General features: G+C 72.0%; 98 protein-coding genes and 4 pseudogenes (1 of these 102 only partly in view). 39 read left to right on the forward strand and 63 right to left on the reverse strand.

Features of this window, described 5'->3' with window-relative positions; translation table 11 throughout:
* Positions 1-449: 449 nt before the first annotated feature.
* The 3 genes from ABZ154_RS00160 to ABZ154_RS00170 all read right to left on the reverse strand — a co-directional run bounded on the left by ABZ154_RS00160 (position 450) and on the right by ABZ154_RS00170 (position 1,845).
* Complete coding sequence (locus tag ABZ154_RS00160) at positions 450-611, reverse strand: hypothetical protein (protein WP_356827477.1); 162 nt, start codon at positions 609-611, stop codon at positions 450-452.
* A gap of 341 nt (positions 612-952) precedes the next feature.
* On the reverse strand, positions 953-1,144 hold the full coding sequence (locus tag ABZ154_RS00165) for a hypothetical protein (RefSeq protein WP_128848433.1): 192 nt from the start codon (positions 1,142-1,144) through the stop codon (positions 953-955).
* Positions 1,141-1,845, reverse strand: coding sequence for an alpha/beta hydrolase (locus tag ABZ154_RS00170; protein WP_356827480.1), 705 nt, complete (start codon positions 1,843-1,845; stop codon positions 1,141-1,143). Before ABZ154_RS00170 ends, ABZ154_RS00165 begins: the two co-directional genes overlap by 4 nt.
* A gap of 139 nt (positions 1,846-1,984) precedes the next feature.
* Here ABZ154_RS00170 and ABZ154_RS00175 point away from each other — a divergent pair, with 139 nt between their 5' ends.
* The 3 genes from ABZ154_RS00175 to ABZ154_RS00185 all read left to right on the forward strand — a co-directional run bounded on the left by ABZ154_RS00175 (position 1,985) and on the right by ABZ154_RS00185 (position 6,780).
* A complete protein-coding gene (locus tag ABZ154_RS00175; RefSeq protein WP_356827482.1) occupies positions 1,985-2,953 on the forward strand; it encodes an LLM class flavin-dependent oxidoreductase in 969 nt (322 codons plus the stop codon).
* A 150-nt stretch (positions 2,954-3,103) separates the two neighbouring features.
* Positions 3,104-5,137, forward strand: a complete 2,034-nt coding sequence (locus tag ABZ154_RS00180; protein ID WP_356827484.1) for an NB-ARC domain-containing protein — start codon at positions 3,104-3,106, stop codon at positions 5,135-5,137.
* 422 nt (positions 5,138-5,559) lie between these two features.
* Complete coding sequence (locus ABZ154_RS00185) at positions 5,560-6,780, forward strand: serine hydrolase domain-containing protein (protein WP_356827486.1); 1,221 nt, start codon at positions 5,560-5,562, stop codon at positions 6,778-6,780.
* 76 nt (positions 6,781-6,856) lie between these two features.
* Here ABZ154_RS00185 and ABZ154_RS00190 read toward each other — a convergent pair whose 3' ends face one another.
* Entirely contained in the window at positions 6,857-7,678 is an 822-nt protein-coding gene (locus ABZ154_RS00190) for a PepSY domain-containing protein (RefSeq protein ID WP_356827488.1), read from the reverse strand.
* Between the two features lie 184 nt (positions 7,679-7,862).
* Between ABZ154_RS00190 and ABZ154_RS00195 the strand changes: the two genes are divergently transcribed.
* The 5 genes from ABZ154_RS00195 to ABZ154_RS00215 all read left to right on the forward strand — a co-directional run bounded on the left by ABZ154_RS00195 (position 7,863) and on the right by ABZ154_RS00215 (position 12,650).
* Positions 7,863-8,111 carry a DUF6296 family protein gene (locus tag ABZ154_RS00195; protein WP_356827490.1) on the forward strand — a complete coding sequence of 83 codons (249 nt, stop codon included), beginning with the start codon at positions 7,863-7,865 and terminating at the stop codon, positions 8,109-8,111.
* A 192-nt stretch (positions 8,112-8,303) separates the two neighbouring features.
* On the forward strand, positions 8,304-9,065 hold the full coding sequence (locus tag ABZ154_RS00200) for a DeoR/GlpR family DNA-binding transcription regulator (protein ID WP_356827867.1): 762 nt from the start codon (positions 8,304-8,306) through the stop codon (positions 9,063-9,065).
* Positions 9,062-10,009, forward strand: a complete 948-nt coding sequence (gene pfkB, locus ABZ154_RS00205; protein WP_356827492.1) for a 1-phosphofructokinase — start codon at positions 9,062-9,064, stop codon at positions 10,007-10,009. Before ABZ154_RS00200 ends, pfkB begins: the two co-directional genes overlap by 4 nt.
* Positions 10,010-10,101: 92 nt before the next feature.
* On the forward strand, positions 10,102-12,120 hold the full coding sequence (locus tag ABZ154_RS00210; protein ID WP_356827494.1) for a fructose-specific PTS transporter subunit EIIC: 2,019 nt from the start codon (positions 10,102-10,104) through the stop codon (positions 12,118-12,120).
* A 92-nt stretch (positions 12,121-12,212) separates the two neighbouring features.
* Positions 12,213-12,650: a protein-tyrosine phosphatase family protein gene (locus ABZ154_RS00215; protein ID WP_356827496.1), complete on the forward strand. Its 438-nt coding sequence runs from the start codon at positions 12,213-12,215 to the stop codon at positions 12,648-12,650.
* A 20-nt stretch (positions 12,651-12,670) separates the two neighbouring features.
* On the opposite strand, the gene lepB is transcribed toward ABZ154_RS00215, so the two are convergent.
* From lepB to ABZ154_RS00265, 10 genes and pseudogenes are all read right to left on the reverse strand, one after another.
* On the reverse strand, positions 12,671-13,360 hold the full coding sequence (gene lepB / locus ABZ154_RS00220; RefSeq protein WP_356827498.1) for a signal peptidase I: 690 nt from the start codon (positions 13,358-13,360) through the stop codon (positions 12,671-12,673).
* A 138-nt stretch (positions 13,361-13,498) separates the two neighbouring features.
* The gene (locus ABZ154_RS00225) at positions 13,499-13,792 is read right to left on the reverse strand and encodes a hypothetical protein (RefSeq protein WP_356827500.1); all 294 of its coding nucleotides are present in this window, start codon (positions 13,790-13,792) and stop codon (positions 13,499-13,501) included.
* Positions 13,793-13,903: 111 nt separating this feature from the next.
* On the reverse strand, positions 13,904-14,413 hold the full coding sequence (locus ABZ154_RS00230; protein WP_356827502.1) for a DUF664 domain-containing protein: 510 nt from the start codon (positions 14,411-14,413) through the stop codon (positions 13,904-13,906).
* Positions 14,414-14,603: 190 nt separating this feature from the next.
* The gene (locus ABZ154_RS00235) at positions 14,604-15,584 is read right to left on the reverse strand and encodes an alpha/beta hydrolase (protein ID WP_356827869.1); all 981 of its coding nucleotides are present in this window, start codon (positions 15,582-15,584) and stop codon (positions 14,604-14,606) included.
* Between the two features lie 170 nt (positions 15,585-15,754).
* Positions 15,755-15,988, reverse strand: coding sequence for a hypothetical protein (locus tag ABZ154_RS00240; protein ID WP_356827504.1), 234 nt, complete (start codon positions 15,986-15,988; stop codon positions 15,755-15,757).
* 5 nt (positions 15,989-15,993) lie between these two features.
* Positions 15,994-16,665 carry a TNT domain-containing protein gene (locus ABZ154_RS00245; protein WP_356827506.1) on the reverse strand — a complete coding sequence of 224 codons (672 nt, stop codon included), beginning with the start codon at positions 16,663-16,665 and terminating at the stop codon, positions 15,994-15,996.
* A gap of 202 nt (positions 16,666-16,867) precedes the next feature.
* Positions 16,868-17,209 (reverse strand): annotated as a pseudogene (locus tag ABZ154_RS00250) (lytic polysaccharide monooxygenase auxiliary activity family 9 protein); the annotation flags it as partial.
* Between the two features lie 212 nt (positions 17,210-17,421).
* Positions 17,422-18,129: a DUF4230 domain-containing protein gene (locus ABZ154_RS00255; protein WP_356827508.1), complete on the reverse strand. Its 708-nt coding sequence runs from the start codon at positions 18,127-18,129 to the stop codon at positions 17,422-17,424.
* Between the two features lie 71 nt (positions 18,130-18,200).
* Positions 18,201-19,004 (reverse strand): DUF4389 domain-containing protein, encoded by an 804-nt coding sequence (locus ABZ154_RS00260; RefSeq protein ID WP_356827510.1) that lies wholly within the window; start codon positions 19,002-19,004, stop codon positions 18,201-18,203.
* A gap of 450 nt (positions 19,005-19,454) precedes the next feature.
* On the reverse strand, positions 19,455-20,150 hold the full coding sequence (locus ABZ154_RS00265) for a VanZ family protein (RefSeq protein ID WP_356827512.1): 696 nt from the start codon (positions 20,148-20,150) through the stop codon (positions 19,455-19,457).
* A gap of 99 nt (positions 20,151-20,249) precedes the next feature.
* Between ABZ154_RS00265 and ABZ154_RS00270 the strand changes: the two genes are divergently transcribed.
* Complete coding sequence (locus tag ABZ154_RS00270) at positions 20,250-20,750, forward strand: tetratricopeptide repeat protein (RefSeq protein WP_356827514.1); 501 nt, start codon at positions 20,250-20,252, stop codon at positions 20,748-20,750.
* A 195-nt stretch (positions 20,751-20,945) separates the two neighbouring features.
* On the forward strand, positions 20,946-21,590 hold the full coding sequence (locus ABZ154_RS00275) for a YoaK family protein (RefSeq protein WP_356827871.1): 645 nt from the start codon (positions 20,946-20,948) through the stop codon (positions 21,588-21,590).
* Between the two features lie 224 nt (positions 21,591-21,814).
* Here the strand turns inward: ABZ154_RS00275 and ABZ154_RS00280 are convergent, their stop codons facing one another.
* Together ABZ154_RS00280 and rpmG are read right to left on the reverse strand one after the other, a co-directional pair.
* A complete protein-coding gene (locus tag ABZ154_RS00280; RefSeq protein WP_356827516.1) occupies positions 21,815-22,075 on the reverse strand; it encodes a type B 50S ribosomal protein L31 in 261 nt (86 codons plus the stop codon).
* Positions 22,076-22,137: 62 nt separating this feature from the next.
* The gene (gene rpmG / locus ABZ154_RS00285; protein ID WP_356827518.1) at positions 22,138-22,302 is read right to left on the reverse strand and encodes a 50S ribosomal protein L33; all 165 of its coding nucleotides are present in this window, start codon (positions 22,300-22,302) and stop codon (positions 22,138-22,140) included.
* A 398-nt stretch (positions 22,303-22,700) separates the two neighbouring features.
* Here rpmG and ABZ154_RS00290 point away from each other — a divergent pair, with 398 nt between their 5' ends.
* Positions 22,701-24,125 carry a SpoIIE family protein phosphatase gene (locus ABZ154_RS00290; protein WP_356827520.1) on the forward strand — a complete coding sequence of 475 codons (1,425 nt, stop codon included), beginning with the start codon at positions 22,701-22,703 and terminating at the stop codon, positions 24,123-24,125.
* A gap of 93 nt (positions 24,126-24,218) precedes the next feature.
* On the opposite strand, the gene ABZ154_RS00295 is transcribed toward ABZ154_RS00290, so the two are convergent.
* Complete coding sequence (locus tag ABZ154_RS00295; RefSeq protein ID WP_356827522.1) at positions 24,219-25,715, reverse strand: hypothetical protein; 1,497 nt, start codon at positions 25,713-25,715, stop codon at positions 24,219-24,221.
* Between the two features lie 231 nt (positions 25,716-25,946).
* Here ABZ154_RS00295 and ABZ154_RS00300 point away from each other — a divergent pair, with 231 nt between their 5' ends.
* Positions 25,947-27,083 carry an aminoglycoside phosphotransferase family protein gene (locus ABZ154_RS00300; RefSeq protein ID WP_356827524.1) on the forward strand — a complete coding sequence of 379 codons (1,137 nt, stop codon included), beginning with the start codon at positions 25,947-25,949 and terminating at the stop codon, positions 27,081-27,083.
* A 168-nt stretch (positions 27,084-27,251) separates the two neighbouring features.
* Here ABZ154_RS00300 and ABZ154_RS00305 read toward each other — a convergent pair whose 3' ends face one another.
* On the reverse strand, positions 27,252-27,758 hold the full coding sequence (locus ABZ154_RS00305; RefSeq protein ID WP_356827526.1) for a hypothetical protein: 507 nt from the start codon (positions 27,756-27,758) through the stop codon (positions 27,252-27,254).
* Between the two features lie 403 nt (positions 27,759-28,161).
* Between ABZ154_RS00305 and ABZ154_RS00310 the strand changes: the two genes are divergently transcribed.
* Positions 28,162-28,875 (forward strand): transglycosylase SLT domain-containing protein, encoded by a 714-nt coding sequence (locus ABZ154_RS00310; protein ID WP_356827528.1) that lies wholly within the window; start codon positions 28,162-28,164, stop codon positions 28,873-28,875.
* 198 nt (positions 28,876-29,073) lie between these two features.
* Positions 29,074-31,287 (forward strand): terpene synthase family protein, encoded by a 2,214-nt coding sequence (locus ABZ154_RS00315; protein ID WP_356827530.1) that lies wholly within the window; start codon positions 29,074-29,076, stop codon positions 31,285-31,287.
* Positions 31,288-31,421: 134 nt separating this feature from the next.
* Here the strand turns inward: ABZ154_RS00315 and ABZ154_RS00320 are convergent, their stop codons facing one another.
* Complete coding sequence (locus ABZ154_RS00320) at positions 31,422-31,922, reverse strand: hypothetical protein (protein ID WP_026242033.1); 501 nt, start codon at positions 31,920-31,922, stop codon at positions 31,422-31,424.
* Between the two features lie 277 nt (positions 31,923-32,199).
* Here ABZ154_RS00320 and ABZ154_RS00325 point away from each other — a divergent pair, with 277 nt between their 5' ends.
* The gene (locus tag ABZ154_RS00325) at positions 32,200-33,777 is read left to right on the forward strand and encodes a hypothetical protein (protein ID WP_356827532.1); all 1,578 of its coding nucleotides are present in this window, start codon (positions 32,200-32,202) and stop codon (positions 33,775-33,777) included.
* A 49-nt stretch (positions 33,778-33,826) separates the two neighbouring features.
* Here ABZ154_RS00325 and ABZ154_RS00330 read toward each other — a convergent pair whose 3' ends face one another.
* From ABZ154_RS00330 to ABZ154_RS00345, 4 genes are read right to left on the reverse strand one after another with little or no spacing between them, the layout of a single operon-like run.
* Positions 33,827-34,993 (reverse strand): thiolase domain-containing protein, encoded by a 1,167-nt coding sequence (locus ABZ154_RS00330; RefSeq protein ID WP_356827534.1) that lies wholly within the window; start codon positions 34,991-34,993, stop codon positions 33,827-33,829.
* On the reverse strand, positions 34,986-36,038 hold the full coding sequence (locus tag ABZ154_RS00335; RefSeq protein ID WP_356827536.1) for a thiolase domain-containing protein: 1,053 nt from the start codon (positions 36,036-36,038) through the stop codon (positions 34,986-34,988). The genes ABZ154_RS00330 and ABZ154_RS00335 overlap by 8 nt, the downstream gene beginning before the upstream one ends.
* The gene (locus tag ABZ154_RS00340) at positions 36,039-36,995 is read right to left on the reverse strand and encodes an OB-fold domain-containing protein (RefSeq protein WP_356827538.1); all 957 of its coding nucleotides are present in this window, start codon (positions 36,993-36,995) and stop codon (positions 36,039-36,041) included. It lies immediately after the preceding gene.
* 57 nt (positions 36,996-37,052) lie between these two features.
* Positions 37,053-37,898, reverse strand: a complete 846-nt coding sequence (locus ABZ154_RS00345) for a crotonase/enoyl-CoA hydratase family protein (RefSeq protein WP_356827540.1) — start codon at positions 37,896-37,898, stop codon at positions 37,053-37,055.
* Positions 37,899-38,063: 165 nt separating this feature from the next.
* Between ABZ154_RS00345 and ABZ154_RS00350 the strand changes: the two genes are divergently transcribed.
* On the forward strand, positions 38,064-39,719 hold the full coding sequence (locus ABZ154_RS00350) for an acyl-CoA synthetase (protein ID WP_356827542.1): 1,656 nt from the start codon (positions 38,064-38,066) through the stop codon (positions 39,717-39,719).
* Here the strand turns inward: ABZ154_RS00350 and ABZ154_RS00355 are convergent.
* Entirely contained in the window at positions 39,697-41,220 is a 1,524-nt protein-coding gene (locus ABZ154_RS00355) for an alpha/beta hydrolase (protein WP_356827544.1), read from the reverse strand. The genes ABZ154_RS00350 and ABZ154_RS00355 overlap by 23 nt on opposite strands.
* 228 nt (positions 41,221-41,448) lie before the next feature.
* Here ABZ154_RS00355 and paaK point away from each other — a divergent pair, with 228 nt between their 5' ends.
* The 3 genes and pseudogenes from paaK to ABZ154_RS00370 all read left to right on the forward strand — a co-directional run bounded on the left by paaK (position 41,449) and on the right by ABZ154_RS00370 (position 45,322).
* Complete coding sequence (paaK, locus tag ABZ154_RS00360) at positions 41,449-42,744, forward strand: phenylacetate--CoA ligase PaaK (protein ID WP_356827546.1); 1,296 nt, start codon at positions 41,449-41,451, stop codon at positions 42,742-42,744.
* Positions 42,745-42,794: 50 nt separating this feature from the next.
* A pseudogene (locus ABZ154_RS00365) lies at positions 42,795-43,166 on the forward strand (ATP-binding cassette domain-containing protein); the annotation flags it as partial.
* Positions 43,167-43,459: 293 nt separating this feature from the next.
* On the forward strand, positions 43,460-45,322 hold the full coding sequence (locus ABZ154_RS00370; protein WP_356827548.1) for a glycoside hydrolase family 18 chitinase: 1,863 nt from the start codon (positions 43,460-43,462) through the stop codon (positions 45,320-45,322).
* A 75-nt stretch (positions 45,323-45,397) separates the two neighbouring features.
* Here the strand turns inward: ABZ154_RS00370 and ABZ154_RS00375 are convergent, their stop codons facing one another.
* Positions 45,398-45,586: a hypothetical protein gene (locus ABZ154_RS00375; protein ID WP_356827550.1), complete on the reverse strand. Its 189-nt coding sequence runs from the start codon at positions 45,584-45,586 to the stop codon at positions 45,398-45,400.
* Between the two features lie 85 nt (positions 45,587-45,671).
* Positions 45,672-47,171, reverse strand: coding sequence for an acyl-CoA synthetase (locus tag ABZ154_RS00380; protein ID WP_356827552.1), 1,500 nt, complete (start codon positions 47,169-47,171; stop codon positions 45,672-45,674).
* A gap of 185 nt (positions 47,172-47,356) precedes the next feature.
* On the opposite strand from ABZ154_RS00380, the gene ABZ154_RS00385 reads away from it, so the two are divergent.
* A complete protein-coding gene (locus ABZ154_RS00385) occupies positions 47,357-49,777 on the forward strand; it encodes a penicillin acylase family protein (RefSeq protein ID WP_356827554.1) in 2,421 nt (806 codons plus the stop codon).
* Positions 49,778-49,824: 47 nt separating this feature from the next.
* On the opposite strand, the gene ABZ154_RS00390 is transcribed toward ABZ154_RS00385, so the two are convergent.
* Together ABZ154_RS00390 and ABZ154_RS00395 are read right to left on the reverse strand one after the other, a co-directional pair.
* Positions 49,825-51,375 (reverse strand): acyl-CoA synthetase, encoded by a 1,551-nt coding sequence (locus tag ABZ154_RS00390; RefSeq protein ID WP_356827556.1) that lies wholly within the window; start codon positions 51,373-51,375, stop codon positions 49,825-49,827.
* A complete protein-coding gene (locus ABZ154_RS00395; RefSeq protein ID WP_356827559.1) occupies positions 51,372-52,481 on the reverse strand; it encodes a nitronate monooxygenase in 1,110 nt (369 codons plus the stop codon). Before ABZ154_RS00395 ends, ABZ154_RS00390 begins: the two co-directional genes overlap by 4 nt.
* Before the next feature lie 222 nt (positions 52,482-52,703).
* Here ABZ154_RS00395 and ABZ154_RS00400 point away from each other — a divergent pair, with 222 nt between their 5' ends.
* Positions 52,704-54,596, forward strand: coding sequence for a serine hydrolase (locus ABZ154_RS00400; protein WP_356827561.1), 1,893 nt, complete (start codon positions 52,704-52,706; stop codon positions 54,594-54,596).
* A 200-nt stretch (positions 54,597-54,796) separates the two neighbouring features.
* On the opposite strand, the gene ABZ154_RS00405 is transcribed toward ABZ154_RS00400, so the two are convergent.
* Positions 54,797-56,392 (reverse strand): NAD(P)/FAD-dependent oxidoreductase, encoded by a 1,596-nt coding sequence (locus ABZ154_RS00405; RefSeq protein WP_356827563.1) that lies wholly within the window; start codon positions 56,390-56,392, stop codon positions 54,797-54,799.
* A gap of 99 nt (positions 56,393-56,491) precedes the next feature.
* Positions 56,492-58,771, reverse strand: coding sequence for a serine/threonine-protein kinase (locus ABZ154_RS00410; RefSeq protein WP_356827565.1), 2,280 nt, complete (start codon positions 58,769-58,771; stop codon positions 56,492-56,494).
* A 237-nt stretch (positions 58,772-59,008) separates the two neighbouring features.
* Here ABZ154_RS00410 and ABZ154_RS00415 point away from each other — a divergent pair, with 237 nt between their 5' ends.
* Positions 59,009-59,470, forward strand: a complete 462-nt coding sequence (locus ABZ154_RS00415; RefSeq protein ID WP_356827567.1) for a hypothetical protein — start codon at positions 59,009-59,011, stop codon at positions 59,468-59,470.
* 406 nt (positions 59,471-59,876) lie between these two features.
* Here the strand turns inward: ABZ154_RS00415 and ABZ154_RS00420 are convergent, their stop codons facing one another.
* The 3 genes from ABZ154_RS00420 to ABZ154_RS00430 form a co-directional block, all read right to left on the reverse strand.
* On the reverse strand, positions 59,877-62,270 hold the full coding sequence (locus ABZ154_RS00420; RefSeq protein WP_356827569.1) for an excinuclease ABC subunit UvrA: 2,394 nt from the start codon (positions 62,268-62,270) through the stop codon (positions 59,877-59,879).
* A 139-nt stretch (positions 62,271-62,409) separates the two neighbouring features.
* A complete protein-coding gene (locus tag ABZ154_RS00425; RefSeq protein WP_356827570.1) occupies positions 62,410-62,826 on the reverse strand; it encodes a VOC family protein in 417 nt (138 codons plus the stop codon).
* A gap of 5 nt (positions 62,827-62,831) precedes the next feature.
* A complete protein-coding gene (locus ABZ154_RS00430; RefSeq protein WP_356827572.1) occupies positions 62,832-63,257 on the reverse strand; it encodes a helix-turn-helix transcriptional regulator in 426 nt (141 codons plus the stop codon).
* A 389-nt stretch (positions 63,258-63,646) separates the two neighbouring features.
* Between ABZ154_RS00430 and ABZ154_RS00435 the strand changes: the two genes are divergently transcribed.
* On the forward strand, positions 63,647-63,988 hold the full coding sequence (locus ABZ154_RS00435; protein ID WP_356827574.1) for a winged helix-turn-helix domain-containing protein: 342 nt from the start codon (positions 63,647-63,649) through the stop codon (positions 63,986-63,988).
* Positions 63,989-63,998: 10 nt separating this feature from the next.
* Here ABZ154_RS00435 and ABZ154_RS00440 read toward each other — a convergent pair whose 3' ends face one another.
* The 3 genes from ABZ154_RS00440 to ABZ154_RS00450 form a co-directional block, all read right to left on the reverse strand.
* Positions 63,999-65,177, reverse strand: a complete 1,179-nt coding sequence (locus ABZ154_RS00440) for an acyl-CoA dehydrogenase family protein (RefSeq protein ID WP_356827576.1) — start codon at positions 65,175-65,177, stop codon at positions 63,999-64,001.
* Between the two features lie 102 nt (positions 65,178-65,279).
* The gene (locus ABZ154_RS00445) at positions 65,280-66,434 is read right to left on the reverse strand and encodes a methyltransferase (RefSeq protein ID WP_356827578.1); all 1,155 of its coding nucleotides are present in this window, start codon (positions 66,432-66,434) and stop codon (positions 65,280-65,282) included.
* A 127-nt stretch (positions 66,435-66,561) separates the two neighbouring features.
* Positions 66,562-66,774, reverse strand: coding sequence for a hypothetical protein (locus ABZ154_RS00450; protein ID WP_356827580.1), 213 nt, complete (start codon positions 66,772-66,774; stop codon positions 66,562-66,564).
* 168 nt (positions 66,775-66,942) lie between these two features.
* Here ABZ154_RS00450 and ABZ154_RS00455 point away from each other — a divergent pair, with 168 nt between their 5' ends.
* The gene (locus ABZ154_RS00455) at positions 66,943-67,494 is read left to right on the forward strand and encodes a GH25 family lysozyme (RefSeq protein ID WP_356827582.1); all 552 of its coding nucleotides are present in this window, start codon (positions 66,943-66,945) and stop codon (positions 67,492-67,494) included.
* A 206-nt stretch (positions 67,495-67,700) separates the two neighbouring features.
* Positions 67,701-68,519 carry an endonuclease gene (locus ABZ154_RS00460; protein ID WP_356827584.1) on the forward strand — a complete coding sequence of 273 codons (819 nt, stop codon included), beginning with the start codon at positions 67,701-67,703 and terminating at the stop codon, positions 68,517-68,519.
* Positions 68,520-68,532: 13 nt separating this feature from the next.
* On the opposite strand, the gene glsA is transcribed toward ABZ154_RS00460, so the two are convergent.
* Both glsA and ABZ154_RS00470 read right to left on the reverse strand, forming a co-directional pair.
* Positions 68,533-69,885, reverse strand: a complete 1,353-nt coding sequence (gene glsA, locus ABZ154_RS00465) for a glutaminase A (RefSeq protein ID WP_356827586.1) — start codon at positions 69,883-69,885, stop codon at positions 68,533-68,535.
* Positions 69,882-70,241: a hypothetical protein gene (locus ABZ154_RS00470; protein ID WP_356827588.1), complete on the reverse strand. Its 360-nt coding sequence runs from the start codon at positions 70,239-70,241 to the stop codon at positions 69,882-69,884. The genes glsA and ABZ154_RS00470 overlap by 4 nt, the downstream gene beginning before the upstream one ends.
* Positions 70,242-70,433: 192 nt before the next feature.
* On the opposite strand from ABZ154_RS00470, the gene ABZ154_RS00475 reads away from it, so the two are divergent.
* Positions 70,434-71,549, forward strand: a complete 1,116-nt coding sequence (locus tag ABZ154_RS00475; RefSeq protein ID WP_356827590.1) for a chemotaxis protein — start codon at positions 70,434-70,436, stop codon at positions 71,547-71,549.
* 25 nt (positions 71,550-71,574) lie between these two features.
* Here ABZ154_RS00475 and ABZ154_RS00480 read toward each other — a convergent pair whose 3' ends face one another.
* The 9 genes from ABZ154_RS00480 to ABZ154_RS00520 form a co-directional block, all read right to left on the reverse strand.
* Positions 71,575-72,534 carry a D-2-hydroxyacid dehydrogenase family protein gene (locus ABZ154_RS00480; protein ID WP_356827873.1) on the reverse strand — a complete coding sequence of 320 codons (960 nt, stop codon included), beginning with the start codon at positions 72,532-72,534 and terminating at the stop codon, positions 71,575-71,577.
* A gap of 58 nt (positions 72,535-72,592) precedes the next feature.
* On the reverse strand, positions 72,593-74,971 hold the full coding sequence (locus ABZ154_RS00485; RefSeq protein WP_356827592.1) for a phosphoketolase family protein: 2,379 nt from the start codon (positions 74,969-74,971) through the stop codon (positions 72,593-72,595).
* A 61-nt stretch (positions 74,972-75,032) separates the two neighbouring features.
* Positions 75,033-76,445 carry an NADP-dependent succinic semialdehyde dehydrogenase gene (locus tag ABZ154_RS00490; RefSeq protein WP_356827594.1) on the reverse strand — a complete coding sequence of 471 codons (1,413 nt, stop codon included), beginning with the start codon at positions 76,443-76,445 and terminating at the stop codon, positions 75,033-75,035.
* 164 nt (positions 76,446-76,609) lie between these two features.
* Positions 76,610-77,068 (reverse strand): ATP-binding protein, encoded by a 459-nt coding sequence (locus tag ABZ154_RS00495; protein ID WP_356827596.1) that lies wholly within the window; start codon positions 77,066-77,068, stop codon positions 76,610-76,612.
* 179 nt (positions 77,069-77,247) lie between these two features.
* The gene (locus ABZ154_RS00500; protein ID WP_356827598.1) at positions 77,248-79,344 is read right to left on the reverse strand and encodes a xanthine dehydrogenase family protein molybdopterin-binding subunit; all 2,097 of its coding nucleotides are present in this window, start codon (positions 79,342-79,344) and stop codon (positions 77,248-77,250) included.
* 37 nt (positions 79,345-79,381) lie between these two features.
* Positions 79,382-80,392 (reverse strand): xanthine dehydrogenase family protein subunit M, encoded by a 1,011-nt coding sequence (locus ABZ154_RS00505; RefSeq protein ID WP_356827600.1) that lies wholly within the window; start codon positions 80,390-80,392, stop codon positions 79,382-79,384.
* Entirely contained in the window at positions 80,389-80,952 is a 564-nt protein-coding gene (locus tag ABZ154_RS00510; protein WP_356827602.1) for a 2Fe-2S iron-sulfur cluster-binding protein, read from the reverse strand. The genes ABZ154_RS00505 and ABZ154_RS00510 overlap by 4 nt, the downstream gene beginning before the upstream one ends.
* Positions 80,953-81,039: 87 nt before the next feature.
* On the reverse strand, positions 81,040-81,429 hold the full coding sequence (locus ABZ154_RS00515; protein ID WP_356827604.1) for a hypothetical protein: 390 nt from the start codon (positions 81,427-81,429) through the stop codon (positions 81,040-81,042).
* Positions 81,430-81,518: 89 nt separating this feature from the next.
* Positions 81,519-82,484 carry an LLM class F420-dependent oxidoreductase gene (locus tag ABZ154_RS00520; protein WP_356827606.1) on the reverse strand — a complete coding sequence of 322 codons (966 nt, stop codon included), beginning with the start codon at positions 82,482-82,484 and terminating at the stop codon, positions 81,519-81,521.
* A gap of 88 nt (positions 82,485-82,572) precedes the next feature.
* On the opposite strand from ABZ154_RS00520, the gene ABZ154_RS00525 reads away from it, so the two are divergent.
* The 3 genes and pseudogenes from ABZ154_RS00525 (at position 82,573) to ABZ154_RS00535 (ending at position 84,188) form a co-directional block, all read left to right on the forward strand.
* Positions 82,573-82,929, forward strand: coding sequence for a DUF6479 family protein (locus ABZ154_RS00525; RefSeq protein WP_356827608.1), 357 nt, complete (start codon positions 82,573-82,575; stop codon positions 82,927-82,929).
* A 54-nt stretch (positions 82,930-82,983) separates the two neighbouring features.
* Positions 82,984-83,229, forward strand: a pseudogene (locus ABZ154_RS00530) (cation transporter); the annotation flags it as partial.
* Between the two features lie 134 nt (positions 83,230-83,363).
* Complete coding sequence (locus ABZ154_RS00535) at positions 83,364-84,188, forward strand: VOC family protein (RefSeq protein WP_356827610.1); 825 nt, start codon at positions 83,364-83,366, stop codon at positions 84,186-84,188.
* Positions 84,189-84,193: 5 nt separating this feature from the next.
* Here ABZ154_RS00535 and ABZ154_RS00540 read toward each other — a convergent pair whose 3' ends face one another.
* Entirely contained in the window at positions 84,194-84,778 is a 585-nt protein-coding gene (locus ABZ154_RS00540; protein ID WP_356827612.1) for a DUF6328 family protein, read from the reverse strand.
* A gap of 227 nt (positions 84,779-85,005) precedes the next feature.
* Here ABZ154_RS00540 and ABZ154_RS00545 point away from each other — a divergent pair, with 227 nt between their 5' ends.
* Positions 85,006-85,386, forward strand: a complete 381-nt coding sequence (locus tag ABZ154_RS00545; RefSeq protein WP_356827614.1) for a VOC family protein — start codon at positions 85,006-85,008, stop codon at positions 85,384-85,386.
* Positions 85,387-85,396: 10 nt separating this feature from the next.
* On the opposite strand, the gene ABZ154_RS00550 is transcribed toward ABZ154_RS00545, so the two are convergent.
* A complete protein-coding gene (locus ABZ154_RS00550; protein ID WP_356827616.1) occupies positions 85,397-85,891 on the reverse strand; it encodes a GNAT family N-acetyltransferase in 495 nt (164 codons plus the stop codon).
* A gap of 201 nt (positions 85,892-86,092) precedes the next feature.
* Here ABZ154_RS00550 and ABZ154_RS00555 point away from each other — a divergent pair, with 201 nt between their 5' ends.
* Entirely contained in the window at positions 86,093-86,677 is a 585-nt protein-coding gene (locus ABZ154_RS00555) for a hypothetical protein (RefSeq protein ID WP_356827618.1), read from the forward strand.
* Positions 86,674-87,264, forward strand: a complete 591-nt coding sequence (locus ABZ154_RS00560; RefSeq protein WP_356827620.1) for a hypothetical protein — start codon at positions 86,674-86,676, stop codon at positions 87,262-87,264. Before ABZ154_RS00555 ends, ABZ154_RS00560 begins: the two co-directional genes overlap by 4 nt.
* 90 nt (positions 87,265-87,354) lie before the next feature.
* Here ABZ154_RS00560 and ABZ154_RS00565 read toward each other — a convergent pair whose 3' ends face one another.
* The 3 genes from ABZ154_RS00565 to ABZ154_RS00575 all read right to left on the reverse strand — a co-directional run bounded on the left by ABZ154_RS00565 (position 87,355) and on the right by ABZ154_RS00575 (position 88,996).
* Positions 87,355-87,510, reverse strand: a complete 156-nt coding sequence (locus ABZ154_RS00565) for a hypothetical protein (protein WP_356827622.1) — start codon at positions 87,508-87,510, stop codon at positions 87,355-87,357.
* A 97-nt stretch (positions 87,511-87,607) separates the two neighbouring features.
* Complete coding sequence (locus ABZ154_RS00570) at positions 87,608-88,405, reverse strand: tyrosine-protein phosphatase (RefSeq protein WP_356827624.1); 798 nt, start codon at positions 88,403-88,405, stop codon at positions 87,608-87,610.
* Positions 88,406-88,474: 69 nt separating this feature from the next.
* Positions 88,475-88,996 carry a DUF6325 family protein gene (locus tag ABZ154_RS00575; protein ID WP_356827626.1) on the reverse strand — a complete coding sequence of 174 codons (522 nt, stop codon included), beginning with the start codon at positions 88,994-88,996 and terminating at the stop codon, positions 88,475-88,477.
* Between the two features lie 317 nt (positions 88,997-89,313).
* Between ABZ154_RS00575 and ABZ154_RS00580 the strand changes: the two genes are divergently transcribed.
* The 4 genes and pseudogenes from ABZ154_RS00580 to rho all read left to right on the forward strand — a co-directional run bounded on the left by ABZ154_RS00580 (position 89,314) and on the right by rho (position 95,903).
* The gene (locus tag ABZ154_RS00580; RefSeq protein WP_356827628.1) at positions 89,314-91,176 is read left to right on the forward strand and encodes a methylmalonyl-CoA mutase family protein; all 1,863 of its coding nucleotides are present in this window, start codon (positions 89,314-89,316) and stop codon (positions 91,174-91,176) included.
* Positions 91,176-93,401, forward strand: coding sequence for a methylmalonyl-CoA mutase (scpA, locus tag ABZ154_RS00585; protein ID WP_356827630.1), 2,226 nt, complete (start codon positions 91,176-91,178; stop codon positions 93,399-93,401). Before ABZ154_RS00580 ends, scpA begins: the two co-directional genes overlap by 1 nt.
* 12 nt (positions 93,402-93,413) lie before the next feature.
* Positions 93,414-94,409: a methylmalonyl Co-A mutase-associated GTPase MeaB gene (gene meaB, locus ABZ154_RS00590; RefSeq protein ID WP_356827632.1), complete on the forward strand. Its 996-nt coding sequence runs from the start codon at positions 93,414-93,416 to the stop codon at positions 94,407-94,409.
* Positions 94,410-94,764: 355 nt separating this feature from the next.
* Positions 94,765-95,903, forward strand: a pseudogene (gene rho / locus ABZ154_RS00595) (transcription termination factor Rho).
* A gap of 44 nt (positions 95,904-95,947) precedes the next feature.
* Here rho and pgm read toward each other — a convergent pair.
* On the reverse strand, positions 95,948-97,591 hold the full coding sequence (gene pgm, locus ABZ154_RS00600; protein WP_356827634.1) for a phosphoglucomutase (alpha-D-glucose-1,6-bisphosphate-dependent): 1,644 nt from the start codon (positions 97,589-97,591) through the stop codon (positions 95,948-95,950).
* A 651-nt stretch (positions 97,592-98,242) separates the two neighbouring features.
* A complete protein-coding gene (locus tag ABZ154_RS00605; RefSeq protein WP_356827875.1) occupies positions 98,243-98,632 on the reverse strand; it encodes a hypothetical protein in 390 nt (129 codons plus the stop codon).
* A gap of 339 nt (positions 98,633-98,971) precedes the next feature.
* Here ABZ154_RS00605 and ABZ154_RS00610 point away from each other — a divergent pair, with 339 nt between their 5' ends.
* Positions 98,972-99,979 (forward strand): DUF3048 domain-containing protein, encoded by a 1,008-nt coding sequence (locus ABZ154_RS00610; RefSeq protein WP_356827636.1) that lies wholly within the window; start codon positions 98,972-98,974, stop codon positions 99,977-99,979.
* 365 nt (positions 99,980-100,344) lie between these two features.
* Here ABZ154_RS00610 and ABZ154_RS00615 read toward each other — a convergent pair whose 3' ends face one another.
* From ABZ154_RS00615 to ABZ154_RS00640, 6 genes are all read right to left on the reverse strand, one after another.
* The gene (locus tag ABZ154_RS00615; protein ID WP_356827638.1) at positions 100,345-101,334 is read right to left on the reverse strand and encodes a zinc-dependent alcohol dehydrogenase family protein; all 990 of its coding nucleotides are present in this window, start codon (positions 101,332-101,334) and stop codon (positions 100,345-100,347) included.
* Positions 101,331-102,221, reverse strand: coding sequence for a carbohydrate ABC transporter permease (locus ABZ154_RS00620; protein WP_356827640.1), 891 nt, complete (start codon positions 102,219-102,221; stop codon positions 101,331-101,333). Before ABZ154_RS00620 ends, ABZ154_RS00615 begins: the two co-directional genes overlap by 4 nt.
* Positions 102,218-103,183 carry a sugar ABC transporter permease gene (locus ABZ154_RS00625; protein ID WP_356827642.1) on the reverse strand — a complete coding sequence of 322 codons (966 nt, stop codon included), beginning with the start codon at positions 103,181-103,183 and terminating at the stop codon, positions 102,218-102,220. Before ABZ154_RS00625 ends, ABZ154_RS00620 begins: the two co-directional genes overlap by 4 nt.
* Positions 103,180-104,550, reverse strand: coding sequence for a sugar ABC transporter substrate-binding protein (locus ABZ154_RS00630; RefSeq protein WP_356827644.1), 1,371 nt, complete (start codon positions 104,548-104,550; stop codon positions 103,180-103,182). Before ABZ154_RS00630 ends, ABZ154_RS00625 begins: the two co-directional genes overlap by 4 nt.
* 172 nt (positions 104,551-104,722) lie before the next feature.
* Complete coding sequence (locus ABZ154_RS00635; RefSeq protein ID WP_356827646.1) at positions 104,723-105,484, reverse strand: DeoR/GlpR family DNA-binding transcription regulator; 762 nt, start codon at positions 105,482-105,484, stop codon at positions 104,723-104,725.
* Between the two features lie 270 nt (positions 105,485-105,754).
* Positions 105,755-107,092 (reverse strand): radical SAM protein, encoded by a 1,338-nt coding sequence (locus ABZ154_RS00640; protein WP_356827648.1) that lies wholly within the window; start codon positions 107,090-107,092, stop codon positions 105,755-105,757.
* Between the two features lie 486 nt (positions 107,093-107,578).
* Here ABZ154_RS00640 and ABZ154_RS00645 point away from each other — a divergent pair, with 486 nt between their 5' ends.
* Entirely contained in the window at positions 107,579-108,568 is a 990-nt protein-coding gene (locus ABZ154_RS00645) for a nitroreductase (protein WP_356827650.1), read from the forward strand.
* Positions 108,569-108,649: 81 nt separating this feature from the next.
* On the opposite strand, the gene ABZ154_RS00650 is transcribed toward ABZ154_RS00645, so the two are convergent.
* On the reverse strand, positions 108,650-109,558 hold the full coding sequence (locus tag ABZ154_RS00650) for a universal stress protein (protein ID WP_356827652.1): 909 nt from the start codon (positions 109,556-109,558) through the stop codon (positions 108,650-108,652).
* Positions 109,559-109,916: 358 nt separating this feature from the next.
* A complete protein-coding gene (locus tag ABZ154_RS00655) occupies positions 109,917-110,594 on the reverse strand; it encodes a pyridoxamine 5'-phosphate oxidase family protein (RefSeq protein WP_356827654.1) in 678 nt (225 codons plus the stop codon).
* Between the two features lie 300 nt (positions 110,595-110,894).
* Here ABZ154_RS00655 and ABZ154_RS00660 point away from each other — a divergent pair, with 300 nt between their 5' ends.
* Complete coding sequence (locus tag ABZ154_RS00660) at positions 110,895-112,022, forward strand: alpha/beta hydrolase-fold protein (protein ID WP_356827656.1); 1,128 nt, start codon at positions 110,895-110,897, stop codon at positions 112,020-112,022.
* A 37-nt stretch (positions 112,023-112,059) separates the two neighbouring features.
* On the opposite strand, the gene ABZ154_RS00665 is transcribed toward ABZ154_RS00660, so the two are convergent.
* Positions 112,060-112,790, reverse strand: the 3' portion of a protein-coding gene (locus tag ABZ154_RS00665) for an ABC transporter ATP-binding protein (RefSeq protein WP_356827658.1). 973 nt of this gene lie beyond the right edge of the window; the window shows 731 of its 1,704 coding nt (coding positions 974-1,704); its start codon lies beyond the right edge, outside the window; its stop codon occupies positions 112,060-112,062.

Raw genomic sequence — 112,790 nt, forward strand, 5'->3', positions numbered from 1 at the left:
GGCCGGTACGGGCGACAGGCCGGTACGGGCGACAGGCCGGTACGGGCGACAGGCCGGTACGGGCGACAGGCCGGTACGGGCGACAGGCCGGTACGGGCGACAGGCCGGTACGGGAAACGCGGAGGAGATGAGGTGGGGAGAGGGTGACGGGGGCCGGATCGACCGCGATGACCCGATCGCCCACCGTCCGTCACGGACAGGCTGGGAGCGCTCTCCGCACCGACGTGCGGGCCGCTCACCGGGGCGGAGGCTGCCTTTACGCCCGGCCGCCGGGTGGCCGCGGTGACACCGGCGCCCCGTCGGAGCACTCGGCCGGACCGCGGCCCCACCCACTCTCGCCGACGACGGTTCTTCAGTAAGCCGTCGCCTCGGATACGCAAGAATATGGCAATAGTTGCACGACGTTTATCGTCTCGTGATGGACATGGTCCATCCCTCGGCGGTCCGACCTAGCGATAGGCGGCGGACGACCCTACGGCGCCGAAGTCGATCGCGCGGTCCGCGTCGCGCAGGACCTCCTCGGCCACGCGCCGTACCTCGGCGAGCACGTCTCCCTGCTCCTCCACGAGGCCGGCGTAGATCGGTGCTTCGGTGCTGTCTGCGGAACTCATACGGTTTTCCCCGTCCGGTCTGGTGCGAAAGCCCCGCCGGTCGGCGGAGCGGGGGCGAGTGTACGTGGTGGGCGGCGGACGCCGCGATTCCCGGTCCGGGGACCGAGACGCCGCCGGACCTGCCGCAACGGCTTCCGGGCCCCGCCCCCGCAGGCGTGAAGGAAGGTTTCCGTCGGCAGGAGCGTCTCCTCGTCCTCGAAGAGCACCCACGGGCCCGCGGAAGGCCGCGACAAGGGTGTGGGGTCCGGGCATGGAGGTGCTCTCCTTCTGCGCTCGACGCCGCCGTGCGGTCCGGTGGGTCGGTTCCGCGTCGCACAGCGCTCAGGCCGGCTCCGTCGCGCTCAGGGCTGCTGTGGGCGCGGCGCGGGCGCCCCCTGGGTGCGCCGGCGTCGGGCGCCGGGGAGGGGCCGGTGCCCCTCGGTCCACTCGTTCACCCAGCCGCAGCCCGAGCAGGCGTAGCGGCCGTCGAGTCCCGCGATCTGGGTGCCGCACCGGGCACACCCGATGTACGTGATCTCCGGGTGCTCCGTCATCGCCCCGCTCCGGCCACTTCCAGGAGGACGCGCGCGAGCTCCCGCGGCCGGGAGAACATCGGCCAGTGGCCGGTCTCCATCGTGACCAGCTCCCAACGCTCGCCCTTCAGCAGCTCCGCCACGTCGCCGCTCGGCTCGGCTCCGTCCAGGAGGCACTTGATGTAGGTCGCGGGAAGCGCGTCGAGCGGCTCCGCCAGGACGGCCGGTTCGGCGAGGGTCGCTCCGGGGTGCGGGGTCGCCCCCGCCGCGATCCGGGCGATGTCCGCGTCGCCGAGCTCCTGACCGGCGAAGTCGTCGGCCACCGCCGGCGGCCAGAAGCCGTCGTTCGCGGCGATCGCCGCCTCGACCTGCGCCCGCCCCGCCGGCCAGCCGGCCAGGAACGACTCGCCGTCGGCCGGGACGTTGGAGTCGACGAAGACCACGCGGGCGAACCGGTCACCGATCCGCTGCGCCGCCTGGCCTGCCGGGATGCCCGAATAGCTGTGGCCGACCAGGACGACGTCCCGCAGGTCGAGGCCCTCGACGTGGTCGACGATGTCGTCGACATGGGTCTGCTGTCCGGCTTTCACCCCCTGCTTGTCGGCGAGGCCCGACAGCGTCAGCGGGTGCACCCCGTGCCCGGCCGCACGGAGGTCGGGCAGCACATCGCTCCACGCCCACGAGCCGAGCCAGGCGCCTGCCACGAGTACGAAGTTCGTCATGGCAGCAACGTAACGCAGGGGTCTGACTGGCAGCAGGAGCATCGGTGCCCCTGGCCTCTTGGTCCGCCGGGCCGCGTTCGCTAGGTTCTCGATACGCGGAGACCTTGATCCGTACGCCGAGATCCCGAGGAGAACGCCTGTGCCTTCCCCCACCCCCTCCCCCTCCGTGGGCGTCCTGCTGCCCCGCGATCTGCCCACCGAGCTGATCCTGCCGTTCGCGCGCCGGGCCGAGGAGCTGGGGTTCGCATCGGTGTGGGTGGTGGAGGATCTCGGGTTCCGTGGTGGGATCACCCAGGCGGCCACCGTGCTCGCCTCCACGTCCCGGATCCGGGTGGGCATCGGGCTGCTGCCCGCCGGCGCCCGCAACGTGGCGTTCGCGGCGATGGAGGTCGCCTCCCTGGCCCAGCTCTTCCCCGGCCGGACCGACATCGGCGTGGGACACGGCATGCCCGGCTGGATGCGGAGCGTGGGCCAGTGGCCCAAGAGCCCGCTCACCCTCCTCCACGAGTACGTCGACGCCCTGCGCGCACTGCTGCGGGGCGAGGGCCCGGAGGTGCGGGGGCGGTACGTGCACCTCGACGGCGTCCGGCTCGAGCGCGGCGCGCTGCCCGACGTGGTGCCCGACATCCTGGCGGGCGTCCGGGGCCCCAAGTCCCTCGCGGTCTCCGGTGAGGTGGCCGACGGGACGATCCTCGCCGAGCCCGTCGCCCCCGAGTACGTACGGGCGGCCCTGGCGCACATCGGCGCGGCCCGCCCGCACCGCCTGGTCGCGTACAACATCGGCTCCGTCGGCGCCGATCCCGAGGCAGCGCTCGCCGCGGCGCGGCCCGGGCTGGAATGGATCGGCGAGCCGGACTGGCAGGCCCACATCGCCCCGCTCCCGTTCGCCGCGGAGCTGGTGGAGCTGCGGGCGGCGTGCGCGACCAGGGAGGAGTTCGTCCGCCGTCTGCCCGATGCCTGGGTCGAGCGGCTCGCCGTCACGGGTACGCCGGAGGCGGCTCGCGCCCGGTTGGGCGGGCTCGGTGCGGCGGGCGTCACCGATGCCGTCCTCACCCCGGTCGGGCCGGACCCGCTCGGAGCTCTGGTGTCGCTCGCCGGCGTTCTCTGACCCCTGCGGGCCCCACCGTCCGGCCGACTGCGACCCCACCTTCCGCACGTGTCAACTTCTGATCGGACAGGAGGCATTGTCAGCCGTTTCTGACTGCTTTTGGCTATGCACGGAGGCCGCGGGGCCCAGCGAGGCAGGATGGCCTGCGTGATGGGCAACCTCCCTGTCGTGACGACCAGCTTCGTCGGCCGCGACAGCGAACTGGACAGCATCGACCGGGCACTTCGTGATCACCGGCTGGTCACTCTCAGCGGGAGCGGCGGGGTCGGCAAGAGCCGTCTGGCCCTGCAGACCGCCGGGCACGTCCGGGACCGGTACGCGGACGGCGTGTGGTGGGCCGACCTCTCCCATCTGGACGACGACCAGCTGCTCACCACGACGGTCTGTGACGGCGTCGGACTGCTGGACCACAGCCCTCGCCGCCCGGTGGCCGCGCTCTGCGAATGGCTCTCCGACCGCCGCCTGCTGCTCGTCCTCGACTGCTGCGAGCGCGTTGTCGACTCCTGCCGGCAGCTCGTCGGCGAACTGCTCTCCGCCGCGCCGGGGCTGACCGTCCTGACCACCAGCCGGCAGCCGCTCGGCGCGGAGGGCGAGCACGCCCTGGAAGTCCCCCCGCTCTCCGCGGGCGAGGACGGCGACGAGGCCGTACGGCTCTTCCACGACCGCGCCGCCGCCGTCGTCCCCGGCCTGGTACTCGATTCTCCCGGCGACTCGGCCGCCGTGGCCGATATCTGCCGCCGCCTCGAAGGGATACCGCTCGCCGTCGAACTGGCCTCCGCGCAGCTCCGTGAGAGCAGCGCACAGGAGATCACCGGGCGACTGGCCGCGGGGCTGGACACCCTCAGCGACGACACGCTCTGGCCCCGCCGCCACCGCGCCCTGCGCACCACCATCGGCTGGAGCCACGAGCTCTGCGCCCCGCTCGAACGCCTGCTGTGGGCGCGGCTCTCCGTCTTCCGTGGCGTCATCATGACGGCCGACGCCGAGGCGGTGTGCGCGGGCGGACCCCTCGGCGCGGGGACGATCGCCCCCGCGCTGGAGAGCCTCGCCGAGCAGTCCGTTCTCCGGCGGACCGGTGAGGGCTACCGCATGCTGGACACGCTGCGCGAGTACGGGGCGATGTGGCTCGCCGAACTGGCGGAGGACACACTCCTGACGGACCGGCACGCCCGGCACTTCGCGCAGACGGCCGTGCAGGCACACACCGGCTGGCTGGGCCCCCAGCAGGTCGAGTGGTACCGCAGGGTCGCCTCCACGCACGCGGACCTCTGTGCGGCCCTGGAGCATCTGCTGGCCGAGGACCCCGAGAGGGCGATGGAGATGGCCGGGTGCGCCGGTCTGTTCTGGAGCTGCTGCGGCCACCTCCACCAGGCCCGGAGCTATCTGGAGCGGGTGCTGGCCCTGCCGCTCTCGGCCGGCCCGCACCGCACCCGCGCGCTCTGGGCGCTCGGCATCACGCTGACCCTCCAAGGGGACCATGAGGCGGCCCGCCGGGTCGGCAAGGAGTGCGAGGAGGCCGCCCGCCTCGGCCAGGACGCCGAAGGGGCACTCTCGGCGGCCCACTCCATGAGCTTCACCTACCTGATGATGGGCCGCCCGCAGACCGCGCACCTGGTCAGCGACCATGCCCTGCGCCTTCATCCGGGAGACCCCGCAGACGCCCCCTCCCAGATGCGGTGCCGGGTGATACGCCTCTTCGCCCTGTCCGCGCTCGGCCGCCTGGACGAGGCGTACGAGGAGGCGACGCGGCTCCAGCGGATAAGCCTGCGCTTCGGCGAGCACTGGGGGCGCGCCTACGCCGATCACCAGCTCGCCCTCATCCACCTCCTCCAGGGCCGCCCGCGCCAGGCCGAGAACCATGCCCGCGCGATGCTCGCGAGCAAGCACGAGCTCCACGACAGCCTCGGCATCGCCCTCGGCCTCGACCTGCTGGCCGGAGCCATCGCCTCCCAGGGGGACGGCGTCGCGGCGGCCCGTACCTCCGGTACCGGACACACCTACTGGCGAATCATCGGCCACCCGCACCGCGGCACCCCCGAGCTCGGGGCGATCCGGGAACAGTGGGAGCTCCGGGCCCGGCAGGCGGCCGGGAACACGGCGTACGAAAGGGCCTACCGCCGGGCCTCGGCCGACGACGCCGAGCGCGGCCTGGCCCATGCCCTGGAGCGGCAACTCCCCTCGTAACGGGACCGCCCGTCGGAGCGGCTCACCGCGCTGCGGGCGGAGGCGACGCTCGACCACGGGGTTTCCCGTGCGGTGCCGGCCCGTGCGGGGTTCGAGCCGGTGGAGGACGTCATGTTCGGCGCCCGGCCGGGGCAGCGGTACGTTCCCGACCTGCCGCGCCGCCTCCCCGGCCCGGTGACCGGCACTTCCTGGGGGGACGGGGAGACGAGGGAGGCGGGGAGACGAGGGGGCGGGGAGACGGCCGGATGGTCCACCCCGGGGGCGGGCTCCGCCCGGCCACCCGATGCTGGGCGCACGGCAGCCGTCGGCCAGGGAGTTGCCGGGGGATCAGGCCCGGGCCCCCCGGGGGGTGTCCGGCCCGATCCGCCCGCTCCTCCTGGGGCCCGGCCCACCGCCCCGACCCGCCTCCAGGAGGTACACCCGTGCCCACTCGTCCCCTTCTGCGCGCCCCTTCCCGGCCGCTGCGGCGAAGAGCCGTCGTGGCCGCGCTGGCCGCCGCCTCGCTCGCCGGGCTGATGACCGGCCCGGCCCGGGCGGGCGGTGACGGGGGCGACGGCCCGCACGGCCCGGTCGACCGCGAGCTGCAGCGCGGGCTCCAGGCACTCGTCGACACCCCGGGCGGACCGCCGGGGGCCATCGCCGTACTGACGGCCGGCGGTCGCGGTGAGGTGTACCGGGCCGGTACGTCCGAGGTCGGCACCGGCCGGCCGCCACGGGTGACGGACCACATGCGGATCGCCAGCGTGGCGAAGGCCTTCAGCGGGGCGGTCGCGCTGCACCTGGCGGACCGGGGGCGCCTCTCGCTCGACGACACCCTCGGCCGGTGGCTCCCCCGTCTCCCCGCCGCCTGGCACCGGGTGACGGTAGCCCAGCTCCTGAACCACACCAGCGGGCTGCCGGACTACACCGAGGCCCCCACGTTCATCGCCGAGCTCACGGCCGATCCGCGCCGGCGGTTCGACTCGCGCAAGCTGCTGCGGTACGTCGCCGGGGAACCGCTGCGGTTCCGGCCGGGTTCGGCGTACCGCTACTCCAACTCCGACAACATCGCCGTGGCCCTGGTCGCCGAGGCCGCGACGGGCACCCGCTACGAGCAGCTGCTGGCCGAGATCGTGTACCGGCCACTGGGGCTGCGCGCCACCTCGCTGCCCCAGGGTTACCGGCTGCCCGAGCCGTACCTGCACGGATACGCCGTGGACCCGCCGAACCCGCCGGAGGACCTCTCCACCGCGATCGGCGCCTCCGGGGTGTGGGCGTCCGGCGGCATCGTCTCCACGCCCGAGAACCTCGGCACCTTCATCCGCGCCTGGGCCGGCGGCCGGGACCTGGGCCCGGCGGTCCGCCGCCGGCAGCTGACATTCGTGGCGGGCAGCTCCGAACCGGCGGGTCCCGGGCGCAACGAGGCCGGGCCCGCCCTCTTCGCGTACCGGACGCGGTGCGGGACCGTGTACGGCCACACCGGCAACTTCCCCGGCTACACGCAGCTGGCGGCGGCCACCAAGGACGGCAAGCGGTCGCTGACCGTCTCGCTCACCTCCCAGGTCAACAGCACGACGAACCCACGGCTGCTGGCCACCCTCCGCGGCCTCCAGGAGGACTTCGTCTGCCGGCTGCTGGAGCGGCGCAAGCCGCACGGAGCATAGGAGAAGGGGTACGCCGGGTGTCCGGCGTACCCCTTTCACGCGGTGGTGGGTCCTCGCGGACGCACCACCGAGACGGTCAGTCGTTGTCGGTCTCCTCGCGGACGATGGTGTCGTTCTTGGCGTCCACGTCGAACGTGGTCTTCTTCCAGTCGGAGCCGACCACGTCGACCGACCAGATCACGCCGTTGCCGTCGTTGTCGTCCAGGCCGACGGAGGTGACGGTCCCCTTCTTCTTCTCCGTGGCGACCTTGGCCGCCTGCTCCGGCGTCTGCGTGGCCTGGGTGAGCCACTCGGCCGTCTGCTTCTTGTCCTCGGCGTCCTGGTCCGCGTCGACGCGGGCCTCGATCACCTTGCCGTCGACCGCGTTGATGCGCACGGTGTGGACCGTGCCGTCCTTCTCGGCGACCTCCGCGACCCAGACGGGGCCGTCGGCACCCGGGCTCGCGCTCGGCGAACCGGTCGCGGCGGGGCTGCCGGTCGGGCTCGCGGTGCCCGTCGGGCTGGGGCTGCCGGTCGGGGTGCCGGATCCGGTCGGACTGGGGCTCTCGTCGCGGTCGTCGTCGTCCACACCTTCCAGGTCCAGATCGACGAGCTTGCCGTTGGCCACCTCGCCGACGGCGGTCGTCGCCGCGTCGTCGAAGGTGACCTTGGTGGCATCCAGCACGCTCTTGCGTTCCTGCTGATCCTCGGTCAGCTCCGCGGTGGCCGACGGGGACGCCGTCGTCTTCTGCGGGAGGACCTTCGCGGCTTCGGTGGCCGCGGACGTCGCACTGTCCGAGCTCTGACCACATGCCGTCAGCAGGAGAGCGGCGGCCGCCAGACAGGCGGCGGCACCGGACGCCCTGAGGTTGCGGGAGCGTAGGGAAAGACGGTTGTTTCGTCGGGGCTCAAGTCTCATGTACGCATGCCTAGCCCTACCGGCGACCAGTCATGTTGTCCCACCGGCCACAGTCACCCGATCGACCGGACACCTCCGCCCGTTGGCCGTCGCGAAGCCCCCGCCGCCCCCCGGGCGGGACGCACCCGGATGCGGAACAATGGGATCGGGGCCGGTGTCGTCATGCCCCCGCCGGGAGGCTGTCATGGAGCACACGGAGCGTTACGAACTCATTTTCCAGATGTCCGGCGCGGAGGACGACGTGGTCGCCGTCCGGCTGACCGACCGGACCGGGGCGGGTGGGTCACCGGTGTACGAGGACGAGACCGGGATCGTCCGCGCCGAGATCAGCGACCGGGGTGAGGTGCGGATGCTCGCCAGCGGCGGACACCAGGTCCCCGGCACACCGCTGCTCGCCCGGCCGCTGAGCGGGGGCGTTCGCCAGAGGCGCTGAGCGGACGGTCACAGGCGGGGCGCACCGATGAGCGGTGCGCCCCGCCGACGTATGCGCCCATGACCACGCACCTCGCGCTCTCGCATGTCCACCCGTGCCCACTCTCAGCCCGAATGTGTTTACTTTCCCGAACCCCGCACGTAACCTGAGCGCGAAACCACAGAGTCGGGCATGAAACGGATACGAAACCACATGTACGCACCGGAGCGTCAACAGGAGATCCTCCGACTTGCCCAGGAGAGCGGCCGGGTCGAGGTGCTCTCCCTGGCCGACGAGTTCCAGGTGACCGCCGAGACCGTCCGGCGGGATCTCAAGGCGCTGGACCGGGCCGGGCTGCTGCGCCGGGTGCACGGCGGTGCCATCCCGGTCGGGCGGCTCGACTTCGAGCCCGACCTCGCCGAGCGCGACGCCGTGGCCGCCGACGAGAAGGACCGGATCGCGCAGGCGGCGCTCGGCGAGCTCCCCTCGGACGGCAACGTGATCATCGACGCCGGGACCACGACGGCCCGGCTCGCAGCGGCCGTCCCCGTCGACGCCGCGCTGACCGTGGTGACGCACGCGCTGCCGGTCGCCGCCCGCCTCGCCGATCACCCGGGCATCGCGCTGCACCTGGTCGGCGGCCGGGTCCGGCACCGGACGCGGGCGGCGGTCGACGCCTGGGCACTCAGCTCGTACGCCGAGATCAGCGCCGATGTCGTCTTCCTCGCCACCAACGGCTTCTCGCCCGACAGCGGCCTGACCACGCCCGACCTCGCCGAGGCCGCCGTGAAACGCGCGGTGGTCAAGGCCGCCCGCCGGGTCGTCCTGCTCGCCGACTCGGGCAAGTTCGGGCAGCGGCACTTCGCCCGCTTCGGTGACCTCACCGACGTGGACCTCCTCATCACCGACACGGGCCTCAGCCCCGACGACGCCCGCTCCATCGAGAGCCGGGGCACGGAAGTAGTACGCGCATGATCCTCACCGTCACCCCCAACCCCAGTCTGGACCGGACCTACGAGCTGCCGGACCTGGTCCGCGGCACCGTCCTGCGGGCCACGGCCGACCGTGTCGACCCGGGCGGCAAGGGCGTCAACGTCTCCCGCGCGGTCGCGGCGGCCGGCCACCGCACGGTCGCCGTCGCCCCGATGGGCGGGCCGGAGGGCGCGCTCCTCGCCCGGCTGCTCGGTGAGCACGGCATCGAGGCGGCCGGGGTACCGGTCACCGGCAGCACCCGGATCAACGTCACGCTCGTCGAACCCGACGGCACCCTCACCAAGATCAACGCCGCCGGGCCCGAGCTCAGCGCCGCCGAGGCGGAGGACGTCCTGGAGGCCGTGCGCACGCGCTCCGCGGACGCCGACTGGATCGCGTGCTGCGGAAGCCTGCCGCGCGGGCTGCCGCCGCAGTGGTACGCGGAGCTGGTCGCGCGGAGCCACCGGGCCGGTACGCGGATCGCGCTGGACACCTCCGGCGCGGCGCTGACCGCCGCGCTCCGGCAGGGGCCCGACGTGATCAAGCCCAACGCCCAGGAGCTCGCCGAGGCCGTCGGCCGTCCGCTCACCACGGTGGGTGACGCGCTGAAGGCTGCCGAGGAACTGCGCGAGCGGGGGGCCGGGGCGGTGCTGGCGAGCCTGGGGGCCGACGGGCAGCTGCTGGTGGAGGAGGCCGGGTCGTACTTCGCGACCGCCCGCGTGTCGACCGTACGCAGCAACGTCGGCGCCGGGGACGCCTCGCTCGCCGGCTTCCTGACGGCGGGCGGGCAGGGGCCGCAGGCGCTCGCCTCGGCCGTCGCCCATGGGGCGGCGGCGGTGCAGCTGGCGGGGAGCCTCATGCCCACCCCGGCCGACCTCGACCTGTCCGCGGTCGCGTCGAGCGCCGACGTCCCCCTGGACCGCCCGCTGACGGAGCCCGCCCCGTGAGCGCCCGATGACCGCCGCAGTCCCCTACGAGCCCGCCGCCTTTCCATCCCTCCGCACCGCCGCACGGCGGTCCCCGAGCAAGGAGCACCGCGATGAGTGAGCTGATCACCGCGGAACTGGTCGACCTCGATCTGTCCGCCGAAACGAAGGACGCCGCCGCGAGGTCGCTCGCCGAGCGGATGGTGGCCGCACACCGCGTCACCGACCTCGACGGCTTCCTGGCCGATGTCGCCGCCCGCGAGGCGCAGATGCCGACGGGCCTCGACGGCGGGATCGGCATCCCGCACTGCCGGAGCGAGCACGTGAGCGCCCCGACGCTGGCCTTCGGGCGCAGCGCCCGGCGCATCGACTTCGGCGCGGCCGACGGCCCGGCGGACCTCATCTTCCTCATCGCCGCGCCGGCCGGGGCGGACGAGGACCACCTGACGATCCTGTCGGGGCTGGCCCGCAGGCTGATGGACCCGGAGTTCACCGCCGCCCTGCGCGCCGGGGATGACCCGGGGAGGGTCGCGGCACTGATCCGGGGCGAGAAACCGGCACCGGAGCCCGAAGCCCCGGAGCCCGAGGCAGCGACGCCGATACCGGCAGCCGATGACGCCGAGGACACCACCGAGACCCCCTTCCGGATCGTCGCCGTCACCTCCTGCCCCACCGGCATCGCGCACACCTACATGGCCGCCGAGTCCCTCACGGCCGCCGGCCACGCCGAGGTCGTCGAGGTGACGGTGGAGACCCAGGGGTCGGCCGGCTTCAGCAAGCTGGACCCCGCCGTCATCGCCCGGGCCGACGCGGTCATCTGGGCACACGACGTCGAGGTGCGGGAGAAGGCCCGCTTCCGGGGCAAGCCGCTCGTGGACGTCGGGGTGAAGGCGGGTATCAACCGGCCCGCCGAGCTGATCGCCGAGGCCCGCCGCAAGGCGGCGCGCGGTGAGATCGCCGCCGTATCGCAGGGCGGGGAGGGGCCGGAGGCCGGTGCGGACGACGGATCCGGTGCGGACAGTGCGCACTTCGGGGTCCGGCTGCGTACGTATCTGATGTCCGGCGTGAGCTACATGGTGCCGTTCGTCGCGGCGGGCGGTCTGCTGATCGCCCTGTCGTTCGCCATCGGCGGCTACGAGATCGTGGACGCCAAGTCGGTCGCCGACCACTTCGTCTGGGGCCAGGCGGACAGCTGGGCCGCGCTGCTCAACCAGATCGGTTCCGCCGCCTTCGGCTTCCTGGTGCCGGTGCTGGCCGGGTACATCGCCTACGGGATGGCCGACCGTCCCGCGCTGGTGCCCGGCTTCGTCGGCGGGGCGATCGCGCTCACCGTCGATGCGGGATTCCTCGGCGGTCTGGTCGCCGGTCTGCTGGCCGGTGCGGTGGTGATGGCCATCCAGCGGGTCCCGGTCCACGCCACTCTGCGCGGGATCATGCCGGTGCTGGTGATCCCACTGGTCGCGTCGGCGGTCGTCGGATTCCTGATGTTCATCGTCGTCGGCAAGCCGATCGCCGCTCTGCAGGGCGCCCTCACCGACTGGCTCAACGGTCTCTCCGGCTCCAACGCGGTCATCCTCGGCGTCGTCCTCGGCCTGATGATGTGCTTCGACATGGGCGGCCCGCTGAACAAGGTGGCGTACGCCTTCGCGGTCGGCGGTCTCGCCGATCCGACCGACGGCAGCCTCAAGGTGATGGCGGCGGTCATGGCGGCCGGTATGGTCCCGCCGCTGGCGATGGCGCTCGCCACCACCGTACGGAAGAAACTGTTCACGAAGGCCGAGCGGGAGAACGGCCGGGCGGCCTGGGTGCTGGGCGCGTCGTTCATCAGCGAGGGCGCGATTCCGTTCGCGGCCGCCGACCCGCTGCGGGTGATCCCCTCGGTGATGGCGGGCGGCGCGGTCACCGGTGCGCTGTCGATGGCCTTCGGGTGCACCCTGCGCGCTCCGCACGGCGGCATCTTCGTCGTCCCGCTGATCGGTGAACCGTTCCTGTACCTGCTGGCGATCGCCGCGGGCACCCTCGTGGCGACCGCTCTGGTCGTCCTGCTCAAGGGCGCCCGCCGGTCGGTGGCGGTGCCTGCCGACGAGGCGGGGGCCACGGCCGCCGACTCCCGGGTGGGTGTGACCGCCTGACCCCGTCGCGCCGATGGAACGGGGCACGAGATCTCTGATCCTGTGCCCCGTTCCCGGCTCCGGGTCCGCTTCCGGTCGCTAGATTGACCGGCATGACCGACAGCTGGGACGCGGCCGACCGGGCCGTACTCACACTGCCCTCCGGGCGCCTGATACGCGGCCGGGGCCTGCGCGACCCCCTGCCCGAAGGACCCGAGCCGGATTTCGCCGTGTATCTGCTGGGGCGTACGCCTCCCCCTGTCGGCTGGGAGTCACGGTGGCTGCGGTGGCCTGACTTCCGGCTTCCGGCCGACCCGCAGCAGGCCAGGGAGCTGCTGGAGGAGGTATGGCGGCGGGCCTCCGGGGAGCGGGTGGAGGTCGCCTGCGGGGCCGGGATGGGGCGGACCGGGACGGCGCTGGCGTGTCTGGCCGTGCTGGACGGGGTCCCCGCCGAGGAGGCGGTGGCGTTCGTCCGCCGCGGGTATCACCCGCGTGCGGTGGAGACCCCGTGGCAGTGGCGCTACGTACGCGGGTTCGGCCGGCCCGGGTAGCCCCGGACGGATTCCCGCTGTCAGTTCTCGGAGAAGGTGGCGGGGACGGGCAGCGTGTTCCAGCGGCCGGCCGGCCAGGCGATGACGACGGCCCGGCCGACGACCTCGTCGACCGGAACCATGCCCTTGTTGCGGTCGTCGCTGTGGTAGCGGGAGTCCGCCGAGGCCTGCCGGTGGTCGCCCATCACCCAGAGCTTGCCCTGCGGGACGGTGACCTTGAAGGAGCCCTTGTCGTCGTTGCTGCACGGGGTGTTGCCGGGGAACACGTAGGGCTCGTCCAGAGCCTTGCCGTTGACCTTCACCGGTCCGTCGCCCGCGCACTCCACGGTGTCGCCGCCGACGCCGATCACCCGCTTGATGAGGTCCTTCTCCTCGGCCGACGGCATCACGCCGACGAAACTCAGCACCTTCTGCACGGCGTTGGGCGGGTCCACGGCCACGTCGTCGAGCCAGCCGTCCGGGTCGTGGAAGACGACCACCTCGCCCCGTTCCGGCTGGGATCCGAACCACGGGGTCAGCTTGTCGACGAGGACCCGGTCGCCCTTCTGCAGGGTGTTCTGCATGGACTCCGACGGGATGGAGAAGGCCTGGACGAGGAAGGTCTTGATGAGCAGGGCCAGGACCAGGGCGATCCCGACGAGGAGCGGGAGCTCCACCCAGAACGGCCGGTGTCTTCTCGTCCCCGCCCGCCGTGCACCCGCACGCACCATTACGCCGCTCCTCGCCCCGTGTCCCGCTCACCCGCCCCGGTGGGGAACGGATCTTGTCGGGTCACTCTATGGGGCGGGGCGGATGCGGCGGGTCCCGGCTCCGGGTGCGGACGCCGGGACGGAGGCGAGGGCGGAACGCTAGGAGGCGGGGGCGGTGCCGTCCGGCGGGACCGTGGCCCCGTCGCCGGCACGCACGGCCTCGACCACGCTCTGGTGGAAGGCCCGGCTCTCCTCCTCGGATGCGCACGGCACGGGGCTGCCCGCCAGGGTGAACCAGTCCGACGAGCCGCTGTACTGCACGGCCACCGACGCCTGGCCCTCGGACCACGTCGTGTGCACCGTGAGGTCTCCGCTCAGGATGCCGGCTTCTTCGGTGCGGACTCCGCCTGTTCCCGCGAAGACACCGCTGGTCGTCCACGATGCCCAGCTCATGACGCGTCGCCTTTCGGACGATGACACCCTCTGCGGCGGACTGCTTCCGAGTATGGCACCGCTGCCTGGAGGGTGCACGGGGTGCGGAGTCCTTCCCTCCGCACCCCGGTCTCACGTGCGTTCCCGTACGCCCCGGACGAAGGCCGCCTGGCCCGCGTGCTGGAGGTCTTCGGCGATGACACTGATCAGCCGGACACCCAGGGTGACCGGGGGAGACCAGGCCTCGTCGACGATGCGGTCGAGGGCGCGGCCATCCAGTCCGCGGACGAAGCCGAGGGTCTGTTCGTGGACGGCGTCGTAGTAGCCGAGAAGCAGGTCGGCGGAGTCGACGCGGACGGCGGCGACCTCTTCGCTGCTGTGCCCGTATCCGGTCGCCGTCTCGTCGAACGGGAGCCCGAAGCGGTCGGCCCAGCCCCCGGTGTGCCAGACCTGGCCGGTGCCGGCGGCGTCGGCGATGTGGTCGTCCTGGACCCGGGTGAGGTGCCAGATCAGCCAGGAGACCGAGTTCGCTCCGTCGTCGAGCCGGGCGTTGAGGTCGTCGGCCGAGAGTCCTTCGGCCGCCGCATGGACCGCTTCCCCGACCCGCTCGAACGCCTCGGCCAGCATGTTCGCACAGTTCATCCGTTCACCTTCGCCTCCTGGCCCGCGCGAACCCTGCTCCGACACACGCGCGCCACCCGCTGGGGATCGGCTCATGGTGCAAAGCAGCGCTGAAGACGTCGATCCGTACCCGGCCGAGCTGCCGGACGCCCGCCGTGGCGCACTCACCGAGCTGCGCGCCCTGTGCCGCGCGGAGCCGACGGGGTACGCCCTACCGCAGACCGCGCAGCCACTGGGTCAGCAGCCGGTTGACCTCGTCGGGGCGTTCCTGCTGGATCCAGTGGCCGCAGCCTTCGAGGATGTGCGCGGCGGACAGGCCGGGGAGGGTGGCCGGGTAGGCGTCGATGGCGTCCGCCATCCACGTGGTGGAGGCGTCGAGGGAGCCGCCGAGGAACAGGGAGGGCTGGGTGACGGGCGCTCCGTGCCAGGCGGCGAGGTCCTCCCAGTCACGGTCGACGTTGCGGTAGCGGTTGAGGGCGCCGGTGAAGCCGGAGCGTTCGAACTCCCCGCTGTAGACGTCGAGGCCGGCCTCGCCGAGCCAGGCGGGCAGTGGGCCGGTGGGGAAGCGGTCGGCGAGGCGCGCTCCCGGGGGTACGAAGAAGAGACGGGCGTGCTCCGCGGGGGTGAGGGCTCCGCCCGTCAGCCCGGTGTAGAAGCCGGCGAGCCAGCCGCGTACGTCCCGTTCGATCTCTGCCTCGGCCCGGCCGGGGGTCTGGAAGTAGCTGACGTAGAACTCCTCGTCTCCGCCGATCCGGGCGAAGCCGTCGGTGGGGCGGTTCTCGTCCCGGGGTGTGTAGGGGACGCTGAGCAGGCCCACGGCGGTGAAGACGTCCGGCCGGACCAGGGCGCTGTTGGCGGCGATGGGCGAGCCCCAGTCGTGGCCGACGACCGTGGCGGTCTCCTCGCCGAGGGCGTGTACGACGGCGGTGTTGTCGGCGACGTGGGCGAGCATGCGGTACGCGTCGGGGGCGGCGGGCTTGGCGGAACGCCCGTAACCGCGTACGTCGATGGCCGCGGCCCGGTATCCGGCGGCGGCGAGCGCGGGGAGCTGGTGGCGCCAGGAGTACCAGGACTCGGGGAAGCCGTGGACGAGAAGAACGAGGGGGCCTGTGCCCTGCTCGACCAGGTGGATGCGGCCGCCGGGGGTGTCCACCAGTCGGTGGACCGCGCCGGGCGGGGTGGCGTGGTCCATCGGGGACTGCGGCACGGTTCCTCCTCGGGCGCCCCGGGGGCACGGGGCGGTCGTGACGGGTCGGTCGGGCGGCCGGGCCGGAGTCCGGCCGCCCGGTCACGATCATTCGGGGGCGCTCACCGCCCGCACAAGGATCTTTGCCGGACCGGCAAAGGGAGCGCGACGGGCGGTCAGACGAGCAGCCGCAGCAGATGCGCGCAGGCGGCGGCCTCGTCCGGGTGGCGGTCGAGGACTTCGTCGCGGCCGCGTTCGTGCCCTCCGGTCTCCCATCCGCCGTCCGCCGCCCGTCGCACGAAGAGGAAGTCGGGCGGCGTGGGAACCGGCTCGTGGACGCCTTCGATCCGGTAGTAGCCGCCGGGGATCCCGGCCTCCATGAGGGCGGCGTGCAACGTCTGACGGTCCATGGGGATTACGCGCCCGCGGGCGTGAGGTAGCCGTGGTCCAGCAGCCACTTCACGTTCAGCCGCTCACCCTCGCCGGGGTTCAGGAAGACCGGGTCGAGTTTGATCTGCTGGCCGCCGCCGGGCTGCTCGAACCAGGGGGCGATGCTGCCCTGCCAGACCCAGAAGGGCTTCGCCACCTTGTAGACGCGGTAGTCACAAGGGGTCGCCGCCTCTCGGGTGTTGAGGTTCTGCGGGGGCAGGGCACGCTCGGCGTAGGCGTCACCGGCCGGGGCCAGGTAGCCGCCGTACTCCGAGCCGAAGCGGTCCAGACGCTGGCCGGGGCGGAGCTTGGAGGGCTCCTTGTCGATCTCGCCGTTGACCTCGCCGAAGCCGTCGTTGGGCGGGTACTTCCAGCCTCCGCTGTCCGCGGGCCCCTCCCAGTACTTCTTGAGGAAGGCCTGCGGCGCGAGGTCGCCGGTGCGCTGGTAGCCCTTCAGGAGCGGGCCGACCGGGGCGAGGCGGTTGTTGGGCAGCCACTTCGGGCCGAGCCGGGCGTCACCGCGGTATTCGCCGGTGCAGGGTTCGTGCCGCTCGGCGGCCACCGGGGCATCCGGCGGCGGGGCGGCGTTCGCGGCGGGGGCGGTGATCAGTCCGGCGGTGATGCCGAGCGCGGCAAGTACGGTGCGGATGCGGTTCATTCAGGAATCCCCTCGATCACTGATGATCAATCAGACAGCTGTCGAAGGGTAACCGTTCGGCTACCTGGAGCATCTGCGCCATGCCGTTTTCCGGTCACGACGGACCGCGGGGACTCTGGCGGCCCCGGCCGGAGCAGCATCGCGCCCCGGCCGGGTGGGGCTTTGGCCCGGCCGGGGCGCGAGGGGCGGACAGGGCCGGCCGCTAGCTGACGTTCACGTCGATGCAGGCGTAGAAGGCGTTCGAGGTGTCCGCGATGTTCCAGACCGCCAGGACCTTCTGCTGACCGGTTTTGTTGCCGAAGTCGACCTGATGGGTGACGGTCGCGCCGGGCTGCGCGCAGCCGTCGTCGAACTCGGCGATCTTCTCGCCGCCGGTGAAGTACTGCCAGGTGCTGGTCGACTGCCGGGCGGTGAGCTTCCACTCGAACTGCTGCGAGCGGTTCACCGGGGTGACCGTCCAGCCCTTGGAGTCGTCGTCGAGCTCGGCGAATCCGCTGTTTCCGCCGCTGCAGCTGGTGAGGCCCTTGGGGCTCTCGACGCTCTGCGCGAGTGTGGGGCCTACGAGGTGCGAAGGACTGCAAGACCCTGCCGGACAGGCCTGATGACCCGCAGCCGAAAGGCCTTGCGCTTGGCCTGGACCATACTCGGCGTCGTCTACGCGTCAAGGTAGCGGTACGAGTGGCTGTACGTGTCGGGATGGGCGACGGCCGGGCACGGCCGCGACGGGCGGTCAGCGGGCCGGGTCGCCGGGCCCCATCAGCTCCGGCCGTCGCCGTAGCGGACCGTGACGCGCTCGAAGCCGAGGGAGCCGAGCAGTCCCTTCAGCATGTCCGTTGTGTTCTTCTCGGCGCGGGCGGTCAGCCCGCTCTCCTTCGCCGCCTCGCCGATGTGCCGGACGGCCAGTTGGTTGACCGCCTGCTCACTGCCCGGATTGTCGGAGAAGAGGTCGCCGAGCCGGTCCAGGATCCCGCGCTGCTTGGAGACGGCGTAGGAGCGGTCCGGGTCCAGGGCCGGCTTGCCCAGCACCGCGTGGGGCAGCCGGATCTCGGCGGTGGTGCGGTCCTCGTCGACGACGACGCCGTCCTCGGTGACCTTCCCCAGGTCGACGGAGGCGCCGACGGTGCCCGCGCCGACGAACAGGGTGCGGGTGCCGCGTACCGCGTCGGGCAGGAACTTGGCGTCCTTCTCCAGGTCGACGACGACCTGGAAGTTGCCCGAGGCCGCCTCGTACGCGCTCATGTCCTGGATCGACTTGAGGACCGCGGGGCCCGACCGGTCGTGGGTCTCCTCCCCGAAGAGGCTGTCGAGGCCCGGCAGCAGACTGAGCCGGCCACCGGCGAACAGCAGGGCCAGGACGGCCGCACCGATGGCGACGGCCTTCAGCACTCCCCGCAGAACGGGACGGGCCGTGCGCTTCTTCCCGCTCTGCGCGGCCGGATCCGTGGTTGCGTCGCTGGACGTCATGGACTGCATGTGACCCGCCGACGGGTTTTCAACCCATCTCCCCCACAGAATGGGCCAGTTCGGGTAGACGGCTACAGACGGGAGGGGGACTGGGGGCGACCGGACAGCTCCGTGGTGTCGTCGGAGGTCGTGGTGGTGGTCAGCGATGTGGTGACGTTGCCCGCGAGGCCGAGCACCAGGAAGAGCACCACGAGCCCCTTCGCCGCGCCGCTCATGACCAGCGGCCGGGTGGCGGAGAGGGAGTGCCCCTGCGATACGGGGAGGTCGTCGCCGAAGAGCCCCTTGGGGTAGGCCGGGGTGAGCATCATGGCGTACGCGGAGAACCGCATCCGGTAGCGCAGGGTGGCCGCGGTCGCCTCGAACAGGGGGCGCGGCATCCGGCCGAGGACCAGTGTGATGACCCACCACACGAAGGCCAGGACCCACCAGCCGTAGACCGCGAGGCTCTGCACGATCGCCGCCGGGATCATCAGGAAGATCCGGAAGAGGACCGCGAGCCGGTTGAGGGCGGTCGGCCGTACACCGATCTGGACCGGGAAGTCCGGTGGCGGGGTCAGGGCGAAGGGCGGGTAGCGGTCGATCAGCAGCATCTGGCTCGCCGACACGCGCATGTCGTACCCGAGGAACTGGGCGAGGAACCGGAAGACGGGGTCGGGCAGCCGCCCCAGCACCAGCGCTGCGAACCACCCCACGATGACGGTGAAGAAGGCCGCGATGTGCAGGAAGAACAGCACGATCAAGTGGGGGATCAGCAGCAGCAGGCGTAGCAGGACCGTCAGCCGGCGCTGGCGGCCGGGCTCGACGATGTCGAGGACGGGCCTGAACTCGTCGGCGTCGGCCTCCTTACGGCCCGGGCTCCACCGGCCATCGGCCATGTCGCTCCTCCTCGGCAGGGGGTCCGTACGGCATCCTCACGCCGGACGTGCCCCCACGCTGCGGCCGGACGGGGCGGCCCGCAACCGGTCCCGAGCCGAACGGGCGGCGTGGCAGCAGTCAGCCTGCCGCGACGCCGACGCCGACGCCGGCACCGACGGCGATGAACAGCCACCCGGTTGTCAGTTCCCAGCGGCGAGGGACCTCGGGACGGCGAGCAGTGTCCGCAGTCGCGCGGCGACGACGACCAGGGCGAACCAGTAGTCGACGCCGATGAGGACGTCGAGAGTGCTGAGGAAGAGAATCCGACGTCGGTGTTCCGTCGCCGCGGACGAACCGCGGCAGGATGCTGAGGAAGAACAGGGCAGCCTCGGGGTTGTGGACGTGGATGAGCAGGCCCTGGGTGCATCCGGACCTCCACCGGGCGCCGGCCGATCCCTCCGGCCGGGCCGTCAGCGCCTGCGGAGCCGGTCCAGCAGGGCGCGACCGGGGCCGGGCCGCTCGGTGCCCCCGGTGGGGCGCGCGCTCGGTCCCGTGGACCGTCCGAGGCGTGTGCCGACCGTGCGCGCCCCGGCCTTGGACGGTGCCTTCGTCCGGGTCCCTGACGCCGTCCGCTCGACGACCGGCTTCGGCTGCGGCTCCTCCGCCGGCGTCCGGGGCGTGTGCGCGTGCGCGTGGTAGCTGTGGCTGATCCGGCGGCCCAGCAGGAAGTAGCCGAGCAGGGCGCCCGCGGTATTGAGGATGACGTCGTCGATGTCGAAGGCGCGGCCGGTGACCAGGGCGCCCTGGACCAGTTCCACGAGGACCATGGCGGCGGCGGTCAGGAGCGTCATGCTGATCATCCGCAGGCGGCGCGGCACGAGGAACGGGAGCAGCAGCCCGAAGGGCACGCCGAGCAGCAGATTTCCGCCCGCCTGCTTGCACGCGGCGAGGAAGGTGTAGTCCTCGGCGTACTGGCGCAGCGACCGGCCCGGCCGGAGATTCGATGTGACGATGTCCTCGGAGGCCGGCGAGGGGGTGAGTGTGACCTTGGCCAGGAGGACGGAGAACGCCACCAGTCCCAGCAGGACCACCGTCAGGACGGTCACCCTCAGCAGTACGCGTGCCCATGTCCCCTGTCGCGTACGGGGTCTCGTCTCTGCAGTCATGGCGGACAGGTGCCCACGCAGGGGGCGGAACACACGCGGATGGACGCCCGGGTCTCGAAAACGCCCGGCCGTCCGGTGTCGCCTGCGACGATGGGCCTCATGAGCGCACATGAGAAGAAGGACCTGCTGGCCGAGACCGACCGGCTGCGCGAGGAGGGCCGGGCCGGGGAGGCGCGCGAGCGGCTGCTCGCCCTGACCGCCGAGTTCCCCGACGACGCGGAGGTGGCCTTCCGGACCGCGTGGGTGCACGACGTCCTCGGCCTGGAGGCCGAGGCGGTGGCGTACTACGAACGCAGCCTGGCGGGGACGGGGCTCGGCGCGGAGGACCGGCGGGGGGCGCTGCTGGGTCTGGGCAGTACCTACCGGGTGCTGGGGCGGTACGGGCAGGCCGTGGAGACACTGCGCCGGGGCGTCGGGGAGTTCCCGGACGACGGGGCGCTCAAGACGTTCCTGGCGATGGCCCTGTTCAACACGGAGGAGCACCACGAGGCGATGCAGCTGCTGCTGCGGGTGGTGGCGTCGACCAGTGAGGACCGGCACGTGCAGCAGTACCGGCCGGCCATCGAGCACTATGCCAAGGACCTCCACGAGACGATGTGACCCGATCCCGGGCCCGCCCGGCCGGAGCGCCGAGGGCAGGCAGCGGACAGCGGCGCGCCGCATCCAGCGCGGCGCGGGCCACCGGAGCGCGTGCGTACCGAGAATGCTCGCGTGCACTCCCCTCCCCCGCCTCCACCCCCCTCTTCCGCCGCGCCACGGGCCGACGTCCCTTCCCCGCACGGCGCGTGGGCGCTGCTGCTCCTCTCCGCGGCTTCCGGGGCGGCGGACGCGTTCGCCTTCCTCTGTGTGGGCCAGGTCTTCGCGGGGGTGATGACCGGCAATCTGGTCCTGCTCGGGGCCTCGGCGGCCGGAGCGGGCGAGGACGGTGTGGCGCTGCGGGTGGTCACCGCCCTGACGGCGTACGTCTGTGGGGCGGCGGCCGGGGCGGTGATGGCCCGGCGGCCGGGGCGGCGGCTCCGGGTGATGCTGATGACCGAGGTCGTCCTGCTCGGGGCGGCGGCCGCACTGTGGGGGTTCGGCCTGGTGGCGTCGTACGGTGACCGGCTCGGGCTGCTGGCCCTCGTGTCGCTGGCGATGGGCCTCCAGGGGCGCGTCCGGGTTACGCCGACGAACTATTTCACCGGGACCCTCACCTCTCTCGCCGGCCGTGCGGCGGCGCGGCAGCTGGAGCCGGGGGACGGCTGGGTGCTGGGCCGGCTGGGGGCGGTGGTGGCCGGGGCGGCGCTCGCGGCGCTGACGGAGCGGTTGTGGAGCCCCGGGGCCGCACTGGGTGCGGTGGTCCTGGTGGCGGCAGCGACGGTCCTCGAACCCGGGTGGGGCGGGGGCCGGGATACGGGGAAGCCCCGGCCGGATCGGGGGAATCCAGCCGGGGCGGCTTGAGTGCGGGTGCGAAGGGCGGTCGCCTCTCGGCGAGGGGCTCCATGGGGCTTCGGCTGAGCGAGCTTCCCCATGGGCTGTTGGTGAGGCCCGGGGACACTGTCCCCCTCACACCCACGTATAGATGAACGATAAACCATCTCGGGCTGTTCCCGGGGACCCGCCCCCATGGATGTGATCCACGGCACGGAATCCCCGGTTCCCCTGTCAGCCGGAGGCCTGCGCGGTCAGCTCCGGGACGCCTCATCGGTGCCGTAGCGACGCCGGAACCGCTCCACGCGGCCCGCCGTGTCGAGCACCTGCCGGCTTCCGGTGTAGAAAGGGTGGCCGGCCGACGAGGTCTCCACGTCGATGACGCGATAGGCGTTGCCGTCCTCCCATGTCACGCGCACGCCGGAGTCGGCAGTGGAGCGGGTCAGGAAGGCGACGCCCGCGGCGCGGTCGCGGAAGACCACGGGGCGGGAGACGGGGTGGATACGGGGCTTCATGGATGCGTTCCTTCCTCACCGCCGACGGCGGTGACGTGACGTGCGGCGGCTCTTCCGTGCAGTCAGCGGGCTTCCCGAAAGAGGACGTGCTGCCCGGCGGCGGCATCGAACTTGCGCAGTTCCAGCCGGTCGGGAGTGTTGCGGCGGTTCTTGCGGGTCACGTAGCTGCTGCCCGTTCCCGCGGTGGACCGGAGGGTCACTACGGGCCTGAGTCCATTGCGTGCCATGGGCGCCTCCCGTGGCGCTCGACGACCCCGCCCCCGTAACGGGAATGGGATTCGTTTTCGTTCTGGTGGGGTAACGCGGCCCACCCCGTCGGCATTCCCGCGCCGGGATCGCCCGCTCCCGGGATCGTCAGGATCCTGCCGGGCGGCCCGGCCGCCGCGCACGCGCATTCCCTTTCGGCCCGTTCGCCACGGGCGCCTATGCCGCAGGGACAGGCCAACACCCCTCAACCGTACGCCCGTTCGGAGGCTCGCCCCTCCCGTACGGCCTGCGGCATATGCCAGAAGCAACAACGCATCGAGTGTGGTCGAATCCCTTACGGGCCGCCGCAGCCTGTGCGACAGTCGAGAGCGGCCGCCCCCTGAGACCCGGCCGCACCGCGCCTGTATCGGAGTACGAGATGCCGTCCCATCTGTTCGCGGACCGCCCCGCACCACAGCCCCCCGCGCACGATGCCGTCGACGCCTTGATCCACCGCGCGCGCCGACTGCGCGACGACGTGGACGCCGTGGGGCGGAACACGGCGGTGACCGACGAGGACGCCCCCCAGGCGCGCTGGCAGCGCGCCCTGTGCGACCTGGCCGTCCAGCACCTCGACAACCTGGACCAGCATCTGGGCCAGCTCAAGGCCGGTCCGCCGGCCCAGCGCTCCATGGCCCGGGACGACCGCGCGACCGCGGGCGACGCGCCGGCCGGCCCCTCGGCGAACCGGGTGGGCAGCGCCGAATGGAACCTCCTCACCGACGAGGTCAGCTGGTCGGAGGAGCTGTACGAGATCTTCGGCCGGCCTCCCGGTTCACCGCCCCTCTCCCTGGACGACCTGCCGTCCGTACTGCTCCCCGACGACCAGCCGAAGCTGACCTCCATGGTGACGGGCTGCCTCGTGGACGGCCAGCCGATGGACGGGGAGTTCCGCATCGTGCTCCCCGACGGCCAGGTGCGCACCCTGCACATGACGGGCGAACCGCTCCTCGACTCCGAGGGCTGCACCGCCTCCATGTGGGCCGTGCTCCGGGACGTCGGCGAGCTGCGCCGCAGCGAGGAGACCGTCAGCCGGAACCGGCTATCCGCCCGGCGCGACGAGCACACCGAGCGCACGGAACACCGGACGGCCGTGGAGCTCCAGGAGACCGCCCTGCCGCCATGGCGCGGCTCGTTGCTCCTGCCGTCCCCGGCGCCCGGCGCCCTGGACATCGCCGCCCACCACCTCCCTTCCGCGGCCGGCAGCCTCATCGGCGGCGACTGGTACGACGCGATGGAGCTGCCGGACGGCCGGACCCTGCTGACCGTCGGCGATCTGTCCGGGCAAGGGATTCCCGCCACCTCGGCCATGGCCATGCTGCTCGGCGCGGTGCGCGGCATGGCCGTCGCCGGTATCGAGCCCGGCGCCCTGATGGGTCACCTCGACCACCTCCTCGAAACATCCGTGCAGCCCGCCCTGGGCAGCGCCCTGTGCTGCCGCTTCGACCCGGCGACCGGCCTCCTCTCCTGGGCGCAGGCAGGGCACCCCGCGCCCCTGCTCTTCCGCGAGGGAGCGGGACGGCAGCTGCCACCCCCCGACGGGGCACTGCTCGGGGCCGCCTCCCAGGCCGCCTACGAACAGGACGAGGTACGGCTGCTCCCCGGCGACGTGCTGGTGCTGCACACGGACGGCCTGACGCGGCGCAGCGACCGGGGTGCGGGCCCGGAGCAGCTGCTCGCCCTCGCCCCCCGTTTCGCACAGGCCCGCGACGCACAGGAGTGCGTGCGGGGCGTGGTCGAGGAGTTCGGCGGGACCGAACGCCTGGACGACGCGTGCGTGCTGGTCGCCCGGATCGGGGCGTGAGGGAGCGCGGGACCGGCGTTCAGGACTGGCGGAGCGTCATGACGGTGGCCGCCCGCGGCGGTTACGGCCTCCGCCGGCGGGCGCGTACGGAAATCAGGCCCGTGTACCCCTGATCTTCTTGGCCACGGGACTCTGCGGCAACGAGAGCTCGATCTGCTCGCGGAGGTCCTGGATCTTGGCGTACCCCGCGAACTGGCCGGTGAGCCGGTACATTTCGCGCAGCCGGTCCCAGGTGCGGTGCGAGGAGGTCTCCCCCATCGACACCAGAGCGAGCCGGGCGTACCGGTCGGCCTGTTCGGGGTCGTTGGCGATGAAGCAGGCCGAGGCGAGCGAGATGTAGTCGAAGATCTTGGAGCGCTGCCGCCCGTTGATCCGCAGCTCCAGGGCCTGTTTGGCGTGGCGCTGGGCGATGGACGCGGCCGCCGGGTCGTGCTCGGCCAGGGTACGGAACGCCAGAGCCTGCATGCCGTGCATGTCGGCCTCGTCGAACATCTGCATCCAGCTGGGTGCCGGTACGTCACCCTTGTCCGAGACGAAGAGCTCCTCCGCCTCGCCGAGGGTGCGCCGCATGGCCTGGCCCCGGCCCATCGCCGCCTGTGCCCAGGCCTCGATGGTGCGCAGCATCGCCTGCGTACGGGGCAGGGTCTCCTCGCCCGAGCCGGATTTCGCCAGCTTCATCAGGTCGAGGGCGTCGTCGGGGCGGCCCAGGTGGACCATCTGACGTGCGGCGCGGGAGAGCGCCTCACCGGCGCGCGGCCGGTCGCCACCCTCCCGGGCCGCGTGGGCGGCGATGACGAAGTACTTCTGGGCGGTGGGTTCGAGGCCGACGTCGTGGGACATCCAGCCCGCGAGGACGGCGAGGTTGGCGGCGACGCCCCACAGGCGGCGCTGGAGATGGTCGGGGTGGCGGTAGGCGAGCATGCCGCCCACCTCGTTGAGCTGGCCCACGACGGCCTTGCGCTGGAGGCCGCCGCCGCGGGAGGCGTCCCAGGCGCGGAACACCTCGACCGAGTGCTCCAGGGCCTCGATCTCCTCGGAGCCCACGGGCGCGGCCTCGTACCGGTCGAAGCCGGCGGGGTCGGCGTGCTGGGGATCGTTGGCGCGTGGCGCGTCGGCCGCGGAAGCGGGGCTGCTGCGCAGCCAGTCGTACATGGGGCCGGCGATGGTTGAGCCGGCGGCGAGCGCGGCGCCCGCGCCCACCATGCCGCGTCGGTTGAGCATGAGGTCCATTCCCGTGAATTCGGTGAGGACCGCTGCCGTCCGTTCGGGCGCCCACGGCAGTTGGTCGGGGTCGTGCTCCGTCCCCGCGTCACGCCGTTTCCCCACACGCCCGCGTCGGCCGAACCCGAGGTCCTCGATGGTCACGACACGGCCGAGCCGCTCGGTGAACAGGGCTGCCAGCACTTCGGGCACGGGATCACGGGGGGACTCCCCCATGTCGATCCAGCGCCTGACCCGCGAGGTGTCGGTGGCCAGCTGCGGATGGCCCATGGCCGCCGCCTGCCGGTTCACCATTCTCGCGAGTTCGCCCTTGGACCAGCCGGCCAGGCCGAACAGGTCAGAAAGGCGGGTGTTGGGTTCTCCGGTCACGTCAAGCCCCCAGGTTCTCGGCTGACTTGACACTAACCCCCTGTCAGATGCGCTGTGACTATTCGCCAGGGTTCGCCAGGGTCCGCCAGATGGTCTGCCACCCGTGACCCGGTGTCAGGTAGGAAAGCGCCACCCCGCCCGGCAGCCCTAGGTACTCCCCAGGGTGCCGAACGGCCGTCGGCCGGGTTGGCGCACGTAACTTGTCGGCGCACGAAGGGATCTGTCTCGCCCATGTACACAGCATCGTCCTCCGTGTCCGCCCCGCCCCGGCCGCTCCGTCCCATGGGGACGGGCGGCGGGCCGTATCTCGCCCCCCACGCCGGTGCGCCGGCGCAGGGTCTGGGCCGGACCCGGCGGGCGGCGGGACCGGGTACCGGACCTCTCAGCGGAAGAATCGACCTCTCCGGGCCGCAGGGCGCACAGGTGCGGATGGCCATCGCCTCCGTGCAGCGCATCTGCCCCGAGTTCAACCCGGTCCAGGTCCTGCGGCGCAGCGGCCGCTCGGTCCTGATCGTGGGCACCACCGGGCGGGCCACCGCCGTGGCGAAGTGTTTACTGGACCACTCGCCCGCCTGGACGGAGCGGTTCCAGCACGAAATAGCGGCGTACCGCGCGTTCGTCCGGCACAGGCCCCCGGTTCGGGTGCCCCGGCTGATCGCGGCGGACCCGGAGAACTGCACGCTGGTGATCGAGCGGATGCCCGGCCGGGTGGCCGCGCTGACCCGGCATCCGGCGGAGGCGCCGCCGCGCGCCGACATCCGTGCGGCGCTCGGTGCGATCGCCCGGGTGAACGCCTGGCGGCCACCGGCCGGGCTGTTCGAGGCGCCGCTCGACTACGCCTCCCGGATCGCCCGCTACCACGAGCTCGGCCTGTTCACCGACCGCGACCTGGGTGACCTGCAGAAGCTGCTGCACGGCCTGGCCCAGGCGGGCGGCCGCCAGGGCATGGGCCAGTTCTGTCACGGGGACGCGCTTCTCTCGAACATCCTGCTCTCCCCGACCGGCCCGGTGCTGGTCGACTGGGAGCACGCGGGCTGGTATCTGCCGGGCTACGACCTGGCGACCCTGTGGGCGGTGCTCGGCGACGCCCCGGTGGCGCGACGCCAGATCAGCCAGCTGGCGCAGGCCAGGGGGCCGGCCGCCCGGGACGCGTTCCTGGTCAACCTGATGCTCGTCCTGACCCGGGAGATCCGTAACTACGAGACGGCCGTGCAGCGCACCATGCGCGAGGCGCCCGCAGCGGCCGCGGGCCAGGACCGGCCGGGTGCGCTCTCCTCGGGCGAGGAGCAGCGGCTGCTGCTGCGCAGGCTGCACGACGACTGCGCGATGGCGCGGCGGGCGGTGCGGGCGGCGGTCGGGACGCGCTGATCGCGCGCATGACGGGCGCCGTCGGCGCGGCCGCGCGGGTCTTCGGGGGAAGTCGGGCGTGCCGCCTCCTGTCGAGGACCCACGACAGAAGCCACTGCGTAGGGAAGCGCGCTGCGGGACCGGTGCCGACACACCGGTCCGGCAGCGTGCTGTTCTGCGTTCCGCCCCTCAGCCGAGCCGATGGGCGCGCTGTTCCGTGCCGGGCGCGGCGAAGCTCAGGCCGTTCTCGTCGAGGGCGTTGAAGACGCTGATCCGGTGCGCCTCGAAGACGAAGCTGACATCGACGACCCCCCGGGCGGGGCCCCCGCCGGTCCATTCCAGCAGCTCCGTGCGGAGCAGAGGAAGACCCAGAGGGGCTTTGAGGCCGTCGAGGGGTTCCTGGCGCCATTCCAGCGCGAAGCCGGGCCATCGGACCGGGCTGCCCGGGTCGATCCCGTTCCAGGTGATGGACAGGTCGTCGAAGCGGTGGTGGTTGATCTCGACCTGCTCACCCTCGAAGTCGAGCAGAACCGGGCAGTCGCTGAACCAGGCGTCGTCGCGCAGGTCCCACACCGCCCATACGCGGGTCAGTGTCCGGCCTTCCAGAGCGTGCAGACGGAGCCCTTGTTCCCGCACCACCTCGCGGCGCCCGTGCAGCCACGCCGGGCGGTAGCCCGCCACCCCGAAGTCGAACACGGCGTCATCGTGCCAGAGCCACACGAAGGCTCATCCGGTGGGCCGGACACTCCCACGGGTCGCCTCCCCGCGTGACCGGGCACTGACTCTGCGGCACCTCGAAGCCCTCCGCGGGTGAGGCGCGCCACGAGACCCACGTCACCTACGAACCACGGTAGTGGGTGTGAGCCCTCGCCCGCGGCGCCGCGAAACACCTGAAGCAGGTATTCCGCCCATTCTCCTACCAAGGGTAGTAAATAGGGTCATTGCCTCCTGTCCCGGTGGCCGTTAACCATGGATCTCGGCAAGCACCGAGACCGAGCCTGCGACGACCGCCCACCGGCGTTCGGCAGCCGATCGCCCTCGGTCTCTGCTCACGCGGCCACAGGCCGCAGATCCCGTCCCCAAAAGGAAGAGCTCACGCATGCCCCGCACCATCCGCATCACCCGCTCCCACAAGCTCGCCACCGCCGTGCTCGTCGCGGCCGGCTCCGTCACGGCCATCGCCGCGACCGGCGGGCAGAGCGACGCACAGCCCGCCGCGGCCAAGACCTCCATCGCCGCGGAGAAGGTCGCCGGTGTCTCCACGGCGAAGGAAGCCGCGGCCAAGAAGGCCGCCCAGGAGACCGCCGCGAAGAAGTCCGCCGACGACGCGGCCGCTGCGAAGAAGGCCGTGGCCGACCGTAAGGCCGCCACGGAGAAGGCTGTCGCCGACCGTAAGGCCGCGGCGAAGAAGTCCGCCGAGAAGGCACGCTCCGAGAAGCAGGCCGCCAACCGCTCCACCGAGCGCAAGGCCGTCGCCGCACCCAAGCAGTACAAGAACAACCTCGACGGCTGGATACGCGAGTCGCTCGACATCATGAAGAAGAAGAAGATCCCCGGCTCCTACGAGGGGCTGCACCGCAACATCATGCGCGAGTCCAGCGGCAATCCGGACGCCGTCAACGACTGGGACATCAACGCGCAGAACGGCATTCCCTCCAAGGGCCTGCTCCAGGTGATCCAGCCGACCTTCGACGCCTACCACGTCAACGGCACCCCGAAGAAGCTCACCGACCCGGTCGCCAACATCACCGCTGCCGCCAACTACGCCGCGGACAAGTACGGCTCGATCGACAACGTCGACTCCGCGTACTGAGACAAGTCGTACGGAGACTCGGCGTACCGAGTCGACTCCGCCGACTGAGCGGACCGCCACCGAACGGAACAGATCAGACCGCGATTATCTGACTAATCGCCCTGGTGCGTGCCCCGGTTGGCCGAAGGGTAGAGCTGGCGCGGACACCACTGGTCCGCGCGCTCGCCGCGCGGAGGCTTCCGGAAAGGCCTGACGCACATGGCACAGCCCTTCTCACTGCCGGACTTCTATGTTCCGTATCCGGCGCGGCTCAACCCTCATGTCGAGGCGGCACGGACGCACACGCGTCAGTGGGCGCGCGGCATGGGGATGCTGGAGGGATCCGGCATCTGGGAGGAGAAGGACCTGGAGGCGCACGACTACGCCCTGCTCTGCGCCTACACCCACCCCGACTGCTCGGCCGAGGCACTGTCCCTGGTCACCGACTGGTACGTGTGGGTCTTCTTCTTCGACGACCACTTCCTGGAGCTGTTCAAGCGCACCCCCGACCGTGAGGGCGCCAAGCGGTATCTGGACCGGCTGCCCGCCTTCATGCCGATGGAGCGCGGGGCCGCGACACCCGAGCCGGAGAACCCCGTCGAGGCGGGCCTCGCCGATCTGTGGACGCGCACGGTCCCCGCGATGTCGGACGCCTGGCGGTCCCGGTTCGCGGAGGCCACGGAGAACCTCCTCAACGAGTCCTTGTGGGAGCTCGCCAACATCAACGAGGGACGCATCGCGAACCCCGTCGAGTACATCGAGATGCGCCGCAAGGTCGGCGGCGCCCCCTGGTCGGCCGGGCTCGTGGAGTACGCGGCCGGCGCCGAGGTGCCCGCACAGGTGGCCGACGCACGGCCCCTGCGCGTCCTGCGCGACGCCTTCTCCGACGGGGTCCACCTGCGCAACGACCTCTTCTCGTACCAGCGCGAGGTCGAGGACGAGGGCGAGAACAGCAACGGGGTCCTCGTCCTGGAGAAGTTCCTCGGCTGCTCCACGCAGGAGGCCGCTGAGGCCGTCAACGACCTGCTGACCTCACGGCTCCAGCAGTTCGAGAACACCGTCCTGACCGAACTGGGCCCGCTCTGCGCGGAGAAGGGCCTCGACCCGGCGCAGACGGCGTCCGTCCTCGCGTACGTCAAGGGGCTTCAGGACTGGCAGTCCGGAGGCCACGAGTGGCACATGCGCTCCAGCCGCTACATGAACGGGGGCGGGGCCGGCGAGGCGGTGGCGGGCTTCGGCATGTCCGCCGCCTCGATCAAGTTCACGGTGCGTTCGGAGACAGCGCGGGCACGGAGCCACAGCCACCGGCCGTACCAGCACGTGGGCCCCTCCCTTCTGCCGGACTTCGATCTGCCGTTCGGGACGACGCTGAGCCCGCACCTGGAGGGTGCCCGGGTACGGCTCGTCGACTGGGCACGCCGGATGGGCCTCCTGGAGGCGCAGCCGGGGGTTTCGGGCTCGCACATCTGGGACGAGGAACGGATCATCGCGATCGACCTCCCCCTGTGCGCGGCGGGGCTGCATCCGGACGCGACGCCGGACGAGCTGGACCTCTCCTCGGGATGGCTGGCCTGGGGGACGTACGGCGACGACTGGTTCCCCGTCGTGCACGGGCGGGCCAGGGACCTGGCGGGGGCTCGGCTGGCCAACGAGCGGCTCTCGCTGTTCATGCCGCTGGACGGCGAGTCCACGCCCGAGCCGGTGAACGCGCTGGAGCGGTCGCTGGGCGATCTGTGGCGCAGGACGGCGGCGCCGATGGACCTGGGCGCGCGGCGCACCTTCCGGGGCGCGGTCGAGTCGATGACCGAGAGCTGGCTGTGGGAATTGGCCAACCAGGCGCAGAACCGTATCCCCGATCCGGTCGACTACGTCGAAATGCGGCGGGCCACCTTCGGCTCGAACCTGACGATGAGCCTGTGCCGGCTCGGACACGGCAGGAAGGTGCCGGACGCGATCTACCGGAGCGGCCCGATGCAGTCGCTGGAGAACGCCGCGGCGGACTACGCGTGCCTGATGAACGACCTGTTCTCGTACCAGAAGGAGATCGAGTACGAGGGTGAGGTGCACAACGGCGTCCTGGTCGTGCAGAACTTCTTCGGGGTCGACTATCCGACGGGCGTGGCGATCGTGCACGACCTGATGAAGTCCCGACTGCGGCAGTTCCTGCATGTGGCAGACGTCGAACTCCCGGTGCTGTACGACGACTTCGGCCTGGACGCCGAGGCGCGGGAGGTGCTGGCGGGCTATGTCCTGGAGCTCAAGCACTGGATCGCGGGCATCCTGATCTGGCACCGGGGCTGCCGCCGGTACCGGGAGGAGGACCTGCGGCGCGGACACGGTGCACCCTGGCACCTCAGCGGCCCTACGGGGCTCGGCACCTCGGCGGCGCAGGTGACGCGGCTGATGGCCGAGCCGGCGGGCAGCAGGGCGTAGTCCCGGGCCCGCGCCAGGGGCGGGCAGGCGTTAGGGGGTACAGGCCGGCCCCGGCTCGTCGCGAGGTTCGGGTGGGGGCCGTGGCCGGACGCGTAGGGCCGCCCGCATATGCGGGCGGCCTATGCAGTGACGTTTCAGCCCTGCTGGAACAGCTCTGCGGGAAGGGGCTTGAGGAGGGTGTACAGGTCGTCGGTGATGGGGCGGTCCCAGCTGGCGATGGTCACGAGCACCCCGTCGCTGCGGTCGAACTGGACGCAGGCGATGCGGCTCTCCGAGAGCTTCACCCGGCGGACGATCAGCAGGTTGTCGCCCTGCATCACGGGGACGTCCTCGCTGCTGACGACCTCGATCGGCTCGTCGTTCTCCAGGGCCAGCAGCAGCTGCGCGACCTCGAAGGGAACCTGGCCGTCCTCGGTCTCGCGGGCGGGCGAACCGGCCGGAAGATTACCGATGATCATGGCCGGGCCGCGGCCGCCGTACAGGTCGTAACGGAGGAAGACGCCCTGGCAGCTGCCGTCGGGCGCGGGGAGCAGACCGGCGCCGAGGTTACCGGGCCAGTCCCCCGGGTCCATGGCCAGGACGTCGAAGTCCGGGCCCGCGGGTGTTGCGGCGCTACGGCGGCGGAGGAAGGACATGCTGCCATGTTACGTGGCCCGGCTCACGTTGCGGAGCCGGGCCCGGGGCGGAAGGCCGCCCCGCTGCATCGGCCCTCAGGCCGCCTGCCGGAATCCGAGCGGCGCCCCGGCGCAGACTCTTCCGCGTGGAATCGGAGCAAGTTCGCCCGCGACGAGGCCCCGTGCCGCATACCGTTGGATCACCGCAGTGCCCCGTCCGTCGCGGCAGCGGCGAGTAGGGGAACGGTGATGCGCCGCGGGACGCGGGGTACGGCGATACGTCGGGAGAGAGGACAGGATGACGGTGGAGGGCACAGTGAGCGGGCTGGAAGAGCGGGTGGCGGGGCGCGCGTGGATGGTGCGCCTGGACCCGGCCGACCGGGGAGGTGCGGCGGTACGCGTCTCGTGCGGCCGTCCGGCCTGCGCCCCCCAGGTTCTGCCCTCCGCCGCCGTCGGCCGCACGGCTGCCGTCGCGCACCTCGCGACCCATCTGCGAGCCGCCTCGCAGCCCCGGCCCGAGGCGTACTGCGCCTGCCGGGCCGAGGAGTGCCACACACACGTCCGGGCCGACGGCCCGCGCGACCGCGCCCCGGCCCTGCGGTGCGGAGGACCGGTGGTCCTGGCGGTCATCAACGACCGGCAGGGCCGCTGGTGGCAGGCCCTGGAGTGCTGCGCACGCTGTGCGGCCGCCCACCCCTCGGCGAAGATCGTCGCCACCACCCCGGCCGCCACCGCCCGGACCGCCACAGCCCCGGCCTCAGCCGGACCGGCCCCCGCTGCGGGAGCACGCGGAGCCGCGGGCCCTCCGCCCGTCCCGGTCGGCCCGCACTTCTCCCACGCCTCCTCATCCCCGGCCCCCGTGCCCCGGGCGGTGCCCGCCCCCCGCCCGAAGCCCCGGCGCAACCGCCGGTCCGGGAAGATCGCGCAGCGCATCGTGCCCTACGACCTGCGCCCCGTCGCCCTGCGCGACGAGCTGATCGAGCTGGGCGATCTCTTCCGTGCCTACCAGCAACGCCCCGAACCCGACCTGGAGCAGCTCGCCGACCTCCACGCCCGCAAGGCCAAGGCCTTCCGCACATGGGCCGAGGTCACCGGGGAGACCGAGCTGCGGCTGGACGCACGGCGCGCCGAGCAGGCGGCCGCCGCCGCTCTCCTCCAGCACCAGCAGCGCACCGGCCAGAGCCCGGTCGGCGAGGGGAAGGTCACCAACCGCCTGCTGCCCGGGCTCACACAGTGGGAGCACGCGCGTACGGTCCTCGCCCACGTCGCCGATGACACCCCCCTGCCCGGCCCGGAGGCGCGTCTGATGGCGGTGATGCTGACCCTGCGCTCAGCGCTCACCGGTACCGGCAACCTGGTGGGGCAGGACGTCAAGGGATTGCCCCTGACGGAGCCCGAGGAGCTGATCGGCCGGCTCGTGGACTCTGGCTGGCTGTCCATCCCCGGCACCGCCGACGATCTGCTCGCCTCACGTCCGGAGAGCCCCACGCCGATCACCATCCCGTCCCTGATGCCCGACGGCGACGGCCAGGGCCCGTTCGATTTCGGCCGCAAGACCCGCCCCAAGCTCAGCGGATGGGCCCAGAGGGTCGTCGGGGACAAGAAGCTCCGCAAGAAGAGGACCGGTGCCGCCACCCGGCTCCTCGCCCTGGCGCTGGCCGTCCGGACCACGACCGACGGACAGCTGGGGGCCGGGGGCGAGGGCGTCGACCTGGAGGTCCTCACCTCCTGGTGTGCCGTCGAGCCCGACGGGCTGGAGCCTCTGGTGGAGCAGTTGACGGCGGCGGACTGGCTGGAGGAAGCCGCCGTCACCGACGGCCGCCTCACAGGCCGGCTGGCCGAGCGGGTGCTCCAGGTCAGCTGCCCGCTGCCCTGAAGGCACACGCATGCCCTCAAGGCCGCACACCGCACAGCGGCGCGGGGCGTCACCCCGGCGGGGGCTGCGATCCGACGAGCCACATGGCGAAGAACTGCGCCCCGCCCCCGTAGGCGTGGCCGAGCGCCCTGGCGGCCCCGTCGATCTGGTGCTCGCCCGCCCGGCCCCGTACCTGCAGAGCCGCCTCGGCGAAGCGGATCATGCCGGACGCGCCGATGGGGTTGGCGGACAGCACACCGCCCGAGGGGTTGACCGGGAGGTCGCCGTCGAGTCCGGTGACGCCCGCCTCCGTGAGCTTCCAGCCCTCGCCCTCACCGGCGAAGCCGAGGTTCTCCAGCCACATCGGCTCGTACCAGGAGAACGGGACGTACATCTCGACGGCGTCGATCTCCCGGCGCGGGTCGGTGACCCGGGCCTGGCGGTAGACGTCGGCGGCACAGTCCTTGCCCGCCTGCGGGGAGACGAAGTCCTTGCCGGCGAAGAGCGTCGGTTCGCTGCGCATCGCGCCGCCGTGCACCCAGGCGGGCGGGTGGGGCGCGCGGGCGGCGCCTTCCCGGTCGGTGAGGATCATCGCGCAGGCCCCGTCGGAGGAGGGGCAGGTCTCGGAGTAGCGGATCGGATCCCAGAGCATGGGCGACGCCTGGACCTTCTCCAGAGTGATGTCCGCGTCATGGATGTGTGCGTACGGGTTCTTGAGCGCGTTGCGGCGGTCCTTGTACGCGACGAGGGAGCCGACCGTGTCGGGGGCTCCCGTGCGGCGCATGTACGCGCGCACGTGCGGGGCGAAGAAGCCGCCGGCTCCGGCCAGCAGGGGCTGCTGGAAGGGGACGGGCAGGGAGAGGCCCCACATGGCGTTGGACTCGGACTGTTTCTCGAAAGCGAGGGTCAGGACGGTCCGGTGGACGCGGGCGGCGACGAGGTTGGCGGCGACGAGTGCGGTCGATCCGCCGACCGAGCCCGCCGTGTGCACGCGGAGCATCGGCTTGCCCACGGCTCCGAGCGCGTCGGCGAGATACAGCTCCGGCATCATGACGCCCTCGAAGAAGTCGGGCGCCTTGCCGATGACGACGGCGTCGATGTCGCTCCAGGTCAGTCCGGCGTCCTCCAGGGCGCGGACCGCCGCCTCGCGGACCAGGCCGGCGAGGGAGACGTCGTGCCGGGCGGCGACGTGCTTGGTCTGGCCGATGCCGACGACAGCCACGGGCTCCTTAGGCATGAGCGCTCTCCCCTTCCAGGACGGCGACCAGGTTCTGCTGCAGGCAGGGCCCGGAGGTGGCGTGGGCGAGGGCCCGGTCGGACTCGCCGCGGTGGATACGGGCGGCGGCCTCGCCGAGCCGGATGAGGCCCGCCGCCATCACGGGGTTGGCGGCGAGCGCCCCGCCGGACGGGTTGACACGGGTCTCGTCCCCGAGCCTGAGGGCCTTGCGCAGGACGACTTCCTGCGAGGTGAACGGGGCGTGCAACTCAGCGGTGTCCACCGGCCGTTCGAAGGCTCCGGCGTGCTGGGCGGCGAGCCGGGTGGAGGGTGAGTCGGTCAGATCGCGGACGCCGAGGCTGTGGGCCTCGATGCGGTGGTCGATGCCGCGGATCCAGGCGGGCCGTGCGCACAGGGCGCGGGCGGTGCCCCCGGCGGCGAGGATGACGGCGGCGGCGCCGTCGCCGACGGGCGGGCAGTCGCCGGTGCGCAGCGGATGCACGAGGTGGTCGCCCGCGGGGACGTCGCCGGTGAGCTGGGCGTACGGGTTGGTGGTGGCGTCGGCGCGGCTGCGGGCGCCGATGGAGGCGAGGGCCGCCTCGTCGGTGTCGCCCGCGTCGATGAGGGCCTGCGCCTGGAGGGCGGCGAGGGCGACGGAGTCGGGCCAGAGCGGGGCGAGGTAGTACGGGTCGAGCTGGCGGGTGAGGACGTCGCGGACCTCGCCGGGCGAGGACTTGCCGTAGGAGTAGACGAGTGCGGTGTCCGCCTCACCGGTCATGATCTTCACCCAGGCCTCGTACAGCGCCCAGGCGCCGTCCATCTCGACGTGGGACTCGGAGATGGGCGGGTAGGCGCCTACGCCGTCGAGCGCCATGGTGAAGGAGAAGGCGCGCCCGGCGAGGTAGTCGGCGGAGCCGGAGCAGGTGAACCCGATCTCGTTGGCCTTGAGGCCGGTCGCCCCGAGGACCTCGTGGAGGACGGGCATCAGCAGGTCGACCTCGGAGAGTTCGTCGGTACGCCGCCGGTGGGCGGTCTGGGCGAAGGCGACGATCGCCACGTCTCGCATCTACACCAGCTCCTTGTACGTGTCGTAGTCGGCGTCGGGCTCGCCGGTGGGCCGGTAGTGGTCGGGGTGGCGGGCACCCCGGCCACTGCCGGCCCAGACGGGCTCGACGCGCAGGCCCATGCGCACCTGGTCGTACGGGATGCCGGCGATGCGGCCGTGGAGGGCGAGGTCGGCGCCGTCGAGGGCGATGTGGGCGTAGACGTACGGGACTTCGATGTCCAGGTTCTTCGCTTTGATGTTGACGATGCAGAAGGTGGTGACGGTCCCGCGGGGGCCGACCTCCACCTCTTCCTCGGTGGCGATACCGCAGGTGGGGCAGGCGCCGCGCGGCGGTACGTAGACCTTGCGGCAGGCGGGGCAGCGTTCGCCGACGGTGCGGTGGCCTTCGAGGGCCTTGAGGTAGGTGCTCTGCGCGCGGCCGGGGGTGTGGACGTAGTCGAGGCGGGCGGGGGCGACGATGCCGGTGACGGCGTCGGTGAACTCCCCGTCATGCGGCGCGGGTTCGTCCGGGTCTGGCTCACCGTCGTACGGCTCGAAGCAGGCGATGTCGGTGATGGCGCCCGTGCGCGCCGCGGCCCAGCGGATCCGGACCCGCATCCCGGTGTGTACGGCGTCGGGTCCGGGGGCGTCCAGGGCGTGCAGGAGCGCGGTGGCTGCACCGTCGAGGCGGACGAGGACCCAGGCGAACGGGGTCTCCAGCGGCTGGTTGCGACGCGGGGAAGGATTCCAGGCCCAGGTGGTGACGGTGCCGGTGGCGGCGACCTCGACGAGCTCGTGGAGCTCGTTCGCGGTGACGGGGTCGTACTCGACGGGCGGCACGAGCACCGTGCCGTCGTCCGTGCGGACCCCGAGGACGGTGCGTTCGCGCAGCCCGGTGAGGAAGGCGCTCTGGACGGGGCCGAGGGAACGGGTGAAGGGGAATTCGACCACCAGCGGGGCGCTGAGGATGTCGGTCATGGCTCTCTCCGAGGCTGGGGAATCAGAACGCAGGGCTCAGGACTCGGGGCCCAGGGCTCAGGCACGCCGGTAGACGGGCGGGCGTTTCTCGCCGAACGCGCGGGCTCCCTCCTTGGCGTCCTCGGTGGCGAAAACCGGCCAGCCGCGCTTGAGTTCGGCGGCCAGCGCGTCGCTCTCGGTCAGCTCGGCGCCCTCGTAGACCGAGGCCTTGACCGCCTCGACGGCGAGCGGCCCGCAGGCGTTGATCCGCTCGGCGACGGCGAGGGCCTCCTCCAGGGAGGTGCCGTCGGGCACGACCCTGCCGATGAGCCCGATGGCGGCGGCCTCGTCGGCGGTGTAAGGGCGGCCGGTGAGGAGCATTTCGAGGGCGTGGGTGCGGGGGATCTGGCGGGGCAGCCGGGCGGTGGAGCCGCCGATCGGGAAGAGGCCGCGCCGGACCTCGAAGAGCCCGAAGGTGGCGCCCGCCCCGGCGATGCGGATGTCCGTTCCCTGGAGGATCTCGGTGCCGCCGGCGACACAGGGCCCTTCCACGGCGGCGATCACCGGTTTGCGCGGGCGGTGGTGGCGCAGCATCGCCTTCCAGTGGAGGTCCGGGTCGGCGGTCATCCGCTCCCGGTACTCCTCGCCCCCCATCCCGCCGCGCGCCAGCGCCTTGAGGTCCATGCCGGAGCAGAACGCGCCGCCCGCCCCGGTCAGGACGACCGAGCGCACCTCGTCGTCCGCGTCGGCCGCGAGCCACCCGTCGTACAGGCCGACGAGCATCGGCAGCGACAACGCGTTCCTGGCCTGTGGCCTGTTCAAGGTGAGCACCAGCGTGGCGCCCTGGCGCTCCACGGTGAGGTGTTCCGTACCGAGGTGTTCCGTACCGAGGTGTTCCGTACCGAGGTGTTCCGTACCGCCCATGACGAACTCCCGTCTCCAGACTGGAACAGGTTGCAGTAGGCGGGGTCGCAGTTCAATAGTTTCCTGACAGCTCGTCAGATTCATTCGGCGCCGCCCCTTCCCACTTGTGCCGCCCGGCGCTCTAATGACGGCCGAGTCGCCAGTCACCCGGGGTCAGGAGGAACGGTGGAGTACAACCTTGCCGACCTGTTCGAGTCGGTCGTCGACGTGGTCCCCGACCGCGAGGCGCTCCTGTACGTGGACCATCCCGGTACGGGTGCCGAGCGACGCCTCACCTATGCCGAGCTGGACGCCGCCGCCAACCGGATCGCCCACCACCTCATCGGTGCGGGACTCCGCCCGGGCGAACACCTGGGGCTGCACCTCTACAACGGCATCGAGTACCTCCAGACGGTCCTGGGAGCACTCAAGGCACGCCTGGTGCCGGTGAACGTCAACTACCGCTACGTGGAGGAGGAGCTGGTCTACCTCTACCGGGACGCGGATCTGGCGGCGCTGGTCTTCGACGGCGGGTTCGACGAGCGGGTGGCAGCGGCGTCCGCACAGGCTCCGGTCCTGCGCCACCTGGTCCGGGTCGGGTCCGCCGCGGCGCCCGGAGGCATGGATGCCGTGCCCTTCGCCGAGGCCGAGGCTTCCGGCTCACCCGCGCGCGGCTTCGGACCGCGTTCGGCGGACGACCAGTTCATCATCTACACCGGCGGAACGACCGGGATGCCGAAAGGGGTGATGTGGCGTCAGGAGGACTTGTTCTTCTCCGGCCTGGGCGGCGGCGCGCCGACCGGTGAGCCGGTGAAGAGTCCGCAGGAGCTGGCGGAGCGGGTGGCGGCGGGCGGCGACGGCATCACCTTCTTCCCCACTCCCCCGCTGATGCACGGCACCTCGACGCTGACCGCGTTCATCGGGTTCAACTTCGGCCAACGCGTGGTCGTCCACCGCAAGTTCGCCCCGGAAGAGGTTCTGCGGACGATCGAGAGGGAGAAGGTCACCAGCGTGTCGCTGGTGGGCGACGCGATGCTGCGTCCGCTGATCGACGCCCTCAACGGGCCGCTGCGCGGGACGGACTGCTCGTCGCTGTTCTCCGTCTCCAGTTCCGGGGCGATCATGTCGGATTCCGTGCGGGCGGAGTTCCAGACGCTCGTGCCGACCGTGATGCTGCTCAACAACTTCGGCTCCTCCGAGTCCGGCTTCAACGGCACGGCCACCGCCGACTCGGGCCCCGAGCGGGGCTTCCGGGTCCAGGTCAACGCCCGTACGGCCGTGGTCGATCCGGCGACGTATGAGCCGGTGGCGCCGGGCGAGGTGGGCCGCATCGCCCAGCGTGGCCATGTGCCGCTCGGCTACTACAACGACCCGGCCAAGACCGCCGACACGTTCTTCCGCAAGGGCGATGAACGGTGGGTGCTGCTGGGCGACATGGCGACCGTCGACGCGGAGGGCATCGTCACCGTGCTCGGCCGTGGCTCGCAGTGCATCAACACCGGTGGGGAGAAGGTCTATCCGGAGGAGGTCGAGCAGGCGCTCAAGTCCCACCCGGACGTGTACGACGCGCTCGTCGCGGGCGTCCCCGACGAGCACTGGGGCAGCAGTGTCGCCGCTGTCCTCGAACTGCGCGGGGGTGCAGCGGCGTTGGACCTCGACGCCGTGCAGGCCCATTGCCGGACCCGGCTCGCCGGGTACAAGATCCCCCGCGCCCTGGTCCTCACCGACCGGATCCAGCGCTCGCCGAGCGGCAAGGCGGACTACCGGTGGGCAAAGGCGGTGGCGGCGGCAGCCGGCACCGGGGCAGGAGGCCGACCGATCACCCCAGGCCGAACGACCTGATCGCCGCGAGGAACGCGTCCGGCCGGGTCGTGTGGACGAGGTGGCCCGCCTCCACGGTGATGAACGCTCCCCCGGGGATGGTGTCCGCCATGTGGGTGAGCTGCGTCTGGTCGATGTGGCTGGTGGGGCCGCCGCCGATGACCAGGACAGGGGCGGTGATCTCCGCGAGGCGTTCGCGGGCGGTGGGGTCGGGGTCGTTCAGCTGGGCGTCGATGTCCGGGACGACGGACCAGTCGAAGTCGAGCTCGCCTGCGGGGCGCTCGGCCGGCGGCCGGGGCGGGTCGAGCGGAAGGAGCGGCGGGGCGTCCTCGATGACCAGCCGTCCGATCAGCCCGGCCTCCCGCTGGGCGAGGAGGTAGGCGGCCACCCCGCCCATGGAGTGTCCGATCAGGGTGGCGCCGGTCAGGTCGCCGGCCTCCAGGAAGGCGAACAGGTCGTCGCGGAAGAGCTCGAAGGAGTAGCGGCCGGGCCAGTCGCTGAGCCCGTGGCCCCGGAAGTCGAGGGCGTACACGCGGTGTTCGGCGGCGAGCTCCTCGGCGATCCGGGTCCACGTGAGGGAGGAGCCGGCCCGGCCGTGGAGGAGGACGACGGGCGGTGCGGAAGGCTCGCCCCACACCCGGTACGCGAGCCGGACCCCGCCCGCACGCACGGTGAGGACGTCCGGGTCGAGAAAGGCCGCCACGGTACGAAAGAAGGCCCCCGGGTCGTCGAGCCACGGGAAGTGCCCCGCGCCCCGCTGGACGGTGAACTCGCCGTGCGGGAAGAGCGCGGCCAGCTCCCTCGCCCGGTCCGGGCTCGGGTGTCCGTCGTACTCCCCCGCGAGGACGAGCACCGGCGCGGCCAGCTCGCGCAGGGCGGGGACGGTGGCGGCGGGGTCGTACGCGCCGTCACCGTCGTAGCGGCCACGCGCCTCGGGGTTGGTCTGCCCGGCGGAGGCGGCGGCATGGGTCCGGGCCGCGTCGTCCCAGCGGCCGTAGGTGAGCGGCCTGACGGCGGGCCACAGCTCGGCGAAGGGCCCTCCGGCGAGCAGCGCCTCCTGGGCGGCCCGGGCCTCGGCGTACCAGGGCTCCCCGCTGCGCAGTTCGGCAGCGTCGCGCAGGTCCTGATCGGTCACCTCGATGCCGACGGCCCGGGTGGAGGGGGTGATCAGGGTGAGGGTGCGCAGCCGCTCCGGGTGCCGGGCGGCATACAGCTGGGCCAGGTGCGCACCCGCGGAGTGGGCCAGGAGGTCGATCCGGTCCAGGCCGAGGTGTTCGCGCAGCGCCTCCACGTCGTCGACGAGCCGGTCGCAGCGGTAGGTCGAGGGGTCCTCGGGTGCGGCGGACTCCCCCGTCCCGCGCAGGTCCAGCAGGACCAGCTGCCGTACGGCGGAGAGCCCGCCGAGATCGCCGAGATACGCACTCGCCCGCATCGGTCCGCCGGGCAGGCAGATCAGCGGCTCGCCCTCCCCCGCCAGGTGGTAGGCGAGCGGGGTGGTGTCGTACGCGGAGAAGGTCGGCATGCCGTCCATCAGAACAGGAACGGGTGAAGAGACGCACCGGGCTTCGCTACGAGCCGATCCGCAGGAGAGCCGCAGGCTGAGATCCGGGCCCGGCCGCGAACCGATCCGTGGACGATCCGTGGACGATCCGTGCGTTCCTCTTGCCAGCGCCCCCGGCCTCCTGAATTACTGCTTCCAGGAAGATCGACCGAATGATCGGTCGCCCGGTTCGGGAGAGGATGGGCCCTGATGACAGCCATGCTGGACGCGGCGGAGCGGCTGAGCCGCGCCGAGCTGGGGGCCCTCCAGCTCGAACGGCTCCGCACGACCCTGCGCCACGCCTACGAGAACGTGCCCTTCTACCGGGCCGCGTTCGACGGGGCCGGGCTGCGGCCCGAGGACTGCCGTACGCTCGCCGACCTCTCCCGCTTCCCGTTCACCGCCAAGGCCAACCTGCGCGACAACTACCCGTTCGGGATGTTCGCCGTGCCGGAGCGGGACGTCCGGCGCATCCACGCCTCCAGCGGCACGACCGGGCGCCCGACCGTCGTGGGGTACACCGAACGGGACCTGGACACCTGGGCGGACGTGGTCGCCCGGTCGATCCGGGCGGCGGGCGGCAGGCCCGGCCACAAGGTCCATGTGGCTTACGGGTACGGGCTGTTCACCGGCGGCCTCGGCGCGCACTACGGGGCCGAGCGGCTCGGCTGCACGGTGATCCCGGCGTCCGGCGGGATGACGGCGCGCCAGGTGCGGCTGATCCAGGACTTCCGGCCCGAGATCATCATGGTCACGCCGTCGTACATGCTGACGCTGCTGGACGAGTTCGAGCGGCAGGGCGTCGACCCGCGCACGACCTCCCTCAAGGTGGGGATCTTCGGCGCGGAGCCGTGGACGGAGGCGATGCGCCGGGAGATCGAGGACCGGTTCGCCATCGACGCAGTCGACATATACGGGCTCTCCGAGGTGATGGGCCCCGGGGTGGCGCAGGAGTGCGTGGAGACGAAGGACGGGCTGCACATCTGGGAGGACCACTTCTATCCGGAGGTCGTGGATCCGTTCACCGGTGAGGTGCTGCCGGACGGTGAGGAGGGCGAGCTGGTCTTCACCTCGCTCACCAAGGAGGCGATGCCGGTCATCCGCTACCGCACCCGGGACCTGACGCGGCTGCTGCCGGGGACCGCCCGGAACTTCCGCCGGATGGAGAAGGTGACCGGGCGCAGCGACGACATGGTGATCCTGCGCGGGGTGAACCTGTTCCCGACCCAGATCGAGGAGATCGTGCTGCGTACGCCCGCCGTCGCCCCGCACTTCCAGCTCCGGCTGACCCGGCAGGGCCGCCTGGACGCGCTGACGGTACGGGCGGAGGCGCGGGCGGACGCGACGGCGGCGGACCGGCAGAAGGCGGCGCTCACGATCGCGGCGGCGGTGAAGGACGGGGTCGGGGTGTCGGTGGGGGTCGAGATCGTCGACCCGGAGTCGCTGGAGCGCTCGGTGGGCAAGATCCGGCGGATCGTGGACCTGCGGGAGTCCGGCGCGGAGTGAACGGCGCCGGTGACCGACGTGTTCACACCACCGCACCACCCGTCCCCACTATGCGGACAGCTGGCCCAGGGAGGACTCGTACGAGCACAGTGAGCACAGCGCCCGTGCTGCGGATGGAAGCCGTCCGCAAGTCGTTCGGTACGTCGCTGGTGCTGCGGGACGTGAACCTGGAGGTCGCCCCGCACACCGTGACCGCGCTGAGCGGCGCGTCGGGGTCCGGGAAGTCGACGCTCCTGCGGTGCGCCAACCTCCTGGAGGAGATTGACGACGGGGCGATCTGGCTGGAGGGTGAGGAGATCACCGACCCCCGGACCGATGCGGACGGGGTGCGCCGGCGGATCGGGGTGGTCTTTCAGGCGTACAACCTCTTCCCGCACCTGACCGACCTGCAGAACATCACCCTCGCCCCGCGGCGCGTCCACTTGTCCGCGACGACCGCGCGGGCCGCCGACCACACGACGGCCTGACGGCCATGACCCGCTCCTCTCGGCAGACAGAACAGCCTCGCAGAGGTGGAAACGCGACAACTGACCAGCGGACAACTTTTCACGCCAACGATCTTTTGGTCCAGACCTCTTGACGATTGGTCTAGGCCTTCTTAGGGTCGCGGAGACACTGCGGGGGTGCCGAGGAGAGACACCACGTGCTCAAGGCCACGCAGGGTTGTCAGCCAGGGACCACCCCTGTCCTCCGGACCTCACCCGATGGAGCCCCCTTGAGCACTGCACCACGATGGCGCCGCACCAGATCGCCACGGAGCACCAGCCCGGACAAGCGGTCCAAGGTCCTCGCCGGCGCCACAGCGCTTCTCCTCCCCCTGGCCGCCATGGTCGGCCTGGCCAGCCCCGCCGAGGCCGCGGCCTCGGCCACCGCCACCTACGCCAAGGCCTCCGACTGGGGCTCCGGCTTCGAGGGCAGGTGGACGGTGAAGAACACCGGCACCACCACGCTCACCTCCTGGACCGTGGAGTGGGACTTCCCCACGAACACCAAGGTCACCTCCGCCTGGGACGCGACCGTCACCAACTCCGCCAGCCACTGGACGGCGAAGAACCTCGGCTGGAACGGCACCCTCGCCCCCGGCGCAGCCGTCTCCTTCGGCTTCAACGGCTCCGGCTCCGGCGCGCCCTTGGGATGCAAGCTCAACGGCAACCCCTGCGACGGCGGCTCCACCAACCCCGGTGACAACGCCCCCTCCGCCCCGGGCAAGCCCACCGCGAGCGACATCACCAACACGTCGGTGAAGCTGTCCTGGGCTGCCGCCACGGACGACAAGGGCGTCAAGAACTACGACGTCAAGCGCAACGGCGCCACCGTCGCGACGGTCACCGGCACCAGCTACACCAACAGCGGCCTGACCGCCGGCACCGACTACAGCTACACCGTGGTCGCCCGCGACACCGCCGACCAGACCGGCCCGGCCTCGGCCGCCACGACGGTCCGCACCACCGGCGGCGGTGGCGGTGAGAACCCCGGCGGCGGCAAGATCAATCTGGGCTACTTCACCAACTGGGGCTCCTACACGGTGAAGAACCTCGTGACCTCCGGCTCCGCCGAGAAGATCACGCACATCAACTACGCCTTCGGCAACGTGCAGAACGGCAAGTGCACCATCGGCGACGCGTACGAGGACTACGAGAAGTCCTACACCGCCGCCCAGTCGGTCGACGGCAAGGCCGACACCTGGGACCAGCCGCTGCGCGGCCACTTCAACCAGCTCCGCAAGCTCAAGGCGCAGCACCCGCACATCAAGGTGCTGTGGTCCTTCGGCGGCTGGACCTGGTCCGGCGGCTTCGGCCAGGCCGTCCAGAACCCGACCGCTTTCGCGCAGTCCTGCTACGACCTGGTCGAGGACCCGCGCTGGGCCGATGTCTTCGACGGCATCGACCTGGACTGGGAATACCCCAACGCCTGTGGTCTGACCTGCGACAGCAGTGGTCCGGCATCGATCAAGACCATGATGCAGGCCATGCGGGCCAAGTTCGGCCCGAACAACCTGCTCACCGCGGCCATCACCGCGGACGGCTCCAACGGCGGAAAGCTCGACGCGGCCGACTACGGCGGCGCCGCGCAGTACATCGACTGGTACGACGTGATGACGTACGACTACTTCGGCAGCTGGGCCGCGCAGGGTCCGACGGCCCCGCACTCCCCGCTGACCTCGTACGCCGGTATCCCCGCTCAGGGCTTCAACTCGGCGGACGCGATCGCCAAGCTGAAGGCCAAGGGCGTCCCGGCCTCCAAGCTGCTGCTCGGCATCGGGTTCTACGGCCGCGGCTGGACCGGCGTCACCCAGTCCGCCCCCGGCGGCAGTGCCACCGGCCCGGCGGCCGGCGTCGAGCCGGGCAACCAGTACTACAAGGTCCTCAAGACCACCTGCCCGGCCACCGGCACGATCGGCGGCACGGCGTACGCCCACTGCGGCAACGACTGGTGGAGCTATGACACCCCCGCGACCGTCGGCACCAAGATGGCCTGGGCCAAGAGCCAGGGCCTGGGCGGCGCGTTCTTCTGGGAGTTCAACGGCGACACAGCCAACGGCGAACTGGTGAGCGCGATCAGCAACGGTCTGAAGTAGCCGGTAACCGACACACCCGGCCCGCCCTCCCCGAACGTGGGAGGGCGGGCTTCTTTTCCGCTGCCGGGCGGCCGATCAGGTGCGCCCCGTCCCACGCCGATGGACGTCATGGGCCGCAAGGGCGACGAGCCCCGTGACGAAAGCGACCGGGCTGCCGTAGAGCAAAGGAGGACCCACGTCGGAGATGAGGTCTCCGATGGCGCGAACAGCGACGACGCCGATGTAGCAGAACAGGAACAGCGCTCCTGCGCCGAGCCTCGTCATCGGCCATTCCCCCTTCTGGTGATCACTCCTTCGTCCACGGTATGCCCCGCCCGTTTCGGTTCGATACCGCGGAGGGTGCGGCCCGTCAGGTCAGCCGGTCCCGCAGCTCCCGCTTGAGTATCTTCCCGCTGGCGTTGCGCGGGAGTCCGTCCACGAAGACGACCCGCTTGGGCGCCTTGAAGTGGGCGAGCTTCTCGCGGGCATGGTCGATCAGTTCGGTGTCGCTCGCCTCGCCTCGCAGGACGACGACGGCGGTGACAGCCTCGACCCAGCGCTCGTCGGGCAGGCCGATGACCGCTGTCTCGGCGACGGCGGGGTGGGTGTAGAGGGCGTCCTCCACCTGACGGGAGGCGACCAGGACACCACCGGAGTTGATGACGTCCTTCACCCGGTCCACGACGGTGAAGTAGCCCTCGGCGTCGCGGACCGCGAGGTCGCCGGAGCGGAACCAGCCGTCGCGGAAGGCCTCTGCCGTCTCCTCGGGCTTGTCCCAGTAGCCGGTGCAGAGCTGGGGTGAGCGGTAGACCACCTCGCCCGGGGTGCCGTCCGGGACCTCGCGGCCCTCCTCGTCGACGACGCGGGCCTCCACGAAGAGGACGGGCCGGCCGCAGGACTCCATCCTGCCCTCGTGCTCGTCGGGGCCGAGGACGGTGGCGAGCGGGCCGATCTCGCTCTGGCCGAAGCAGTTGTAGAAGGCCAGGTGTGGCAGGCGCGCGCGCAGCCGTTCCAGGACGGGTACGGGCATGATCGACGCCCCGTAGTACGCCTTGCGGAGGGCGGTGAGGTCGCGGGTGGAGAAGCCGGGGTGGTTGGACAGGCCGATCCAGACGGTGGGCGGGGCGAACAGGCTGTCGGCCAGGCCTGCTTCGACCAGGTCGAAGATCCGGTCGGCGTCCGGTCCGTCCAGGATGGTGTTCTCCGCGCCGACCGCCAGATACGGCAGCAGGAACACGTGCATCTGGGCGGAGTGGTAGAGCGGCAGCGAGTGCACGGGCCGGTCGCCGGCCGCCAGGCCGAGGGCGGTGATCGCGCTGACGTACTCGTGGACCAGGGCTCCGTGCGTCATCATCGCCCCCTTGGGGAGGGCCGTGGTGCCGGAGGTGTAGAGCAGTTGCACCAGGTCGCCGGAGCCGGGTGCGCGCTCCGGGGTGAAGGGCAGTTCGGTGTCCAGGGCGTCCAGGAGCGAGCCCGGCTCGTCGCGCAGGGCGCGTACGGGACGGCCCGCGGGGACACGGTCCGCGAGGTCCGGGTCGGTGAGGACGAGGGCGGAACCGGACTGGTCCAGGAGGTAGGCGAGCTCGTCACCGGTGAGGTTCTGGTTGACCGGTACGTGGACGAGTCCGGCCCGGGCGCAGGCGAGGAAGGCGATCAGGTAGACGTCGGAGTTGTGGGCGTACGAGGCCACCCGGTCGCCGGGTTGCAGCGCGTGTTCGCCGGTCAGGACGGCGGCCGCGGTGGCGACCGCCGCGTCCAGCGAACGGTAGGTCCAGGCCCGGTCGCCGTACCGCACGGCGGTCCGTTCCGGGGTGCGGCGGGCGCTGCGGGTGAGGACGCCGTCGACTGTGCTGCTGCGTACACCGGTCATGGCGTGATCCTGTGCGGCCGGGCCCGGCGGGTCAAGGGGCGGGTGAGGAGTGTCGGGGAGCGCCGACGCGGTTCGGATACCGACCAGACGGTTGACAGGAGCACGGCGCCCTGGCTGAGTGGCGCGTGGCCGCCCGTGAGCGGGCGGAACCGCCTTGTCCACCCGCCTTGTTGGGAGGAACACCCTTGACCTTCCGTAACCGTCTCAGGCTGTTCGCGGTCTCCGGTCTCGCCCTGTTCACCGTGTCGGCTTCGCTGCCGCCGGCCGCCGCTTCCGGAGAGTCGGAGGCTTGGCATCCGTCCGGTGGCGGGCTCTCCGCCACCGTGCGCTACACGGAGTACGGAATTCCGCACATCGTGGCGAAGGACTACGCGAACCTCGGTTTCGGCACCGGCTGGGCGCAGGCCGCCGACCAGGTGTGCACGCTGGCCGACGGGTTCGTCACGGTACGCGGCGAGCGGTCGGCGTTCTTCGGACCGGACGCGGCCCCGGACGGCTCGCTCTCCTCGGCGGCGAAGAACCTCTCCAGCGACCTCTACTTCCGGGGCGTCCGGGACAGCGGGACCGTGGAGGAATTGCTGAAGGTCCCGGCTCCGGCAGGTCCCAGCCGCGATGCCAAGGAGTCGATGCGCGGGTTCGCCGCCGGGTACAACGCCTGGATCGGACAGAACCGCGACCGCATCACCGATCCCGCCTGCCGGAGTGCCTCCTGGGTGCGGCCGGTCACCACGCTGGATGTGGCGGTACGGGGCTTCGCCCTGTCGGTGCTCGGCGGCCAGGGGCGCGGCATCGAGGGCATCACGGCCGCCCGGCCGCCGACGGCCGCACCGCCCGCAGCCGGGGTCACCCCGAAGGAAGCGGCAGCGGCGGCCCAGCGGCTCCTGTCGACGCAGAACGCCGACATGGGCTCCAACGCGGTCGCGTTCCGGGGTTCCACGACGGCGAACGGGCGCGGGCTGCTCCTCGGCAACCCGCACTACCCGTGGGACGGCGGCCGCCGGTTCTGGCAGTCGCAGCAGACGATCCCCGGCGAGCTGAACGTGGCGGGCGGATCCCTGCTCGGCTCGACGACGGTCTCGATCGGGCACAACGCGGACGTGGCGTGGAGCCACACGGTGGCGACCGGCGTCCCGCTGAACCTGCATCAGCTGACCCTGGATCCGGCCGATCCCACGGTCTACCTGGTGGACGGCAAGCCGCAGCGGATGACGCAGCGCACGGTCACCGTGCCGGTGAGGGGCTCCGCCCCGGTCACCCGGACCCAGTGGTGGACCCGGTACGGCCCGGTCGTCACCTCGCTCGGCGCGGCGCTCCCGCTGCCCTGGACGGCGAGCACCGCGTACGCGCTCAACGACCCCAACGCGACGAACCTGCGCAGCGCCGACACCTCGCTCGGCTTCAGCAGGGCACGCTCCACCGCCGGGATCGAGCGGACGCTCCACCACTCCCAGGGGCTGCCCTGGGTGAACACGATCGCCGCCGACCGGTCGGGGAATTCCTTCTTCTCCCAGTCGCAGGTGCTGCCGAGGATCACGGACGAGCTGGCGGCACGCTGCTCGACCCCGATGGGCCGGGCCACCTACCCGTCCGCCGGGCTCGCGGTGCTGGACGGGTCGACGTCGGCGTGCGCGCTCGGGAGCGACCGGGACGCGGTGCAGCCGGGGATCTTCGGGCCGGGCCGGATGCCGACGCGGAAGAACGCCCCGTACGTCGAGAACTCCAACGACAGCGCCTGGCTGACCAACGCCGACCGGCCGCTGACGGGGTACGAGCGGGTCTTCGGCACCATCGCCACCCAGCGGTCGATCCGGACCCGGGGCGCGATCGAGGATGTCGCTGCGATGGCGGAGCGGGGACGGCTGCGCGTCGCGGACCTGGAGCGCCAGCAGCTCGCGAACCGGGCACCGGCCGGCGATCTGGCCGCGGCCGACGCGGCGAAGTGGTGCGCGGCCCTGCCCGGCGGCACGCTGGTGGGCAGCGACGGTACGGCGGTCGACGTGTCGGCGGCCTGCCAGGTGCTGCGGCGGTGGGACCGGAGCGTGGACAGCGAAAGCCGGGGCGCGCTGCTCTTCGACCGCTTCTGGCGCAAGGCGGCAGCGGTACCCGCGGCGGAACTGTGGAAGGTGCCGTTCGACGCGGTCGATCCGGTACGTACCCCGCGCGGCCTCAACACCGCCGCGCCCGGCGTGGGCAGGGCCCTGGCCGACACGGTGACGGAGTTGCGGGCGGCGGGCATCGCGCTGGACGCGCCGCTGGGCAAGCACCAGTTCGTCGTACGGAACGGAAAGCGCATCCCGGTCGGTGGCGGCACGGAGTCGCTCGGTATCTGGAACAAGATCGAGCCGGTGTGGAACCCGGCGGCGGGCGGCTACACCGAGGTGTCGGCAGGTTCCAGCTACATCCAGGCCGTCGGCTGGGACGGCAGCCGGTGCCCGGTGGCCCGGACGCTGCTCACGTACTCCCAGTCGTCGAACCCCGACTCGCCGCACTACAGCGACCAGACGCGGCTGTTCTCGGGTGAGCGCTGGGTGACGTCCCGGTTCTGCGAGAAGGACATCGCCCGCTCGCCGCATCTGCGGGTGGTGCGGGTGCACGAGCGGCGGTAGGGGGTGGTGGGCCGGGCCCGGGGAGCGTCGCTCCCGGACCCGGCTTTCTACAGGGGCCGTTGGTACCCCTCCCAGTAGGGTTCCCTCAGCCGCCGTTTGTACAGCTTGCCGTTGGGGTCGCGGGGCATCGCGGTGACGAAGTCGAGGGAACGGGGCCGTTTGTAGCCGGCGAGCCGCTCCTCGCAGTGGGCGAGGATCTCGGCGGCGAGCGCGTCCCCCGCCTCGTACTCCCCGGCCGGTTCGACGACGGCCTTGACCTCCTCGCCCCGGTCGGCGTGCGGGATGCCGAAGGCGGCGGCGTCCGCGACGGCGGGGTGGGTGAGGAGGACGGACTCGATCTCGGCGGGGTAGATGTTCACCCCACCCGCGATGATCATGTCGATCTTGCGGTCGCGGAGGAAGAGATAGCCGTCCGCGTCCAGGACACCGAGGTCGCCGACGGTGAAGAAGTCGCCGATGCGGTTCTTGCGGGTCTTGGTCCCGTCCTTGTGGTAGCTGAAGCCGCCGGTGCTCATCTTCATGTAGACCGTGCCGAGTTGACCGGCCGGCAGCCGGTTTCCGTCATCGTCGAAGACAGCGAGTTCGCTGATCGGCCAGGCCTTGCCGACGGTGCCGGGCTTCTTCAGCCAGTCCTCGGCGGTGGCGAAGGCGCCGCCGCCCTCGCTGGCCGCGTAATACTCCTCGACGCAGCTCCCCCACCAGTCGATCATGGCGCGTTTCACATGATCGGGGCAGGGGGCGGCCCCGTGGATGGCGTGGCGCAGGGAGGAGACGTCGTAGCGGGCCCTGACCTCATCGGGCAGTGCCAGCAGCCGGTGGAACTGGGTCGGGACCATGTGCGTATGGGTGCAGCGGTGGGTGTCGATCAGCCGCAGCATCTCCTCCGGGGCCCAGCCGTCCATCAGGACCAGCGGGTGGCCGATGTGCAGAGCCGCGCTCGCGAACTGGAGGACGGCGGTGTGGTAGAGCGGCGAGCAGACCAGGTGGACGTTGCCGTCGAACGGCCGGATGCCGAAGATGCCGAGGAAGCCGCCGAGGTACGTCTCCTCGGGGAGCCTGCCGGACAGGGGACGGCGGATACCGCGCGGGCGGCCGGTGGTGCCCGAGGTGTAGTTCATGACCCAGCCGAGGGTGCGGTTCTCCGGCTGGGTGGCGGGGTGGCCGTCCAGCAGGTCGGCGTACGGGCGGCAGCCGGGGACGGTGCCCACGGCGTAGCGGTGGCTCTCCGGGAGTCCGGCCTCGTCGGCGGCGGTGGTCGCGGCGGTCGCGAAGCGTTCGTGGGTGAGGAGCACACGGGCCCCGGAGTCGGCGACGATCCAGGCGATCTCGGGGCCGACGAGGTGGTGGTTGACCGGCACCAGGTAGAAGCCTGCCTGGGAGGCCGCGAGGTGGGCGGTGAGCAGCTCGGTGCCGTTGGGCAGGACAACGGCGAACGCGTCGCCCTCGCTCATCCCGGCCGCGCGCAGCGCGTGGACCATGCGGTTGGCGTCGGCGTGCAGCCGGCCCGCGCTCCACTCCTCGCCGCCGGGCGCGACGAGGACGATGCGGTCGGGGTCGGCGGCGGCCTGGGCCCAGAAGCCGTTGGGCGGCTGGTTCACGTGGCGCTCCTTCCGGCGATGCGGTTGATGCGGGTGACGGCCCGTTCGAAGCCGCGCGTCAGGTCGTCGACGACCTGCTGCACGCTGCGTTCGCTGGTCATCCGGCCGACGATCTGCCCGACGGGGGTGCCGAGCAGTTCTCCGACCTCGTACTTCTGGATCCGGGAGACGGCTTCCGCGACCAGCAGGCCCTGGAGCGGCATGGGCAGGGTGCCGGGCCCGGCCGGGTCGTCCCAGGCGTCGGTCCACGCGGTACGGAGCTGGCGCGCGGGTTTCCCGGTGAGGGCGCGGGAGCGGACGGTGTCGCCGGAGCCCGCGGCGAGCAGCTTGCGGGTGAGGGCGGCCGAGTGGAGGTCGGCCTCCTCGGTGGTGAGCCAGAGGGAGCCGAGCCAGACGCCTTCGGCTCCGAGGGCGAGCCCGGCGGCGGCCTGCTCGCCGCTGCCGATGCCTCCGGCGGCGAGCACGGGCAGCGGGGCGGCAGCCTCCACGACTTCGGGGACGAGCACCATCGAGCCGATCTCGCCGGTGTGGCCGCCCGCTTCGTACCCCTGAGCCACGACGACATCGATGCCCGCAGCGGCGTGCCGACGGGCGTGTTCGGCGCTTCCGGCGAGGGCGGCGACGAGGATCCCGTGGGCGTGGGCGCGCTCGATGACATCGGCGGGCGGGGAGCCGAGGGCGTTGGCGAGGAGCTTGATCGGATGGTCGAAGGCCACGTCGAGCTGGCCCCGGGCGACCTCCTCCATCCAGCCGGTGATGCGCCAGCCGGACGCCTCCCCCTCGGCGAGTCCGGGCACGCCGTAGCGGGTGAGGAGCTCCTGGACGAACCCCCGGTGCGCGTCCGGGATCATCGCCTCGACGTCGGCCTCGGTGACCCCTTCGACCTTCTTGGCCGGCATGACCACATCGAGGCCGTACGGCTTGCCGTCGGCGAGCTCGTCCAGCCGGTCGAGGTCGCGGGCCAGCTCCTGCGGGTCGGTGTAGCGGACCGCGCCGAGCACGCCGAATCCGCCGGCTCTGCTGATGGCCGCCGCGACGGCGGGGAACGGCGTGAAGCCGAAGATGGCGTGCTCGATGCCCAGTTCTCTGCTCAGCTCCGTCTCCATGGGCCGCAGGATGCCGCAGCCGGACGGACGAGGGAAGAGATTTTTTGATGCGGCGTCAGATTCTTTGCGGGTCCGGAGGCGTACGGGACGGCGGGGGCGACAGTAATCTCTGCGGCGGCAGGAACTTTCACTGCTCGGCGAGATTTCGGAAATTACTTTCGCGCCGGGGCGCTCGCGGGCTCGGCTCCCGGGGGCAGCTTGGGGCACGGGAAGGGGTTGCGGATGACCGGGTACGCGGCGGAGAACGGGGACACGGCAGCAGGCGTTCTCCCGGAAGGCGGCGCCACCGGGAGCGGCATCGGCCGCCGACGGCTGGGCGGCGGGATACTGGCGCTGGGCGGCGCGCTCGCCCTGGCGCCGATCCCCCTGGCCGGGGCGGCCGAACGGGCCGCGCCGGGTACGGGCCCGGCGGGGGCGGAGGCGGGAGCGAGCATGGGGTCAGGGGTACGGCGGCGGCCCACGCTGCGGCGCGGGAGCGCCACACGCGCCGGGCTGCTCCAGGGGCCGCTGGAGCAGTTGGTACGGGACGCGGAGGCGTACCTCGCCGACTCCCCCAAGCACCCGTGGTACGCGGGCGCGGTACTGCTCGCCGGGCGGGGCGGCACGGTGGCGCTGCACCGGCCGATCGGCCAGGCGGTGCGCTACGCGGCGTACGACGAGACGACGGACACCGGGGTGGAGTTCCCGGCGGAGCAGCAGATCGCGATGGCCGCGGACACCGTCTTCGACCTGGCCTCGATCTCCAAGCTGTTCACGTCGATCCTGGCCGTGCAGCAGATCGAGCGCGGCGCGCTGGATCTGGGGGCCACTGTGACCTCGTACCTCCCCGACTTCGCGGGCGGCGGCAAGCAGGACATCACGGTCCGTCAGCTGCTCACGCACACCTCGGGTTTCCGGTCCTGGATCCCGCTCTACCAGGAGCCGACCCGGGAGGGGAAGCTCAGGATGCTCTGGAACGAGGTCCCGGCGAGCGCACCCGGCAGCGCCTATCTCTACTCCGACCTCAACCTGATCTCGCTGCAACTGATCCTGGAACAGATCACCGGTCGCACTCTGGATGTCCTGCTCCGCGACGAGATCACTGCTCCGCTCGGCATGCACCGCACGCGCTACAACCCGCCCGCCTCCTGGAAGCCGAAGATCGCGGCCACCGAGGACGCCCGGCTGCCGTGGTCCGGCCTCGAACGCGGCCTCGTCTGGGGTGAGGTGCACGACGAGAACGCCTACAGCCTGGACGGGGTGGCGGGCCACGCCGGGGTGTTCTCCTGCGCCTGGGACCTGGCGGTCCTCGCCCGGACGCTTCTCAACGGGGGCGTCTACGGCCGGTCCCGCATCCTGTCGGAGGATTCGGTCGACCTCCTCTTCACCGACTTCAACACAGCATTCCCCGGCGACGAGCACGGCCTCGGCTTCGAGCTCTACCAGCACTGGTACATGGGCGCGATGGCCACCCCGCGCACGGCGGGCCACACCGGGTTCACCGGGACCAGCCTGGTGCTCGACCCGTCGACCGACACGTTCCTCGTCGTGCTGGGCAACTCGGTCCACCCCGTACGGAGCTGGCGCTCGGGCAGCGCACCCCGGGTGGCCACCGCCAACCAGCTGGCCCGGGCCGTCCCGGTCCGGCCGGAGCGGGGGCGGACGGCCTGGTTCTCCGGGATGGCGAGCGCGTCGACCGCCACGCTCACCCTGCCCGTGATCCGTCTGGCCTCCGCGCGCTCCCGGCTGGAGTGCGCCCTGTGGTGGGACACCGAACCCGGCTCCGACCGGCTGGTGCTGGAGGTGTCGGCGGGCCAGGAGTGGCAGCCGGTGCCGTTCACCACCGTGAGCCCCGGCCCCGGCCATCACCGCCCGGAGCCGCGATCGCACCCGGAGGGCTGGGTCTCCGGGTGGTCGGGGCGGGCGTGGCACCGGCTGGAGGCGGACCTGTCGCCCTGGCGCGGCAAGGGAGTGCAACTGCGGTGGCGCTACACCACGGACCAGCTGTACGTGGGGCGCGGCGCGTACGTGGACTCCCTTACCGTGCGGGACGGCGGCGTCACGGTCTTCGCCTCCGACCGGCCCCGGGACGCGGGGCGGATCGCGGCGACGGGCTGGGTGCTGTCGGCCGACTGAGCGGCTGGGCGGGCGACGCTGCGCGTGGCGGGCTGTCACGCTCGGGGCGCCGGCGCGGCCATGGCGTCGCGCCCGGATCTGCCGCTCCTCCCGGCTGCCGCCGGCGTACGACAGCGGTGACGGTCTGCACCCGGGACCCGCGGGTCACACGGCCATCGCCGCCGCCGTCGAACGCCGGCACCTGCGCTGATGCGCGTCCATCACCCGCCCAGGGCCGCCATCGCCGCGTTGTGGCCGGGCACTCCGCTGACCCCGCCGCCGCGCACCGCGCCCGCCCCGCAGAGCAGGACGTTGGCGTGGGCGGTCTCCACGCCCCACCGGCCGGTCGTCTCGCTCGCGTACGGGAAGGAGAGGTCGCGGTGGAAGATGTGGCCGCCGGGCAGCCGGAGATCGCGTTCGAGGTCGAGGGGGGTCTTGGCCTCGATACAGGGTTCACCTCTCTCGTCGAGGGCCAGGCAGTCGGTGACCGGCTCCTCCAGGTGGGCGTCCAGTTCGGCGAGGGTGGCCTTCAGCAGGGCGGCGCGGGCGCCGTCGTTGTCAGCCGTGAAGAGCCGGGCCGGGGCATGGAGTCCGAAGAGGGTGAGGGTCTGGTAGCCGCGCGCGGCGAGGTCGGGGGCGAGGATCGAGGGGTCGGTCAGCGAGTGGCAGTAGATCTCGGACGGCGGGGCCGCGGGCAGCCGGCCGGCCGCCGCGTCCCGGTAGGCGTCGGCCAACTGCCCGTACCCCTCGGCGATGTGGAACGTTCCGGCGAACGCCTGCCGGGGGTCCACAGACCGGTCGCGGAGCCGCGGGAGGCGCGTGAGCAGCATGTTCACCTTGAGCTGGGCGCCCTCGGCGGGCGGCGGCGGGGGACCACCGAGGAGGGCGGCGAGCGCCTGCGGGGAGGCGTTGACCAGCACCCGGCGGGCGGCGACGACGTGTTCGCCGTCGGGTGTGCGCACGGTGATCTCGGCGTGGGTGCCGTCCGTTTCGATCCGGGTCGCCTCGTGCCGTACGCGGATCTCGGCGCCCGCCGCCCTGGCGGCTTCGGCGAGGGCGTCGGTGAGGGCGCCCATGCCGCCGACGGGGACGTCCCAGTCACCGGTCCCGCCGCCGATCACGTGGTAGAGGAAACACCGGTTCTGGAGCAGTGAGGCGTCGTGGGCGTCGGCGAAGGTGCCGATCAGGGCGTCGGTGAGCACCACGCCGCGCACCAGGTCGTCGGTGAAGTTCCGCTCGACGGCCACCCCGATGGGCTCCTCGAACAGCGTCCGCCAGGCGTCCGCGTCATCGATCCGGGCCCGCAGCGCGTCCCGTGCGGGCAGCGGTTCGGTGAGGGTGGGGAAGACCCGTTCGGCGATGCGCTGCGTCATGGCGTAGAAGCGCTGCCACGCCTCGTGCTCCCGCCCTCCCCCGGTCAGCGCGGCGAACGACTCCCGGGTGCGGTCGCCGCCGATGAGGAGTCCGGTGGGACGTCCGTCGCGCAGCGCCGGGGTGTACGAGGACACGGTCCGCTTGCGTACGGCGAAGTCGAGGCCGAGGTCGCGGACGATCTTCTGCGGCAGCAGCGAGACCAGGTAGGAGTAGCGCGAGAGGCGGGCGTCGACACCGGCGAAGGGGCGGGTCGAGACGGCCGCTCCCCCGGTGGTGTCCAGGCGCTCCAGGACGAGGACGGACTGTCCGGCGCGGGCGAGGTAGGCGGCGGCGACCAGACCGTTGTGGCCGCCGCCCACGATCACGGCGTCATAGCGGTCCAGGGAGGGCGCGCCGGGCTGGGGTGCGGGCGACGGGGATGCGGACGGCTCGGGTGCGGGCATGCACCTTCGTAACACGGGGGCCGCGTTCCGGCCAGAGGTCCGGCACGGCCGTGTCCCGGCCGACGGTCCCGGGCCCGTAGCCGCAGGCCGAGGCCGTGATCAGTGCGGCGGCAGCGCGTTCTGGGCGCGGTGTGCGGCGAGGGTGCGGAACAGCTCGGCGGACTCCTCCTTGCGCCCGAGCCGCTCCAGGCAGTGCGCCTCGTCGTGGCGGGCGGCCAGGGTCTCGGGGTGGTCGGGGCCAAGGCCCCGGCCGCGCGCCTCGGCGACCTGCCGGTACGCGATGAGGGCCTCGGCCCACCGGCCGAGCCACCCCAGGGCCACGGCGACCTCACGGCGGCTGAGCACGGTGTCCGGGTGGTCGGGGCCGAGGGTGCTCTCCCGGATCGCGCACACCTCACGCGCCTCGGTGACCGCCTCCTCCCAGTGGCCCATCCGGCCCAGGTTGACGCCCAGACCGTGACGGGCGCGCAGCGTCTCGGCGTCGGACGGGCCGCCCACCCGCGTACGGTCGGCGACCAGGGTGCGGTAGAGCTCCAGGGCCTCCGCGCTGCGGCCGAGCCGGCCGAGGCTGATGCCCGCCTCGTAGCGGGCGGCGAGGGTGGCGGGGTGGTCGGGGCCGAGGGTGGCGGCACGGACCCGGGCGACGTCCTGGTAGGTCTCCAGTGCCTCCGCCCAGCGCCCCAGCCGGCCGAGGATGTAGGCGACTTCGTATCGGGTGGCGAGCGTGTCGGGGTGGGTCGCGCCGAGCAGCCGGGTCCGGTCGTCGGCCACCTGACGGGCCAGCTGCCACGACTCCTCGGGCCGGCCGAGGCGGCTGAGGTTGAGGGCGAGGTGGTGGCGGCAGCGCAGGGTCTCCGGGTGGTCGGGGCCCAGGGAACGTTCCCGGGCGGCGAGGACCGCCGCGTACACCTGGTGGGCTTCGAAGTAGCGGCCGAGCTGCCCGAGGACGTGGGCCGTCTCCTGCCGGGCGGCGAGGGTCTGCGGGTGGTCGGGGCCCAGGGTGCGTTCGCGGCCCGCGGCGACCTGGCCGAACTCGCGCAGCGCGTCGGCGGCCCGGCCGGTGCGGCTGAGGGTGAGGCCGACCTCGTGACGGCTGGCGAGGGTGTCCGGATGGTCCGGGCCGAGGACGCTCTCGCGCTGGGCGGCGACCGCGCGGTGCACGTCGCCCGCCTCCTCCCAGCGGCCCAGACGCCCCAGGTCGACGCCGGAGCTGTGGCGGCCGGCGAGCGCGGCGAGCAGCTCGGGCGTGGGGGCGAGCCGGGCGGGCGGGACGCCGGTGGAGCTGTCGGTGCCGGGTGGCGTGGCGGTGGCGGCACGCGTCGCGGTGGTCCACCGGCCCGTCAGTCCCGCGGCGGGGCCGGGGAGGCCGGCTCCCCGGTTCAGGGAGCCGGTCGCCCGGGGCCCGGAGGTCATGTTCCGCGTCCAGGCGGGCAGTTCGGGCTGGGGCCGCGGGACAGCGGATGCCGGCGTGTGGTGCGCGCCGGAGAGGCCCGCCGACAAGGAGGAGGGCCCCGGCGCCTGCTGCTCACCGGTGCGGCCGAGCGCGATGCGGCGGCGCAGGTCGCTCGCGTCGGCGGGCCGCTCGTCGGGGGCCTTGGCCAGCAGGTCGAGGACGACGCGGTCGAAGAAGCCGGGCAGTTCGGCGCGGTGGGTGCGCAGCGGTTCGGGCTGGGTGTCGCGGTGCCCCACGAGTACGGCCCAGGCGTCGTCCAGGTCGAACGGTGGTACGCCGGTGGCGATCTCGTACAGCACGCAGCCCAGCGAGTAGAGGTCGCTGCGGTGGTCGACCTCCTTCCCGCCGATCTGCTCGGGCGACATGTAGTGCGGGGTGCCCATGGCGATGCCGGTGGTGGTGAGGCGCGAGGTGACGCCGATGTCGTGGCCGAGGCGCGCTATGCCGAAGTCGCAGATCTTCACCGTGCCGTCGGCCAGCCGCATGATGTTGGCGGGCTTCAGGTCACGGTGGACGATGCCCTGCCGATGGGTGTAGCCGAGCGCGTCGGCGACCTGTACGGCGATGTCGACGACCTGGTCGACGGGGAGCGGGCGTTGCTGGTTCTCCTCCAGGAGCTGGCTCAGGTTGTGCCCGTCCAGCAGCTCCATGACGAGGTAGAGGACGCCTTCGTGCTCGCCGAAGTCATGGACGACGGTGACGCCCCGATGTTGGAGGGAGGCGGCGACCCGGGCCTCGCGGCGGAAGCGTTCGCGCAGGATGCGGGTGAACGTCTGGTCGTGCTGGGGGCCCATGGGCTTGAGGCATTTGACGGCGACCTGGCGGCCCAGCGACTCGTCGCGCGCCCGCCATACCTCGCCCATGCCGCCGCGCCCGATCAGGTCGAGCAGCCGGTACCGGCTCTGGACCAGCCTGGTGTCCGCCATCTGCCGTTTCCCGCCCCCGTCGATCCCCGCTGCTACCGCTGCGCCCTCCGCGGCCCGTCCAGTATGGCGGCCTCCTGGCGGAGTCGGTACGCGGCGGGGCGGCGCTGCCGTACAACGTGTGGGCGTACGGGTGGTGTCAGGGCGCGCAACAAGATCAGGAACAATGGCAGGACCGCGGGCCCCTTCACGGCGGAGGGCCGTCGCGGCACGGTGGAGCGATCGACGAGCGGGGGAATCATGCCCAGATGGGGACTGCTGGTGGAGCAGAACGTCGGGCTCGGCGGCCAGCGCCGGGTCTGGTCGTCGGGTGTCATGGACCAGGTGGACGGCACGCGCGAGGAGGCGCTGGAGGTCCTGCGGCAGCGGGCCCAGGCGTACAAGCCGGTGCATCCGGCCAGCCCGAAGCGCCGGAGGCTCTACCGGGAGCGCGACGGGTTCGTGCTGGTCCTGGACGGGGCCTGGCAGAGCTTCCACTGCCGGTTCACGGTGATGGAGGAGCTGTACGACAGCGCCGCGCCGAAGGCGGAGCCCGAGCCCGAGCCCGAGCCGCAGACCGTCCCCGAACCGCAACCGGTGCAGCCGCCTCCGCCCGTGCGGCGCCGCCCCGTGCGGCCTCCGCCGGAGCCTGAGCCGCCGCGGGCGTGGGATGCGGATGTTCCCGAGATCCCCTCGTGGCTCAACCGCGACCGGCCGTCCTGAGCGAGGCTCACCCGGCCGGTCAGGACACGTTGGCGGGCAGGGAGACCCCGTCAGCCGCTCGGCGGCGGCCCGGAGCCGGGCGTTGGCGGCGCGGTCGAGGGCGCGGCGGGTGGTGCGGGCCGGGGCGGTCGGGCCGACGAGTCCGAAGCGGCCGCCCGGTCCGTAGCAGCCGCCGGGGACGGCCGCCGCGTACAGCAGCGGTTCCGTGCGTAGCTCAGGCTGGGGCTGTAGCGGCGGCGCTCCCGCTGGAGGTCGTCGAAGTGGATCCGGCCGTGGTCGGCGGTTCCGCTGCCCGTCCTGGCGACCCGGGTCGCGGGGGGGGTGAGCGGGTGGGCCTGTGAGCGTACGCCGCGACGCGCCCGGGGCCGGGGAAGACCTCGCCCCCGGCCCCGTACGACGCTCCCCGTCAGCCCCCGACGTACGCCGCGAGATGCTCGCCCGTGAGGGTGGAGCGGTCGGCGACCAGGTCGGCCGGGGTGCCCTCGAAGACGATCCGGCCGCCGTCGTGCCCGGCCCCGGGGCCGAGGTCGATGATCCAGTCCGCGTGCGCCATGACCGCCTGGTGGTGCTCGATGACGATCACCGACTTCCCGGACTCCACCAGCCGGTCCAGCAGCCCGAGCAACTGCTCCACATCGGCCAGGTGCAGACCGGTGGTCGGCTCGTCGAGGACGTACACACCGCCCTTCTCGCCCATGTGGGTGGCCAGCTTCAGCCGCTGACGCTCGCCGCCGGAAAGCGTGGTGAGCGGCTGTCCGAGGCTGAGGTAGCCGAGCCCGACGTCCGAGAGACGGGTGAGGATCTTGTGCGCGGCGGGGGTGCGGGCGTCCCTCTCGGCGAAGAACGTCTCCGCCTCGTCCACCGACATCGCGAGCACCTCGCTGATGTCGCGGCCGCCGAGGTGGTGGTCGAGCACCGAGGCCTCGAACCGCCTGCCCTCGCACTCCTCGCAGACGGTGGCGATGCCCGCCATCATCGCCAGGTCGGTGTAGATGACACCGGCACCCTTGCAGGTCGGGCAGGCGCCCTCGGAGTTGGCGCTGAACAGGGCGGGCTTCACGCCGTTGGCCTTGGCGAACGCCTTGCGGATCGGGTCGAGCAGTCCGGTGTACGTAGCCGGGTTGCTGCGGCGCGAACCACGGATCGCGCCCTGGTCGATGGAGACCACGTCCTCGCCGGCGGGAATCGACCCGTGGATGAGGGAGCTCTTGCCGGAGCCCGCTACTCCGGTGACCACGCAGAGCACCCCGAGCGGGACGTCGACGTCGACGTCCCGCAGGTTGTGCGCGGACGCGCCGCGGATCTCCAGCGCGCCGGAGGGCGTTCGGACCTTCTCCTTGAGGACGGCCCGGTCATCCAGGTGGCGGCCGGTGAGAGTTCCGCCGGCCCGCAGCCCCTCGACGGTGCCCTCGAAGCAGACGGTGCCGCCCGCGCTGCCGGCCCCGGGGCCGAGGTCGACGACGTGGTCGGCGATGGCGATCGCCTCCGGCTTGTGCTCCACGACGAGAACGGTGTTGCCCTTGTCCCGCAGCCGCAGCAGGAGGTCGTTCATCCGCTGGATGTCGTGCGGGTGCAGCCCGATGGTGGGCTCGTCGAAGACGTACGTGACATCGGTGAGCGAGGAGCCGAGGTGGCGGATCATCTTGACGCGCTGCGCCTCACCGCCCGACAGGGTGCCCGAGGGCCGGTCGAGGGAGAGGTAGCCGAGGCCGATCTCCACGAACGATTCGAGGGTCCCCAGCAGCGCGCTGAGCAGCGGTGCCACCGAGGGCTCGTCCAGCTCGCGCACCCAGTCGGCCAGGTCACTGATCTGCATTGCGCAGGCGTCGGCGATGTTGATCTTCTTGATCTTCGACGACCGGGCGCCCTCGCTGAGCCGGCTGCCCTCGCACTCCGGACAGGTGGTGAAGGTGACCGCGCGCTCCACGAAGGCGCGGATGTGCGGCTGCATCGCCTCCTTGTCCTTGGAGAGGAAGGACTTCTGGATCTTGGGGATCAGCCCCTCGAAGGTGAGGTTGACTCCCTCGACCTTCACCTTGGTCGGCTCCCGGTGGAGGAAGTCCTGCATCTCTTTCTTGGTGTACTCGCGGATCGGCTTGTCCGGGTCGAGGAAGCCCGACTCGGCATAGGTCCGCACAGTCCACCAACTGTCCGACTTCCAGCCGGGGATGGTGAACGCGCCCTCGGCGATCGACTTGGTGTCGTCGTACAGCTGAGTGAGGTCGATGTCGGTGACCGTGCCCCGGCCCTCGCAGCGGACGCACATCCCGCCGGTACGGGTGAAGGTCTGCTTCTCCGTCTTCGTGCCGGCACCCCTCTCCACGGTGATCGCGCCGCTGGCCTTGATCGAGGCCACGTTGAAGGAGAACGCGTTGGGCGAGCCGATGTGGGGCTTTCCGAGCCGGCTGAAGAGGATGCGCAGCATCGCGTTGGCGTCGGTGGCGGTGCCGACCGTGGAGCGGGGGTCGGCGCCCAGCCGCTGCTGGTCGACGATGATCGCCGTCGTCAGCCCTTCGAGTACGTCGACCTCGGGACGCGCCTGCGTCGGCATGAAGCCCTGGACGAAGGCGCTGTAGGTCTCGTTGATCAGCCGCTGCGACTCCGCGGCGATCGTGTTGAACACCAGAGAACTCTTGCCGGAGCCGGAGACCCCGGTGAACACCGTCAGCCGGCGCTTCGGGATCTCGATGTCGACATCCTTGAGGTTGTTCTCGCGCGCCCCGTGCACACGGATCACTTCGTGGCTGTCGGCTACCGGCTGCGCGGGCGACCGCGGTCCGGTTCTCTCGGCCTTGCTCATCGTCTCTCCATCTGTTGCGCGGGACCGCCGCTCCACGCACGCCGGCGGCGGCCCCGGCTCGGTCTCACCAGGTTCGGACGGAACGTTCTATTCTCGCCGCCCCGGTCCGCTCGGCAGCGGAACCGGGGCATCGGTGAGATCAGCCCTTGCGCGGCTGGTTGAAGCGCAGCATGTTGCCGGCCGGGTCGCGGAAGGCGCAGTCGCGGACGCCGTACGGCTGGTCGATCGGCTCCTGCAGCACCTCGCCGCCCGCGGCGCGGATGCGCTCGAAGGTGGCGTCGACGTCGTCGGTGGAGAAGATCACGCCACGGAGCAGGCCCTTGGCGAGCAGTTCGGCCATGGCCTGCCGGTCCGCGGCCGGGGCGTTGGGGTCGGCGAGCGGCGGTTCGAGGACGATCTCCACCTCCGGCTGCGCCGGGGAGCCGACCGTCACCCAGCGCATCCCCTCGAACCCGACGTCGTTGCGTACCTCCAGACCGAGGACGTCCCGGTAGAAGGCGAGCGCCTTGTCGTGGTCGTCGACGGCGATGAAGGTCTGTGCGAGCTTGATTTCCATGTGCTTCACGCTACGGGCGGGGGTGGAGGTTTCGCTTCTCCATTCCTGACCGGTCGTGTGTGGATCTTGGCGACACAGGCCGGAATGGCCGCCCCCTCCTCGTGGGAGCGCGCCCGGTAGGCGCTGGGGCTCTCGCCGACCAGCTCGGTGAAACGGGAGCTGAACGACCCCAGCGACGTACACCCGACGGCGAAGCAGACCTCCGTCACCGACAGGTCCCCGCGGCGCAGCAGCGCCTTGGCCCGCTCGATCCGGCGGGTCATGAGGTGGCTGTAGGGGGTGTCGCCGTACGCGGCACGGAAGCTGCGGGAGAAATGGCCCGGCGACATGAGCGCGCCGCGCGCCAGCGCCGGCACGTCCAGCGGCTCCGCGTAGTCGCGGTCCATCCGGTCACGGGCCCGGCGGAGCCGGACGAGGTCCTCCAGCGTCACTCCGCCATCATCCCATGGGGCGGGGCGGGGCGGGGCGGGGCGAGCGAGGGGCGCGGGCGCCCCCCGGGCTCCTCGAACCCTCCGGCCGGTCCCGTGTGCCATCGGGCATGTCGGCGCCGGCGACGCGGGCAGAGCGGAGCGGAATCACGGTGCCGGGGCGCAGACGCATGGGAGCAACTACGACCGGTTCCCGCGTGCGGTGGCCATCGCGTTCGACCTCGTACGACGAGAACGTCGTCCTCCCTTGTCCTGGACGAAGCGCGTGCTTCCCCTGATGACAAGGCTCGGCGGTGCGGTCAACGACCGTGCGGAAAGCGGTAAGCGTATAGGTCATATGACGCCAAGTAGCATCTTAAGATCCTTGATCGGATCGGAACAGGGAACGACAGATGCCTGCTGACGAGGCGGTCGGCGAGCTGGATTTCACTCTGCTCAACGGGGTGACGGCCCGGCCTAACGGAGCCGCCGTTCCACTGGGCTCCCCACAACGGCGAGCTCTTCTGCGCGTTCCGGCCCTGCGTCGGCGTCAGTGGGTTTCCATGCACAGCCTGCTGGACGCCCTGTACGAGGACGACGCCCCACTCCGCGCGAACAAGGTGATCCAGACGCACGTCTCGGCGCTGCGCAGGGTGCTGGAGCCGCCGCGCACGGCCGGGACGCCCCCCGCCAAGGCACGACCGGAGCACTGGGCTGACAACTGGCCCTCAGGATGGGTCGACCAAAGCCGGTAGTCACACAGGCTCACCGCCGCACGCGTGGCATCCCCAGCCCGATCCAGGAGATGATCTCGCGCTGGATCTCGTTGTTGCCGCCGCCGAAGGTGAAGATGACCGCCGACCGGTAGCCGCGTTCCAGTTCACCGTGGAGTACCGCGCCGGCGGAGCCCTCCTTCAGGGGGCCCGCCGAGCCGACGATCTCCATCAGCCAGGCGTAGGCGTCGCGGCGGGCCTCGGAGCCGTAGACCTTGACCGCCGAGGCGTCCTGCGGGGTGAGGGTCGCGTCCTGGAGGGCCGAGACCATCTGCCAGTTGAGCAGCTTCATGGCGTCCAGGCGGGTGTGGGTGCGGGCGAGCCGGGTGCGGACCCAGCTGAGGTCGATGACGCGGCGGCCGTCGGTGAGCTTGGTGTCGGCCGCCCAGCACTGGACGTTGTGCAGGGCGCGTACCGCCATGGTGCCGTGGGCGGCGAGGGTGACGCGTTCGTGGTTGAGCTGGTTGGTGATGAGCCGCCAGCCCTTGTTCTCCTCGCCGACGCGGTGGGTGAGGGGAACGCGGACGTTCTCGTAGTAGCCGGCCGTGGTGTCGTGCGAGGCGAGCGTGTTGATCAGGGTGCAGGAGTAGCCGGGGTCGCTCGTGGGGACCAGGAGCATGGTGATGCCCTTGTGCGGCGGGGCCTCGGGGTCCGTGCGCACGGCGAGCCAGACCCAGTCGGCGGTGTCGCCGTTGGTGGTCCAGATCTTCTGGCCGTCGACGATGTACGCGTCCCCGTCGCGGACCGCGCGGGTCTTGAGGGCGGCGAGGTCGGTGCCCGCGTCCGGTTCGCTGTAGCCGATCGCGAAGTCGATCTCGCCGGCGAGGATCTTCGGCAGGAAGTACGTCTTCTGCTCGTCGGTGCCGAACTGCATGATCGTGGGCCCGACCGTGTTCAGGGCCATCAGCGGCAGCGGGACGCCGGCCTGGGCCGCCTCGTCGAAGAAGACGAACTGTTCCATGGGCGTGAGCCCCCGGCCGCCGTACTCTTCGGGCCAGCCCACTCCCAGCCAGCCGTCGGTGCCTAGCCGGCGGACCGTCTCGCGGTAGAAGCGCTTCTGGGCGGCGGGTTCCGCGTAGCGGGCGTAGGAGTTGTCGGGGACCAGACCGGCGAAGTAGTCGCGCAGTTCGGTGCGCAACTGCTGTTGCTCAGGCGTGTATTCCAGGTGCACGGCCCCTCCGGATGCTCGCGTCTGCGTCGCCCGTGTGCGGCGGCGCACACAGTAGAACGTGTTGCAAGAATCCGGAAGGGCCCGGACGACCACGGTTCGCCGTCAGCGCTTGACGGCTCGCAGGACCACGAACTTCGGGTCGCCGGCGACGGTGGTGCAGTTGCCGAAGATCCGGCGCAGGTGGGTGTGGTACGAGAGGTGCCGGTTGCCCACCACCCAGAGTTCGCCGCCCTGCCGCAGCGCGGTGCGCGCGCTGACGAACATCGTGCGGGCGGTGGCGTCGGTCGTCGCCATGTGGGAGTGGAACGGCGGGTTGTTGAGCACCAGGTCCAGGCTGCCCGGGGCGAGGTCCGCGAGTCCGTCGCCCACCAGGAAGTCCGCCTTCGCGCCCTCCGGTGCGCCCAGGCGGAACGTCTCTTCGGCGGAGGCGACGGCCCCGTACGACTCGTCGACGAATGTGACGTGCGCGTCGGGGTTGGCGAGCGCCGCGGAGAGACCGAGGACACCGTTACCGCAGCCGAGGTCGGCGACCTTGACGGATCCGCCGCGGGTGGGCAGGTGCTTCAGGAAGAAGCGGGTACCGACGTCCAGGCGCTCGGCGCAGAAGATCCCGGCGTGGTTGACGGCGGTACGGCCGGCGACCGGGCCCACGTCACCGGACAGCTCGTAGCGGTACGGCCACGGGCTCGGCGTACGCGTGAGCTCGGGGTCCGGGGTACTGAAGATGAGCCGCGCCTTGCGCACCGCGAGGGAGGTGCGGGTCGGCCCGACGATCCGCTCGAAGAGCTTGAGGGTCGAGGTGTGGATCTCCTTGACCATGCCGGTGCCGATGACCACCGTGCCCGCGTGGAGAGCGGGGGCGAGCCGGTGCAGCTGGTCCTCCAGGAACGCCAAGGACTTCGGCACCCGGACCAGCAGCACGTCGATCCGGTCCGGCGGGGTGTCGCGCGAGGACAGCAGCGTCACGGCGTCCGGGTCCAGGCCGTTGCGGTCCAGGTTGGCCTGGGTGGCGCGCCGGGCCAGGTAGGAGTCGCTGATCTGGACGGGCCGGTGGGCGGCCAGCGCGGTGGCCAGGGCACCCCACCGGTCCCCCACGACGGCGACCGTGCCCGTGAGGTCGACGGGGCCCGTCTCGGGATCCGTCAGCTGGCGGAGCAGGTATTCGTCGGCGGCGTCCCATGCCCGGAAGGGATCGCTCGGGTGCTCGGGGAAGCGGGCAAGCTCGAAAGCGCCCTGTGAGGTCGTCAAACGGTTCATATGTCACTCAGGCTAACCGAGGAACCGGGGGCGCCCCACACGCTCCCCGGCCCCTCGGTCGTATCGCCCTGCCTCCCGGCCTGCCGGGCATCCCCCGCCCGGTCTCCGGGCGGGGCCGGGGGCTCTGTCAGGGCAACTGTCTGTCGAGGGCGGAACGCCCCTCGTCGGCCAGCTTGCGCCGCGCCCACTCCAGGGTCTCGGGTGTCAGATCCCGCCCGGAGGCGAGCACCACGTCCTCCGCGCTCGGCCGCTCGCTCGCGCCCGTGTGCAGGAGCCGGTCGGGGGTGACGCCGGATGCCTGGGGCACGGCCGCGGATACGGATTCGGGGTCTTCGCTCATGCCGCCTCCTCCTCCTCGTCCATGCGGCAATTCTCGCGCCGCGCGGGCCGGGCCGCATCCGAAGGGCCCCGGAGCCCGTGGGCCACCCGGGAGAGTGAACCGGTCATTGGGCCGTACGAGGAGCGGGCAGAACCGGAACGTCGGTTCTCATCTCTTGAGGCGGTGCCCATGCTCCACGGCGTCGACGTCAGCGCCTATCAGCCCTCCTACGACACGGATGACCTCGACTTCGTCTTCATCAAGTCCACCGAGGGCCGCACCTATGTCAATCCACGTCTCGACGCGCAGGTGAAGCGGGCCCGGGACGCCGAGTGCGTCGTCGGCTTCTACCACTTCCTCTGGCCGGGGGACGTGAAGGACCAGGTGGCGTACTTCCTGAGCAACACCCCGGAGAAGGAGGGCGATCTGCTCGCCGTCGACTGGGAGCAGACCGGCGGCGGGACGCGCGCGAGCAGCGCGGAGAAGGACCGCTTCATCCGTGAGGTGAAGCGGGAGCGTCCCGGCCACCGGGTCCTCCTCTACTGCAACCGGGCCTTCTGGCGTACTCACGACACGAGCGACTACGCGGGCGACGGGCTGTGGATCGCCGACCACGTCTCCGCCGGAAAGCCCCGGATCGAGGCGTCCTGGCGGATCCATCAGTACACCGACGACCCCCTGGACAAGAACGTCGCCGACTTCGCCTCGGTGCGGGCCCTGCGCGACTGGGCCACCGGGTAGCCGGCCACCCGGCCCCTGGAGCGTTCCTGCTCCAGGGGCCCGACCAGGCTGATCCTTGACCTGCACATGATAGGTACACAGCGTTCACACGCGAGCCACGGTGCGTGTGGAAGGCTCCCGCGTACCACACATCGCACGGCCGCCCCGACGAGCGTCCCCACCCAGGGCCGGCGTCGTGGTGCCCGCGTTTCGAGAGGACACCCCACATGTCCCGTCGCCATCCGTTCTACGCGCGTCCACTGGCCACCGCGGCCGCCGTCGCCGTCCTCGCGGGCACCGCGGCAGCCGCACCCGCCGCCGACACCCCGTCCGACCGCCCCGCCACCCTCGCCGCCGCGCTCGACGACACGTACTACCAGGACGCCCTCGGTAAGACCGGCCCGGAGCTCAAGGCCGCCCTGCACACGATCATCAGCGACCAGACCAAGCTCTCCTACAGTCAGGTCTGGGACGCGCTCAAAGCCACCGACGAGAACCCCGCCAACCCCTCCGACGTGATCCTCCTCTACACCGGCCGCTCGCAGTCCAAGAACGACAACGGCGGCAACGCCGACCAGTGGAACCGCGAGCACGTCTGGGCCAAGTCGCACGGCGACTTCGGTACGGCCACGGGCCCGGGCACCGACATCCACCATCTGCGCCCCGAGGACGTCTCGGTCAACTCCGCACGCGGCAACAAGGACTTCGACAACGGCGGCAGCCAACTGGGCGAGGCGCCCGGCAACTACACCGACGGCGACTCCTTCGAGCCGCGCGACGCGGTCAAGGGCGATGTCGCCCGCATGATCCTCTACATGGCCGTGCGCTACGAGGGCAACGACTCCTTCGCCGACCTCGAACCCAACGACCAGGTGGACAACGGCTCCGCCCCGAAGATGGGCAAGCTGTCCGTGCTGAAGCAGTGGAGCCAGGAGGACCCGCCGGACACCTTCGAGAAGCGCCGTAACGACGTGATATTCGAGCGGTTCCAGCACAACCGGAACCCGTTCATCGACCACCCCGAGTGGGTCGGCGCCATCTGGTAGGCCCGGCCCCGGATCAGCCCTCCCCGGCCAGGGCCTGCGCGCAACCCTCCACCGCGGCCACGCGGGTGGCGTAGCGCGGCAGGTCCTGGCCGGTGCCCTCCCGTACGACGTCCGGCGAGCCGAGCAGATCGCGCGGGTCGACGACCGCCGCCCGCCGGCCGTCGGTGGAGAGCCGGGCGAGACCGGTGTGCAGCATCGACAGGGCTACGGAGTCGATGGAGGTCACGTCGTGCAGGTCCAGGACCACGGAGCCGCTCCGATCGGGCCCCGATTCGTCCAGCGCGTACAGCACGCGTTCGGCCGCCGTGAAGTCGATGGCCCCCTGCGCGACGACCACGCCGACCTTCTCGTGAAGGGCTCTCTCGTGGTCGGCCGAAGGCGCGGACGGCAGGTCGTCCGCGGTGGTGACGAGGCTGACGGTGGAGCCGGGCAGCGCGGGGTTGAGCATCAGGTGGAGTCCGTACCGCTCCGAGAGCGCGCCGAGTGCGGCGTGGCCGCGTACCGACGTACCGGTGGTGTCCAGCGGCGGGCTGTAGGTGGCGATGCCGAAGCGGGCGGGGCCGACCGCGATGAGGCCGCCGGAGACCCCGCTCTTGGCGGGCAGCCCGATCCGCAGGAGCCACTCCCCCGAGCCGTCGTACATGCCGCAGGTGGCCATGACGGCGAGCACGCGCGCGGCGACCTCCGCGGTGACGACCTGTTCACGGGTGACCGGGTTGACCCCGCCGTACGCGAGCGTCGCGGCCATCGTGGCGAGGTCGAGGGCGGTGACGCGTACCGCGCACTGCCGGAAGTAGCGGTCCACCGCCAGGACCGGGTCGACCGGCATGGTGCCGGTGGAGCGGATCAGGTACGCGAGCGCCCGATTGCGGTCACCGGTCACCGACTCCGAGGTGAACACCTCCTCGTCCACGTCCAGTTCGCGCCCGGCGAACCGCCCGAGGCAGTGCAGGATGCGTTCGAAGGCGGGTTCGTCGGGAGCGTCGGGGATCAGGGCCGTGGTGACGATGGCACCGGCGTTGACCATCGCGTTGGCGGGCCGGCCGGTGCCGGGCTCGAGGCTGATGGCGTTGAACGCGTCGCCGCTCGGCTCGGCGCCCACCCACCGGATCACCTCGTCGAGGCCGAGGACGGAGAGCGCGAGGGCGTAGACGAACGGTTTGGAGACCGACTGGAGGGTGAAGGGAACGTCGGCCTCGCCCGCGCTGTACCGGTGCCCGTCCATACTGACCAGGGCCAGCCCGAAGGCCTGGGGGTCGGCGAGGCCCAGCTGCGGGATGTAGTCGGCCGGCCGGCCATCGGGCAGGTCGCCGAATTCGGCGCGCATCTTCTTGAGCGAGTCGGTCACCGCGTCGGCGGCACTCATCCGCGCCGCCCCTCGGCCGCGCTCGGCCTGGGCGACCCGGGGGAAGGGCCGGTGATCCGGACGCGGGCGCTGCGGACCTCCTCCGACGCCGTGGCGGGAAGGCCGCTCACCGAGACGTCGGCGACCTCGTCGCACCGGCCCTCGACGCCCGCGAGCCGCTTGGCGGCCTCCCGCCGGACGCGTTCGGTCTCGGCGGCGGCGAAGGTCTTCCGGGTGCGCAGGCTCTGCTCCGGGGACGGCGAGCCCTCCGGCTCGGAGGGCGGGGACGGCGATGCCTCGTGATCGGCATGGTCCGGCGTGAGCGTCCGCACGCTGCTGGAGGTGCCCTCGCTCGTGGTGTCGGAGTCGCGGGCCACGGCGGGAACCGACAAGGCGCGGGCCCTGTGCGAGAAGAGATGCGCTTTTACGGACATTCCGTCCAATCAAGAGCGAAGAAGAGCACGAGAAGAATGATCACCAACTCGCCCATCCTAGAATCAAACGGTATGAATTGACTCGTCGAAGCATCCGCTTCATACGGGAGCGGGTTCGAGCCCTGGGAGGGAACGATGGACACGGACGCCCTGACCGCCGGACTGTTGCGGGAGCTGCGGGCGACCCGGCCCTATCCGGCCCTGTCCCTGACCATGCCGACCCACCGCACGGCCCCGGACAACAACCAGGACCCGGTGCGGCTGCGCAACCTGGTGGCGGAGGCGGGCCACCGCCTGGACGCCGATCCGCAGGTGAGCCGGGAGACGGCCGCCGCCATCAGGGCCGAGCTGGACCGGGCGGTCGACGAGGTGGACCCGCGCCGGGCCCTGGACTCTCTGGTCGTCCTGGCCACGGCCGACGAGCACCAGATCTGGCAGCTGCCGCGCACCGCACCCGAACGGGTGGTGCTCAGCGACAGCTACCTCACCCGCAACCTCGTCGCCGCGAAGGCGCAGGCGCGTCCGTACTGGGCGCTCACCGTCGCCGCCGACCACGCCACCCTGTGGAACGGCACGGACGGGGGCATCGAGGTGCGGGAGACGGGCGGATTCCCGCTGACCGCGCCGAAGGAGGCACCCAACCCCCAGCGCGAGCAGCGGATCGGGGACACCCCGAGCACGTTCACGTACGAGGACACGCGGAACTTCTTCCGTACCGTCGACCAGAAGCTGCGCTCCGTGCTGGCCGACGACCCGCGTCCGCTGTACGTGATGGGGCTGCCGCCCGCCCTCTCCCTGCTGGACGACACCGGCGAGAGCTCGAAGGCGGCCGTCGGACGCGTCGCCAGGGGCGCGCCGGCCGACCTTCCGCCCGCGGAGGTGCTCAAGGAGCTGCGGCCCGCCCTGGAGGAAGGGGCCCGGCAGACCACGGCCGACGCCGAGAGGCGCCTCGACAACGCCCGCAGCGGACACGCGTTCGCCGGCGGGCTGGACGAGGTGTGGGCCGCCGTCCGGGAGGGCCGGGTGGGGCTGATCGCGGTGGAGGAGCACTACCAGACCACCGTCCGGGTGACCGACGGACACCTGGAGCCGGTCCCCGAGGGGACCACGCAGGCGGAGGACCCGGAGGTCCGCGAGGACATCGTGGACGAGTTGATCGAGGCGGCGCTGGACGGCGGGGCCGATGTGGTGTTCGTCGAGGACGACTCGCTCGCCGAGCACGGGCGGATCGCGGCGGCGCTGCGGTTCTGACGACGGCCGGAGCCGCACCGGGGCCTCACCCGATGCGGCGGACCGGCTCCCCGTCGAGGAACGCCCGGATGTCCTCGACCGCCTGGCCGTAGTACGTCGCGTAGTTGGCGCGCGAGACGTACCCCAGGTGCGGGGTGGCCAGCAGCCGCGGGGCGGTGCGCATCGGGTGGCCGGCCGGGAGGGGCTCGACGTCGAACACGTCGATCCCGGCCCCCGCGATGGTCCCGGCGTGCAGGGCCGCGAGCAGGGCGTCCTGGTCGACGATTGCGGCCCGGCTGGTGTTGACCAGGTAGGCGGTGGGGCGCATCCGGGCGAGCTCGGCGGCGCCGATGAGCCCCCGGGTGCGCTCGCTCAGTGCCAGGTGTACGGAGACGAAGTCACCTGCCTCCAGAAGCTCTTCCTTGGACACGGCTAGCTCTGCCCCGGCCTCCTGGGCGCGTGCCTCCGTGAGGTTCTGACTCCAGGCCACCACCTCCATGCCGAAGGCCCGGCCCACCTGGGCGACCCGGCTGCCGATCCTCCCCAGGCCCAGCAGACCGAGCGTCCGGCCGTGCAGGTCAGCGCCCAGGGTGGACTGCCAAGGCCCGTCCGCGCGCAGGCCGTTGGCCTCGGGAACGATGGAGCGGGCGAGGCCCAGGAGCAGAGCCCAGGTGAGTTCGACCGGCGGGGTGGAGGAGCTGGCGGTGCCGCAGACGGTGACGCCGTTCTGCTCGGCGGCGGCGAAGTCGATCACGGAGTTGCGCATGCCGGAGGCGATCAGCAACCGGAGCCGGGGCAGCCGCGCGAACACCTCCGCCGGGAACAGGACCCGTTCGCGCAGGGTGACGACGATATCGAACTCCGCGAGGGCGGCCGCCACTTCCTGCGTACTGCCCAGGTGCTCGGTGAACGTGACGACGTCCACGTCGGCGGCGACGGACGACCAGTCGGCGACGGTGGTGGCGGCGGACTGGAAGTCCTCGATCACGGCGCAGCGCAGCTTCATGTAAGGCTCTCCGGCGGGCGGGGGCAGGCGGACACCCCCCATGATCGCCCCGCATCCCTCAGCCGCCCCAGCTCCACTCCTCCACCTCGGGCAGGTCGACGCCGTGCTCGCGGATCCAGGCGTGGTGGCGGGTGCGCACATCGGCCATCGCCTGGCGTACGGCGACGGCGCGGACGCCGAGCCCCGGCACCCGGTCGATGACGTCCATGACCAGCCGGTAGCGGTCCAGGTCGTTGCGGACCACCATGTCGAACGGCGTGGTGGTGGTGCCCTCCTCCTTGTAGCCGCGCACATGCAGGTCGGCGTGGCCGGCCCGGCGGTAGGCGAGCCGGTGGATCAGCCACGGATAGCCGTGGTAGGCGAAGATCACCGGCTTGTCGCGGGTGAACAGGGCGTCGTACTCGGCGTCCGTCATGCCGTGCGGATGCTCCTCGTTCGGCAGCATCCGGGCGATGTCGACCACGTTGACCACCCGCACGGCCAGCTCCGGCAGATGGCGGCGCAGCAGGTCGGCGGCGGCCAGCACCTCCTGGGTGGGGACGTCCCCGGCGCAGCCGAGCACCACGTCCGGCTCGCGGGTGCCGTCCTCGGTCCCGGCCCACTCCCACGCCCCGGCCCCACGGGCGCAGTGGGCGCGGGCCTCCTCCATCGTGAGCCAGTCGAAGGTCGGCTGCTTGCCCGCCACGATCACGTTGACGTAGTCCCGGCTGCGCAGCGCGTGGTCGGCCACGGAGAGCAGGGTGTTGGCGTCCGGCGGCAGATAGACGCGTACGACCTCGGGGCTCTTGTTCAGGATGTGGTCGACGAACCCGGGGTCCTGGTGCGAGAAGCCGTTGTGGTCCTGGCGCCAGACGTGCGAGGTGAGCAGGTAGTTGAGGGAGGCGATGGGGCGCCGCCAGGGCAGCCGGCGCGAGGTGCGCAGCCACTTGATGTGCTGGTTGACCATCGAGTCGACGATGTGGGCGAACGCCTCGTAACTGGAGAAGAGGCCGTGGCGTCCGGTGAGGAGGTACCCCTCCAGCCAGCCCTGGCAGAGGTGTTCGGAGAGCACCTCCATCACCCGGCCGTCGCGGGCGAGGTGTTCGTCGGTGGGCAGGGTCTGCGCCTGCCAGGCCTTGCCGGTCGCCCGGTAGAGGTCCTGGAGCCGGTTGGAGGCGGTCTCGTCGGGGCCGACCACCCGGAAGTCCCGGCGCTCGGCCGTGGCGGCCATGATGTCCGCCAGGAGTCCGCCGAGCACCTGGGTCGGCGAGTGGGAGGTGGAGCCCGGCTTGTCGAGGCGTACGGCGTGGTCCTCCAGGGCGGGGACCGGCAGGTCGCGCAGGAGCAGCCCGCCGTTGGCGTACGGGGTCGAGCCGAGCCGAGCCGTCCCCTCGGGGACACAGGCGAGAACCTGCTCGGTGGGGCGGCCGTCGGTGTCGAACAGCTCCTCGGGGCGGTAGGAGCGCAGCCAGGCCTCCAGCTGCCGCAGGTGCTCGGGGTTGTCCCGGACCCCGGAGAGGGGGACCTGGTGGGAGCGCCAGGTGTTCTCGACGGGCAGGCCGTCGACCTCGTTGGGGCCGGTCCAGCCCTTGGGGGTGCGCAGGACGATCATGGGCCAGCGGGGGCGCTCGGTGGCCCCTTCCTCGCGGGCCGCGCGCTGGTGGGCGGCGATGCGCTCCACGGCGGTGTCCATGGCGGCGGCCATGGCCCGGTGGACGGTGGCCGGGTTTTCGCCGGTGACGTACAGCGGGTCGTGGCCGTAGCCGCGCAGGAGCTGGTCGACTTCGTCCTCGGGCAGCCGCGCCAGGACGGTGGGGTTGGCGATCTTGTAGCCGTTGAGGTGGAGGACCGGCAGGACGGCCCCGTCGTGGACCGGGTCGAGGAACTTGTTCGCGTGCCAGGAAGCGGCGAGCGGTCCGGTCTCCGCCTCGCCGTCGCCGATCACGCAGCTGACCAGCAGATCGGGGTGGTCGAACGCGGCACCGTAGGCATGGGTGAGGGCGTAGCCGAGTTCGCCGCCCTCGTGGATGGAGCCGGGCGTCTCCGGCGCCACATGGCTCGGCACTCCGCCGGGGAAGGAGAACTGCTTGAAGAGCCGGCCCATGCCCTCGGTGTCGCGGGGCACGTCGGGATAGGTCTCGGAGTAGCTGCCCTCCAGCCAGGCGTTGGCGAGGACCGCCGGGCCGCCGTGGCCGGGGCCCCAGACGCAGAGCGCCTCGATGCCCCGGTCCTTGACGATGCGGTTGAGGTGGGTGTGGACGAGGTTGAGCCCAGGCGAGGTGCCCCAGTGGCCGAGCAGCCGGGGCTTGATGTCGTCGGGGGTGAGGGGCCGGGTGAGGAGGGGGTTGGCCATCAGGTAGATCTGGCCGACGGCGAGGTAGTTGGCGGCGCGCCAGTGCGCGTCCAGTGCGGCGAGTTCCTCGTCGGACAGGGCGGGCGGGGTGTGGGTGTCGCTCACGGAGCAGGTCTCCTCATGGGTGACGGCGCACGGGTGGGGCTGTCCTCGGGAAGGCCGGGGCTCAGGCCTTCCCGGGGCCGTACCAGAGCGTGGTGGCGTTGCAGAACTCGCGGATGCCGTGCCCGGCCAGCTCCCGCCCGTAACCGGAGCGTTTGATCCCGCCGAAGGGCAGGGCCGGGTGCGAGGCGGTCATCCCGTTGAAGAAGACCCCGCCCGCCTCCAGATCGCGGGCGCACCGCTCCTGTTCCCCCACGTCCCGCGTCCATACGTTGGAACTGAGCCCGAAAGGCGTGTCGTTGGCCAGGTGCACCGCCTCGTCGAGGTCGGCGACCCGGTAGAGCGTGGCGACCGGGCCGAAGGTCTCCTCACGGTGGATGCGCATGGCGGGGGTGATCCCGGCGAGCACGGTCGGGCTGTAGAACCAGCCGTTCTCCAGGCCGGCGCCGAGCTTGTCGGGCCGGCCGCCGCCGCAGAGGACGGTGGCGCCGCGTTCGACGGCGTCGTCGACCAGCTCCTCCAGGTCGCTGCGGCCCTGTTCGCTGGCGAGCGGCCCGATGTCGGTGGACTCCTCCAGTGGGTCGCCGACGGTGAGGGCGCGCATCCCGGCGGTGAAGTGCTCGGCGAACGTGTCGTACACGTCGGCGTGGACGATGAACCGCTTGGCCGCGATACAGGACTGGCCGTTGTTCTGGACGCGCGCCGTGACGGCGGTGGCCGCGGCCTTCTCGACGTCGGCCGAGGGCAGCACGACGTACGGGTCGCTGCCGCCGAGCTCCAGCACGGTCTTCTTGACCTCGTCACCGGCGGTGGAGGCGACGGCGCGGCCCGCCGGTTCGCTGCCGGTGAGGGTGGCCGCCGCGACCCGGGGGTCGCGCAGGACGGCGTCGACGGCGCCCGAGCCGATCAGCAGCGTACGGAAGCAGCCTGCCGGGAATCCGGCCCGGTGGAAGAGGTCCTCCAGGTAGAGCGCGGTCTGCGGGACGTTCGACGCGTGCTTGAGGAGGCCGACGTTGCCCGCCATGAGCGCCGGGGCGGCGAAGCGGACCACCTGCCAGAGCGGGAAGTTCCACGGCATCACGGCGAGGACGACACCCAGCGGGCGGTAGCGGACCAGGGCGCGGGAGGCGCCGGAGTCGCTCACGTCGTCGGGGTCGGGGTGCTCGTCCGCGAGCAGGCGCTCGGCGTTGGCCGCGTACCAGCGCATCGCCTTGGCGCACTTGGCCGCCTCGGCACGGGCCGCGGTGACCGGCTTGCCCATTTCGAGGGTCATGGTGCGGGCGATGGTGTCGCGGTCCTCGTCGAGCAGGTCGGCGGCCCGGTTCAGCCAGGCGGCGCGCTGCTCGAAGGGGGTGGTGCGGTACTGCTGGAAGGTGGTGTGGGCTGCGGTGATCCTGCGCTCGGTCTCCTCCTCGCCGAGGGCGTCGTAGGACCTGATCAGTTCGCCGTTCGCGGGGTTGACCGTCGCGATGGGCATGGCAGTGGCCTCCTTGCATCGGTACTTCGACGGTGCCGCGCCGCGCGGTCGGGCGCAACGCGGCCCCTCCCGCACGTACCCGGCCGACGCGGATCATGCCTGCCCGGGGGGCACGTTCCACGTCGGCCGGGGCTGTGGTGCTGGGTGCGGGTGCTGCGGGACGGCTACACGAGCGCCGCGAGCGGGGCGCGGCGCGACTCGCGCACGCCGGGCGGGGGCGGGTACGGCAGCAGTCGCGCGGTCTGCGGCGCCTGGGCGTAGCGGGTGAACCAGACCACTTTGCCGTCCGTGGTCCGGCAGGTTCCCCAGCTGTCGCTGAGGGCCATCACCCGGCTCAGTCCGCCGCCGGACGGCAGCAGCCGTGGCATCCGGGCACTGTTGTCGGCGACGGACACGGTGACGTGCCGTCCGGTCCAGCGGAGTTCGAGGACGCACGTGTTGTCGTCGCCGACGTGCCGGTGGACATTGGTCAGGAGTTCGTCCATGGCCCGGCACACCGGCCGGACGTGGAGTTCGAGACTCCAGTGACGAAGGTGCGCGGCGACGATGCGCCGCACCTGGGAAACGCGCTCTGCCGACACCTGCAGTTCGACCGAATAGTGCCGGTCGAGTGGAACGGTCATCGTCGATGCTCCTCACCGCGAGGCCCACCTGCTTCACCCCGTCGTACCGACGACCCCCGAACACGAAGCGTGAGCACCAATCACTTCTGGGTCACTCAACAGGGTGACTCGGGTGTGCCGTCCGCGCAACAGATGAGCTGTTCGTGCTGGTGAAGGCCGGTCGGCCGACGTAGGAGCCGTCACAGGAGGTAAGGCAGCACCCGGTCGGGGGTGAGCGGCAGTTCGCGCAGCCGGGCCCCGGTGGCATGGCGGACCGCGTTCCCGATGGCGGCGGCGGTGCCGACGATGCCGATCTCCCCGATGCCCTTGGAGCCCATCGGGTTGAGGTGGCGGTCGTCCTCGTCGAGCCAGTGAGCCTGGATGTCGAGGGCGTCGGCGTGGACGGGCACGTGGTAGGCGGCGAGGTCCTTGGCCGTGAAGTCGCCGAAGACCGGGTCGACGGCGGAGCCCTCGGTCAGCGCCATGCCGATGCCCATGACCATGCCGCCGGTGAACTGGGAGCGCGCGGTGCGGGCGTTGAGGATCTTCCCTGCGGCGTACACGCCGAGGAGCCGGCGCACCCGGATCTCGCCGGTGACGGAGTCGACGGCCGTCTCGGCGAAGTGGGCGCCGAAGGCGTGCCGGGCGTACGGGGATTCGGTGGCGGTCTCCTCCTCGGTGTCGCCGGTGGTGGTGAACCCCTCGGCGGGCAGCGGGCCCCGGTGGTCGGCGAGGCGGTCGGCCAGGGCGGTCGCCGCCTTGTGCACGGCCCAGCCCCAGGAGGCGGTGCCGGAGGAGCCGCCGGCGAGGGGGGCGGTGGGCAGGTCGGTGGAGCCGATGGCCACGTCGACGGTGCTCACGTCCACGGAGAGCGCCGAGGCGGCGATCTGGGCGAGGACGGTCCGGGCGCCGGTGCCGATGTCGGTGGCGTTGACCTCGATCCGCAAGGTGCCGTCGGCCGCCGCGTGGGCGCGGGCGGAGGACCGGGAGACGAGGACGGGGTACGTCGCCGAGGCCACGCCCGTACCGAGGAGCCACCGGCCCTCCTGGCGGACGGCGGGCCGGGGATCGCGGCCGTGCCAGCCGAAGCGGGTCGCGCCCTCGCGCAGGCAGGCGGCCAGGTTCCGGCTGCTGAAGGGGCGGTCGCTGTCCGGTTCGGTGGCCGGGTCGTTGCGCAGCCGCAGTTCGATGGGGTCCATGCCGAGCGCGCAGGCGAGTTCGTCCATGGCCGACTCCAGCGCGTACATCCCCGAGGCCTCGCCCGGCGCGCGCATCCAGGAAGGGCTGGGGACGTCGAGGGCGGTCACCCGGTGGGTGGTCGTGCTGTCCGGGGATCCGTACATCGTGCGGGCGGGTACGGCGGCCTGCTCGACGAATTCCTTGATGGTGGAGGTGTGGGTGACTACCTCCTGGGAGACGGCCTGGAGGACACCGTCGAGCTCTGCGCCGAGGCGCACCCGCTGGATGGTGGGGGCCCGGTGGCCGACGACCTCCGCAAGCTGCGCGCGGGGGAACACCATCTTCACCGGGTGGCCGGTGTGCCGGGCGGCCATGGCGGCCAGGACCGCCTGGGGGCGGGGGGTGCCCTTGGAGCCGAAGCCGCCCCCGACGTGCTCGGAGACGACGGTGATGTGCGCGGGGTCCAGGTCGAAGAGCCGGGCCAGGCTCTTGCGCACGGCGTTGGAGCCCTGGCTGGAGTCGTGGACGGTGAGGTGCCCGTCCTCCCACCACGCGGTGGCCGCGTGGGGCTCCATGGGATGGTTGTGGAGCGAGATGAGGCGGTAGGTGGCGTCGACCTGGACGGGGGCGGCGGCGAAGGACCGCTCGAAGTCGCCGCGCTTGCGGACGGCGGGGAAGCCGCCGTTGGCCTCCTCGGGTGTGTAGAGGCCCGGGTGGTCCTCGGTGAGGGTCACGTCGTGCTCGTCGCTCTCGTACTCGACGAGCAGCCGCCCCGCGCCCGTCCGGGCGGCCTCGGGGGAATCGGCGACGACGAGGGCGATCGGCCAGCCGTGGTGCGGGACCCGGTCGCTCTGGAGGACGGCGAGGATCGGGTCGTCGGGTTCGGCGAGGGCCGGCGCGTTGTCGTGGGTGAGGACGGTGTGGACGCCGGGGACGGCGAGCGCGTCGACCGCCCGTACGGCGGTGACCCGGCCGGCGGCGACGGTGGCCGGGACCGGCCAGGCGTACAGGGTGCCGGGCGGGGTGTGCTCGGCCGCGTACCGGGCGGCGCCGGTGACCTTGTCCCGGGCCTCCCTGCGGACGACGGGCGCACCGGTGAGCTGCGGGGCGTGGGGCATGGCGGCGGGGCCTCCGGTCGGTGGGCGGGGGTGGGAGTCAGGTGGCCGGGTCGGCCTCGGAGCCTTGCGGGTCGCTGAGTTCGCCGAGGACGTCCTGGGCGACGCGGCGGACGAGGTCCACCTTGAAGGCGTTGTCGCGCAGGGGCCGCGCCTGGGCCAGTTCGGCGATCAGGGCGTGCTGGAAGGCGGCGGGGGTGGCGGGCGCGCCGAGCAGTTCGGCCTCGGCCCTGCGGGCGCGCCACGGCCGGTGGGCGACACCGCCGAACGCGAGTGTGGCCCGTTCCACGCGGCCGGCCTCCACCTGGAGGGTGGCGGCGACGGAGACCAGGGCGAATGCGTAGCTGGCGCGGTCGCGGGCCTTGCGGTAGCGGGAGACCGTACCCGGGGCGGGCGGCGGGAGCACCACCTCGGTGATCAGCTCGCCGGGCCTGATCACGGTGTCCTGGTCGGGGTTCTCCCCCGGCAGCCGGTGGAACTCGGCGGCGGGGACGGCCCGTTCGCCCTCGGGCCCCAGCAGCACCACACTCGCGTCGAGCGCGGCGAGGGCCACGGCCATGTCGGAGGGGTTCGTGGCCACGCACTCTGCCGAGTGACCGAGGACCGCGAGATCGCGGTGGGAGCCTTCGCGGGCGGGGCAGCCGGAGCCGGGGAGCCGCTTGTTGCAGGGCTTGGAGACGTCCTGGAAGTAGGGGCAGCGGGTGCGCTGGAGGAGGTTGCCTCCGGTGGTGGCGGTGTTGCGGAGCTGTCCCGAGGCCCCGGCGAGCAGCGCCTGCGAGAGGGCCGGGTAGTCGCGGCGTACGTCGGGGTGGGCGGCGAGGTGGCTGTTGCGTACCGTGGCGCCGATCCGCAGGCCGCCGTCCGGGGCCGGGGCCACCCGGTCCAGGGGCAGCTTGGTGACGTCGATGAGGAGGCCCGGTTCCTCGACCCCGAGTTTCATGAGGTCGACGAGGTTGGTGCCGCCGCCCAGGAACCGGGCTCCGGCTCCCTCCGCGCAAAGCCGTACGGCTTCGGCGGTGGTGGTGGGTCGCTGATAGCCGAACGGTTTCACGGTGTCACGTCCTCGATGGCTTCGACGATCCGGGGGTAGGCCCCGCACCGGCACAGGTTGCCGCTCATCCGCTCGCGGATCTCCTCCGCGTCGAGGGGGGCGGGGTCGGCGGTCAGGGCGTCCGGCGGAGTGGCGTGCGACGGGTGGCCGTCGGCGGCCTCCTTGAGCATGCCGACGGCCGAACAGATCTGCCCGGGGGTGCAGTAGCCGCACTGCAGGGCGTCGCGTTCGACGAACGCCTCCTGCAGGGGGTGGAGGGTGTCGCCGTCGGCGAGACCCTCCACCGTGGTGATCGCCGAGCCGTCCTGGGCGACGGCGAGCAGCAGGCAGCTGTTGGCGCGGCGCCCGTCCACGAGGACCGTGCAGGCTCCGCACTGGCCGTGATCGCAGCCCTTCTTGGCGCCGGTCAGGCCGAGCTGTTCCCGCAGCAGGTCCAGGACCGTGGTGCGGTGGTCGAGTGTCACCTCGGTCTCTTCCCCGTTGACATAGAGGGTCACGGCGGAACGTACGTCGGTGACCGGTTCCGGTGCGGTGACCGCTTCCAGGGCGAGGGAATCCATCCTCGAACACCTTTCACTTCGGGCTGCTGTCGGCCCTGTTCACAGGCTCTTCGGCGGACGCGGCTTCCGTGGGAGCCGCCGAGCGTGTCAGCGGTTGTCCAGGCGCAGCCTCACCTCCTGCTCCTGGTCCCCCGCCGCCGTACCGACGACGCGGACGGCGAACGCGCCGGTGAGGTGGTCCCGCAGCCGGTCGACGGCCCAGTAGCCGCCCTGGGCGTCCAGCGTGACCGGGGCGGTCAGCGTCACGGGTTCGGCGGCGGCCTTCGGATCGGACACGTCGACGGTGGTGACCCAGACGGTCGGGCGGGGGCCGCTCGTCGCCTCGGGTTCGTCGCCCGCGTCCCGGTCGGAGTCGAAGGCGCTGCCGAGCACGCCGAACACGCTCCGCGCGTCCGCGAGGTCGCACCGGCTCAGCGACACCAGCACCTCCTGGCCGGCCGTGGAGTCGTCGCCGCTTCGTTCGGGGGTGCTGTTCACGGGGTTCCTTCCGTCGGGTGCCGGCCTTCGGGTCCACTCCAGGCTCACCCCGCGCCGGGCCGACGGCGACACGGGAGGGCCGAAGAGGGCTAGAGCTCCCGCAGAGCGGGCAGGAGGGACTTCTCCGCCCACGAGATGAAGGACTGCTGGTGTTCCCCGCCGACCTGGACCAGTGCGATCTCGGTGAATCCCGCGTCGCTGTAGGCGCGCACCGCGTCGACGAACGCGTCGACGTCCTGTCCGCACGGAATGGCCGACGCGATGTCCTCCTTGCGGACGGGTTCGGTGGCCTGGGCGAAACTCGCCGGTCCGGGGAGTTCGGAGTTGACCTTCCAGCCGCCGACCGACCATCGGAACTGTTCGTGGGCGCGGGCGACGGCCGCGTCGCGGTCGGGGTCGTAGCAGACGGGCAGCTGGCCCACCCGGGGCTTGCCCGTGCCCCCGTGCCGGTCGAAGTCGTCCAGCAGTCCGCTCTTGGGCTCGGTCGCGATCACCAGGTCGGCGCCGCGGCCGGCGAGCGCGCAGGAGGCCGGGCCGGAGACCGCGACACCGATGGGCACCCGGGTCTCGGGCAGGTCCCAGAGCCGCGCGTTCTCCACGTCGAAGTGGGTGCCGTGGTGGCTGACGTCACCGCCGTCGAAGAGGGCACCGATGATCTCCACGGCCTCTTCGAGCATCTCCAGCCGTACGTGGGCGGCGGGCCATCCCCCGCCGACGACGTGTTCGTTGAGGTTCTCGCCGGAGCCGAGGCCCAGCCGGAACCGGCCCTCGGCGAGGATCTGCAGCGTCGCCGCCTTCTGGGCGACGACGGCGGGGTGGTAGCGGATGGTCGGACAGGTCACGTACGTCATCAGGCCGATGCGCTCGGTGGCCTGCGCGGCCGCGCCGAGGACCGCCCAGGCGTACGGGGCGTGCCCCTGTTCCCGGAGCCAGGGGAAGTAGTGGTCGGAGGTGACGGAGAAGTCGAATCCCGCCTTTTCCGCGGCCACCACGTCCCGTACGAGCTCTCGGGGTCCGGACTGTTCGGTCATCATCGTGTAGCCGATTCGCACCATGCGAAACGCTTTTCCCCTGAGATCCTCATAAAACATGAATTGATGTGAACAGCCGACTGGCTCCCTCCTCCCGGGGTATGCGGCAACCATGGACGTATCGAACGGAGCCACGCAATCACTGGCCGCCCTTCTCGCCGACGGCACGGGCGCGCTGGCGGCCGTCATCTTCCCCCTCGCCGCGCTCGCCGTGGTGGGGCTGCTGATCGGCGGTTTCCTGCTGGGCAAGCGCAAGAGGGACGCCGAACTGCCCCCGCCGCGCCCCGACGAGCAGCCGCAGCAGCCGGAGGGGCGCACCCACATCGAAACGCACGACCCGCACGCCTCCGACCGCTTCCCCGACGACGGCAGCGCCCTCAATCCGCACCAGCTCGACGACCACGGCAACGCGCCGATCCCGCCCGACGCGGACGGCCCCCGCACCGACCGGGATCCCCCGCGCAGCTGACCCTTTTCCCCTTATCAGAGGCGGGTCCTCCGGCCCCTCGTCACCGAGGTGGTGATGAACCGGCCGGCCGCCGACCGACGAACGCGCGTCACGGTCCTGGTCGCGCTCGCGGCCAACCTGGTGATCGCGGCGGCCGGGACCGTGGGCGGGCTGTTCTCCGGCTCACCCGCTCAGCGGCCCGAGGCGGCCTACCCGGTCGCCGACACTCTCAACGAGATCTTCCCGCTCGCCGCCCTCCGGCGCAGCCGCCGCCCCGCAGATGCCCGTCACCCGTTCGGCTACGGCAAGGAACGCTTCTTCCGGGCGCTCACGCTCCGCCGCGCATCGGGCCCTGGGCGCGGCCCGCGTTGCGCCGCCGCACGGGTCGGCCGAAGGTGGGTGCTGGACCGCAGCGGCCGCCCTCGCGCCGCACACCCGTGAGAAGGCAGTGGACCATGACCGGAAGCGATCCCCGTACGGCCCCCTCGGCGGCGCCCCTGACGGGCCCCGCCGCGCCGTGCTGGGTCACCCTGATGACCCGGGACCTTCAGGCCGCCCAGCGGTTCTACACCGGGGTCCTGGGCTGGTCTTTCCGCCCGGGACAGCTCGGCGCGGAGTTCTCCGTGGCCCGGCGTGGCGACATCCCGGTCGCGGGCATCTACGCCGTGTCGACCGCGTTCCAGGTCGCGGTGGCGTGGACGCCGTACTTCGCGGTGGCGGACGCCGATGTGGCCGCCGCCCGGGTCCGGGAGCGCAGCGGCACGGTGGCGGTGGGTCCGCTGACGCTCGGCAAGGGCCGCGGCGTACTGGCGTCGGACCGGGACGGTGCCGCGTTCGGCCTCTGGGAGCGCACCGAGCCCGCCGCCTCCCCGCCGGCCCCCGACGGCCACGCGCACGCCTGGCTGCGCCTGCGGACCCGCGACGCCTTCGACGCGGCGATCTTCTACGGCGAGGTACTCGACTGGGCGAGCGGACGTCCCGGATGTTGTGACGTCGCGTACGAGGGTGACGAGGTCATCGTGCGGTGCGAGCGGCGGCCGCTGGCCCGGATCAGCTCCGGGGCGGTGGAGGCTGCCGTCGATCCGCTGGTGCGCCCGCACTGGCAGGTGCAGTTCCCGGTGGACGACGTCCCCGTGACGGTGGCGGCGGCGGGACGGCAGGGCGGCTCCCTCGTCGAGGAGCGGTCCGTCCTCGGCGGCAGGGAAGCCACCCTGCGGGACCCGGACGGCGCACTGTTCACGGTGACCGACATGCGCGGCCCGGTGGGCCGGGAGAGCTGAGCCGCTCAGTCCTTCGTGCCGGTGTCCTTCGTGCCCTCGGTGTCCTTCGTGCCCTCGGTGTCCTTCGTGCCGGCGGACGGGCCTTCGGCAGGCTCCTCGTCCGTGCGCGGGCCGGAGCGGCCGCGGGCCAGAGCCCAGAGGGGAAAGACGAACCAGCAGGCCAAGAACCACAGCGCTATCCCGCCGACCAACCAGAGGGCGAACATGTTGTGGAGGGCGACCCGCATGATCAGCAGCAGGGCCGAGCACATCGTCAGGAACAGCAGCACGAGCCCGACCACGGTCATGCGTGAGGCCCAGATGACCGTCTCCGGCTTCAGCCGGCGGCCGGTGAGCAGTCGGTGGTAGGTGACGGGGCCGATGAGCGCGGCAACGGTCGCCGAGCCGAGCACCACCGTGACGACGTAGATGTCGCGGTCCACCTCCGAAAGGGCGGTGAACCTCGGCTGGAACACCACGGCGAGGAGAAAGCCGAAAAGGATCTGGACCCCGGTCTGGGCGACGCGCAGTTCCTGGAGCAGTTCGGACCACCGCCGGTCCGCCCGCTCCTCCTCGGTCTCCTTGCGGCCTCTGCCGTTGGTCGTTGACACGGGCACTCTCCTCGACTTCGACGGGACCGGGAGCACTGACACACCCATTCGATTCGGGACTACAGGTGCCCCGGCCTCACGGGCTCAATCCCGCGGGTGAGGCCCGCACTTCCCGCTCGACCGCATCACCCCGTTCGTCTAAGATCGCGCTCACGGCATCGCGCGTCGGTCACCGGCCGGGTGAGGCGTGGAGGTAGCCCGTGAGATGCCTGTGGAGGCATTCCACCGTGTCGGTCGAGTTGAACCACACCATCATTCATTCCCGCGACCACCGCGAGTCCGCCGCATTCCTGGCGGATCTGCTGGGCCTGGAAGTCGGACCGGAATGGGGCCCGTTCGTCCCCGTCGTCCTCGCGAACGGCGTCACCCTGGATTTCGCGGCGATTCCCGAAGAGTCGATCACCCCGCAGCACTACGCCTTCCTCATCTCGGAGGCGGAGTTCGACACGGCGTTCGGCAGGATCCAGGAGCTGGGGATCGCGTACTACGCCGATCCGCATCTGAAGCTCCCGGGCGAGATCAACCACAACGACGGCGGCCGGGGTGTCTACTTCCCGGATCCGAGCGGTCACGGCATGGAGCTCATCACCCGTCCCTACGGCGGCTGAGCGCGGGCGTTCAGCACCCCACGGGAAGCAGGAGCTCGGGGCGGTCCCACATCACCGCGGGTGGGTTCGCACGGACGGTGCCGGTGGGTTCCGCGCCCACATTCCGGTAGAAACCCTCGGCGGGCGGGTGCGCCACGATCCGTACACCGGTGAGGCCCGCCCGCCGTGCCTCCTCGCGCAGATGGCCGATGAGCAGCCGCCCGATGCCGAGCCCCTGCGCCGCGTCGGCGACGAACATCAGGTCGAGCTCGGGTGGCTGGAGGATCAGCGCGTAGAAGCCGAGGACCAGGTCGTCGGCGCGGCCGGCGGCGACGAAGACCTGGTGCGCCTCGATGTAGTCCGGTCCGACGCGGTAGCCGGCGACCATCGGGGCGTACGGACCCTCGTAGGCGCGTGAGGTCCGCACCAGCCGGGTGAGCCTTCGGGCGTCACGCGCCGCGGCCCGGCGGATCAGGAGGTCCGGTTGATGCGGGCCGCGGCCGGAGTGCGTAACGCCTGACCTCATACGCCGAGTATTACGCACGACGGCACATGCACCGTACACACAGCGCTCCCAAGGGCCTCGAACGCATGAACGGCCGTTCGTGGGTACACGGACTCCTGCACGACGCCCGGTGGTTGTTCCGCCGGGCCCGGACCGAAAGGGGTTGACCACTGTGCGACAACGAAGCTGCGTACCGGCCGATGAGCGGTGGGGGCGGTAACCGTGACAACAGTGATCATCATCATCGCCGTGGCCCTCGTGGTGGCCGCCGCCGTCTACTTCTTCCTGGTACGCGGAGGTTCCGCCGGCGGAGGCCGGAGCCTGCGCAGCCGCTTCGGCCCCGAGTACGACCGGGTGGTCGCCCGGCACGGCGGCGACACCAAGGCGGCCGAGCAGGAGCTAGGCGAGCGGGTGAAGCTCCACGGCGACCTGGAGAAGCGGCCGCTGACCGAGGCGGCCCGCGCGGACTACACCGCCCGCTGGGCCCGCACCCAGGAGCAGTTCGTCGAGTCGCCGCAGCAGGCGCTCGCCGAGGCCGACGCGCTGCTGACCGACCTCTCCCGCGACCGGGGCTTCCCGGCCGGTGAGAGCTTCGAGGACCGCACCGCCGCCCTCTCCGTCCACCACGCCCACCATGTCGACGGCTACCGCAGGGTGCACATCGCGCGGAACGACGGCACCGGCACCGAGGAGATGCGCGAGGCATTCGTCGAGGCCCGCGGCCTCTTCGACGCCCTCCTCGAGGACGGCCCGGCGACCCGCGACCACGGCAACCGACAGCTCACGAAGGGACGGAGCACATCATGACGCAGACTCCGAGCGGCACCGGCAACACGCCGAACAGGCCCACACCGTCGACCGGGTCCGAGCGTGTCCCGCCGGTGACGCCTCCCGGCAACGCTCTCGGTACGCCCGTACCGCCGACGGCCGCCAAACCCTCCGAGTCCCCGCCGACGGCCGCCGGCAACCACCGTGCGTCCGCCCCGGCCGCCGGCCAGGACCACGCCGACGGGACGCTCACCGACTCCGCCCGTACGGACACGGGCCGGCAGACCGGCCGGACGACGCCCCCCTCCCCCTCCCACTCGCACGACACGGACACGGACACGGCGAAGGACAACGGCCGCCCCCTGTTCGCCCCCGAGAAGCGGGAGAAGTTCGACGCCCGCATCCACCAGGCGGTGGCCGGCTTCGTGGAGAACCCGCGCCAGGCGGTACAGGAGGCCGACGCGACCTTCGACGAGGTCGTCGCCGAGCTCACGCAGGCCTTGACCGAACGGTCCCGGCTGCTGCGCACCGACCGCGACGGCGAGCGGTCCGAGGCGGGTACGGAGGATCTGCGTATCGCCCTCCAGCACTACCGCGATCTGACGGAACGTCTCGTCCGACTCTGAACGGCGACCGCACGGCGCCACCACCGCGAGGGCCGGTCCCACCGATACATGTCGGTGGTACCGGCCCTCGCGGTGTGCTGCCCCCCGCCCTCACGGCGCTCGCTCTCCGTGGCTCTCCCCCTGATGGGTGGAGGGCCCGGGAGTGGGCTCCGGGTCCGGCCCCGCCACCCTGCCGACACCGAAGGCGATGGCGAAGACGGCGGCGACCGCGGCGACGAAGGCCGCGATTCTCAGTCCGGTGTTCATGACTGTCCCCCAGCGGACGATGGATTACGATACCGGCCAGCATACCCCCAGGGGGTATTCGCATTACTGTCGTGCCGGGACCCCATCGCACCGAGGCTCAGCCGGTGATCACCAGCCCCTCACGCAGCCGCTCCAGCGCGGGACCAGGGATGCGCAGACCGGTGCGTACGTACCCGTCGAGGCCGCCCCACCGCTCGTCCATCGCGTCGAGCGCCGTGTCGAGGTAGCGGGGGCGCACCTCGACGATCGCCGCCGCGACGGCCGGATCGCCGCCGCCGTCCAGGAACTTCTGGACGTACGGCGCGAAAGCGGCCCGTACGGCGGGGTTCACCGCGAGGAAGTCCCGCCGCACGGTCTCCCGGGAGGCCCCCAGGATCATCAGCAGGACGGCCGCCGCCCAGCCGGTACGGTCCTTGCCGGCCGTGCAGTGGAAGAGCACCGGCCGCGCACCGGGGTCCGCGGCGGTCTCCAGGAAGGCCCGGTAGGCGGCCGCAGCGCCGGGCGAGAGCACCATCTTGCGGTAGGTCTCGGCGAACAGTTCCTCGGCCCGGCCGCCGCCCAGCGCGCGTTCCGCCTCGTCCGGATCGGCGAGCAGCGCCTTGAGTCTGGCCGGCGCCACGCCCGGGTGGTCGCCGAGGACGTCGGCGACGAAGAGCCGGGCCCGGTCCGGGAGCCGGTCCGGGGACCACTGCCGTTCGTCGGCGGTGCGCAGGTCGACGACCGTACGGACACCGAGCGCGGCCACCGCCCGGTCGCGGTCCGGCTCCAGGTCGCTCAGCTGCCCCGAACGGAACAGGACACCTTGCCGCACCCTGCGGTCACGGCCCAGGGCGATGCCCCCCAGGTCGCGCAGATTGACAACGGTGGCGGCCGGAACGGTCCGGGCGGTCTGCACGATGAACTGCCTCTTTCCCTGATGAGAACGCCTGGGGCTCCCTCGGCCCAACGACCCACCGGCCGGAACTCAGTCCGCCAGCAGATGCGCCTTCTGCTCCGCGAACTCGGCGTCCGTGAGCACGTCCCGTCGCCACAGCTCGGCGAGCCGCTCCAGCCGGGTGATGATGTCGTCCCCCTCCCCCGCCTCGTCCGCGTCCGACCCGGTCGCGCCGAAGCGCTCGTGGGTGACGAAGGTGCCGCCCGCCTCCCGGAAGGCGCGGGCGAGCTGCGAGGTCCACAGGTCCTCCCGGACGACGAGGGCGACCGTCCCGCCCTTCGGCACGCTCCGCTCCAGCACCTCCACGTTCCCGGCACTCAGCGATACGGCCGCCCCGCTCTCCGCCCCGTCGATCGGAACCGCCCCCTCCGGGTCGAGCTCCGTCAGCTCCACGGGGGCCAGCGCACCACCTTCGGCGCGACGGACGAAGGCCAGGTCTCCGGCGCGTACGGCACCGGACGCCACGGCATCGGCGAGGACGGGCACGACGGCCCCTGGGAAGCCGCTGCCGGGGAAGGCGATGACGAGGTGTTCCACAGGTCCGACGGCCACGGTCGCGTCCTCTCCGCATCCCGGCGGCCGCGAGGGCTCCGGGGTGGATACGGGCATTCAAGGGATTACATAAGAAACCGGAAAACTTCGCACATAATATGCATCAACTGTCTAATTCACCCCGTTGTCGAGCATGGCCGTGTTGCACCCGGCCCGTTATGGCCTCCTGTCGCTCCGGCCCGTTACGGCTTCCCGTCGCTCCGAAGCGTCGTGCCCGTAACGCGACGGTAAGTAAGGGATCAGGTGCGGACCGGAGAGGGCAAGGTCACAGCACGTGCCCCTGCTACTCGTTCCCCGCGCTGGCCTAGCATCTGAGCATGACGGTCCAGCCTGCTGACGGGCTCTCTCCGGCCGCCGCGTTCCCCGACCCTTCCCATGACCAGTGGCAGAGCCTCGTCGAAGGCGTTCTGCGCAAGTCGGGCAAGGAAGTCCCGGGCTCGGCCGCCGAGGAAGCGCTGTCCACCACAGTGGAGGACGGGCTCACCACCCGGCCCCTCTATACCGCGCACGACAACTCGCCGGACACCGGTTTTCCCGGCTTCGCGCCCTTCACCCGGGGCAGCAGGGCCGAGGGGAACGCGGCGGGCGGCTGGGACGTGCGCCAACGCCACGCCCTGAGCGACCCCGCCCGGCTCAACGAGGCGGTGCTCGGCGATCTGGAGAACGGGGTCACCTCGCTCTGGCTCACCGTGGGCGGCCCCGCCGGCGTTCCGGTGGAGTCACTGGCCCGCTCACTGGAGGGCGTCTACCTCGACCTGGCGCCCATCGTGCTCGACGCCCCTGCCGACCTGGACGCCGCCGCCACCGCGCTGCTGCGGCTGTACGAGGAGCGGGGCGTCGCCAAGGGCGAGGCCCGCGGCACCCTGGGCGCCGACCCGCTCGGCCACGAGGCCAGGACCGGCATCGAGGCGGACCTCACGGCCGCCGTCCACTGGGCACGGGTCTGCGGCCGGGAGTACCCGGGGCTGCGGGCGATCGCCGTGGACGCGCTGCCCTACCACGAGGCCGGCGGTTCGGCCGCCGAGGAGCTGGGGCTCTCGCTGGCGACCGGCGTCGCCTATCTGCGGGCGCTGACGGCGGCCGGGTTCGGTGTGGAGGAGGCCTGTGCCCAACTGGAGTTCCGTTACGCGGCCACCGCCGACCAGTTCCTGACGATCGCGAAGCTGCGGGCGGCTCGCCGGCTGTGGGCGCGGGTCACCGAGGCGTCGGGGGCTCCGGGGGCGGGCGCGCAGCGCCAGCACGCCGTGACGTCTCCGGTGATGATGACGCGCCGTGACCCGTGGGTGAACATGCTGCGCACCACGCTGGCCACGCTGGGCGCGGGGGTCGGGGGCGCCGACTCCGTCACCGTCCTGCCGTTCGATCACGCACTGGGGCTGCCCGACGCGTTCGCCCGGCGGATCGCCCGTAACACCTCCACGATCCTGATGGAGGAGTCGCATCTGGCCCGGGTCATCGACCCGGCGGGCGGCTCCTGGTACGTGGAGCGGCTCACCGACGAGATGGCGGCGGCCGCCTGGGCGTTCTTCCAGGAGACCGAGCGGGCGGGCGGACTGCCCGCCGCCCTGCGCTCGGGCATGGTCGCGGAGCGGCTCGCCGCCACCTGGGCGGCGCGCAGCGTGAAGCTGACCCGCCGCAAGGAGCCGGTGACCGGGGTCAGCGAGTTCCCGATGCCCTCCGAGCGCCCGGTGGAGCGCGAACCGGCGCCCGACGCCTACGCGGGGGCTCCGGGCGGTCTGCCCCGGGTCCGGCGCGACGAGGCGTTCGAGGCGCTGCGCGCCCGGTCGGACGCGCACCTCGCGGCGACCGGCGAGCGGCCCAAGGTGTTCATCGCCGCTCTGGGCCCGGCCGCCGCGCACACCGCGCGGGTCTCGTTCGCCGTCAACCTCTTCGGGGCGGGCGGGATCGAGGCGGTCCACGAGCCGGTGTCGGTGGACGCGGCGACGGCCACCGAGGCGCTGACCGCCTCCGGTGCGGGTGTCGCCTGTCTGTGTTCGTCGGACGCCCTGTACGCCGAGCAGGCGGCCGAGGTGGCCGGGGCGCTGAAGTCGGCGGGCGCGGCCCAGGTGTTCCTCGCGGGACGCCCCGGCGAGTACGCCGGCGTCGACTCCTACGTCTTCGCGGGCTGCGACACGGTCGCCGTTCTCACCTCCGTACTCGACCGCATGGGAGTGGCGTGATGCAGACATCGCCCACGGAACAGACATCCTCCGTCCCCGACTTCTCCGAGATCGCGCTGGAGTCCTCCACTCCCCCGGCCGGTTCCGCCGAGGAGTGGCAGGCGGCCGTGGCCGAGGCGGCCGACGGGACGAAAGCCCCGCTCTGGGAGACGCCCGAGGGCATCACGGTCAAGCCGCTCTACACCGGCGAGGACCTGGAGGGCCTGGAAGCGCTGCACAGCTACCCGGGGATCGCCCCGTATCTGCGCGGGCCCTACCCGACGATGTACGTCAACCAGCCCTGGACGATCCGTCAGTACGCGGGGTTCTCCACGGCCGAGGAGTCCAACGCCTTCTACCGGCGCAACCTCGCGGCCGGGCAGAAGGGTCTTTCGGTCGCCTTCGACCTGCCGACCCACCGGGGGTACGACAGCGACCACCCCCGGGTGACCGGCGACGTCGGCATGGCAGGCGTGGCGATCGACTCGATCTACGACATGCGCCAGCTGTTCGACGGCATTCCGCTGGACCGGATGTCGGTGTCGATGACGATGAACGGCGCGGTGCTCCCCGTGCTGGCGCTGTACATCGTGGCCGCCGAGGAGCAGGGCGTACCGCCCGAGAAGCTGGCCGGGACCATTCAGAACGACATTCTGAAGGAGTTCATGGTCCGCAACACCTACATCTATCCGCCGACCCCGTCGATGCGGATCATCTCCGACATCTTCGCGTTCACCTCGCAGAAGATGCCGCGCTACAACTCCATCTCGATCTCCGGCTATCACATCCAGGAGGCCGGGGCGACGGCCGATCTGGAGCTGGCGTACACACTGGCCGACGGCGTGGAGTACCTGCGCGCCGGGCAGGAAGCCGGCCTGGACGTCGACGCGTTCGCGCCCCGGCTGTCGTTCTTCTGGGCGATCGGCATGAACTTCTTCATGGAGGTCGCCAAACTGCGGGCGGCCCGGCTGCTGTGGGCGCGCCTGGTCAAGCAGTTCGACCCGAAGAACCCCAAGTCCCTTTCGCTGCGCACGCATTCGCAGACCTCGGGCTGGTCGCTCACCGCGCAGGACGTGTTCAACAATGTGACGCGTACGTGTGTGGAGGCCATGGCCGCGACGCAGGGGCACACCCAGTCGCTGCACACCAACGCACTGGACGAGGCGCTGGCCCTGCCCACCGACTTCTCGGCGCGGATCGCCCGTAACACCCAGCTCCTGCTCCAGCAGGAGTCCGGGACCTGCCGGGTCATCGACCCGTGGGGCGGCAGCGCGTACGTGGAGAAGCTGACCCGCGATCTGGCGGACCGGGCCTGGCAGCACATCGAGGAGGTCGAGGCGGCCGGCGGGATGGCGAAGGCCATCGACGCGGGCATCCCCAAGCTCCGGGTGGAGGAGGCGGCCGCCCGTACGCAGGCCCGGATCGACTCCGGGCGGCAGCCGGTGATCGGGGTGAACAAGTACCGGGTGGAGACCGACGAGAAGATCGATGTGCTCAAGGTCGACAACTCCTCCGTGCGCACCCAGCAGATCGAGAAGCTGCGCCGACTGCGCGAGGAGCGCGACGAGGTGGCGTGCCAGGAGGCGCTGCGGGCGCTGACGGCAGCGGCCGAGCGCAACCCGGGTCCGGGCCTGGAGGGCAATCTGCTGGCGCTCGCCGTCGACGCGGCGCGGGCGATGGCCACGGTCGGGGAGATCTCGGACGCGTTGGAGAAGGTGTACGGGCGGCACGCCGGGCAGATCCGTACGATCTCCGGTGTGTACCGCAAAGAGGCAGGGGATTCCCCTTCGGTGGACCGCACCCGCGCGCTGGTCGACGCGTTCGAGGAGGCGGAGGGACGCCGTCCGCGCATTCTGGTCGCCAAGATGGGCCAGGACGGCCACGACCGGGGCCAGAAGGTGATCGCCACGGCCTTCGCCGACCTGGGCTTCGACGTGGACGTCGGCCCGCTGTTCCAGACGCCGGGCGAGGTGGCGCGGCAGGCCGTCGAGGCCGACGTGCACATCGTGGGCGTCTCCTCGCTGGCGGCCGGGCACCTCACCCTGGTGCCGGCGCTGCGCGAGGAACTGGCCGCCGAGGGCCGGGAGGACATCATGATCGTGGTGGGCGGGGTGATTCCGCCGCAGGACGTCGAGGCCCTGCACGAGGCGGGTGCGGCCTCGGTCTTCCCGCCGGGGACGGTGATCCCGGACGCGGCCTACGATCTGGTGACGCGGCTCGGTGCCGCGCTCGGCCACGAACTGTGAGCCGCTGACCGGATGGCTGCCAAGATCGACATCGACAGTTATGTGCAGGGAGTGCTCGGCGGCAAGCGGGCGTTCGTGGCGCGCGCCATCACGCTCGTCGAGTCGACGCGGGCCGAACACCGGGTACTGGCGCAGGAGTTGCTGAGCCGGCTGCTGCCGCACGCGGGGAAGGCCAGGCGGATCGGGATCAGCGGGGTCCCGGGGGTGGGCAAGTCCACCTTCATCGACGCGCTCGGCACGATGCTCACCGGCCTCGGGCACCGGGTGGCGGTGCTCGCCGTCGACCCGTCCTCCAGCCGTACGGGCGGTTCCATCCTGGGCGACAAGACCCGGATGGAACGACTGGCCGTGGACCCGGCCGCCTTCGTACGCCCCTCCCCCACGGCGGGCACGCTGGGCGGGGTGGCGAAGGCGACCCGGGAGTCCATCGTGGTGATGGAGGCGGCGGGGTACGACGTGGTGCTCGTGGAGACGGTGGGGGTCGGGCAGTCGGAGACGGCGGTCGCCAACATGGTCGACACCTTTCTGCTGTTGACCCTGGCCCGGACCGGCGACCAGTTGCAGGGCATCAAGAAGGGTGTCCTGGAGCTGGCGGACGCCATCGCGGTGAACAAGGCCGACGGCCCACACGAGCGCGACGCCCGCTCGGCGGCGCGCGAACTGGCGGGCGCTCTGCGGCTGATGCACCCGGTGGACGCGGCCTGGACCCCTCCGGTCCTCACGTGCAGTGCCAGGGAGTCGACCGGGCTCGACACGCTGTGGGAGCGGCTGGAGCAGCACCGTAGGGTCCTGGAGTCCACCGGCCGGCTGGCGGCCAAGCGCCGGGACCAGCAGGTGGACTGGACCTGGACGATGGTCCGCGACGAGCTGCTGGACAGCCTGCGCAACCACCCGGCGGTACGGAAGATGACGCCGGAACTCGAACGGCGGGTGCGCGAGGGGACGTTGACGGCGACGCTGGCCGCCGAGGAGATCCTGCACGTGTTCCGGGGCGACGAGCCCGCCTGAGCCGTGCCGATACGGACCGATGGGCCCCTGGGTGGAGGGGCCCATCGGCGTTTCAGGAGTTACCGTCCGGCGAGAATTCAGACGGCTACGGGAGGCGCACTCACGGTACGCAGCTGGACCGTGCTAGAGTGCGATGAGCACACGTGGATTCCCCTTCGTCGGGCACCGGTGCTGATTTCCTCTCTCCCTCGCTGTTGCGCCCGTCCTCATCCGACCGGCGATCCAGCTCTTCTCCCAGCGTTCTCGCTGTCTCTCCTTCCGGCTGCCGGGCTTCCGTGCCCCGGTGCGGGTGTGACGATGCCGCCCCTCCGTACGCCGGTCCCTGATTCGCCATGTCCGCGAAAGGACCCCTCCCATGACCACCACACTCGAACGCCCCGTCGTCCGTGAGCCGCGCCCCGTCCGGGCCGCAGGGCTCCTCGACACCACCGCGGGCGGCCACGGCCTCCTCCGCGTCCAGGGCGGCCACCCCTCCCCCGGTGACATCCAGGTGTCGCCCGCACTGGTGCGCCGGTACGGCCTGCGCGAGGGCGACGCCGTCGAGGGGAGCTGCGAGCGGCCGCGCGTCCTCGCCACCGTCGACCGGGTCAACGGCCTCGCGCCGCAGGCCCTGACCGGCCGCGCCCACTTCCGCGACCTCACCCCGGTCCACCCCACCGAGCGGTTGCGGCTGGAGACGGAGAAGGGCGGCCCGGCGCCCCGGATCGTCGATCTGGTCTCCCCCGTAGGCAAGGGCCAGCGGGGCCTGCTCGTCGCGCCGCCCAGGACCGGCAAGACGGTCCTGCTGCAGCAGCTCGCCGCCGCCGTCGCCACCAACCACCCCGAGTGCCACCTGATGGTGGTCCTCCTGGACGAACGCCCCGAGGAGGTCACCGATATGCGCCGCTCCGTGCGCGGCGAGGTGTACGCCTCCACCTTCGACCGGCCCGCGAAGGAGCACATCGCCCTCGCCGACCTGGCCGTCGAACGCGCCAAGCGCCTCGTCGAGCAGGGGCAGGACGTGGTGATCCTGCTGGACTCCCTCACCCGGCTGTGCCGCGCCCACAACAACGCGGCCGGATCGGGCGGCCGCACCCTGAGCGGCGGTGTCGACGCGGCGGCCCTGGCCGGCCCCAAGAAGCTGTTCGGCGCCGCGCGCTCCGCCGAGGAGGGCGGCTCGCTCACCATTCTGGCGACGGCCCTCGTGGAGACGGGCTCCCGTGCCGACGAGTTCTTTTCGAGGAGCTGAAGGGGACCGGAAACATGGAGCTGCGCCTGGACCGCTCGCTGGCGGACCGGCGGGTCTTCCCGGCCGTCGACATCGCCCGCTCCGGGACCCGCCGTGAGGAGCTGCTCACGGGCCCCGCCGAGCTCGCCACCGTACGGGCGCTGCGCCGCGCCCTGCACGCCCGGGACGGTCAGGGCGCCCTGGAGGCGCTGCTGGACAAGGTCCGGCGCACCCCGGACAACGCGACGTTCCTGCGTCAGGTGCAGCCCACCGTGCCGGGCGCCTGAGGGCCGGGACGCCTGCCCGGCCCTCGGACGAGCCACTGACCCGGTCAGGCGCTGCCCAGCGCCTCCGCGACCAGGGTCCGCGCCTCCTCCTGGACCTGCCCGAGGTGTCCGGGCCCCTGGAAGCTCTCCGCGTACACCTTGTAGACGTCCTCCGTGCCGGAGGGGCGGGCGGCGAACCAGGCGCTCTCGGTGCAGACCTTGAGACCGCCGATCGCCGCCCCGTTGCCCGGTGCCTCGGTGAGTACGGCGGTGATGGGCTCCCCGGCCAGGGTGTCGGCCTTGACCTGCTGCGGGGAGAGCCGGGCCAGGACCGCCTTCTCCTCGCGGGTGGCGGGCGCGTCCACGCGGGCGTAGGCGGGGTCACCGAAGCGGGCGGTGAGCCGCGCGTACCGCTGGGAGGGGGTGGAGCCGGTGACTGCGGTGATCTCCGAGGCGAGCAGGGCCAGCAGGATGCCGTCCTTGTCCGTGGTCCAGACCCGGCCGTCACGCCGCAGGAACGAGGCGCCGGCCGACTCCTCGCCGCCGAAGCCGAGGCTGCCGTCGTACAGCCCGTCGACGAACCACTTGAAGCCGACCGGGACCTCGACCAGCGTGCGGCCGAGGTCGTCGGCGACCCGGTCGATCATCGAGGAGGAGACCAGCGTCTTGCCGATGCCCGTACCGGCGGGCCAGCCCTCCCGGTGGGTGTAGAGGTAGTCGATGGCGGTGGCCAGATAGTGGTTGGGGTTCATCAGACCGCCGTCGGGGGTGACGATGCCGTGCCGGTCGGCGTCGGCGTCGTTCCCGGTGGCGATGGCGTACGCGTCGCGCTGTTCGATGAGCGAGGCCATGGCGTGCGGGGAGGAGCAGTCCATGCGGATCTTCCCGTCCCAGTCCAGCGTCATGAACCGCCAGGTGGGGTCGGCGAGCGGGTTGACCACCGTGAGGTCGATCCGGTGCCGCTCCGCGATGCGCCCCCAGTACGCGACGGAGGCGCCGCCGAGCGGGTCGGCGCCGATGCGGATGCCCGCGTCCCGTACGGCGTCCAGGTCGAGGACGGAAGGCAGGTCGTCGACGTAACGGCTCAGGAAGTCGTAGCGGCCCGTGGTGTCGGCGGCCAGCGCGCGGGCGTACGGGATCCGGCGGACCTCGCCGAGCCCTGCCTCGATCAGGGCGTTGGCGCGGTCCTGGATCCAGGAGGTGGCGTCGGAGGCGGCCGGCCCCCCGTTCGGCGGGTTGTACTTGAAGCCGCCGTCGGCGGGCGGGTTGTGCGACGGGGTGACCACGATGCCGTCGGCCAGATGGTCGGTGCGCCCCTGGTTGTACGTGAGGATGGCGTGCGAGACCGCGGGGGTCGGGGTGTAGCCGTCGTCGCTGTCGATGAGGGCGGTGACGCCGTTGGCGGCGAGGACCTCCAGCGCGGTGACCCGGGCGGGCTCGGACAGGGCGTGGGTGTCGGCGCCCAGGAAGATCGGCCCGTCGGTGCCCTGGCGGGACCGGTAGTCGCAGATCGCCTGGGTGGTGGCGGCGATGTGGTCGTCGTTGAACGCGGCCGCGAGCGCGGAGCCCCGGTGGCCCGAGGTGCCGAAGGCCACCCGCTGGGCGGGCTCGGCCGGGTCGGGGTGGAGGGCGTAATAGGCCGTCACCAGCCGTGCCACGTCGACCAGGTCTGCGGAGTGCGCCGGCTGCCCGGCCCGTGCGTGCACCATCGGGTCTCCTCTTGCGTCTTCGTCATCACCGGCCCGGGGGAACGGGCCGCCGTCCCGGGGCGGACGATCACCCCGATCCGTACCCGATTCTGTCCCCTTGCCCGCATCGGTGCGTGACGGGTTCGCGCCTTCCTCGTCACACGCCCCGGCCGGGACGGCACCGCGCCCCCGGTCCGCGGCTGGACCGAGAGCGCGGTGGACACCGGGTCAGCGGCCCCGCGGAGCCTTCACGTTGTCGCCGAAGGCCCAGCCCTTGGAACCGTCCCAGTTCAGGGACCAGGTCATCAGCCCCTTCAGGGAGGCGTTGTAACGGTAAGTAGGCCGCTGGGGCGGCGCCCCGGCCCTCGTCCGCGGCCGTGTTGCGGAAGAGGGCGCTGCGGTAGGCGTCGATGGCCCGGATCGGTCCGGGCCCAGTACCGTCCGGAGAACTCCTGCACGGAGGCGCGGACGACCAGGTCGTCCGCCACCTCGGCGCAGGCCTTGCCGGGATCTCGTCCGGTGTGACCTGCACACCGGTCGGCTGCACCTGCTGGACGTTGTACGTGATGCCGCCGTGGATCGTGGCGGCCTGCACGACCGGGCCATGGCTCGTGCCGGAGATGTCGTTCCGCGCGGCGGTGCGCCGGGACTCCTCGCCGGAGCCCGGGGTGCTCACGTGGCGCCCGGCCGCTGCTGGGGCGCTGCCCCGTGCACACCGCCGTGGATCGACTGCGCCATGAGCACCGGACCGGTGTAGTGGCCCCCGCTGATGGTGTTGTTGGTGATCGACACGGTGGTGCCGACGGGCTGCAGGGGAGCCAGTTCGTCCAGCAGGTCCCGCAGCTCCCCCGCCGCCTCCGGGTTGTCGCGCAGGGCCCTGCGGAGCCTGACCCGCCATGCGGCCGCGATGTCCTCGGTGCTGTCCTCGTCTCCGCTCCGGCGCGCCGCGGTCAGGTCCTCGCGGGGCTCCTCCAGCTCGGCGTCGACGGCCTCGCTGTCCTCGCCCCGCGCCAGGAACCGGGCCAGCCGCCCGCGCGCCTGCGTCCAGGCCTCGGTCGCCATCAGCCCCACGAACGTCGCCGCACCCGATGCCGCCAGTGCCGTCAGCTCGGCTTCCCTCGGCTTCCCTCGGCTTCCCTCTGTCTCACCCGTCACCGTACGGGCACGTAACCTGTCGCTGGTGCAACCGTAGAGAGCGAACGGTGCCATCGGAAGCGGAATCGAAGGCGCGGCGCAGTACAGTTCCAGCCATCTCGGCCGGGGGCCGGCTGTCGCGTGCCACGGCGGCTGCGGGCGGCGGCGCAACCGTGGGCGGCCCCGGTGCGTGATGATGGATGAGGGGCAGCGACGCGGCAGCGCTCCGCCGGGACGGCCGGCCGGTGCCCCGGAAGGGCGGTCGCCATGTCCGTTGCCCGATCGCAGGCATCAGCCCGCTCCAGGACTCCGGCACGTCCGAAGGCATCAGCCCGCTCCAGGACATCGGCCGCCGCGCTGCTCACCGCGCTCCTTCTGGTCCTCCTCGCGGCCGGATGCACGGGCGGGGACGGGACGGGGCCCGAGAGCCGGAGCAGCAGCCCGTCCGGGACGGGAGCGGACGCGAAGGTCCTCGCCGTGAAGATCGACAATGTGGCGCCGGCCCGGCCGCAGACCGGTCTGGAGCGGGCGGACATCGTCTACGTCGAGCAGGTGGAGGCCGGGCTCAGCCGCCTCCTCGCGGTCTACTCCTCCGACGTGCCGCCGGTCATCGGCCCGGTCCGCAGCGCCCGGGAGACCGATCTGGAGCTGCTGCGCCAGTTCGACCGGCCGGTGCTCGCCTTCTCCGGGGCTCAGAGCAGGCTCCTCCCGGCCATCGACCGGGCGCCGCTCGACGCCGTACCGCCGTCGGCCGCGCCCCGCGCCTACTTCCGGGGTGCGGAGCGGCCGGCCCCGCACAATCTGTATCTGCGGCCGGAGCGGATCCCGTACGCCGCTTCGGGGGCCGAAGCGGCGGAGGCGCTGGGGCTGCGGTTCGGCCCGGCGCCGCCCGGCGGGAGCGCCGAGGACAGCCGTACGGTCCGCTTCCCGTCCGCGCGTACCACCTTCACCTGGTCCGCCGAGCGTGAGCGGTGGCTGGTCTCCATGGACGGCTCCCCCGCCCGTACGAGCGAGGGGGAGGCACTGGGGGCCGCCACGGTGATCGTGCAGGACGTGACCGTACGTCCCTCGGCCTTCGGCGACCGGTCCGGGAACAACACGCCGTTCACCGAGACCGTGGGCTCGGGCACCGCGCACGTCCTGCGCGACGGCAAGGCGTACGAGGCACGGTGGACGCGGGCCGCCGCGGACGCGGACACCCGGTTCACCACGCCGGACGGGGAGCGGATCGACCTGGCCGAGGGGCCGCTCTGGATCGTGTACGCGGCACGGTGAGCCGCTGTCCGAAGGAGCGGCCCCGGGCCACCGGCTGTGACCCGGGCCGCTCATCTCGTCGCGCGGCCTGCTACCGCCGGACCTCGATGTGGTCGACGCTCAGCTTCTGCGGGAAGCGGGGGCGCGGGACCGGCGCTCCGCCGGGCGCTACCAGCACGTGATCGACAACATCGGCTCCCCGGCCTCGGCGACGTCGACGATCCCTTCGACCGTCGTCAGCCTTTCTTGGTCCCGACGACGCACGACCGCTGCGCCGGCCCGGCGTCCGGCGGCCGGGACCGGCTCACCTCGCAACAGCAGGAAGCCCTCCGGTGGACATGCACGTCCACCGGAGGGCCGCACCTGGACGACCGGGAACCGCGCGGCTACGGCTGCACCACGATCTTGCGCCCGACCCCCGCCTTGAACTGGTCGATCGCCTGGGGGTACTTCTCCAGCGGCAGCCGGTCGCTGATGAATACGGCCGGGTCCAGCACCCCGCTCGCGAAGAGCGCGGCGGCCCGCTCGTAGCTGTGCAGCACGGCCATCGAACCGGTGACGGTGATCTCCTGGTTGTAGATCCGGTACGGCTCGATGACCGCGGTGGTGGCGTAGTCGGCCACCCCGAACTGGAGGAAGGTGCCGCCCTTGGCGACCCGGCCGAGGCCGTCCTGGATGGCCCCCGCGTTGCCGGTGGCGTCGATGACCACGTCCCAGCCGCCGGGCCGGTCGAGCTCCTCGGCCCGGGCGGCCGCTCCCGTGCAGCCGAGGAGCTTCGCGGTCTCCAGGCGCTGGGGGTTGACGTCCAGCACCTCCACCGACGCGGCGCCCGTGCGCTTGGCCAGCTCCAGCATCATCAGGCCCATCGTCCCGGAGCCGTAGATCAGCACCTCGGCGCCCAGGTTGCCGTTCAGGACGTCGTACCCGCGGACCGCGCAGGAGAGCGGTTCGATCAGGGCCGCGTCGGTGACGTCGACGTGTTCGGGCAGTTTGACGCAGTTGGCGACCGGGGCGAGGGCGAACTCGGCAGCCCCGCCGGGGACGGTGACGCCGATCGCGGCCCAGTTGTCGCAGAGGTTGCCGCGGCCGGAGCGGCAGTAGCGGCACTCGTGACAGTGCAGTGAGGGGTCGACGGCCACCTTGTCGCCGACGGCCAGTTCGGTGACGTCGGTGCCGACGGCGACGATCTCGCCGGCGAACTCGTGGCCGGGGACGATCGGCAGGGTGGGGGCGAACTCCCCCTGGAGGATGTGCAGATCGGTGCCGCAGAGCCCGCAGGACGCCACCTTCACGACCACGTCACGCCGGCCGGGCGTGGGGTCGTCGACCGTGGTGACGGACACCTTGCCGGGGGCCTCGACGATGGCTGCCCTCATTTGACTGCTCCCAGGGAAAGGCCCTGGACGAGTTTGTCCTGGGCGGCGTAGCCGGCGATGAGCACCGGCAGGGACACGACCACGGACGCCGCGCACAGCTGGGCGAGGAAGAGCCCCTGGCTGGTGACGAAGGTAGTCAGGTGGACGGGCGCCGTCCCGGCGACCACGCCGGTCAGCACCCGGGCGAACAACAGCTCGTTCCAGCTGAAGATGAAGCAGATCAGGGCCGTGGCGGCGATGCCGGGGGCCGCGACCGGGGCGACGACCCGGCCCAGCACGGTGGGCAGCCTCGCCCCGTCGACCTGGGCCGCCTCGATGATGGAGACGGGGACGTCGGCGAGGAAGGACTGCATCATCCACACCGCGATCGGCAGGTTCATCGAGGTGTAGAGCAGGACGAGCAGCCAGATGTTGTCCAGGAGCCCGGTGTTCTTCGCGAACAGGTAGACCGGCAGCAGGCCGGCGACCACCGGCAGCATCTTGGTGGAGAGGAAGAAGAACATCACGTCGGTCCACTTGCTCACCCGCCGGATGGAGAGCGCGTACGCGGCGGGCAGCGCCAGCAGGAGCACCAGGAGGGTGGAGAACAGCGACGCGGTGAGGGAGTTGACCAGCGGAGGCCAGGGGGTCGGCCCGCCGTCGCCGCCGAAGAAGGTCCGGTAGCCGTCGAGCGTCAGCGAGGCCGCCAGGGAGGGTGGGTTGGTCGCCGCGTCGGTCTCCGAGTGGAAGGAGGTCAGCACCATCCACAGGGCGGGCAGGCAGAAGACGACGCCCACGGCCCAGGCGGTCAGGCCCAGTGCGGTGGAGCGCCTGCGGGCCTGTCCCGCCGGGCGGATCTTCTCCGAGGTGGCGGTGGTGCGGGTCGGTGGTGCGGTCGAGGCGCTCATGCGCGGCTCGCCTCCTCACGGAAGAGGGAGGAGACCACCCGGAGCGCGAAGGTCGCGATGATCACGGTGCCGATCACCACGACCACGCCCACGGCGGACGCCAGTCCGTACTCATGGGCCCGGTAGAAGGTCTCGTAGACGGTGTACGGGAGGTTGGCGGTGCCGAGGCCGCCCGCGGTGATGGTGAACACGGCGTCGAAGTTCTGCACGATGTACACCGAGCCCAGCAGGACGCCGAGTTCGAGGTAGCGGCGCAGGTGGGGCAGGGTCAGGAAACGGAACATCTGCCAGGGCCCGGCGCCGTCGAGCCGGGCCGCCTCCATCATCTCGGCGGGGCGGCTCTGCAGCCCGGCCAGCAGGATCAGCATCATGAAGGGGGTCCACTGCCAGACGAGGGCGGCGGCGACGGCCATCAGCGGCATCTGCGAGGTCCACTCCGGCTGGGCGACGGACTCGATGCCGACCAGGTTCCCGAACCAGGTCAGCGCCCCGTTGAAGAGTCCGTACTCGGGGTTGTAGAGCGCGTGCTTCCACAGCAGCGCCGCCGAGACCGGCACGATCAGGAACGGGGTGATGAGCAGGGTGCGGACGAAGCCCCGGCCGAAGAAGGTGCGGTCCAGGAGCAGGGCGAAGGCGAGGCCGAGGACGACGCTGGCGATCACCACGGTGGCGGTGAGCAGGACGGTGGTCAGGACCGATTCACGCAGGGCGGGGTCCGTGAAGACGGAGCCGTAGTTGGCGAATCCGGTGAAGTGGCGCTGGTCCGGCTTGAGCGAGTTCCAGTCGAAGAAGGAGATCACCAGCGTTGCCACGAAGGGCAGTTGGGTGACGACGATCAGGAAGACGAGGGCGGGCAGGAGGGGTGCGCGGGTCGCCCAGGCCCGGGCTCTGCTGCCCGTCGGCCGCTCGCCTGGCGGGGCCGGGCGGGGCGAGGTCGGCCGCACGGCGGTGGTCGTGGTCATCGGTACTCCTCCGCTACCTTCTCGGCCAGCTTCTGGGAGGTGGCGAGTGCGGCGTCCACCGACTGGCGGCCCGCGATGGCGGCGCTGATCTCCTGCGCGACCTTGGTGCCCAGGTCCGTGAACTCCGGTACGCCGACGAACTGGATGCCCGCCGTGGGGCGCGGCTGGGTGCCGGGGTTGTTGGGGTCGGCCTCGGAGATGGCCTGCCTGGTGACGTCGGCGAACGCCTCCGCTTCCTTGCGGTAGTCGGGGTGGGCGTAGGTCGAAGCACGTTTCCCGGCGGGGACGTTGGACCAACCGCTGGTGGCGCCGACGAGTTCCTCGTACTCCTTGCCGGAGGCCCAGGAGATGAACTTCCAGGCGTCGTCGCCCTTCTTGGAGGCGTTCTGCATGCCCCAGGCCCAGGTGTAGAGCCAGCCGGAGCTCTTCGTCTGCTCCACGGGAGCCGGTACGTAGCCGACCCTGCCCTTCACCGGGGAGCCCTCGGCCTCCAGCGAGCCGGCGCCGGCGGTGGCGTCGTACCACATGGCGGTCTTGCCCTGGGTCATGTTGTTGAGGCACTCGGCGTACCCGGACTGCGGGGCGCCGAGCTCTCCGTGCCGGCGCACCAGGTCGACGTAGAACCTGGTCGCCTTCTTGAACTCCGGTGACGTCAGCTGCGGTTGCCAGTCCTCGGTGAACCAGGTGCCCCCCATGGTGTTGACGACGGTGGTGAGCGGGGCGATGACCTCTCCCCAACCGGGCAGGCCGCGCAGACAGATGCCCTTCATCCCGCGCTGCGATCCGTCGGTCTTCGCGGCGAGTTCGGCGACCTCCGTCCAGGTCGGCTTGGCGGGCATGGTGAGTCCCTCCTTCTCGAAGACGTCCTTGCGGTACATCAGGAAGGAGGACTCGCCGTAGAAGGGCTGGGCGTAGAGCTTGCCGTCCTTGTGGGTCAGCGACTCGCGCAGCGGCGGGAGGATGTCCTGCTGGTCGAAGTCCGGGTCGGCGTCGACGTAGGCGTCCAGCGGGCGCAGCCAGCCGTTCTCGGCGAAGAAGGGCAGCTCGAAGTTGGAGATGGTGGCGATGTCGTACTGGCCGGCCTGGTTGGAGTAGTCCTGGCTGATCTTGTCGCGGACGTCGTTCTCGGGCAGCACCGTGAAGTGGACGGTGATGCCGGTCTCCTTGGTGAAGTGCTCCTTGGTCAGCTTCTGGAGTTCGACCATCTGCGGGTTGTTCACCATCAGGACGTTGAGGGCGTCGCCTCCCCCGAAGGAGGTCCCGCCCGCTCCGGCGCAGCCGGCGGCGAGGAGGGCGAGTGCCGCGGCGGCGGCGCCCGCACGTGGCAGGCGGCGTGGTCCGTGTCGTCGGCGGGGGTGAGGGCGCATGGGGACTCCTGATCAGTCGTAGCGGCTCGGTGATCGGGTCGGGCGAGGGGAGGGAGGTACGGGTCGTGCGGGGGGGGTTGCGCGGGTCGTGCGGGCAGGGCGAACCGCGCCCCGACGGGGGGCGGGGCGCGGTGGTACGGGGGGGGCGGCGGCCGGTACGGTCCGGGGCCGGTCAGACGCGGATGACCTGGGGGCCCATGAGGGAGTAGCGCTGGGCCTCGGCCGAGGAGAGCCCCGCGTCGGTGACGATCGCCTCGAAGTCGGCGACACCGGCGAACCGGCAGAAGCTCACCGCGCCGAACTTCGAGTGGATCCCGGCGAAGACCCGGCGCCGGGAGCTGCGCATGGCCTGGGCCTTGACCTCGCTGACGGCCGGGTCGGGCGTGGTGAGGCCGTACTCGCGGGAGATGCCGTTGGCACCGACGTAGGCCAGGTCGATGACGAAACCGGCGAGCATCTTGGAGGCCCAGTGGTCGACGGTGGCCATCGTGGAGCCGCGCACCCGCCCGCCGAGCAGCAGGACGGAGATCTTCTCGGCGTCCGCGAGGACGGTGGCGACGGCCAGGGACGCCGTGACCACGGTCAGCGGCCGGTCCCGGGGGAACGCCTCGGCGACGAGCTGGGGGGTGAAGCCCTCGTCGACGAAGACCGTCTCGGCGTCCCCGAGCAGATCGGCGGCGGCGGCCGCGATCCGCGACTTCTGCGGCACGTTGCGGGTCGTGCGGACCGCCAGCGTGGTCTCGTAGCCCGCCGACTCCACCGGGTAGGCGCCGCCATGGGTCCGGCGGAGCAGACCGTGCTCCTCCAGTACGTGCAGATCGCGGCGGACGGTCTCCTTGGCCACCTTGAACAGCACCGCTAGGGCGTTCACCTCGACCGATCCGTCCCGTCGGGCGGTGTCGAGAATTCCTCTGCGGCGTTCGTCGGTGTCCACGACACACATCCCTGGCTCTTGCGGTGGCGCTGTTCAGGCGGCGGCCCGGTCCGTTCGGGCCCATGTGACGTTTTTACAAGCAGGGTCACCCGCTCGACCAGGCTCTTCGCCGGATTCCCTCTGCCCGTTCATGCCCGTTTCCCCCGGCGGACCGCCGCTGGTCACACCCGTACCACCGGGCTTTCCGGGCACCCCCGGCGTCCGCTCCGCCGGGTGTCGCGCCCGAGTCGTGCCCGATCACAGGGAACGGTGCCCGTTCTCCCGGGAGTGTCAGGAGACGGGCTCCTCCTCCAGGCCTTCGAGGCTGTCCATGAAGGAGCTCACCGAGAACACCGCGCGGCCGGGTCCCGCGGGGCCGTAGCCGGGCGGGGAGTTGAGCCCGAACTCCTCCAGCGTCGCCCGGTACGCCTGCAGGAGGCGGATGTGGTACTCCAGCGGCGCGCCGAGCGGGTTGGCCTTGCCGAGCGGGGTGGTGGGCTCGGGGCACCATGTGGTGAAGCGCGGCACGACCCCGTTCGACATGAAGTACCGCAGGCCCTCGGTGGTCGATTCGATGGCCTCGCTCACCTTCGTGAAGCCGAAGGGCTCCGCCATCTCGATGCCTGCGACGAAGTTGGGGATCACGTTGCGCGGCCCGAACACCTCGGCGGACTCCAGGATCCGGCGGTGCCACTCGTCGCGGCCGACGTAGCGCTCCTTGCCGGGGCAGTGCAGCTGGAACAGCCGGCGGTCCCACACCTCGAAGTTGGGGTGGTAGATCCGGATGCCGTAGTCGTGGAAGCGCTGCACGTCCTCGCGGGGCAGCGCCTGGGCCACCACCTTGCCGGTCCAGCGGCCGGGGAAGCGCTCCTCGATGGCCTTGGCGTAGTGCCCGTAGAAGTCGGCCTCGTCGCGTCCGGCGACCTGGGAGGTGATCGAGCCGCCCGTGAGGGTGTAGGCACGGGAGACGCCCGCGGTGTCGTACCGGTCGATGATCTCCAGGGCCTCCAGCACCTCCTCGACCGGCTTGACCCCGGTGTACGGGCGGCCGGCCGCCTTGTGCTGGCGCCAGTTGTGGTTGATGTCGCAGAACTGGCACTCCTCCTTGGCGCCGAAGTACTGGCACACCCGGAAGACCGTCAGATAGATGAGATAGCCCCACTGGATGGTCGGGGCGACCTCCATCACCGACTTGCCGTTGGACAGCTGGTGGCGGTAGTACTCCGGCATCGGCGGCAGCCCGACGTCCGCGATCCGCGCCCCGTCGAGGTAGAGGCCGAGCGTGCCGTCCTCGCCGCCCCGCACGACGTACGGCGAGTCGGGGTTGACCCGCACCGACACGACCGTGCGGCGCAGCCCGTAGGGGCCACCGGTGAGCACGACCTCCTCGGGCGGCCGGTTGAGCGCGGCGGCGCCGAGCTCGGGCAGGGTGCGGTGGTCGAAGGAGAAGATGAAGTACGACTTCGGCTTCACGTCACCGGTGGCTCCGCCGACCGATCCGCTGAGCGCGGACTCGTCGAAGGCCATGCCGCCACGCAGCAGGTCCTCCTTGATGACGGCTTCCCGGGGTACCTCGGGGAAACGCCCCATCAGGTCCTCGACCAGTGCCGTACGACTGCTGCTCGGCATGTACGCGAACCTCCGTGGTCACCCCACCGCAACGGCGCGCGTACGGGTGGGCAGGTCTTGTCCAGTCAGGCTGGCAAGCCTACGCCAACGCCTTCCGCCACCCGCATTGACCAGCGGAGAACGCGTGCAGGGGCCCTTCGGGGCCGGCCCTGGGACAATGCGGGGTAGGGCGAGGGGCCCTAAGCCCGACTCCGACGAGGCCTTCACGTGAAGCCCTGGACGAAAGCCGCGAGAGCCGACCGACCCCCGGGGGCCGCACATGTCCGGCACACCGAACGCCGCAGCCGGAGCCCCGATCCGGGTCTTCCTGCTGGACGACCACGAAGTGGCACCGGCGTCGAGGGGGCGGACCGCCCGACGCCGTCGGAGTGACCGGGAGAGGCGGAGAGGGGCCCCGTTCGGACCGTGGACAGGGCCGTTCGGCCCCTGCTGCGCCGAGCGTGACCTGCGGGAAGCTTGATCCGAGGGAGCACCGGAGAGGAAGCCATGCCCACCACCGACCATCTCGTGGAGACCGTGACCTCGCTGGTCGAGGACGCCGTCACCGCACCGTCCATGCACAACGCCCAGCCCTGGAGGTTCGTCCATCGCGCGGGCACCCGGGTCCTCGCCCTGTACGGAGACCCGTCGCGCTCACTGCCGGCCGGTGACCCGGACGGGCGCGGGCTGCACCTGGGATGCGGGGCCGCGCTGTTCAATCTGCGGGTGTCGGCCGCCCACCACGGGTGGGACGCCGTCGCAGAACTGCTTCCCGACCCGCGCGACCCCTGGCACCTGGCCGATGTCGTGCTCCAGGAGCCCGACCCGGCGGGACCGGGACCGGCGGACCTGTACCCCGCCGTACGGCAGCGGCACACCAGCCGCTTCCCCTTCTCCGACGAGCGGATCCCGGGGGAGATACTCGACGGTCTCCGCGGTGCGGCCCTCCTGGAGGGGTGCCGGCTGATCGTGCCGGGGTCCTGGCACTCGGACGCCGTCCTGGACCTGGTGCGCGACGCCGCACTCTTCGAGTCGGCCGACGCCGCGGTCCGCGAGGAGATCGCCTCCTGGACCCGTACGGGCAAGGCCGGGGAGGGGCCTGCCACCGAGGGCATACCGTCGTACGCCCTCGGTCCCCGGCAGTACGGGGTCAGCGCCCCCGCCCGGGACTTCGACGCACCGCGCGACCTGCCCGGCCGGGCCGTCGCCGCCTTCGAGGCGCAGCCGCAGATCGCGCTTCTGGGCACGATGGACGACGCCCCGGCCGACTGGCTGCGGGCGGGGCAGGCCATGGAGCGCGTACTCCTGCAGGCCACCCTCGACGGGCTGTCGACCTCACTGATGTCGCAGCCCCTCGAATGGCCCGAGCTCCGCGCGCTGACCCGCGAGCCCGGCTCCCTGACCGGCTTCGTCCACATGGTGTTCCGGTTCGGCTACGGCCCGCGGGGAGTGGCCACGCCGCGGCGGCCGGTCGGTGAGATCCTGAGCGTGGAATGAGAGGGCGCGTGGCGCACCGGTGCGGGGCCTGCCCGCGGGCAGGCCCGAGGCCCCGCCACCGGATGCGGGCTCTGCTGCCGTTCAGCCGCTGTCGTCGTCCGTGGCCGCGTAACCGGGCGGAACGATCTGGACCGGGCAGTGCCCGTGGTGCAGCAGCGCGTGGGTCACCCGGCCCAGCGCGGAACCGCCCCCGATCACCCGCCGCCTGGCGCCCATGACCAGCAGGTCGGTGATGGCCGTGGCCTCGACGAGAATGCCGGGAACACTGGTCCCGGTCTCGACGTCGTGGGTGACGGTGAGGCCGGGATAGCTCTTGCGTATCCGGTCCGCCACGGCGGCCGTCTCGTGCACCTTCTCCTCGGTGATATCCCCGATGCTGTCGAGCATGGTGGTGAACCGGCCGACGTAGGCCAACGCGTTGCTGACGCTCAGCAGCCGCAGCGACGCGTTGCGGACATGCGCCTCGGCGGCGGCAATCAGGAGCCAGTCGAGGTCGGACGTGCCGTGCACGGCCGCCGTGACCACCCCGGTCGCCGCCCGGTCGGGCTCGCCCCGTACGACGATCACGGGCACCTCGGTGCGCGCGGTCACGCCCAGTCCGACGGAGCCGAGCGTCAGTGAGGCGAATCCGCCGAGCCCCCTGCTGCCCACCACGATCGTGCCCCGGTCGCCAGCCGCCGCGTGCAGTGCGGCCACCGCGTCGCGGCGGCTGAGCTCCTTCGTCACGATCAGGTCCGGGTACTTCTCCCGCACGGCGTCTGCTGTCTCGGCCGGCACGTCGCTCGCCGCGTCCCACAGGGCCTGGAGGGTCTCGGTCGGGGTGAGGACGGAACGCCCGTCGATGTCGGCGGCGTGGACGATGATGAGCGGCTGCCCACGGAGGTCCGCCTCGGCGGCGGCCCAGAGGGCGGCGGCGCGCGCCGGCGGGGAAGCGTCGACTCCGACGACGACGGCGCCGAGTTCCGCGGGGTCGGGAAGGTCGCTGGTCATGGCTTCTCCTCGGGGGTGGCCCGGGGCTCGGGGGCTCGGGAGTCGGGGTGGCCTGAGGGTTCAGGGCGGCCCGGGGCTTCCTCTCCACGGTCGCACCGGAGCGCCGCCGCCGCGCAGAGGCCCTTCGGTCCCGATCCGGCGCTCTCGGCACCTCGCCCGGCGGGCGCCGCGCGGGGAGACTGGACGCGGGGTTCCGCGCCGGGAGGGCCGCGTACCGAGGACGGCCCTGGCCATGACCCATGTCGCGCACCCCACGACCCTCCACAACCCGGCCCCGGTCGCCGTCGTCCCCGTCGAGTGACCCGCAGGTGCCCTTCAGGTCTCCCGCCCCCGCCGTTCTGCCTGGGTGTCACCGGGTTCAGCGGGGATCCCCCGGGGCGTCGTCCACGACGATCCTGCGCCCGGTGATCCGGCGGGGCACGAGGACCATGACGTGCTCACGCCCGTCTCCCGCCCAGGGGGTCGAGTACGCCGTCTCCCTGAGCCGGCGCGCCTCGTCCTCGTCCTCCACGGCGCGGACGGTGCCCACGAGCAGCACGCTCCAGCCCTTGCTGAAGGCGTCGTCGATGTGGTCGGCCTCGAACGCGATCTCCGTCCCGGCCGCTGTGGCGAGCGGGGAACCGTCCCCCGTGCTGAACATGACCTCGCCGTCGAGCACCTGGTAGTTCACCGGCAGGACGACCGGCCCGTCGCCGTCGTTCAGCGCCACGCGCCCCACACCGTGATCGCCGAGCAGGGCCCGGCATTCGGTCTCGTCGAGTTCGGCCATCCGGGACCCCCGGGCCCCCCTGCCGAGCCCGCCCGGCAGGTCCACGGTCCCACCTGTCAGCTCCTGGACCGTCGTCTCCAGGGCGTCGGCGAGCCGGAGCAGGAAACCGATGCCGGGGGTCGCGGACTGCTCCTCCACGTACTGGATGTAGCCGGGTGCGGCACCCGCCCTCAGGGCCACGTCCTGCCGGGACAGATCGAGCTGGAGGCGACGGGCCGCGACGCGCCGGCCGATGTCACCTGTCGCCGTATGCGGTGGTCGGTCCATCGTGAGGCCCTTCTGCTCGTCGGGGCGGGGCTCCGCACGCCCACGCTAGCGACAGCCCGTGCGGCTCGCAGCGCGGTGCCGGGGCGTACGCCTCTATCGGGACGGCGGGAGTTCGCGGTGTGGGGCATCGCCGGCGTGTCGCATCTCTGGAGGGGAGCGCCCCCGAACCGGAGCGCCTCTGGAGCGGAGAGGATCTCCGGGTTAGGCTCGCCTTACCCAGAGCGAACCCCCTGCCTCTCACCAGGAGACGTTCATGCGCCTGCTCATCCGGCTCTCCGCCCACGGTCTTTCCGGTCGGCCATGACCGCCCCCGGGCCCGGCCCCGCGGCCGAAGCAGCCCAAGCAGCCGACGCGGAGAGTCCCTTCGCAGCGTTCGGGCTTCCCGGCAAGCCCGGCACCGACGCGTTCTGGGCCGCGGCGCGGACGCCCCTGTCGGTCCCCGCCGACGACGGCTGGCTGACGCTGTTCCTGTGGCGGGGGTCTCCGGCCGACCTCGACTTCGAGAGCTGGTCGGGGCCCCTGCCCCTGCGGCGGTGGGCCGCGACGGACTGCTGGTACGCCGAGGTCCCCATGCCCGCGCGCCTGCGGGTGACCTACCGGTTCCTCGCGGACGGCGAGGCCTGCGCCGATCCCCGCAACCCGGACGGAGCGGGCGGCGACCGCTCCATCGCCGCGACCCCGGACTCTCCGCCCCAGCCACACTGGCCCGCCGTCGGCCCGGACGACGTCCTGCCCCTCCCCGGCACCCGGCTGCGCTGGAGCAGCGAGCGGCTCGGGGGGCGGCGGACGGTACGCGTCCACCCGGTCGCGGGCGGCGGGCCGGTGGTTCTGCTGCTCGACGGGGACGACTGGCTGTACCTCCACCCCGCGATGACCGCGTTCGCCTCCGCCGTGGCCGCCGGCGAGCTGGAACCCGTCACCCTGGTCTTCCTCCCGGCCAAGGACCGGGAGGCCGAGTTCGCCTGCCGCCCGGAGCTGTGGGAGGCGGTCCGGGACGAACTGCTGCCGCTGGTGGCCGGATCCGGTGTACGGGCCGACCTGGACCGGCTGGTGGTCGCCGGGCAGAGCCTGGGCGGGCTGAGCGCGCTGTACGCGGCGCTGGAGTTCCCGGAGTTCGTCTCCCGTATCGCCTGCCAGTCGGGGGCGTTCTGGTGGGCGCCCGGCGCGGCGGAGCTGGCGGACCCGCTGGGCGGGCCGGCCGGCGGCGCGATCGCCGGACTCCTGCGCCGGGAAACCGACTTGTCGCGACTGCGCTGCGCGTTCGACGTGGGCGAGCACGAGACGCGGATGCTGCCCCACTGCGAGCTGGCCGAGTCGCTCACCGAGCGGGCCGGCGCGACCGTGCGGGTCTCGCGGTCCGCGTCGGACCACGACCGGGCGGGCTGGCGGCAGGCCCTGCTGCGGGATGTCGCCTGGGCGCTGGGCTGAGCCACCGGCGGGGGCGCTCGTCGCCCCCGCCGGTGGCTCACCGGGCCACGGCCAGGCAGTACGCCTCGTCGCCCGCGAGCAGGTTGCGGTGGGTGTCCTCGGCGGCGATGACCCCCTCGTCCAGGACGAGCACCCGGTCCGCCGCGTCCAGGAGCGCCGGGCTGCTGGTGATCACGAGCGTGGTGCGGCCCCGCCGCAGCTTCGCGATGTTGCGGGCGATCAGTTGCTCGGTGACCGCGTCGACGGCGGTGGTCGGGTTGTGCAGGACCAGTACGTCGGCGTCGGCGGCCAGCGCACGGGCCAGGGAGAGCCGCTGGCGCTGCCCCCCGGAGAGGTTCGCCCCGCGGTCGCGGACCGCGTAGTCGAGCCCGTCGGGGTGGAGGGCGACGACATCGGTCAGCATGGACGCCTGGACGGCCTCGGGGAGCGTACGGCTGGTGCCCGACGGGTCGATGTTCGTCCGGAGGGTGCCACCGAAGACCTCCGCGTCGTACGGGTTGACCAGCATGTGCTCGCGGACCGCCTCGACCGACAGGTCCGCGAGCTCCTGCCCGCCGAGCCGGACCACTCCCTCGTACGCGGCCGGCGCGGCGTTCACGGCGAGTACCGCGACGAGGTCGGCCGCCGCGCGCGGCTGGTAGGGGGTGATCGCCACGAACTCCCCGGCGGCCACGGTGAACTTCAGCCCCTGCAGGGTTCCGTGGCGGACACCGTCGACCTCCAGGTCACCTCCCGGGGCCGGGCGTTCGGGGCCCGGGGTGGCCACCG

Origin of the sequence: Streptomyces sp. NPDC006261 (assembly GCF_040613515.1) — a bacterium.
Lineage (GTDB): Bacteria > Actinomycetota > Actinomycetes > Streptomycetales > Streptomycetaceae > Streptomyces.

Excerpts from the sequence above, each read along its gene's own strand:
- ABZ154_RS00290 (WP_356827520.1), top strand. The coding sequence starts at position 22,701 with ATGCCGTCCCATCTGTTCGCGGACCGCCCCGCACCACAGCCCCCCGCG.
- ABZ154_RS00240 (WP_356827504.1), bottom strand. The coding sequence starts at position 15,988 with ATGGACCGTCAGACGTTGCACGCCGCCCTCATGGAGGCCGGGATCCCC.
- ABZ154_RS00520 (WP_356827606.1), bottom strand. The coding sequence starts at position 82,484 with ATGGTGCGAATCGGCTACACGATGATGACCGAACAGTCCGGACCCCGA.
- lepB (WP_356827498.1), bottom strand. The coding sequence starts at position 13,360 with ATGGTGCGTGCGGGTGCACGGCGGGCGGGGACGAGAAGACACCGGCCG.
- ABZ154_RS00170 (WP_356827480.1), bottom strand. The coding sequence starts at position 1,845 with ATGACGAACTTCGTACTCGTGGCAGGCGCCTGGCTCGGCTCGTGGGCG.
- ABZ154_RS00355 (WP_356827544.1), bottom strand. The coding sequence starts at position 41,220 with ATGCCGACCTTCTCCGCGTACGACACCACCCCGCTCGCCTACCACCTG.
- ABZ154_RS00460 (WP_356827584.1), top strand. The coding sequence starts at position 67,701 with ATGTCCCGTCGCCATCCGTTCTACGCGCGTCCACTGGCCACCGCGGCC.
- ABZ154_RS00160 (WP_356827477.1), bottom strand. The coding sequence starts at position 611 with ATGAGTTCCGCAGACAGCACCGAAGCACCGATCTACGCCGGCCTCGTG.
- ABZ154_RS00405 (WP_356827563.1), bottom strand. The coding sequence starts at position 56,392 with ATGCCCGCACCCGAGCCGTCCGCATCCCCGTCGCCCGCACCCCAGCCC.
- ABZ154_RS00325 (WP_356827532.1), top strand. The coding sequence starts at position 32,200 with ATGACGGTGGAGGGCACAGTGAGCGGGCTGGAAGAGCGGGTGGCGGGG.
- ABZ154_RS00615 (WP_356827638.1), bottom strand. The coding sequence starts at position 101,334 with ATGAGGGCAGCCATCGTCGAGGCCCCCGGCAAGGTGTCCGTCACCACG.
- ABZ154_RS00605 (WP_356827875.1), bottom strand. The coding sequence starts at position 98,632 with ATGGCGACCGAGGCCTGGACGCAGGCGCGCGGGCGGCTGGCCCGGTTC.
- ABZ154_RS00495 (WP_356827596.1), bottom strand. The coding sequence starts at position 77,068 with ATGACCGTTCCACTCGACCGGCACTATTCGGTCGAACTGCAGGTGTCG.
- ABZ154_RS00235 (WP_356827869.1), bottom strand. The coding sequence starts at position 15,584 with ATGGACCACGCCACCCCGCCCGGCGCGGTCCACCGACTGGTGGACACC.
- ABZ154_RS00420 (WP_356827569.1), bottom strand. The coding sequence starts at position 62,270 with ATGAGCAAGGCCGAGAGAACCGGACCGCGGTCGCCCGCGCAGCCGGTA.
- ABZ154_RS00395 (WP_356827559.1), bottom strand. The coding sequence starts at position 52,481 with ATGGAGACGGAGCTGAGCAGAGAACTGGGCATCGAGCACGCCATCTTC.
- ABZ154_RS00340 (WP_356827538.1), bottom strand. The coding sequence starts at position 36,995 with ATGACCGACATCCTCAGCGCCCCGCTGGTGGTCGAATTCCCCTTCACC.
- ABZ154_RS00655 (WP_356827654.1), bottom strand. The coding sequence starts at position 110,594 with ATGGACCGACCACCGCATACGGCGACAGGTGACATCGGCCGGCGCGTC.
- ABZ154_RS00315 (WP_356827530.1), top strand. The coding sequence starts at position 29,074 with ATGGCACAGCCCTTCTCACTGCCGGACTTCTATGTTCCGTATCCGGCG.
- ABZ154_RS00415 (WP_356827567.1), top strand. The coding sequence starts at position 59,009 with ATGCCCAGATGGGGACTGCTGGTGGAGCAGAACGTCGGGCTCGGCGGC.
- ABZ154_RS00510 (WP_356827602.1), bottom strand. The coding sequence starts at position 80,952 with ATGGATTCCCTCGCCCTGGAAGCGGTCACCGCACCGGAACCGGTCACC.
- ABZ154_RS00230 (WP_356827502.1), bottom strand. The coding sequence starts at position 14,413 with ATGAACTGTGCGAACATGCTGGCCGAGGCGTTCGAGCGGGTCGGGGAA.
- ABZ154_RS00650 (WP_356827652.1), bottom strand. The coding sequence starts at position 109,558 with ATGACCAGCGACCTTCCCGACCCCGCGGAACTCGGCGCCGTCGTCGTC.
- ABZ154_RS00375 (WP_356827550.1), bottom strand. The coding sequence starts at position 45,586 with ATGACGAGGCTCGGCGCAGGAGCGCTGTTCCTGTTCTGCTACATCGGC.
- ABZ154_RS00270 (WP_356827514.1), top strand. The coding sequence starts at position 20,250 with ATGAGCGCACATGAGAAGAAGGACCTGCTGGCCGAGACCGACCGGCTG.
- ABZ154_RS00620 (WP_356827640.1), bottom strand. The coding sequence starts at position 102,221 with ATGAGCGCCTCGACCGCACCACCGACCCGCACCACCGCCACCTCGGAG.
- ABZ154_RS00215 (WP_356827496.1), top strand. The coding sequence starts at position 12,213 with ATGACCGACAGCTGGGACGCGGCCGACCGGGCCGTACTCACACTGCCC.
- rpmG (WP_356827518.1), bottom strand. The coding sequence starts at position 22,302 with ATGGCACGCAATGGACTCAGGCCCGTAGTGACCCTCCGGTCCACCGCG.
- ABZ154_RS00560 (WP_356827620.1), top strand. The coding sequence starts at position 86,674 with ATGACGCAGACTCCGAGCGGCACCGGCAACACGCCGAACAGGCCCACA.
- ABZ154_RS00565 (WP_356827622.1), bottom strand. The coding sequence starts at position 87,510 with ATGAACACCGGACTGAGAATCGCGGCCTTCGTCGCCGCGGTCGCCGCC.
- ABZ154_RS00345 (WP_356827540.1), bottom strand. The coding sequence starts at position 37,898 with ATGGGCGGTACGGAACACCTCGGTACGGAACACCTCGGTACGGAACAC.
- pgm (WP_356827634.1), bottom strand. The coding sequence starts at position 97,591 with ATGGTGCACGCACGGGCCGGGCAGCCGGCGCACTCCGCAGACCTGGTC.
- ABZ154_RS00445 (WP_356827578.1), bottom strand. The coding sequence starts at position 66,434 with ATGAACCGTTTGACGACCTCACAGGGCGCTTTCGAGCTTGCCCGCTTC.
- ABZ154_RS00580 (WP_356827628.1), top strand. The coding sequence starts at position 89,314 with ATGACGGTCCAGCCTGCTGACGGGCTCTCTCCGGCCGCCGCGTTCCCC.
- ABZ154_RS00625 (WP_356827642.1), bottom strand. The coding sequence starts at position 103,183 with ATGACCACGACCACCGCCGTGCGGCCGACCTCGCCCCGCCCGGCCCCG.
- ABZ154_RS00455 (WP_356827582.1), top strand. The coding sequence starts at position 66,943 with ATGCTCCACGGCGTCGACGTCAGCGCCTATCAGCCCTCCTACGACACG.
- pfkB (WP_356827492.1), top strand. The coding sequence starts at position 9,062 with ATGATCCTCACCGTCACCCCCAACCCCAGTCTGGACCGGACCTACGAG.
- ABZ154_RS00330 (WP_356827534.1), bottom strand. The coding sequence starts at position 34,993 with ATGCCTAAGGAGCCCGTGGCTGTCGTCGGCATCGGCCAGACCAAGCAC.
- ABZ154_RS00335 (WP_356827536.1), bottom strand. The coding sequence starts at position 36,038 with ATGCGAGACGTGGCGATCGTCGCCTTCGCCCAGACCGCCCACCGGCGG.
- ABZ154_RS00310 (WP_356827528.1), top strand. The coding sequence starts at position 28,162 with ATGCCCCGCACCATCCGCATCACCCGCTCCCACAAGCTCGCCACCGCC.
- ABZ154_RS00660 (WP_356827656.1), top strand. The coding sequence starts at position 110,895 with ATGACCGCCCCCGGGCCCGGCCCCGCGGCCGAAGCAGCCCAAGCAGCC.
- ABZ154_RS00165 (WP_128848433.1), bottom strand. The coding sequence starts at position 1,144 with ATGACGGAGCACCCGGAGATCACGTACATCGGGTGTGCCCGGTGCGGC.
- ABZ154_RS00525 (WP_356827608.1), top strand. The coding sequence starts at position 82,573 with ATGGACGTATCGAACGGAGCCACGCAATCACTGGCCGCCCTTCTCGCC.
- ABZ154_RS00255 (WP_356827508.1), bottom strand. The coding sequence starts at position 18,129 with ATGACGTCCAGCGACGCAACCACGGATCCGGCCGCGCAGAGCGGGAAG.
- ABZ154_RS00450 (WP_356827580.1), bottom strand. The coding sequence starts at position 66,774 with ATGAGCGAAGACCCCGAATCCGTATCCGCGGCCGTGCCCCAGGCATCC.
- ABZ154_RS00435 (WP_356827574.1), top strand. The coding sequence starts at position 63,647 with ATGCCTGCTGACGAGGCGGTCGGCGAGCTGGATTTCACTCTGCTCAAC.
- ABZ154_RS00640 (WP_356827648.1), bottom strand. The coding sequence starts at position 107,092 with ATGCCGAGCAGCAGTCGTACGGCACTGGTCGAGGACCTGATGGGGCGT.
- ABZ154_RS00320 (WP_026242033.1), bottom strand. The coding sequence starts at position 31,922 with ATGTCCTTCCTCCGCCGCCGTAGCGCCGCAACACCCGCGGGCCCGGAC.
- paaK (WP_356827546.1), top strand. The coding sequence starts at position 41,449 with ATGACAGCCATGCTGGACGCGGCGGAGCGGCTGAGCCGCGCCGAGCTG.
- ABZ154_RS00550 (WP_356827616.1), bottom strand. The coding sequence starts at position 85,891 with ATGAGGTCAGGCGTTACGCACTCCGGCCGCGGCCCGCATCAACCGGAC.
- ABZ154_RS00480 (WP_356827873.1), bottom strand. The coding sequence starts at position 72,534 with ATGAAGCTGCGCTGCGCCGTGATCGAGGACTTCCAGTCCGCCGCCACC.
- ABZ154_RS00210 (WP_356827494.1), top strand. The coding sequence starts at position 10,102 with ATGAGTGAGCTGATCACCGCGGAACTGGTCGACCTCGATCTGTCCGCC.
- ABZ154_RS00200 (WP_356827867.1), top strand. The coding sequence starts at position 8,304 with ATGTACGCACCGGAGCGTCAACAGGAGATCCTCCGACTTGCCCAGGAG.
- ABZ154_RS00260 (WP_356827510.1), bottom strand. The coding sequence starts at position 19,004 with ATGGCCGATGGCCGGTGGAGCCCGGGCCGTAAGGAGGCCGACGCCGAC.
- ABZ154_RS00265 (WP_356827512.1), bottom strand. The coding sequence starts at position 20,150 with ATGACTGCAGAGACGAGACCCCGTACGCGACAGGGGACATGGGCACGC.
- ABZ154_RS00180 (WP_356827484.1), top strand. The coding sequence starts at position 3,104 with ATGGGCAACCTCCCTGTCGTGACGACCAGCTTCGTCGGCCGCGACAGC.
- ABZ154_RS00645 (WP_356827650.1), top strand. The coding sequence starts at position 107,579 with ATGCCCACCACCGACCATCTCGTGGAGACCGTGACCTCGCTGGTCGAG.
- ABZ154_RS00630 (WP_356827644.1), bottom strand. The coding sequence starts at position 104,550 with ATGCGCCCTCACCCCCGCCGACGACACGGACCACGCCGCCTGCCACGT.
- ABZ154_RS00490 (WP_356827594.1), bottom strand. The coding sequence starts at position 76,445 with ATGCCCATCGCGACGGTCAACCCCGCGAACGGCGAACTGATCAGGTCC.
- ABZ154_RS00535 (WP_356827610.1), top strand. The coding sequence starts at position 83,364 with ATGACCGGAAGCGATCCCCGTACGGCCCCCTCGGCGGCGCCCCTGACG.
- ABZ154_RS00410 (WP_356827565.1), bottom strand. The coding sequence starts at position 58,771 with ATGGCGGACACCAGGCTGGTCCAGAGCCGGTACCGGCTGCTCGACCTG.
- ABZ154_RS00190 (WP_356827488.1), bottom strand. The coding sequence starts at position 7,678 with ATGAGACTTGAGCCCCGACGAAACAACCGTCTTTCCCTACGCTCCCGC.
- ABZ154_RS00195 (WP_356827490.1), top strand. The coding sequence starts at position 7,863 with ATGGAGCACACGGAGCGTTACGAACTCATTTTCCAGATGTCCGGCGCG.
- ABZ154_RS00280 (WP_356827516.1), bottom strand. The coding sequence starts at position 22,075 with ATGAAGCCCCGTATCCACCCCGTCTCCCGCCCCGTGGTCTTCCGCGAC.
- ABZ154_RS00300 (WP_356827524.1), top strand. The coding sequence starts at position 25,947 with ATGTACACAGCATCGTCCTCCGTGTCCGCCCCGCCCCGGCCGCTCCGT.
- ABZ154_RS00400 (WP_356827561.1), top strand. The coding sequence starts at position 52,704 with ATGACCGGGTACGCGGCGGAGAACGGGGACACGGCAGCAGGCGTTCTC.
- ABZ154_RS00245 (WP_356827506.1), bottom strand. The coding sequence starts at position 16,665 with ATGAACCGCATCCGCACCGTACTTGCCGCGCTCGGCATCACCGCCGGA.
- ABZ154_RS00380 (WP_356827552.1), bottom strand. The coding sequence starts at position 47,171 with ATGACCGGTGTACGCAGCAGCACAGTCGACGGCGTCCTCACCCGCAGC.
- ABZ154_RS00610 (WP_356827636.1), top strand. The coding sequence starts at position 98,972 with ATGTCCGTTGCCCGATCGCAGGCATCAGCCCGCTCCAGGACTCCGGCA.
- ABZ154_RS00475 (WP_356827590.1), top strand. The coding sequence starts at position 70,434 with ATGGACACGGACGCCCTGACCGCCGGACTGTTGCGGGAGCTGCGGGCG.
- meaB (WP_356827632.1), top strand. The coding sequence starts at position 93,414 with ATGGCTGCCAAGATCGACATCGACAGTTATGTGCAGGGAGTGCTCGGC.
- ABZ154_RS00225 (WP_356827500.1), bottom strand. The coding sequence starts at position 13,792 with ATGAGCTGGGCATCGTGGACGACCAGCGGTGTCTTCGCGGGAACAGGC.
- ABZ154_RS00500 (WP_356827598.1), bottom strand. The coding sequence starts at position 79,344 with ATGCCCCACGCCCCGCAGCTCACCGGTGCGCCCGTCGTCCGCAGGGAG.
- ABZ154_RS00425 (WP_356827570.1), bottom strand. The coding sequence starts at position 62,826 with ATGGAAATCAAGCTCGCACAGACCTTCATCGCCGTCGACGACCACGAC.
- scpA (WP_356827630.1), top strand. The coding sequence starts at position 91,176 with ATGCAGACATCGCCCACGGAACAGACATCCTCCGTCCCCGACTTCTCC.
- glsA (WP_356827586.1), bottom strand. The coding sequence starts at position 69,885 with ATGAGTGCCGCCGACGCGGTGACCGACTCGCTCAAGAAGATGCGCGCC.